Annotated in this window: 106 protein-coding genes and 1 pseudogene (2 of these 107 cut by a window edge); 57 read left to right on the forward strand and 50 right to left on the reverse strand. The window is 70.1% G+C overall.

Annotated elements, in window-relative coordinates; translation table 11 throughout:
- Window positions 1-457, forward strand: the 3' end of a protein-coding gene (locus ACQUQF_RS23350) for a lipid II:glycine glycyltransferase FemX (RefSeq protein WP_435181732.1). The gene continues 605 nt to the left of window position 1, outside the view; 457 of the gene's 1062 nt are visible here — the last part of the coding sequence; its start codon lies off the left edge, out of view; the stop codon is at window positions 455-457.
- Window positions 458-487: 30 nt separating this feature from the next.
- On the opposite strand, the gene ACQUQF_RS23355 is transcribed toward ACQUQF_RS23350, so the two are convergent.
- Window positions 488-1783, reverse strand: coding sequence for a hypothetical protein (locus ACQUQF_RS23355; protein WP_435181733.1), 1296 nt, complete (start codon window positions 1781-1783; stop codon window positions 488-490).
- 112 nt (window positions 1784-1895) lie between these two features.
- On the opposite strand from ACQUQF_RS23355, the gene ACQUQF_RS23360 reads away from it, so the two are divergent.
- Complete coding sequence (locus tag ACQUQF_RS23360; RefSeq protein WP_435181735.1) at window positions 1896-2285, forward strand: DUF4112 domain-containing protein; 390 nt, start codon at window positions 1896-1898, stop codon at window positions 2283-2285.
- A 21-nt stretch (window positions 2286-2306) separates the two neighbouring features.
- On the opposite strand, the gene ACQUQF_RS23365 is transcribed toward ACQUQF_RS23360, so the two are convergent.
- Window positions 2307-3377 (reverse strand): GNAT family N-acetyltransferase, encoded by a 1071-nt coding sequence (locus tag ACQUQF_RS23365; protein WP_435181736.1) that lies wholly within the window; start codon window positions 3375-3377, stop codon window positions 2307-2309.
- 147 nt (window positions 3378-3524) lie between these two features.
- Window positions 3525-4238: a class I SAM-dependent methyltransferase gene (locus ACQUQF_RS23370; protein WP_435181737.1), complete on the reverse strand. Its 714-nt coding sequence runs from the start codon at window positions 4236-4238 to the stop codon at window positions 3525-3527.
- Window positions 4239-4390: 152 nt separating this feature from the next.
- Between ACQUQF_RS23370 and ACQUQF_RS23375 the strand changes: the two genes are divergently transcribed.
- Window positions 4391-6022 carry an alkaline phosphatase family protein gene (locus tag ACQUQF_RS23375; protein ID WP_435181739.1) on the forward strand — a complete coding sequence of 544 codons (1632 nt, stop codon included), beginning with the start codon at window positions 4391-4393 and terminating at the stop codon, window positions 6020-6022.
- Between the two features lie 65 nt (window positions 6023-6087).
- Here the strand turns inward: ACQUQF_RS23375 and ACQUQF_RS23380 are convergent, their stop codons facing one another.
- Complete coding sequence (locus ACQUQF_RS23380; protein ID WP_435181740.1) at window positions 6088-7848, reverse strand: alpha-amylase family protein; 1761 nt, start codon at window positions 7846-7848, stop codon at window positions 6088-6090.
- Between the two features lie 304 nt (window positions 7849-8152).
- Here ACQUQF_RS23380 and ACQUQF_RS23385 point away from each other — a divergent pair, with 304 nt between their 5' ends.
- The 4 genes from ACQUQF_RS23385 to ACQUQF_RS23400 all read left to right on the forward strand — a co-directional run bounded on the left by ACQUQF_RS23385 (window position 8153) and on the right by ACQUQF_RS23400 (window position 11886).
- Window positions 8153-8491, forward strand: coding sequence for a HalOD1 output domain-containing protein (locus ACQUQF_RS23385; RefSeq protein WP_435181741.1), 339 nt, complete (start codon window positions 8153-8155; stop codon window positions 8489-8491).
- Between the two features lie 126 nt (window positions 8492-8617).
- Window positions 8618-9379, forward strand: coding sequence for an ABC transporter ATP-binding protein (locus ACQUQF_RS23390; protein WP_435181742.1), 762 nt, complete (start codon window positions 8618-8620; stop codon window positions 9377-9379).
- A gap of 60 nt (window positions 9380-9439) precedes the next feature.
- Window positions 9440-10678, forward strand: a complete 1239-nt coding sequence (locus ACQUQF_RS23395; protein WP_435181743.1) for an ABC transporter permease — start codon at window positions 9440-9442, stop codon at window positions 10676-10678.
- Window positions 10675-11886: an ABC transporter permease gene (locus tag ACQUQF_RS23400; protein ID WP_435181744.1), complete on the forward strand. Its 1212-nt coding sequence runs from the start codon at window positions 10675-10677 to the stop codon at window positions 11884-11886. Before ACQUQF_RS23395 ends, ACQUQF_RS23400 begins: the two co-directional genes overlap by 4 nt.
- 506 nt (window positions 11887-12392) lie before the next feature.
- On the opposite strand, the gene ACQUQF_RS23405 is transcribed toward ACQUQF_RS23400, so the two are convergent.
- A complete protein-coding gene (locus tag ACQUQF_RS23405) occupies window positions 12393-14696 on the reverse strand; it encodes a DUF7282 domain-containing protein (RefSeq protein ID WP_435181745.1) in 2304 nt (767 codons plus the stop codon).
- 101 nt (window positions 14697-14797) lie between these two features.
- The gene (locus tag ACQUQF_RS23410; RefSeq protein ID WP_435181747.1) at window positions 14798-15355 is read right to left on the reverse strand and encodes a zinc dependent phospholipase C family protein; all 558 of its coding nucleotides are present in this window, start codon (window positions 15353-15355) and stop codon (window positions 14798-14800) included.
- 174 nt (window positions 15356-15529) lie between these two features.
- Here ACQUQF_RS23410 and aglF point away from each other — a divergent pair, with 174 nt between their 5' ends.
- On the forward strand, window positions 15530-16288 hold the full coding sequence (gene aglF / locus ACQUQF_RS23415) for a UTP--glucose-1-phosphate uridylyltransferase AglF (RefSeq protein ID WP_435181748.1): 759 nt from the start codon (window positions 15530-15532) through the stop codon (window positions 16286-16288).
- 105 nt (window positions 16289-16393) lie between these two features.
- Complete coding sequence (locus ACQUQF_RS23420) at window positions 16394-17086, forward strand: hypothetical protein (RefSeq protein ID WP_435181749.1); 693 nt, start codon at window positions 16394-16396, stop codon at window positions 17084-17086.
- Between the two features lie 95 nt (window positions 17087-17181).
- Here the strand turns inward: ACQUQF_RS23420 and ACQUQF_RS23425 are convergent, their stop codons facing one another.
- The 11 genes from ACQUQF_RS23425 to ACQUQF_RS23475 all read right to left on the reverse strand — a co-directional run bounded on the left by ACQUQF_RS23425 (window position 17182) and on the right by ACQUQF_RS23475 (window position 28121).
- The gene (locus ACQUQF_RS23425) at window positions 17182-17715 is read right to left on the reverse strand and encodes a HalOD1 output domain-containing protein (protein WP_435181750.1); all 534 of its coding nucleotides are present in this window, start codon (window positions 17713-17715) and stop codon (window positions 17182-17184) included.
- Entirely contained in the window at window positions 17646-18185 is a 540-nt protein-coding gene (locus ACQUQF_RS23430; protein WP_435181751.1) for a DUF1684 domain-containing protein, read from the reverse strand. Before ACQUQF_RS23430 ends, ACQUQF_RS23425 begins: the two co-directional genes overlap by 70 nt.
- A 702-nt stretch (window positions 18186-18887) precedes the next feature.
- Complete coding sequence (locus ACQUQF_RS23435) at window positions 18888-19097, reverse strand: hypothetical protein (RefSeq protein ID WP_435182045.1); 210 nt, start codon at window positions 19095-19097, stop codon at window positions 18888-18890.
- A 55-nt stretch (window positions 19098-19152) separates the two neighbouring features.
- Entirely contained in the window at window positions 19153-20181 is a 1029-nt protein-coding gene (locus tag ACQUQF_RS23440; RefSeq protein ID WP_435181752.1) for an amidohydrolase family protein, read from the reverse strand.
- A gap of 84 nt (window positions 20182-20265) precedes the next feature.
- Entirely contained in the window at window positions 20266-21591 is a 1326-nt protein-coding gene (locus ACQUQF_RS23445) for a glycerate kinase type-2 family protein (RefSeq protein ID WP_435181753.1), read from the reverse strand.
- Window positions 21592-21695: 104 nt separating this feature from the next.
- Entirely contained in the window at window positions 21696-22565 is an 870-nt protein-coding gene (locus tag ACQUQF_RS23450; protein ID WP_435181754.1) for an ABC transporter permease, read from the reverse strand.
- 1 nt (window position 22566) lies between these two features.
- Window positions 22567-23415 carry an ABC transporter permease gene (locus tag ACQUQF_RS23455; RefSeq protein ID WP_435181755.1) on the reverse strand — a complete coding sequence of 283 codons (849 nt, stop codon included), beginning with the start codon at window positions 23413-23415 and terminating at the stop codon, window positions 22567-22569.
- A complete protein-coding gene (locus ACQUQF_RS23460) occupies window positions 23412-24248 on the reverse strand; it encodes an ABC transporter ATP-binding protein (RefSeq protein WP_435181756.1) in 837 nt (278 codons plus the stop codon). The genes ACQUQF_RS23455 and ACQUQF_RS23460 overlap by 4 nt, the downstream gene beginning before the upstream one ends.
- A gap of 181 nt (window positions 24249-24429) precedes the next feature.
- Window positions 24430-25701 (reverse strand): ABC transporter substrate-binding protein, encoded by a 1272-nt coding sequence (locus ACQUQF_RS23465; RefSeq protein ID WP_435181757.1) that lies wholly within the window; start codon window positions 25699-25701, stop codon window positions 24430-24432.
- Window positions 25702-25976: 275 nt separating this feature from the next.
- Window positions 25977-26744, reverse strand: coding sequence for an IclR family transcriptional regulator (locus ACQUQF_RS23470; RefSeq protein ID WP_435181758.1), 768 nt, complete (start codon window positions 26742-26744; stop codon window positions 25977-25979).
- 270 nt (window positions 26745-27014) lie between these two features.
- The gene (locus ACQUQF_RS23475) at window positions 27015-28121 is read right to left on the reverse strand and encodes a Gfo/Idh/MocA family protein (RefSeq protein ID WP_435181759.1); all 1107 of its coding nucleotides are present in this window, start codon (window positions 28119-28121) and stop codon (window positions 27015-27017) included.
- Between the two features lie 158 nt (window positions 28122-28279).
- Here ACQUQF_RS23475 and ACQUQF_RS23480 point away from each other — a divergent pair, with 158 nt between their 5' ends.
- Window positions 28280-29428: a Gfo/Idh/MocA family protein gene (locus tag ACQUQF_RS23480; RefSeq protein ID WP_435181761.1), complete on the forward strand. Its 1149-nt coding sequence runs from the start codon at window positions 28280-28282 to the stop codon at window positions 29426-29428.
- 71 nt (window positions 29429-29499) lie between these two features.
- Here the strand turns inward: ACQUQF_RS23480 and ACQUQF_RS23485 are convergent, their stop codons facing one another.
- Window positions 29500-30858: a DUF362 domain-containing protein gene (locus ACQUQF_RS23485; protein ID WP_435181763.1), complete on the reverse strand. Its 1359-nt coding sequence runs from the start codon at window positions 30856-30858 to the stop codon at window positions 29500-29502.
- Between the two features lie 148 nt (window positions 30859-31006).
- Here ACQUQF_RS23485 and ACQUQF_RS23490 point away from each other — a divergent pair, with 148 nt between their 5' ends.
- From ACQUQF_RS23490 to ACQUQF_RS23510, 5 genes are all read left to right on the forward strand, one after another.
- Window positions 31007-31849 (forward strand): fumarylacetoacetate hydrolase family protein, encoded by an 843-nt coding sequence (locus tag ACQUQF_RS23490; RefSeq protein WP_435181765.1) that lies wholly within the window; start codon window positions 31007-31009, stop codon window positions 31847-31849.
- 90 nt (window positions 31850-31939) lie between these two features.
- A complete protein-coding gene (locus ACQUQF_RS23495; protein ID WP_435181767.1) occupies window positions 31940-33385 on the forward strand; it encodes a hypothetical protein in 1446 nt (481 codons plus the stop codon).
- A 633-nt stretch (window positions 33386-34018) separates the two neighbouring features.
- Complete coding sequence (locus tag ACQUQF_RS23500) at window positions 34019-34189, forward strand: hypothetical protein (protein WP_435181768.1); 171 nt, start codon at window positions 34019-34021, stop codon at window positions 34187-34189.
- A gap of 208 nt (window positions 34190-34397) precedes the next feature.
- Entirely contained in the window at window positions 34398-35021 is a 624-nt protein-coding gene (locus tag ACQUQF_RS23505; protein WP_435181771.1) for a phosphoribosyltransferase, read from the forward strand.
- Window positions 35022-35370: 349 nt separating this feature from the next.
- Window positions 35371-36372, forward strand: coding sequence for a transcription initiation factor IIB (locus ACQUQF_RS23510; protein ID WP_435181774.1), 1002 nt, complete (start codon window positions 35371-35373; stop codon window positions 36370-36372).
- 52 nt (window positions 36373-36424) lie between these two features.
- Here ACQUQF_RS23510 and ACQUQF_RS23515 read toward each other — a convergent pair whose 3' ends face one another.
- Window positions 36425-37978, reverse strand: coding sequence for an ATP-binding protein (locus ACQUQF_RS23515; protein ID WP_435181776.1), 1554 nt, complete (start codon window positions 37976-37978; stop codon window positions 36425-36427).
- A gap of 167 nt (window positions 37979-38145) precedes the next feature.
- Here ACQUQF_RS23515 and ACQUQF_RS23520 point away from each other — a divergent pair, with 167 nt between their 5' ends.
- The 4 genes from ACQUQF_RS23520 to ACQUQF_RS23535 all read left to right on the forward strand — a co-directional run bounded on the left by ACQUQF_RS23520 (window position 38146) and on the right by ACQUQF_RS23535 (window position 40742).
- On the forward strand, window positions 38146-38748 hold the full coding sequence (locus ACQUQF_RS23520; protein WP_435181778.1) for a DJ-1/PfpI family protein: 603 nt from the start codon (window positions 38146-38148) through the stop codon (window positions 38746-38748).
- A 92-nt stretch (window positions 38749-38840) separates the two neighbouring features.
- A complete protein-coding gene (locus tag ACQUQF_RS23525; protein ID WP_435181780.1) occupies window positions 38841-39128 on the forward strand; it encodes a DUF211 domain-containing protein in 288 nt (95 codons plus the stop codon).
- Window position 39129: 1 nt separating this feature from the next.
- Window positions 39130-39708: a VIT1/CCC1 transporter family protein gene (locus tag ACQUQF_RS23530; RefSeq protein ID WP_435181781.1), complete on the forward strand. Its 579-nt coding sequence runs from the start codon at window positions 39130-39132 to the stop codon at window positions 39706-39708.
- A gap of 77 nt (window positions 39709-39785) precedes the next feature.
- On the forward strand, window positions 39786-40742 hold the full coding sequence (locus ACQUQF_RS23535; protein ID WP_435181783.1) for a Gfo/Idh/MocA family protein: 957 nt from the start codon (window positions 39786-39788) through the stop codon (window positions 40740-40742).
- 10 nt (window positions 40743-40752) lie between these two features.
- Here ACQUQF_RS23535 and ACQUQF_RS23540 read toward each other — a convergent pair whose 3' ends face one another.
- Entirely contained in the window at window positions 40753-41196 is a 444-nt protein-coding gene (locus ACQUQF_RS23540) for a universal stress protein (RefSeq protein WP_435181785.1), read from the reverse strand.
- A gap of 97 nt (window positions 41197-41293) precedes the next feature.
- On the opposite strand from ACQUQF_RS23540, the gene ACQUQF_RS23545 reads away from it, so the two are divergent.
- Window positions 41294-41689, forward strand: coding sequence for a DUF2267 domain-containing protein (locus ACQUQF_RS23545; protein ID WP_435181787.1), 396 nt, complete (start codon window positions 41294-41296; stop codon window positions 41687-41689).
- 28 nt (window positions 41690-41717) lie between these two features.
- Here the strand turns inward: ACQUQF_RS23545 and ACQUQF_RS23550 are convergent, their stop codons facing one another.
- The 4 genes from ACQUQF_RS23550 to ACQUQF_RS23565 form a co-directional block, all read right to left on the reverse strand.
- Window positions 41718-42371, reverse strand: a complete 654-nt coding sequence (locus ACQUQF_RS23550) for a helix-turn-helix domain-containing protein (RefSeq protein WP_435181790.1) — start codon at window positions 42369-42371, stop codon at window positions 41718-41720.
- A 49-nt stretch (window positions 42372-42420) separates the two neighbouring features.
- The gene (locus ACQUQF_RS23555) at window positions 42421-43479 is read right to left on the reverse strand and encodes an iron transporter (RefSeq protein ID WP_435181792.1); all 1059 of its coding nucleotides are present in this window, start codon (window positions 43477-43479) and stop codon (window positions 42421-42423) included.
- 115 nt (window positions 43480-43594) lie between these two features.
- Window positions 43595-43828: a DUF7542 family protein gene (locus ACQUQF_RS23560; protein ID WP_435181793.1), complete on the reverse strand. Its 234-nt coding sequence runs from the start codon at window positions 43826-43828 to the stop codon at window positions 43595-43597.
- Between the two features lie 92 nt (window positions 43829-43920).
- Complete coding sequence (locus tag ACQUQF_RS23565; protein WP_435181795.1) at window positions 43921-44652, reverse strand: fumarylacetoacetate hydrolase family protein; 732 nt, start codon at window positions 44650-44652, stop codon at window positions 43921-43923.
- Window positions 44653-44774: 122 nt separating this feature from the next.
- Here ACQUQF_RS23565 and ACQUQF_RS23570 point away from each other — a divergent pair, with 122 nt between their 5' ends.
- From ACQUQF_RS23570 to ACQUQF_RS23585, 4 genes are all read left to right on the forward strand, one after another.
- Window positions 44775-45809 carry a sodium:calcium antiporter gene (locus tag ACQUQF_RS23570; protein ID WP_435181797.1) on the forward strand — a complete coding sequence of 345 codons (1035 nt, stop codon included), beginning with the start codon at window positions 44775-44777 and terminating at the stop codon, window positions 45807-45809.
- A gap of 51 nt (window positions 45810-45860) precedes the next feature.
- Window positions 45861-46538: a bacterio-opsin activator domain-containing protein gene (locus tag ACQUQF_RS23575; RefSeq protein ID WP_435181799.1), complete on the forward strand. Its 678-nt coding sequence runs from the start codon at window positions 45861-45863 to the stop codon at window positions 46536-46538.
- A 110-nt stretch (window positions 46539-46648) separates the two neighbouring features.
- Complete coding sequence (locus tag ACQUQF_RS23580) at window positions 46649-47038, forward strand: DUF7344 domain-containing protein (protein ID WP_435181801.1); 390 nt, start codon at window positions 46649-46651, stop codon at window positions 47036-47038.
- Between the two features lie 100 nt (window positions 47039-47138).
- Window positions 47139-47312 carry a hypothetical protein gene (locus tag ACQUQF_RS23585; protein WP_435181803.1) on the forward strand — a complete coding sequence of 58 codons (174 nt, stop codon included), beginning with the start codon at window positions 47139-47141 and terminating at the stop codon, window positions 47310-47312.
- 10 nt (window positions 47313-47322) lie between these two features.
- Here ACQUQF_RS23585 and ACQUQF_RS23590 read toward each other — a convergent pair whose 3' ends face one another.
- Entirely contained in the window at window positions 47323-48705 is a 1383-nt protein-coding gene (locus tag ACQUQF_RS23590; protein ID WP_435181805.1) for a DUF7405 family protein, read from the reverse strand.
- A gap of 197 nt (window positions 48706-48902) precedes the next feature.
- Between ACQUQF_RS23590 and ACQUQF_RS23595 the strand changes: the two genes are divergently transcribed.
- Window positions 48903-49589, forward strand: a complete 687-nt coding sequence (locus ACQUQF_RS23595; RefSeq protein ID WP_435181806.1) for a potassium channel family protein — start codon at window positions 48903-48905, stop codon at window positions 49587-49589.
- A gap of 38 nt (window positions 49590-49627) precedes the next feature.
- Here the strand turns inward: ACQUQF_RS23595 and ACQUQF_RS23600 are convergent, their stop codons facing one another.
- Window positions 49628-50995: an APC family permease gene (locus tag ACQUQF_RS23600; RefSeq protein WP_435181808.1), complete on the reverse strand. Its 1368-nt coding sequence runs from the start codon at window positions 50993-50995 to the stop codon at window positions 49628-49630.
- Window positions 50996-51259: 264 nt separating this feature from the next.
- Here ACQUQF_RS23600 and ACQUQF_RS23605 point away from each other — a divergent pair, with 264 nt between their 5' ends.
- From ACQUQF_RS23605 to ACQUQF_RS23615, 3 genes are all read left to right on the forward strand, one after another.
- The gene (locus ACQUQF_RS23605) at window positions 51260-51715 is read left to right on the forward strand and encodes a universal stress protein (RefSeq protein ID WP_435181810.1); all 456 of its coding nucleotides are present in this window, start codon (window positions 51260-51262) and stop codon (window positions 51713-51715) included.
- Window positions 51716-53968, forward strand: a complete 2253-nt coding sequence (locus ACQUQF_RS23610) for an amino acid permease (protein ID WP_435181812.1) — start codon at window positions 51716-51718, stop codon at window positions 53966-53968.
- Between the two features lie 192 nt (window positions 53969-54160).
- The gene (locus ACQUQF_RS23615; protein ID WP_435181814.1) at window positions 54161-56560 is read left to right on the forward strand and encodes an amino acid permease; all 2400 of its coding nucleotides are present in this window, start codon (window positions 54161-54163) and stop codon (window positions 56558-56560) included.
- A 29-nt stretch (window positions 56561-56589) separates the two neighbouring features.
- Here ACQUQF_RS23615 and ACQUQF_RS23620 read toward each other — a convergent pair whose 3' ends face one another.
- The 4 genes from ACQUQF_RS23620 to ACQUQF_RS23635 all read right to left on the reverse strand — a co-directional run bounded on the left by ACQUQF_RS23620 (window position 56590) and on the right by ACQUQF_RS23635 (window position 60614).
- On the reverse strand, window positions 56590-58116 hold the full coding sequence (locus ACQUQF_RS23620; RefSeq protein WP_435181817.1) for a TrkH family potassium uptake protein: 1527 nt from the start codon (window positions 58114-58116) through the stop codon (window positions 56590-56592).
- Window positions 58117-58125: 9 nt separating this feature from the next.
- Window positions 58126-59469, reverse strand: a complete 1344-nt coding sequence (trkA, locus tag ACQUQF_RS23625; protein ID WP_435181818.1) for a Trk system potassium transporter TrkA — start codon at window positions 59467-59469, stop codon at window positions 58126-58128.
- A gap of 183 nt (window positions 59470-59652) precedes the next feature.
- Window positions 59653-60165 carry a winged helix-turn-helix transcriptional regulator gene (locus ACQUQF_RS23630; RefSeq protein WP_435181819.1) on the reverse strand — a complete coding sequence of 171 codons (513 nt, stop codon included), beginning with the start codon at window positions 60163-60165 and terminating at the stop codon, window positions 59653-59655.
- A complete protein-coding gene (locus ACQUQF_RS23635) occupies window positions 60162-60614 on the reverse strand; it encodes a DUF7471 family protein (protein WP_435181822.1) in 453 nt (150 codons plus the stop codon). Before ACQUQF_RS23635 ends, ACQUQF_RS23630 begins: the two co-directional genes overlap by 4 nt.
- A 1023-nt stretch (window positions 60615-61637) precedes the next feature.
- Between ACQUQF_RS23635 and ACQUQF_RS23640 the strand changes: the two genes are divergently transcribed.
- Together ACQUQF_RS23640 and ACQUQF_RS23645 are read left to right on the forward strand one after the other, a co-directional pair.
- A complete protein-coding gene (locus ACQUQF_RS23640; RefSeq protein WP_435181825.1) occupies window positions 61638-62699 on the forward strand; it encodes an mRNA cleavage and polyadenylation specificity factor-like protein in 1062 nt (353 codons plus the stop codon).
- A gap of 122 nt (window positions 62700-62821) precedes the next feature.
- Window positions 62822-63376: an FAD-dependent oxidoreductase gene (locus tag ACQUQF_RS23645; RefSeq protein ID WP_435181826.1), complete on the forward strand. Its 555-nt coding sequence runs from the start codon at window positions 62822-62824 to the stop codon at window positions 63374-63376.
- Between the two features lie 18 nt (window positions 63377-63394).
- Here ACQUQF_RS23645 and ACQUQF_RS23650 read toward each other — a convergent pair whose 3' ends face one another.
- Both ACQUQF_RS23650 and ACQUQF_RS23655 read right to left on the reverse strand, forming a co-directional pair.
- Window positions 63395-63799, reverse strand: a complete 405-nt coding sequence (locus tag ACQUQF_RS23650; RefSeq protein ID WP_435181829.1) for a hypothetical protein — start codon at window positions 63797-63799, stop codon at window positions 63395-63397.
- A 98-nt stretch (window positions 63800-63897) separates the two neighbouring features.
- Window positions 63898-65169: a hypothetical protein gene (locus ACQUQF_RS23655; protein WP_435181832.1), complete on the reverse strand. Its 1272-nt coding sequence runs from the start codon at window positions 65167-65169 to the stop codon at window positions 63898-63900.
- A gap of 326 nt (window positions 65170-65495) precedes the next feature.
- Between ACQUQF_RS23655 and ACQUQF_RS23660 the strand changes: the two genes are divergently transcribed.
- Entirely contained in the window at window positions 65496-65696 is a 201-nt protein-coding gene (locus ACQUQF_RS23660; protein WP_435181833.1) for a hypothetical protein, read from the forward strand.
- Window positions 65697-65794: 98 nt separating this feature from the next.
- Here the strand turns inward: ACQUQF_RS23660 and ACQUQF_RS23665 are convergent, their stop codons facing one another.
- The 4 genes from ACQUQF_RS23665 to ACQUQF_RS23680 all read right to left on the reverse strand — a co-directional run bounded on the left by ACQUQF_RS23665 (window position 65795) and on the right by ACQUQF_RS23680 (window position 70473).
- Complete coding sequence (locus tag ACQUQF_RS23665; RefSeq protein WP_435181835.1) at window positions 65795-66814, reverse strand: NAD(P)/FAD-dependent oxidoreductase; 1020 nt, start codon at window positions 66812-66814, stop codon at window positions 65795-65797.
- 2 nt (window positions 66815-66816) lie between these two features.
- Window positions 66817-68001, reverse strand: coding sequence for an ABC transporter substrate-binding protein (locus ACQUQF_RS23670; protein ID WP_435181836.1), 1185 nt, complete (start codon window positions 67999-68001; stop codon window positions 66817-66819).
- Window positions 68002-68068: 67 nt separating this feature from the next.
- Window positions 68069-69076 (reverse strand): HEAT repeat domain-containing protein, encoded by a 1008-nt coding sequence (locus ACQUQF_RS23675; RefSeq protein ID WP_435181838.1) that lies wholly within the window; start codon window positions 69074-69076, stop codon window positions 68069-68071.
- Window positions 69077-69195: 119 nt separating this feature from the next.
- Window positions 69196-70473 carry a tyrosine-type recombinase/integrase gene (locus ACQUQF_RS23680; protein WP_435181840.1) on the reverse strand — a complete coding sequence of 426 codons (1278 nt, stop codon included), beginning with the start codon at window positions 70471-70473 and terminating at the stop codon, window positions 69196-69198.
- 316 nt (window positions 70474-70789) lie between these two features.
- Between ACQUQF_RS23680 and ACQUQF_RS23685 the strand changes: the two are divergent.
- A pseudogene (locus ACQUQF_RS23685) lies at window positions 70790-72534 on the forward strand (cbb3-type cytochrome c oxidase subunit I).
- Between the two features lie 36 nt (window positions 72535-72570).
- On the opposite strand, the gene ACQUQF_RS23690 reads toward ACQUQF_RS23685, so the two are convergent.
- Window positions 72571-72726 carry a hypothetical protein gene (locus ACQUQF_RS23690; protein ID WP_435181841.1) on the reverse strand — a complete coding sequence of 52 codons (156 nt, stop codon included), beginning with the start codon at window positions 72724-72726 and terminating at the stop codon, window positions 72571-72573.
- Between the two features lie 97 nt (window positions 72727-72823).
- Complete coding sequence (locus ACQUQF_RS23695; RefSeq protein WP_435181842.1) at window positions 72824-73354, reverse strand: DUF6789 family protein; 531 nt, start codon at window positions 73352-73354, stop codon at window positions 72824-72826.
- Window positions 73355-73449: 95 nt separating this feature from the next.
- Between ACQUQF_RS23695 and coxB the strand changes: the two genes are divergently transcribed.
- The 4 genes from coxB (at window position 73450) to ACQUQF_RS23715 (ending at window position 78438) form a co-directional block, all read left to right on the forward strand.
- Window positions 73450-74259 (forward strand): cytochrome c oxidase subunit II, encoded by an 810-nt coding sequence (gene coxB / locus ACQUQF_RS23700; RefSeq protein ID WP_435181844.1) that lies wholly within the window; start codon window positions 73450-73452, stop codon window positions 74257-74259.
- On the forward strand, window positions 74256-76847 hold the full coding sequence (locus tag ACQUQF_RS23705; RefSeq protein WP_435181847.1) for a cbb3-type cytochrome c oxidase subunit I: 2592 nt from the start codon (window positions 74256-74258) through the stop codon (window positions 76845-76847). The genes coxB and ACQUQF_RS23705 overlap by 4 nt, the downstream gene beginning before the upstream one ends.
- Window positions 76848-76849: 2 nt before the next feature.
- Window positions 76850-77113 carry a cytochrome C oxidase subunit IV family protein gene (locus ACQUQF_RS23710; protein WP_435181849.1) on the forward strand — a complete coding sequence of 88 codons (264 nt, stop codon included), beginning with the start codon at window positions 76850-76852 and terminating at the stop codon, window positions 77111-77113.
- Between the two features lie 119 nt (window positions 77114-77232).
- The gene (locus tag ACQUQF_RS23715) at window positions 77233-78438 is read left to right on the forward strand and encodes a PQQ-binding-like beta-propeller repeat protein (protein WP_435181851.1); all 1206 of its coding nucleotides are present in this window, start codon (window positions 77233-77235) and stop codon (window positions 78436-78438) included.
- A 93-nt stretch (window positions 78439-78531) separates the two neighbouring features.
- Here ACQUQF_RS23715 and ACQUQF_RS23720 read toward each other — a convergent pair whose 3' ends face one another.
- Both ACQUQF_RS23720 and ACQUQF_RS23725 read right to left on the reverse strand, forming a co-directional pair.
- Window positions 78532-78819 (reverse strand): DUF7410 domain-containing protein, encoded by a 288-nt coding sequence (locus tag ACQUQF_RS23720; protein WP_435181853.1) that lies wholly within the window; start codon window positions 78817-78819, stop codon window positions 78532-78534.
- Between the two features lie 2 nt (window positions 78820-78821).
- The gene (locus tag ACQUQF_RS23725) at window positions 78822-79259 is read right to left on the reverse strand and encodes a hypothetical protein (protein WP_435181854.1); all 438 of its coding nucleotides are present in this window, start codon (window positions 79257-79259) and stop codon (window positions 78822-78824) included.
- Between the two features lie 792 nt (window positions 79260-80051).
- Here ACQUQF_RS23725 and ACQUQF_RS23730 point away from each other — a divergent pair.
- The 4 genes from ACQUQF_RS23730 to ACQUQF_RS23745 all read left to right on the forward strand — a co-directional run bounded on the left by ACQUQF_RS23730 (window position 80052) and on the right by ACQUQF_RS23745 (window position 82607).
- Window positions 80052-80357: a hypothetical protein gene (locus tag ACQUQF_RS23730; RefSeq protein WP_435181855.1), complete on the forward strand. Its 306-nt coding sequence runs from the start codon at window positions 80052-80054 to the stop codon at window positions 80355-80357.
- A 107-nt stretch (window positions 80358-80464) separates the two neighbouring features.
- A complete protein-coding gene (locus ACQUQF_RS23735; RefSeq protein WP_435181856.1) occupies window positions 80465-80782 on the forward strand; it encodes a hypothetical protein in 318 nt (105 codons plus the stop codon).
- Window positions 80783-80874: 92 nt separating this feature from the next.
- Window positions 80875-81141, forward strand: coding sequence for a hypothetical protein (locus tag ACQUQF_RS23740; protein ID WP_435181858.1), 267 nt, complete (start codon window positions 80875-80877; stop codon window positions 81139-81141).
- Between the two features lie 221 nt (window positions 81142-81362).
- Window positions 81363-82607, forward strand: coding sequence for a glycoside hydrolase (locus ACQUQF_RS23745; RefSeq protein WP_435181861.1), 1245 nt, complete (start codon window positions 81363-81365; stop codon window positions 82605-82607).
- 51 nt (window positions 82608-82658) lie between these two features.
- Here the strand turns inward: ACQUQF_RS23745 and ACQUQF_RS23750 are convergent, their stop codons facing one another.
- On the reverse strand, window positions 82659-82982 hold the full coding sequence (locus ACQUQF_RS23750) for a tRNA-binding protein (RefSeq protein ID WP_435181863.1): 324 nt from the start codon (window positions 82980-82982) through the stop codon (window positions 82659-82661).
- A 247-nt stretch (window positions 82983-83229) separates the two neighbouring features.
- Window positions 83230-85200 carry a DEAD/DEAH box helicase gene (locus tag ACQUQF_RS23755; RefSeq protein WP_435181865.1) on the reverse strand — a complete coding sequence of 657 codons (1971 nt, stop codon included), beginning with the start codon at window positions 85198-85200 and terminating at the stop codon, window positions 83230-83232.
- A 161-nt stretch (window positions 85201-85361) separates the two neighbouring features.
- Between ACQUQF_RS23755 and ACQUQF_RS23760 the strand changes: the two genes are divergently transcribed.
- The 9 genes from ACQUQF_RS23760 to ACQUQF_RS23800 all read left to right on the forward strand — a co-directional run bounded on the left by ACQUQF_RS23760 (window position 85362) and on the right by ACQUQF_RS23800 (window position 95595).
- Window positions 85362-85505 (forward strand): hypothetical protein, encoded by a 144-nt coding sequence (locus tag ACQUQF_RS23760; RefSeq protein ID WP_435181867.1) that lies wholly within the window; start codon window positions 85362-85364, stop codon window positions 85503-85505.
- Window positions 85506-85774: 269 nt separating this feature from the next.
- Window positions 85775-86347 (forward strand): NosD domain-containing protein, encoded by a 573-nt coding sequence (locus ACQUQF_RS23765; protein WP_435181868.1) that lies wholly within the window; start codon window positions 85775-85777, stop codon window positions 86345-86347.
- A 258-nt stretch (window positions 86348-86605) separates the two neighbouring features.
- Window positions 86606-90169 (forward strand): PKD domain-containing protein, encoded by a 3564-nt coding sequence (locus tag ACQUQF_RS23770; protein ID WP_435181869.1) that lies wholly within the window; start codon window positions 86606-86608, stop codon window positions 90167-90169.
- A gap of 63 nt (window positions 90170-90232) precedes the next feature.
- Entirely contained in the window at window positions 90233-91246 is a 1014-nt protein-coding gene (locus ACQUQF_RS23775; protein ID WP_435181871.1) for a hypothetical protein, read from the forward strand.
- A 174-nt stretch (window positions 91247-91420) separates the two neighbouring features.
- Window positions 91421-92701, forward strand: coding sequence for an ABC transporter substrate-binding protein (locus ACQUQF_RS23780; RefSeq protein ID WP_435181873.1), 1281 nt, complete (start codon window positions 91421-91423; stop codon window positions 92699-92701).
- Between the two features lie 9 nt (window positions 92702-92710).
- Window positions 92711-93619 carry a branched-chain amino acid ABC transporter permease gene (locus tag ACQUQF_RS23785; RefSeq protein WP_435181875.1) on the forward strand — a complete coding sequence of 303 codons (909 nt, stop codon included), beginning with the start codon at window positions 92711-92713 and terminating at the stop codon, window positions 93617-93619.
- A complete protein-coding gene (locus tag ACQUQF_RS23790; protein WP_435181877.1) occupies window positions 93619-94638 on the forward strand; it encodes a branched-chain amino acid ABC transporter permease in 1020 nt (339 codons plus the stop codon). Before ACQUQF_RS23785 ends, ACQUQF_RS23790 begins: the two co-directional genes overlap by 1 nt.
- A 56-nt stretch (window positions 94639-94694) precedes the next feature.
- Window positions 94695-95057 carry a DUF7522 family protein gene (locus tag ACQUQF_RS23795; protein WP_435181878.1) on the forward strand — a complete coding sequence of 121 codons (363 nt, stop codon included), beginning with the start codon at window positions 94695-94697 and terminating at the stop codon, window positions 95055-95057.
- A 109-nt stretch (window positions 95058-95166) separates the two neighbouring features.
- Window positions 95167-95595 carry a CopG family ribbon-helix-helix protein gene (locus ACQUQF_RS23800; RefSeq protein WP_435181880.1) on the forward strand — a complete coding sequence of 143 codons (429 nt, stop codon included), beginning with the start codon at window positions 95167-95169 and terminating at the stop codon, window positions 95593-95595.
- A gap of 39 nt (window positions 95596-95634) precedes the next feature.
- On the opposite strand, the gene ctaD is transcribed toward ACQUQF_RS23800, so the two are convergent.
- Complete coding sequence (ctaD, locus tag ACQUQF_RS23805; protein ID WP_435181882.1) at window positions 95635-97335, reverse strand: cytochrome c oxidase subunit I; 1701 nt, start codon at window positions 97333-97335, stop codon at window positions 95635-95637.
- Between the two features lie 215 nt (window positions 97336-97550).
- Between ctaD and ACQUQF_RS23810 the strand changes: the two genes are divergently transcribed.
- From ACQUQF_RS23810 to ACQUQF_RS23825, 4 genes are all read left to right on the forward strand, one after another.
- Complete coding sequence (locus tag ACQUQF_RS23810) at window positions 97551-98549, forward strand: glutathione S-transferase family protein (protein WP_435181884.1); 999 nt, start codon at window positions 97551-97553, stop codon at window positions 98547-98549.
- Window positions 98550-98666: 117 nt separating this feature from the next.
- Window positions 98667-98852 carry a hypothetical protein gene (locus tag ACQUQF_RS23815; RefSeq protein ID WP_435181885.1) on the forward strand — a complete coding sequence of 62 codons (186 nt, stop codon included), beginning with the start codon at window positions 98667-98669 and terminating at the stop codon, window positions 98850-98852.
- Window positions 98853-99044: 192 nt separating this feature from the next.
- Window positions 99045-99845 carry a mechanosensitive ion channel family protein gene (locus tag ACQUQF_RS23820; RefSeq protein WP_435181886.1) on the forward strand — a complete coding sequence of 267 codons (801 nt, stop codon included), beginning with the start codon at window positions 99045-99047 and terminating at the stop codon, window positions 99843-99845.
- Between the two features lie 64 nt (window positions 99846-99909).
- A complete protein-coding gene (locus ACQUQF_RS23825; protein WP_435181887.1) occupies window positions 99910-100470 on the forward strand; it encodes a thioredoxin family protein in 561 nt (186 codons plus the stop codon).
- Window positions 100471-100501: 31 nt separating this feature from the next.
- Here the strand turns inward: ACQUQF_RS23825 and ACQUQF_RS23830 are convergent, their stop codons facing one another.
- Both ACQUQF_RS23830 and ACQUQF_RS23835 read right to left on the reverse strand, forming a co-directional pair.
- Window positions 100502-101692, reverse strand: a complete 1191-nt coding sequence (locus ACQUQF_RS23830) for a cation:proton antiporter (protein ID WP_435181888.1) — start codon at window positions 101690-101692, stop codon at window positions 100502-100504.
- The gene (locus ACQUQF_RS23835) at window positions 101692-102171 is read right to left on the reverse strand and encodes a cation:proton antiporter regulatory subunit (RefSeq protein ID WP_435181889.1); all 480 of its coding nucleotides are present in this window, start codon (window positions 102169-102171) and stop codon (window positions 101692-101694) included. The genes ACQUQF_RS23830 and ACQUQF_RS23835 overlap by 1 nt, the downstream gene beginning before the upstream one ends.
- Before the next feature lie 172 nt (window positions 102172-102343).
- On the opposite strand from ACQUQF_RS23835, the gene ACQUQF_RS23840 reads away from it, so the two are divergent.
- Window positions 102344-103879 (forward strand): HTTM domain-containing protein, encoded by a 1536-nt coding sequence (locus ACQUQF_RS23840; RefSeq protein WP_435181891.1) that lies wholly within the window; start codon window positions 102344-102346, stop codon window positions 103877-103879.
- Window positions 103880-103953: 74 nt separating this feature from the next.
- Here the strand turns inward: ACQUQF_RS23840 and ACQUQF_RS23845 are convergent, their stop codons facing one another.
- Together ACQUQF_RS23845 and ACQUQF_RS23850 are read right to left on the reverse strand one after the other, a co-directional pair.
- Window positions 103954-104511, reverse strand: a complete 558-nt coding sequence (locus ACQUQF_RS23845) for a hypothetical protein (RefSeq protein WP_435181892.1) — start codon at window positions 104509-104511, stop codon at window positions 103954-103956.
- A gap of 365 nt (window positions 104512-104876) precedes the next feature.
- Window positions 104877-106367: an aldehyde dehydrogenase family protein gene (locus tag ACQUQF_RS23850; RefSeq protein ID WP_435181894.1), complete on the reverse strand. Its 1491-nt coding sequence runs from the start codon at window positions 106365-106367 to the stop codon at window positions 104877-104879.
- Between the two features lie 141 nt (window positions 106368-106508).
- Between ACQUQF_RS23850 and ACQUQF_RS23855 the strand changes: the two genes are divergently transcribed.
- From ACQUQF_RS23855 to ACQUQF_RS23865, 3 genes are all read left to right on the forward strand, one after another.
- Window positions 106509-107261: a pirin family protein gene (locus ACQUQF_RS23855; RefSeq protein WP_435181895.1), complete on the forward strand. Its 753-nt coding sequence runs from the start codon at window positions 106509-106511 to the stop codon at window positions 107259-107261.
- Between the two features lie 280 nt (window positions 107262-107541).
- Window positions 107542-108855 carry an NADH:flavin oxidoreductase gene (locus tag ACQUQF_RS23860; protein ID WP_435181896.1) on the forward strand — a complete coding sequence of 438 codons (1314 nt, stop codon included), beginning with the start codon at window positions 107542-107544 and terminating at the stop codon, window positions 108853-108855.
- 74 nt (window positions 108856-108929) lie between these two features.
- The gene (locus tag ACQUQF_RS23865; protein WP_435181897.1) at window positions 108930-109175 is read left to right on the forward strand and encodes a CDGSH iron-sulfur domain-containing protein; all 246 of its coding nucleotides are present in this window, start codon (window positions 108930-108932) and stop codon (window positions 109173-109175) included.
- A 45-nt stretch (window positions 109176-109220) separates the two neighbouring features.
- On the opposite strand, the gene ACQUQF_RS23870 is transcribed toward ACQUQF_RS23865, so the two are convergent.
- The 3 genes from ACQUQF_RS23870 to ACQUQF_RS23880 form a co-directional block, all read right to left on the reverse strand.
- On the reverse strand, window positions 109221-110516 hold the full coding sequence (locus tag ACQUQF_RS23870) for a threonine synthase (protein WP_435181898.1): 1296 nt from the start codon (window positions 110514-110516) through the stop codon (window positions 109221-109223).
- Complete coding sequence (locus ACQUQF_RS23875) at window positions 110513-111304, reverse strand: HpcH/HpaI aldolase family protein (RefSeq protein ID WP_435181900.1); 792 nt, start codon at window positions 111302-111304, stop codon at window positions 110513-110515. The genes ACQUQF_RS23870 and ACQUQF_RS23875 overlap by 4 nt, the downstream gene beginning before the upstream one ends.
- Window positions 111305-111403: 99 nt before the next feature.
- Window positions 111404-111458, reverse strand: the 3' portion of a protein-coding gene (locus ACQUQF_RS23880) for a DUF7521 family protein (RefSeq protein ID WP_435181901.1). It continues 224 nt past the right edge of the window; the window shows 55 of its 279 coding nt (coding positions 225-279); the start codon falls outside the window, past its right edge — the gene reads right to left on this strand; its stop codon occupies window positions 111404-111406.

The following is a 111458-nucleotide window of genomic DNA, read 5'->3' on the forward strand; positions in this document are numbered from 1 at the left end:
CCGGGTCGACGGCCGCAAGACCCCGCGGCGGTTCTGGCTCGAGCTCGCCGACTTCGACGACCGGCTGAAGCTGCTGACGCTCCGGGCCGACGGCGGCGACCGGGGCACGATACTCCTCACGCTCGACGACGAGCGGGAGACGATCCACTACGAGTCGTCCGCCATCACCGAGGAGCACTTCGAGTACAACCCGTCCGAGCTGCTCCACGAGCACGCCATCAAGTGGGGCCGGGAGCACGGCTACGACACGTACAACTTCGGCGGGACCGACCTCGACTTCCGGGACGGCGTGTTCCGGTTCAAGGAGCAGTTCGGCGCGCGCCCGATGCCGGCGTTGGCGTGGGAACGCGGCGTCTCGACGCTGAAGTGGCCCGCCTACCAACTGGGCCGGCGGCTCTCCGACGCCGAGCCGGTGCAGTCGCTCAAGTCGGAGCTGGCGACCGCGCTGAGCCTCTGAGGCGCCGGGGGAGCCGCCTCTGCCGTCGACCTACCAGATCACGTCCAGCACCTGCCGGCGGACCGAGTGGACCAGCGGCGAGGGCGGGAGCCGGCGGGTGAGCTCGTACGCCCGGAATCCGGAGGAGTTGGTCGGGTCCTCGAACCGGTCGACGTCGACCGCGGCCAGCCACTCGAAGAACGCGCGGGCCTCCGGGTAGTACGGGGCGTCCCGGTCGAGGCGGTCGTCGAGGTCGCGCCGGGCGTGGTCCTGGAGGTCGCGCCACATGACCGCCTTCGCCGGACCGAGCCGCCACTCGCCGCCGGCGAACCGGTCGCGGGCGTACTCGAAGCTCCCGCCGTCGACGTCGTAGCCGTGGCGGTTGGGGTCGAGGCCGGCCAGCACCAGCCCGAACGCGGTCCGCAGGCACTTCTCGCACTCGCTGCAGTTGCCCGCGCCGGACTTGAGACAGGTGTGGGGCGAGATGTCCTCGGTCTCGAGGAAGTCGGCCATCGCCTCGATCTTCTCCTGGCGGGTGAACTCGTACCCGTCGCTGCGCACCGCGGTCCCGCTCCACGCGATGTTGTCGACGACGCTCGGGTGGTTGCCGACCTTGATGTCGTACGTCTCGGAGGCGCCGTCCGCCATGTATATCGTGTCCAGGCCCTCGGCGTACGCCAGCGGCGCGCAGAGGCCGGTGATGCCCAGCCCCTGCTGGACGGCGTCGTACCAGTCGCTCTGGAGGTGTCGCCGGAAGTGGGCGTCGAGCATGAAGTCCTCCATGAACGACATCATGTTCGTCCGGACGGAGACCGATTCGAGCCCGCGTTTCCGGGCGAAGGCGTCGACCCGCTCCTTCTTGTCGCGCCACGCGTCCGGGTCGTCGAGGTCCACGTCGAAGCCGTGGATGCTGACGAGCGTCGGGTCCTCGTCGCGGTGGCGGCGGTACGTGTGGAGCGCGTCGACGCCGCCGCTGAAGAGGACGGCGGCGTTCCCGTCGCCGCGGTCCGCCTCGTTGTCGACCAGCTCCCGGCAGCGGACCTCGCTGCCCCGGATGACCCGGGGGTACAGCTCCCGGAGGCTGCGCCGGACGGCGGTCAGCGACTCGCCGTACCGCTCGTCGAGCCGCGGCAGTTCGACGTCGACCCCGGTCGCCCACGCGAGCGGGCTGACGTTCGCCAGCCACGGAACGACGAGGACGCTCTCGGGCACGTCCCCGACGTCGACGCCGTACTCTACCTCGAACGTCGTGTCGAGGAAGAAGCCGCTGAGCGCCGGCGGCGGATCGAACTCGTACCGGACCGACGACTCCGTCGGCTCCATGCGTGTCAGTGTGAGCGTGCTCATGTCCCCACCGTGTACGTGGAGTTGGCCGCCGCAGCGCCATGAGGATGACGGGCGGGTGTCGGCGGGCCGACGGGCCAGCAGAGCTTTCGGCCCGCGGCGACACCACTGTACCATGGACTCCGGCTCCGACGAACGCGGCCAGCCCATCGAAGTCTCGGTCGAGGACGAACCGCCCGCGATGGAGCGCGTCCGCACGGTCGCCCGGCTGCTCGACGAGGCCATCGAGCTCCCGGTGGTCAACTACAAGATCGGGCTCGATCCCATCCTGGGCATCCTGCCGGTCGGCGGCGACGCGGTGTCGGCGGCCATCTCGCTGTACATCGTCGCCGAGGGCGCCCAGATGGGGGCCTCGCGCGACACCCTGCTGAAGATGCTGTTCAACGTCGGCGTCGACGCGGTCATCGGCTCAGTGCCGGTGCTCGGGACCATCGTCGACGCGGTGTGGAAGGCCAACGAGCGCAACGTCGCGCTGCTCGAGGAGGAGTTCGGCGCCGGCGAGTGACGCGTCCCGAAGCCGACCGCCCTACTTCTTCCGCCCGTCTCGGTTTCGGAGCAGCCACCGGCCGGCCCGGTAGGCGTGCCACCGGACGGCCGAGCCGCCCCGCTCCCAGAGCAGGACGGGGCGTATCTCGGCGCCCAGCTCGTCCTTGTAGGTGAACGACCCGTCGGTGAAGTCCGGAGTCGTGCTGCCGAGGTCGTACTCGTCGTACTCCCGGTCGATGGCCCACTTCATCGCGGCCTCGCCCAGCAGCTCGGTCGGGTTGTGCTCGAAGTAGTCGGCGTCGATGGCCCGGAAGAACTCGCGGACGGTCGAGCGCTCGTCGTCGAGCAGGTAGAGCTGGGCGCCGGCGAACTCCCCGTCGAGCCGCGCGACGAACACCTCCACGCGGTCGGCCAGGTCGGTCGCGAGCGACTCGAAGAACCCGAAGGGGTAGGTCGTCCCGTCGACCCGGTCCATCGCCGCCCGGTAGGCGTCGTAGAACGACGACAGCACCGACTCGTCGAGCGGCGGGTTCTCGACGGTGAGGGGGCTGTCGCGGGCGCTGTCGAGGTTCGACCGCTTCGACCGCGCCATGCCCTCCTCGACCGCGTCCCACCCCTGCCGGAGGTCGATGACGAACCGGCAGCTCCGGACGGTCGGCCGGTAGCCCCGGTCGGCGAGGTAGGTGGTGTAGCGCGCGAAGTCCGCGCCGGAGGGCTTGAGCAGGTGGTGGACCGCGTCGGTCGCCGAGAGCAGCCTCTCGGCGTGCTCGAAGGCGACCTCGAAGTTCGACTCCTCGTCGCCCACGAACAGCGGGCCGCCGAACCCGGGGTCGGTGGAGGCGAGCCGCTTCAGCCCCAGGCCGTCGGACAACACGGGGACGACGTCGGGGACGCCGACGTCCACGAGGAAGTTCGGGAAGACGCTGATCGGGTTGCCGTCCTTCTCCACCACGAGGTGGCGCGCCGGCCGGCCGAGCCCCCGCTCGACCGCCCGGAGCCACCCGGTCCGGTGGAAGACGCTCCCCCGCTCGGACTGCTCGACCAGGGTGTTCCACTGGTTCTCGTTGACGTCGTCGATGCTTCGGTGAATCCGGACGGTTTTCTCACTCATGTGGAAGGTCCGATAGATTCCGTGTCATTCGGGCGGGCAACTGCCGCGAGCAGGTACGACGCACGGTCACATAAATTACCGGCATAATCACGTCTCGCGGGCCGAGACGGGGCCAAGACGGCGCGGACCGTCCCGGACGTCCACCCGTCACGAGCCGGTTCGCTCCGCGACGTAGTAGGGCCACGGGTCGAGCCAGGCCGAGGGCGCGCGCTCCTTGGCGACCACGTCGCGGACGCGGAACCCGCACCGCGAGAGCTGGCGGCGCTGGCCCCGGGGCGAGATGAAGTAGGTGTCGAGCGTCCTGTCGGAGAGCACGTCGGTCTTGTACGCCGCAGTCACCTTCCCGTCCCGGAGGTTCCGCGCCCAGAACCGCGCCACGAGGTAGTAGCCGTACGGGCTGGTCGGGTCGGCCGGCAGGACGTAGAACGGGTTGTGCGAGCTGAAGGCGAACGTCCCGCCGGGCCGCAGCACGCGGTGGACCTCGCGGAGCGCGACGTACCTGTCGCCCTCGGGGCGGACGTAGTCGAGCCCGTTGAACGAGAACAGGACGTAGTCGAAGCGCTCGTCGGCGAACGACAGGTCGACGGCGTCGCCGGTCCTGAAGTCGATGTCGGGGAACAGCGAGCGGGCGCGCCGGACCATCGGCTCGCTGACGTCGACGCCGACGACGTCGAACCCGAGCCGGTCGAGCGCGGCGGTGGTCCGGCCGGCGCCGCAGCCCAGGTCCAGGACCGCGGCGTCGCGGTCGGTGAAGTGGGCCTCGACCACCCGGCGTTCGACGTCGAACAGGCCGTCCGGTGCCGATTCGGCGGCGGACTCTACGACGCGGGACTGGGTGAACGGGGACGTGTTGCGTGACATGGTTCTCGATACAGGGAGACGCAGCGGAGTTCGGGCGGTCGCCCGAATCGAGTGACTCTGCGGCGGCGACGGTAATCACTCTTGTCGCCGGCGGGGCCGCGCGGCGGCGTCGGGGGAACCGAATATGTGGGTGGGCGGCGTGGACGGACGGTATGCGCACCCTCCTCATCGGACTCGACGGGGCGAGCTGGGACGTGCTCGACCGGCTGTTCGAGCGCGGGAGCGCGCCGACCGTCCGGTCGATCGCGACCGGCGGCGTCCGCGCGCCGCTGACCTCACAGGTCCCGCCGTGGACCCCGAGCGCGTGGCCGTCGCTGTACACCGGGACCAACCCCGGCAGGCACGGCGTGTTCGACTTCCTGCGCTACGACGGCTACGAGTGGGACCTCGCGAACGCGACCCACGTCCGGGAGCCGTCGCTGTGGGAGGTGCTCGACCGCCACGACCGGTCGAGCGTGGTGGTCAACGTGCCCGCCACACACCCGGCCCCGTCGTTCGACGGCGCGCTGGTGCCGGGCTACATGGCACCGGCCGAACCGGCGTGCCACCCCGAGGGCGTCCTCGATGAGATCCGCGACGAACTCGGCGGGTACGAGGTGTACCCCCAGGACGACGTCGCCGGGGCAGAGGACACCGCGCTGGAGCGGCGACTCGACGCGGTCCGGAGCCGGCGGGCCGCGTTCGACCTGCTGGCCGACCGGGTCGACCCGGCGTTCGGCTTCGTCGAGTTCCAGCAGACCGACTCCGTCATCCACGCCCGCCCGGGCGACTGGGAGGCCCTGGAGGCGGTCTACGGCTGCGTCGACGACCAGATCGACCGGCTGCTCGACCGGTGGGACCCCGAGAACGTCGTCCTGGTGAGCGACCACGGCACGGGGCCGTACGCCGGCTACGAGTTCCGGATCAACGAGTTCCTCCGCCGGGAGGGTTGGGTCGAGACCGCGACCGGCGGTCGCGGCCGGCCGCGCTGGAAGTCCACGCTCGGCGATTCGGAGGGGACTGCGGACGAGGCGTCGTCGTCCGGCGGGGCCGCGTCGGACGCGGTCGCGGCGCTGGCGACCCGCGCCGCCGCGGTGCTGGCCAGGTACGACGTGACGCCCCAGCGGGTGGTCCCCCTGCTGCAGAAGGTCGGGCTGAACCGCGCGCTCGGCCGCATCGTTCCCGCGGAGGCCGTCGCCACCGCCGAGGAGGCCGTCGACTTCCCGAACTCCGCGGCCTACGCCCGGACCCGCAGCGAGTGCGGCGTCCGGCTGAACGTCGCGGGCCGCGAGCCCGAGGGCGTCGTCCCCCGCGGTGAGTACGAGGCGGCCCGCGACGAGCTCGTGGCGCTGCTGTCGTCGGCGACCACCCCGGACGGCGACCCGGTGTTCGAGCGGGTCGCGCCCAGCGAGGAGTACTTCGACGGCCCCTACGCCGACCGCGGGCCGGACGTCGTCACGGTGCCGGCCGACTTCGACCACCTGGTCTCGGTGGCGGTCGGCGACGGGACGGTGTGGGACCGGCTCGACGGTCGGTGGAACCACAAGCGCGAGGGCGTCTTCGCGGCCCGCGGGGAGGCGATCGACCCCGACGCGGCGCTCGGCGACCCGCACCTCTTCGACGTCTGCCCCACGGTCCTGGCGACGTTCGGCGTCCCCCGGAGCGAGCGGATGGACGGGGAGGTCCTCGACGTCGTGGCCCCGGCCGGCGTCGAGTCCTACCCGTCGTACGAGCCCGGTCGCGAGGCGGCGACGACCGACGCGGGCGTGGAGCGCCGCCTGCAGGACATGGGGTATCTGGAGTAACCGCCGCGCGTTCGCAGCGTCGACCGTCGACGCCGGCCGACATCAGGAACCGAGGACCGGTCGGCTCAGACGTGCTGCTCGACCCGGACCCAGCAGAAGCCGTACCGGTCCAGTTCGAAGCGCCACGCGCCCGCGTCGGCGCCGGCGGCGCCACTCCCATCGGCGTCGCCGTTCCCGTCGGCGACCGCGGTCCCGCCGCTGTCGGGACGGACCTGCTCGAACGCGGCCTCGCCCAGCAGCCGGTCGGGTTCGGCCACCAGGTCGAGGGTCGCCTCGGTCGGGCGGTCGTCGAGGTTGTGGACCGCCACGACCCGGCCGTGGTCGCTGACCATCCGGTGGGCGAACACCGCGGGGTCGTCGACGTCGAGCACCTCGCAGTCGCCGGTGCCGATCTCGGGGCACTCGCCGCGCAGCCGGTTGAGCCGGGAGAACCACTGGAGCAGCGAGTCGGGGTCGCCCCGCTGGGCGGCGACGTTGACCGTCTCGTAGCCGTACTCGCCGCCCGAGACGACCGGCCGGACCAGCTCCCCGGAATCGGCGGTCGAGAAGCCGGCGTTGCGCTCGCCCGACCACTGCATCGGGGTCCGGACCGCGGTCCGGCCCGGCAGGTCGAGGTCGTCGCCCATCCCGATCTCGTCGCCGTACACCAGCAGCGGCGTTCCCGGTAGCGAGTACAGCAGGCTGTAGGCCAGCCGGATGCGGTCGGGGTCCCCGTCGAGCATCGGCGCGAGCCGCCGGCGGATGCCCCGACCGTAGATACGCATGTCCTCGTCGGGCGCGAACGCCTCGAACACCTTCTGTTGCCCGTCCTCCGGGAGCCGGCCCACGTTGAGTTCGTCGTAGTTCCGGAGGAAGTTGGCCCACTGACCGCCCTCGGGTCGCGGCGGCAGCAGGTCGAGCACGTCCCGGATTGGCCCGGCCTCGCGCTCGGCCAGCGCGAGCACGAGGTACGCGTCGAGCAGGAAGTTCAGCAGCACGTTCATCTCGTCGCCCTCGCCGAGCTCGGCCGCGGTCTCGGCGTTCGAGGGCTGGCGGCCGGTCGTGCTGCCGAAGTAGTCGCCGAGGTGTTCGGGCGCGTCGTCGGCCTCGGCGAACAGGATGGCGTCGTCGCCCCGGCGCTCGACGAAGTGGCGCATGTCCCGGAGCACGCCGTGGGGGTCGTCGAGCCGGGTGGACTCGAGGCCGCCCTTGTTGTCGATCATGAGCGTGGCGGCGTCGACCCGGAAGCCCGAGACGCCGAGCTCGAGCCAGAACCCCATGATCTTGCGGATCTCCTCGCGCACCTCCGGGTTGGCGATGTTGAGGTCGGGCTGGAAGTGGTAGAACCGGTGGTAGTAGAACGCCTCGGCCGCCTCGTCGTAGCTCCAGACGCTGTCCTCCTCGCCGGGGAACACCGGGCCCCGGACGGGGTCGGGGTCCTCGGGCAGGTCCTCGCGCCAGACGTAGTAGTCGCGGTACTCCGAGTCGGGGTCCTCGCGGGCCTTCCGGAACCACGGGTGCTGGTCCGACGTGTGGTTGACCACCAGGTCGACGATGACCCGGATGCCGCGGCGGTCGGCCTCGCGGGCGAACTCCACGAAGTCCCCGAGCGTCCCGTGGCGGTCGTCGACGCCGTAGTAGTCCATCACGTCGTAGCCGTTGTCCCGGTTGGGCGACGGGTAGAACGGCAGCAGCCAGACGCAGTCGATGCCGAGGCTCTCGAGGTAGTCGAGCCGGTCGGTCAGTCCCTCGAAGTCGCCCACGCCGTCGCCGTCGCCGTCGGCGAAGGCCTCCACGTCGATGGCGTAGAACGTCGCGTTCTCGTACCACCGGTCTTTGGTTCCCATTGAACGCACCCCTCCACGGTGGGAGACGGCTTCGAGCCGAAAAAGTGGTGCGGCGGTGTCGGGACGGCGCGGCCGACGCGGTCCGCCGGCGTCGGGGGCGTCACTCGCGTTCGTCGCCCGCATCGGGGGAGTCCCAAGCCGACGTTGAGAGCGTTATCGGCGCTCTAACGCCCGTCCGACGACCGAAACCGCCGATCCGGATCGGTCAACTCCGCCGTTACCGACCGCAATCCCGACGTACGGTTGCGGGAGTGTCGACACGGAGTGACCGCTTGAAGGCGGGCGAGGGCGTACCGCGGCCAGCATGGACGCCCACGACTCCGATCGGATACTCTCCGGCGACCCTGACGCCGGGACGTACCGCGTGACGTACGCCTACCCGTCGAACCCGCCGAGCATCGCCGTCCCCCTCGCCGTCGCCGAGGCCACCGGCCGTGGCGTGACCGACGTCCCGCCGATGTACGAGGCCGGCGGGGTCGACCCGGACTCGCTCGACGACCTGTTCCGACCGACCGCCGACGGCACCGCCCCGGAGTGCCGGGCCGTCTTCGACTACCACGGTTACGAGGTCACGGTCAAGAGCTACGGTCGCATCGTCCTGCGGTCGCGGGACCCGCTCGGGTCGCGGGACCGGAGGAACTGAGCCGACTCGGCCGCGGTCAATCGCGCCGTAACGCCGCCAATCGTTGATTTAACCCCGGTCGGGGGACGAACGGCCTGAAACGCTAAGTGCGTCGGGGCCCTCTACACTCCCATTCTGGTGGGGGAGATGGACGCGACCACACGAGCAGCGACGGAGGAATCGGACCGGAGAGAGGCGGTCGTGGAGTGCTCGAGGGTGACCCGGACGTACGAGCGCGGCGGCGACGGCGGGTGGTTCTCGGTCGGCGGTGACGACGACGCCGACGACAGGCCGACCGTGACCGCGCTCGACGACGTGTCGCTCACCATCGAGCGCGGCGAGTTCGTCGGCCTCTCGGGACCGAGCGGGAGCGGCAAGTCCACGCTCATCCACCTGCTGTCGGGGCTGGACGCGCCGACCGACGGCACGGTCACCCTCGCCGGCGAGGACGTCTCCGCCCTCTCACAGAAGGAGCTGACCCGCCTGCGGTTAGAGCAGGTCGGCATCGTCTTCCAGCGGTTCCACCTGCTGCCCTCGCTGTCGGCGCGGGCCAACGTCGCGCTCCCGCTGGTCGAGCGCGGCATGGGCAAGTCCGAGCGCCGCGAGGAGGCCGCCGAACTGCTCGACCGCGTGGGGCTGGGCGACCGCCAGGACCACCGGCCGGGCGAGCTCTCGGGCGGCGAGCAGCAGCGGGTCGCGGTGGCCCGCGCGCTCGCCGGCGACCCGCTGGTCGTGTTCGCCGACGAGCCGACCGGCGAGCTCGACACCGAGACCGGCGCGGTCATCCTCGACCTGCTGGCGGACCTTGCCGAGGACCGCGCGGTCGTGCTGGCGTCCCACGACGAGCAGGCGCTCGACCGGACCGACCGGGTCATCCGGCTGCTCGACGGGAAGGTGCAGGATGCCTGAACGGGTCGGTGCCCAACCCGGGAGCGAGCGAACGGTGACCCGGCGACGGGGGGTGTCGCGGTGTCGGCGGTGACCCGCTGGCTGGGGCTGGTCGGGGTGGCGCTCCGGCGGACCGCGACCAAGGCGACCAGCACCGCGCCGCGCCAGACCGCGGTCAGCGTGTTCGGCGTCGCCATCGCGGTGGCGCTGATGCTGGTCGTGACCGCGACCGGACTCGGCCTCGTCCAGGGGACGACCGTCCGGGGCGACTCCGTCGACTACTGGGTCGTCCCGGAGGGCGGCGGCGCCTCGACCATGGTGGTCTCGACCGAGTCGGTCCAGCTCGGCGGGGTCCACCAGAAGGCGGCCGAGCTCAACGACAACGAGCAGGTCGAGTACGCCTCGCCGGTCCAGATCTCGGTGTTGCAGGTCCAGGCCGGCGGCAAGAGCAAGTACGTGCTCGGCGTCGGCATCGTCCCGGACCCGAAGCTCGACAGGGTGGCCGGGCTGCCGACCGCCCCGCTGGCGCCGGGCGATCCCCACTACGCCAACGGGAGCTACAACGGGACCTGGACCGGCCAGGCCGTCCTCTCGCAGGGCGCGGCCGACTCGCTGGGCGTCAACCGGAGCGCCAACATCTCGGTCAGCGGCGCCATCTCGGGGTCGTCGAGCCGCGACCTCCGGGTCACCGCGGTCAGGAGCGCCGCGGTCTCCTCCGGGCTCTCGGGGATGCCCGTGATGCTGGTCCACCTGAGCGAGCTCCAGACCATCACCGGCGCGGCGTCGGGCGATCTCGCCGACCAGATCCTCGTCCAGTCCGACGCCGGCGGCCTGGCGTCGTCGCTCGAGGACCGGTTCCCGGGAGCCAACGCGGTCACGCGGTCCGGGTTCACCGCCCAGAAGTCGGTCTCGGCCGAGCTCCCGCTCGCGATGGGGGTGGCGGCGCTGCTCATCGCGGTCGTGGTCGGGACGCTGTTCGTCGCGACCACCCAGGGCCTCCAGGTCGAGGCCGACAGCGAGCAGCTGGCGACGCTCACCGCCATCGGGTTCTCGCGGCGAGCGCGGGCGACCGTGCTGGTGGTGCAGGCGCTCGCGCTCACCGTCGTCGGCGGGGCGCTCGGCGTCGTGCTGGCGTACCTCGCGACCGCGCTCACTAACTGGGCGGCGATGCAGGCCATCGCGCCGATCCCGATCGCGACGTTCCACCCGCTGCTGGTGGCGTACGGGCTGGGCGTCTCGGTGGTCATCGGGCTGCTGGTCGCGCCGTACCTGCTCGCGATGGAGGGCCGCACCCAGGGCGTCACGGAGGTGATCCGATGAGCAAGCTCCGGATGGCGGCGTCTGTCGCGGCCGCCCAGCTCCGCCACGACCGCGCCCGGACCGTCCTCGCGGTGGTCGGCATCGCGGTGGCGGTGCTCTCGACCACGCTGCTGGCCAGCCTGGGCTACGGCGTCATCGAGACCGGCCAGCAGAAGTTCGACGCCTCGGGCCGGGACCTCTGGGTGACCGGCGGCTCCATCTCGAAGGGGCCCAGCGGGTTCGGCACCTCCATCGTCGACGCCCACGAGATCGCCCGCCAAATCGACTCCCGGGAGCGGGTGTCGTCGGCGGTGCCGATGGCGTTCCGGGCGGTGTACGTCGGCAACGGCTCGGGCGAGTTCAAGACCCTCGTCGGGGTCGGCATCACCAACGGCGGCAGCGCCATCTCCTACCAGAAGGGCGAGCTCCCGCACGGGGACGTCCACTACGCCAACGGCACGTACAGCGGGGAGATGTACCACGAGATCGTGATCGACCCGCGGACCGCCGAGATGTTCGACGTGGGCGTCGGCGACACCATCTACGTCGGCGGGTCGGTCAAGACCGCGAAGGCGAACAAGTTCGAGGTGACCGGCATCTCCTCGACGTTCTCCAGCTTCCTGGGCGCGCCGACCGTGACCACCTACCTGAGCGAACTCCAGGAGGTGACCGGGACGACCGGCACGGACAAGGCGACGTTCATCACCATCGACGCGAAGGAGGGCGCCGACGTCGGCGCGATGGAGAAGCGCATCCAGCAGGCGTACCCCCAGCTCGAGGTCCGGACCAACCAGGAGCAGATGCGGTCGGTGCTCCGGCAGAACGCGGTCGTCATCGCGGTCGGCGGGGCGCTGGTCGTGCTCGCGGTGGTCGCCGGCTTCGCGCTGACGCTCAACGTGCTCTCGATCGTCGTCTTCCAGCAGAAGGAGGAGCTCACGGCGCTGACCGCGCTCGGGGTCTCCTCGCGGACGCTGGTAGCGATGGTCGCCGCCCAGGGCGTCCTGCTCGGCGCGGTCGGCGGGCTGATCGGCGTCGCGCTGACGCCGCCGTTCGCGGCCGCGCTGAACTTCGTGGCCGCCCAGATCGTCGGCTTCGAGGGGCTGGTGCAGGCGCCGGGGCGGGTCCTGCTCGTCGGCGCGGCCATCGCGCTGGTCATCGGGACGCTCGCGGCGGCGGCCGCCGGCTGGCGGACCGTGCGGACGGTCGGCATCGACCAGCTCGCGCGGTGAGGCGGCCGCGCCGCCTCCGACACCGTCCTCGGCGGCTTCTCCCTGCAGGTGCCACCATCTGCCGTGAATCGGTCGTAGGGAATCTCGGACTCGCTGTTCTCGCGAGTACTCGACGTGTTCTCGCGGGTACTCGACGCTCTCTGCCGGAACTCACCGTCGGCTGGTCCGACCTCACTGGGTCCGGTCGAGTTCGAGCTATCACCGGTCGGCCGGTCGGATTCGGACGCGTCCGGACCCCGGGCGGCGACGGCTGGCCACTGGTCGGCTGGCGGCCGAGAGCGCCGAGCTGTCGGCGGCCAGCAGCCCCCGACTGGTACATCGGTGTCTGGGCCGGTAGCCGCATGACGCGCCACAGGAGTCGAGCACGTCAGGTCGGGGCGCTCGGGCGAATCGACTCGGGACTCGGACCGACGTCACGAACCGGAGTCGCGAACGCCCAAAAGAATACCTCGAACGGATTTCTCGCTGTGCGATACCGCCGAACCGGGGTCAGGAGGCCCCGGTGTTCAGCCCTCGGCGGTCGTCGTCTCCTCGTCGGCCGCTTCGACGGTGACCGTTATCGACTCGCCGAAGTTCTCGGTCAGCACTTCGAGGAACGCCTCGCCGGGCTCGATGCCGAGCTCGTCCTTGTCGACCTCGAACTCCACGTCGACGGTCTCACCGGGGCCGACCTCGACCTCCTGGGTCGCGACGACGGTGCCGTTCACCCGGAGCTCGACGCGCTCGGTCGTGGCCTCGTCGCCGGGGTTGCTGACCTGGGCCGTCACGGTCAGCGTCTCGTTGTCCAGGACGATCGGCTCGGAGACGTCGAGTCCCGACACCCGGAGCAGCGGCTCCTGCCCGGCCTCGGTCGTGGTCTCCTCGGCCGCCTCGGTCGTCGTAGTCGTCTCCGCGGGCTCCTCGGTCGTCGTGGTTTCCTCGGGTGCCTCGGTGGTCGTCGTCTCCTCGACCTCCTCGGTCGTCGTAGTCGTCTCTTCAGTCGTCGTCGTGGTCTCTTCCTCGGTGGTCGTCTCCTCGGTCGTCGTGGTGGTCTCTTCCTCTTCGGTCGTGGTCTCCTGCTCCTCGGTTGTCGTCGTCTCTTCGGGTGCCTCGGTCGTCGTCTCCTCGGGCTGCTCGCCCTGGATCTGGATCGTGAGGAGGGCGACGCGGCCGTACTCGTCGGTCAGCACGCTGACGAACTTCTGGCCCGGCGTGACCTGGGTCTCGAACCGGACCTGCTCGGTTTCGCCGGGGCTGACGACGACCTGCTTGGTCTCCACGACGCTACCGTTGATCCGGAGCTCGACAGTCTCGGACACGATCTCGTCGCTGGGGTTCCGGACCTGCGCCGTCACGACCAGCTGGTCGTCCTCGAGCTCCACGACGACGTCGCCGGCCACGCTGAGGTCAGTGACGCGGAGGCCGGGCGCCTCGGCGGGCTCCTCGGTGGTAGTCTCCGCGGTGGTGGTCTCCGCGGGCGCTTCGGTCGTGGTCTCTTCGGGCGCAGCGGTGGTCGTCTCCTCGGGCTGCTGCGTCGTGGTCTCCTCGGGCTCCTCGGTCGTCGTTGTCTCTTCGACGGCCGTGGTCGTCTCCGCGGGCGCTTCAGTCGTCGTCTCCTCCGGCGTTTCGGTGGTCGTCTCCTCGGGCGCCTCGGTCGTCGTCTCTCCGGGCTGGGTCGTCACCGGCAGGTCGACCTGCTCGGCGATCTGCGGGATCACGCCCTCGGGCGCGGTCACCTCCAGCACGGAGCTCTCGACGGTCACGTTCCGGAAGACGACCCGGACCGTCTGGAGCTCGCCGTCGGTCGCGCCCTCGAGCATCAGCTGCGTGACGTCGAGTCTGACCGTCTCGTCGGACACCGTCACGTCCTCGACGACGACGGTCCGGTCGACCTCCCCCTCGCCCACGACGATCGCGAAGTTCGACACGTGGATGCTGTCGATGGGGAAGCGGAACGTGCGCTCCTCGACCTCCGCTTCCGCCCCGGTGGTCGTCGTCTCCTCGGCCGCCTCGGTCGTCGTAGTCGTCTCTTCGGGCTCCTCAGTCGTCGTGGTTTCCGTTTCCGTGGTCGTCGTAGTCTCCTCGGTCGTTGTCGTCGTTTCCGTTGTCGTGGTCTCTTCGGTCGTCGTAGTCGTCTCTTCAGTCGTCGTCGTGGTCTCTTCCTCGGTGGTCGTCGTCTCCTCGGTCGTCGTGGTGGTCTCCTCTTCGGTCGTGGTCTCGGTCGGCGTCACCGTCTCGGTCGTCGTTTCGACGGCCGTGGTCGTCGTCGGGACCTCGGTCTCCTCCGTGGTCGTGGTCTCCTCGGTCGTTGTCGGCTGGGCCTCCGCTTCGACCTCCACGAACGCGGCGTCGGCCACGATCTGGTTCTCGACCGTGTACGCGCCGTCGATCTGCCCCTGCGACGTGACGAAGTCGAACTCCTCGTTGGCGTTGGTGTCGCGGTAGGCCAGCGCGATCAGGCGCTGGGACTCGTTGATCGGCTGGTCGAGCCGCACCGTCACGTTCTCGTGGGTGCCGGCCTCGAGGTACTCCGAGCTCCCGACGACGCTCGCGAGCACCGACCCGTTCAGGAGGCTCTCGTTGTGGATCACCACGAAGCCCCCGTCGGGCAGCGTCACCTGCGAGATGGTGACGACGGTGCCGTTGCTCGTCTGGTTCTCGAACGTTACGGTGGTGTTCTGTGTCTGGTTCTGCGCTGCCAGTGTCACCCCGTTCGGCGCCGACTGTGTCCGGTCGGCGCCCGGGGCCGTGGCCGCGAGCGAGGACGCGACGCCCCCGGAAATCATCGCGGTCACGAGCATGATAGCCAAAGTTGCGTGCTTGCGACTCATCGAATTTCTCCCCCACCGGACAGTCTACGACGAGGGCCATAAATCCGCTGGCGACCGAATCGGGTGGTCTCGACCGGTCGGCCCGAGATAACTGTCCGGTATCAGACAGGGAGTTTCCGGCCGAGCCACCGGGGGAGAGCCGCGAGCACGGCGACGCCGGGAGCGCCGTCGGCGAGCCACACGACGAACACCAGCGCGCCGAGACCGGCCTCGAGCGTCAGGAGGGCGTCGAGCGACAGCTGGGCGAGGTGGGCGGCGAAGCTCTGCTCGGTCTCGTACTCGACCGGCGGCGCGACCGGCCACGCCAGGAAGGCCAGCCCCGAGAGGTCCCCCGTGACCAGGGGGTAGAGCGTGTCCCCGAACAGGTGCGAGAGGTACCCGACGGCGAACGCGGTCGCCACCCGTCCGTAGCCCCGCCGGCGCAGCAGCCACTCGACCGCCGCGACGACGAGGACCGCGGTGATCAGCGAGTGGGTCAGCGACCGCCCGTTGGGGATGACGCCGAACGTCCACGCCAGCGGCTTGTCGACCAGGTCCGGGAACTGCGTGCCGAACGCCAGCGCGACGGCCGAGACGCCGTCGGGCGCCCGGCGCTCCCGCAGGTGGACGAGGATGGTGTACGCCAGGTACCCGACCGCCAGATGACCCCAGGGCCACATGGGACCGGCTTCGGAGTCCGCCGGGAAAGCCCTTCGGGGTCGGCCCGGCGGGACGGCCGCCCCGGACGGCGTCACCGCCTCGCCGACGGCGTACTGGTACTCGGTCGCACGCTCCGCTGCGAGCGGGCACGGAATATTTATCCTCCGGGGTCGTCGTACCGGCAGAGAAGGGACATGAAGGCCGTCATCTTAGCCGCGGGGAGAGGGACCCGCCTACGACCGCTGACCGAGGACAAGCCCAAGGGGATGGTGGAGGTCGCCGGCAAGCCCATCCTGACCCACTGCTTCGAGCAACTCGCCGCGCTCGACGCCGACGAGTTCGTCGTGGTGGTCGGCTACCGCAAGCAGGACATCATCGAGCACTACGACGACGAGTTCCGCGACATCCCGATCACCTACGCCCATCAGCGCGAGCAGAAGGGGCTGGCCCACGCCCTGCTCACCGTCGAGGACCACATCGACGACGACTTCATGCTGATGCTTGGCGACAACATCTTCGACGCCAACCTGGGCGACGTGGTCAACCGCCAGCAGGAGGACCGCGCCGACGCCGCGTTCCTCACCGAGGAGGTGCCCTACGAGGAGGCCGACCGCTACGGCGTCTGTGACACCAACGACTACGGCGAGATCACCGACGTGGTCGAGAAGCCCGAGGACCCGCCGTCGAACCTGGTGATGACCGGCTTCTACACGTTCACTCCGGCTATCTTCCACGCCTGCCACCTGGTCCAGCCCTCGAACCGGGGCGAGTACGAGATCAGCGAGGCCATCGACCTGCTCATCCAGAGCGGCCGGACCATCGACGCCATCCGGATGGACGGCTGGCGGGTCGACGTCGGCTACCCCGAGGACCGCGACAGGGCCGAGCGACTGCTCGAGGGCGACGGGGAGCCGGACGCGGAGGGGTCCGAGGCGACTGCCGAGAGCGACTGACCGCCCGCGCCCGAACGCGACTCCGCATCGGAGACAGGTCCCGCAGCGGACCTGTCGGGACGCGGTTGCGCCGCATTTATGGACACCCCGCGGACCCACGTAGCCATGGGTCGCTGGGGCGAACTCGCGCGACGCCGCGACGCCGACGACGAGCGCCCGCCCTCGCTGGAGGCGTTCCTGGAGGCCAACCACCAGCTATTCACGGTCATCGGCATCTTCGGGGCGCTCTCGGTGTACCTGATGAAGTTCCAGCGGTCGGCGACCGCGAGCACCGGCGCGGTCGGCGCGGTGCTGGTGCTGTTCCTGCTCACGTCGGCCGTCGCGGTCAAGAACTCCTACTGGTGCTCCGAGCGGGCGCGCCGGCGCGGCGACTACCTGCTCGTGTTCGGCTACGCCGTCTTCATGTACGCGTTCGTCACGCTGGTGGTCTCGGTCGTGCTGGTCATCCTGACCCGGTACGCGGAGGGCGCCGAGAGCGTCCTCGGGTCGAGTTTCGTCTACGCGCTGGCGTTCCTCTACGTCCCGTTCGCGTTCCGGAGCGACGCCCTCCGGTCGTTCGAGGGTGCCACACCGCTGGCGGCCGGGGTCCGGCGCGCCCCGCACATCGCGGCGGTCGCGTTGGCCACCTGGCACGCGACCCGGTGGCACGGCTGGTCGCCGCCGACTCTGGGCTTCGACAGCGCGGCCTACTCCATCGGCATCGCGCTCGGCCTGGTGGGCAACCACCTCGTGATGACCGCGGTCGTGGCCGGCGCGGCGTGGGTCGTCGACCGCGGCCTGGCGGCGATTCTGGAGTGACGGTGCGGTCGGGGCGACAGTCGGTTCTCGTAGCGTGGGCCTCCTACCTCATATCGCGTGCGGACGCCGGCCCCGCCCAGGGACGACCGCCGGGTTCAGCCGTCGCGTTCCGACTCGCCGGCGAGTTTCCTGACCGAGGCGTTGCCGCCCTGGTCGAGTCTGATGCGGTAGCCGAAGTACGAGAACTCGAGTTCGACCTGCGCGTCGGGCGGCGGCGGGCTGGTGAAGAGCTGTTTGACCATGTGGTCGATCCGGTCGTAGAGCGGCGGCAGGTCGGTCACCTCGCAGTCCTCGAGGTTGGCGACGAGACGGAGCAGGCTCTGGTTGGCCTCCTCGACGTCCGGCCTGACCTTCCGGTAGTGTATCTCCCGCCGGCCCGCTCGTCGGCTGGCTCCGCGGTTTCGTTCCCCATCGACACGGCCGCAATGTAGCCCCGGAGCGTCGAAAGGTTCACCCCGATCTCCGCGAGCGAAGCTGTCGAAGGTATAGACTGACGGTCGATACTGATTCGACGGCGGTGCCACCCAGGCCGGACGCGTCCGGGCCCGCGGCGCCGACCTCACCGGTAGGTCTTCTCGCCGGCCTCGATGGGCACGCCGAGCCAGTTCTCCGTCGGCGGGAGAGGGCACTCGTACCGGTCGGCGTACGCGCAGGTGGGGTTGTACGCCTCGTTGAAGTTGACCACCCACTCGCCGCCGTCGGTCCGGTGGTCGTCGGGTTCGAGGTCGAGGTACCGGCCCGCGCCGTACGTCTCCTCGCCGCCGGTCGCGTCGCGGAACGGGACCCAGAGCCGGTCGTCGTCGCGGTCGGCCTTGTACGCCTGCAGCGCGACCGCCTCGCCGTCGACCTCGAACCGGAACTCGCCGATTCGGTGGTACTCCCGCTCGCCCTCGGTGCTCGTCCCCACGGTGACCTGCTCGACGTCGTCGTGCTCGTGGAGCGGGAGGACGAAGCGGTAGTCCTCGTCGATAGGGTAGTAGTTGAGACCCTCGAACGCCTCGCGCTCGTCGTCCGGGATGGGCGACCGCGGGTGCTCGCCGAAGTAGTCGTCCTTCTCGGCACGGCGTCGTCTGATTGTCTCTCGCCAGTCTGCGCTCATACCGCACGCTACGTCGGCGAGCGACTCGGGTCTTTGGGCGGGTCACGGAGGGCAGTACGCGGTGTTCGTGGAGGGCCGGCCGGACAGAGTATGTCGGAACACGACGCTGCAGTCGAGTTGGTGTGCTGACCCAGCACACATCCCCCTATCGAGAAATGACTGATTTAGAGCACTGTAGTTTCGACTGAGATGCAGATGGCGATCGACTACCCTATTTCCGTCATATCGGGCCGGGGACTCGTCGCAATCCCTCGAATTCCGCCAGTAGGGTTGGAGGGCCAATCGCACGTAGAGGGACAGCTGTTGACCGTTCGAAAACGCACAGTCCGAATATTAAGCTATCCCTAACCACAGCAACAGCGAGATCGCCCTCCGCCGGACGAGCCGGTCTCGTTGATCCGTAGGGGCAAATTATAAATGCTAATTCCGCAGCGAAAACTGCGGATTCGTATCAGTAACGTGGATGAAAGCGGGACCGGATACGTACGAACAAGTTCAGGAATCGAAACGAGACGACCGACTGATGAATCCGGCACACTGTCCGGCCTTCTGGATCTCCTTGCGAGCGGTTGTCATTGGCGGAAATCTCCGTGGTGGCCGCTGTCGGCTGTGTCGATCAGTCGGTCGACCGGGACGATGCAGACCAGAGCACCGTCGTTCGATGCACCGCGTCGTCAACCACCGCTCGGAGATCCGAAGTCGTCACCCCATCTGAATCCGGTAGTAGTCGGTGAACTTCACGTACAGTTCGTCGGCGTTGTCGCCCGACGATACCGGGGCCTCGTCGTACGGTGCGCGCTCGACCAGCGACGGCAGACAGTGCCGGACGTCGTCGTCCAGTTCGTCGTAGTGGCGCACGACGGCGTCCTCGGGAATTGTACCGCTCTCTTCGATACGGGTCACTCGTCCCATGCTCACAGTTCTACGTTATTCGTTACCGAGGTAAAAGGTTACGACTGACAGAGAGTCAGGTCTCGCGAGCCTCCGACAGGTCGAACAGCTCCGCCGCGGTCGAGTGCATGAGCCGCTCCCGGTCGGCCTCCGACTCGACGACCGCCTCGACGTCGGTGACGATGGTCCGGGTGTCCTCCTCGTCGAACGGGAAGTCCGTGCCGAACACGAATTGGTCGACGCCGACGGTGTCGACGGCGGCCGCGAGCGCGGGCCGGTGGAACGAGATGCAGTCGTAGTAGAACTCCGCGAGGTACTCGCGGACCGGCCTGTCGGGCCGGGCGGCGGGGTCGTCGATCTCGTCGCGGCCGCGTTCGAGCCGGCCCGCCAGCTGGAGGAGCGCCCCGCCCATGTGCGAGAGGACGACGTCGAAGTCGTGGTCGTCGAAGAAGCCGTCGTAGATGAGTCGAGCGATCTGGAACGTCGTCTCGGTGGGGAAGACGACCAGCGGATTGAGGAACGACTCGTCCGCGCCGAGTTCGTCGCTGAGGGCGTTGCCGTGGGGGTGGACGAAGGCCGTCAGCCCGAGGTCGTCCACCCGGTCGAAGACCGGTCGCAGCTCGGGCGCGGACAGCTTGCGCCCGTTGACCGACGTCGGCAGCGCGATACCGCAGAGGTCCAGGTCCCCCGCGATGCGGTCGACCTCGGCGACCGCCTCGTCCGGCTCGCGGAGCGGGAGCATGCCGAGGCCCGCGATCCGGTCGGGGTGGGCCGACTGGAGGTCGGCGAAGCCGTCGTTGATGGCCCGGATAAGGTCCGTCGACTGCTCGGGCGTGAAGGCGTCGTGGAGCGGGTTCGGCGTGGACACGGACACGAGCGTCCGGGCGACGTCGTGGTCGTCCATCCACTCGAACCGGGCCTCGACGTCGGTGAACCCCTCGTTCACGGGGATCCGGTTGCCGGCGGCGACGCTGGCGGTCCCCGAGCGCTCGTGGACCATGTACAACTGCCCGCCCTCGGCGTCCAGCCCGACGGGCGTGTCGAGTTCCAGGAGGCGGTCGACGTACGGCTCCGGCAGCAGGTGACTGTGGACGTCTATCCGCATGAGAACAGTACCTCCCGCGCCGACGATAAAGGTATCGCGGGCCCGCTTTTCGGTATCGGTCCCCGGCAGTCCGCCGGTCGGCGCTCACCGCTCGGGCACCACGAACACCCGGAGGTCGTTGACGTTCGTCCCGGTGGGTCCGGTGACGATCAGCCCGTCACGGCGCTCCAGGAAGCTCCCGGCGTCGTTGTTCGCCAGGGCCGCCCGGGCCTCGTCGACGGGGTCGGCCGTTCCACGAGTGGCGATACCGCCGGCGGCGTCGGAGTTCCCGTCGATGCCGTCGGTGTCGGCGCTCGCCGCGACCACGTCCGGATCGGCGAGCTCGACGGCGGCGCTCAGCGCGAACTCCTGGTTGGGTCCGCCCACGCCGTCGCCCCGGATGGTCACGGTCGTCTCGCCGCCCGACAGCAGGACCGCCGGGGGCTCGACCGGCGTCCCGGTGGCGGCGCACTCCTCGGCGACGCCCGCCAGGACCTTGGCGGCCTCCCGGGCCTCGCCGCGAATGCGGGAACTCAGCACGAGCGGCTCGTAACCGGCCTCGCGCGCCGCTTCGGCGGCCCCCTCGAGCGCAGTGGTTCCGTCGGCGAGCACGTGCTGGGAGACGGCCGCGACGGCCTCGTCGTCCGGACCGGGGGTCTCGGGGTACTCGCCCTCGTCGCCCCGACGGAGCCGCGTCTCGACCGCCTCGGGGACGTCGACGTCGTAGCGGTCGAGGACGTCCAGCGCGTCGGCGTAGGTCGACTCGTCGGGCGTCAGCGGGCCGCTTGCGACGACGTCGAGTCGGTTGCCCACGACGTCGCTGAACACCAGCCCGACCACCGTCGCCGGCGAGGCCGCCCCGGCGAGCTGGCCGCCCTTGAGGTCCGAGCAGTGCTTGCGGACCGCGTTGATCTCCCCGATGGTCGCGCCGCTCGCCAGCAGGCCCTCGGTCGTCGCCTGGAGGGCCGCCAGGTCGATGCCCTCGGCCGGGGCCGGCATGAGCGCGCTCCCGCCGCCGGTGATGATCCCGATGACGAGGTCGTCGGGGCCGGCCGACTCCGCGATGTCGAGTAGCTTCCGCGTGCTCCGGACGCCGCGCTCGCTCGGGACGGGGTGGTCGCCGGGCAGGACCTCGACGCGGTCGGTCTCGACCGGGTTGTCGGTGACCACCGCGCCGCGGTCGAGCCGGTCGCCGAGAACGCCTTCGAGCGCGCTCGCAGCGGTGGCGGCCGCGTTACCGCCCCCAACGACGATCACCTCGTCGTAGTCGTCGAGGTCGTACCGCTCGCCGCCGACGACGAGGGCCGTTCCGTCGAGCGACACCCGCTCGGCGACGACGGTCGCCGGCTCGGCGGCCTCGATGCCGGCGAGCACGCACTCGAGGGCGAGTCGCCGGGCGGGGTCGTCGACCGCGTCGACGTCTGGTATCATGTGTGCGTCATAGTCGCACTCCTACATAGTTGTCCGGGTGCCCGCTCGCATCGTCACGGCGGAGCCGGTCGTGGCGGTTCGAGGAACGGGTCGGAGCGAGCACCTCAGACCGAGCCCGGCGGCGTCACGGTCTTCAGTGCCCACACGACCGTCTGGTAGAAGACGTAGGAACCCAGCATGATGACCAGGACCACGCCGAACATGTAGCCGAGGTCGGCGTTCTTCCAGGCCAGCACGATCTGGTAGCCGATGCCCTGCGAGGAGGCGATGAACTCCGCGACGATGACGCCGACGATGGAGAGCTGGACGGTCGACTTCATGCTGCTGGCGATGTTGGGCAGCGCCCGCCAGAACCGGAAGTACTTGACCATCTGCCACCGGGTCGCCCCGAGCACGGTGCCGAGGTGCTCGAACCGCTCCTCGAGCTCGTTCATCCCGGTGATGGTGTTGATGAACACCGGGAAGAACCCGACCCAGGCGCCGAACGTCGTGACGCCGTTGATCGCCACGACCTGCTGGGCCTGCTCGGCGGTGACCGAGCCGAACAGGTACGCCGACGGGCCGGTGAACGTGAACAGGACGATGTCGCTGCCGACGAGGAACCAGATGACGAACATCGGCGCCAGCACCGGATGGGGCACCGCGTAGGCGAAGATGATGAGCGGCATCGACATCTGGCGGATCGTGAACACCTCGGCGATCACGACGCCCAGCAGGACGCCCGCGATGGCCGCGAGCACGAAGGCGACGACGACCGACGTGAACGTCTCGGTGATCTTGACGGTGACGGTGTCGAGTTCGGCCAGCAGCTGCTGCTGCGTGTACGAGATGCTGGCGAAGATGCGGTTGTTGTCGATGACGCGTGCGATGCCCTCCCACAGGAGCAGCATCGCGACGCCCGCGGCGACGGTCGGGAGCCGGCGCTCGATCCACCGCCGGACCTGCCAGAGCCGCCGGTTGGACTTCGTCGACATCTCAGCCGTCCCCCATTATCGAGGACTCGCGCCAGAAGATGAGTCTGCTCTCGACGAGGTACACCGCGAACACCACGCCGGTGCTGATGAACCCCAGCACGAGGACGATGGCGAACGCCCGCGAGATACTGGTCCGGCCGATCGCCGAGGCGGCCATCGACCCGATGCCGGGCGTGCCGCTGACGAACTCGCCGACGACCGCCCCGATCATCGCCAGGATGAACCCGATCTTCATCCCGTCGAAGATGAACGGCAGCCCCTTCCGGAGCCGGACGTACTTGAACTCCTGCCACGTCGTTGCGCCGTATATCTCGAGCATGTTCTCGGTGGACTCGTCGACGTTGCTGAACCCGTCGATGGCCGCGATCAGCATGGGGAAGAACGCGACCCACACGGCCATCACGTAGTTCGCCAGCGCCAGCCCCGAGACCGTGACGAAGCTCACCCAGTAGATGACCAGCGGGGTCAGCGCGACCCGCGGGACGGTGTTGATGCCGACGATGAACGGCATGAGCGCGTTGAGCAGCCGCTCGTTCGCGACCAGCGGTATCGCGACGAGGATCGACAGCGCCAGCGCGACGACGTACCCGGTGAACGCCGCCGAGAGCGTGTTGGGCAGCACGAACGCGATCGCCGACCAGATGCGGGCCAGCTCGTTGACGACGTCGACCGGTCCGGGGAAGTACTTCGGGTTGAGCGCCAGCAGCGTCGTCGCGCCCTCCCAGAACGTGATGGTGAGCACGACACCGAGCGCGGACAGGCCCCAGCGGGTGGCCCGGGTGTTGTCGATCGAGTACCACGCCCCGTCCGAGACGTCCGATCCCAGTTTCCGTGCGACTCTGGCTATCATTTCAGGCTCTTGAAGTGCTGGTGGAGCTGCGTGGACAGTTCGACGAAGCGCTCTGTCCCCCTGGTCTCCTCGTTGCGCGGTCGGTCGAGGTCGATCTCGATGTCGTCGACGACCCGGCCTGGACGCGGCGAGAGGACGACGACGCGGTCCGAGAGGAACACCGCCTCGTCGAGGTCGTGGGTGATGAACAGGATGGTCTTCTCGGTCTCTCGCCAGATCCGGAGCAGTTCGAGGTTGAGCTCGTCCTTCGTCATCGCGTCGAGCGACCCGAAGGGCTCGTCCATCAGGAGGACCGAGGGGTTGTAGATGAGCGCCTGGCTAATGGTCACGCGCTGCTGCATCCCGCCGGACAGCTCGTTCGGGTACGCGTCGCCGAACCCGTCGAGTCCCACGAGGGAGATGAGTTCGTCGGCGCGCTCGCGGTACTCGTCCATGTCGCCGTCGATCGCCCCGTTCTCCTTCAGGATCTGTACGGGGAGCAGGATGTTCTTCCGGACCGTCCGCCACTCGAGCGCGACGGGTTGCTGGAACACCAGCCCGACCTCCTTGCGCTCGTGGTCGGCGCTCTGGACGCTCGCGCCGTTGATCTCGACCGAGCCGTTCGTGGGCTCCAGGATGCCGGCGGCGAGGTGGAGCAGCGTCGACTTCCCGCAGCCCGAGGGGCCGACGACGGAGACGAACTCCCCCCGCTCGATGTCGAGGTCGATGCCCTCGAGCGCCGTCACCGACTCCTCGCTCGGGTCGGTCCCGTACACCTTGTCGACGCCGTCGTACGTTATCATCGAGGAGGCGGTCCCGGCGTCCCGGGGCGTTTCCGCGATCTCGTTACTCATTGTCTACCAATGCCGTCGGATTCCGGATTATTAAACGTAACTGTTGTGGCGGTTCCGGTGACATATCTTGTCGGGAGTCGTCAGCTACTGCTGTCCGCTGTCATTTGGTTGTGAATGCCTCGCAATCGTCCGGGGAGGGAACGGGCCTCGTCGGCGAACGCGGTGCGAGGCCTGGAATCGCTCAGTTGCCGGACTCGGCTTCCTCGAAGATACCCCAGATCTCGCCCGCGTTCTGGGACAGCCGGTTCCACTCCGAGTCGGAGAACGTCACCTTCTCGGACTGCTCGAAGGCGCGGGTGTCGACGAGTTCGCTCGCGCTCGGCAGCGCGTCGGGGTTGTCGACCAGCGCCGACGCGGCGTTGTCGAGCACGAACGAGAGCCCGTCCTGGGTGAAGTAGCCCAGTCCGTTGTCCTTCATGTCGAGGGTGACAGCCTGGGCGCAGTTGACCGAGTGCTGGCCCACCAGCTCCTCCTGGGTCCAGGTCCGGAGGTTGGGGTTGACCTCCGACTTGAGGTAGTCGAGGTACTCCGACTGGTTCAGCAGTCCCCACTTCAGGGCCTTGAAGTAGCCGGTCAGCACGTGGGACATGAACTCGACGTTGTTCTCCTTGTTCTCGAACCAGCTGTTGTTGACCCAGATGGGGTAGCCAGGGAACGCGCCGAACGCCGTCAACGGGGTGACGCCGAGCTCGGCGTCGACCTGCTCCTGGTAAGTGGGGTAGAGGTCGATCGACCCCCAGATGGCCTGCACCTCGTTGTTCGCGAGCTTGGGCGCCGCGACCTCCTCGGTCCCCTCCTGGATGTCCACCTCGCTCGGGTCGACGCCGACGAGGTTCGGATACACCTCGGCGGTCGCCGCCGCGAAACCAGACGCCGCGAGGATAGACTTCCCGGCGATGTCGGTCCGGTCCTTCATCTGGTCCTTCCGCCAGATGAGCGACAGCAGCGGGCGGCCCCGGGCCAGGCCCATCATGGTCATGTTCAGCGCCTCGGTGTTCTGGGTCTCGGGGTAGACGCTCAGCGCGGTGGTCAGCGAACTGATGCCCATCGGCTTGTTCCCGACGCCGATGTTCTGGGCCTCCGTGTCGGAACCGTTCCCCCGGGTCGCGTTGATGTTCGGCACCCCGGCGTCCTTCCAGTACCCCCGGCCCTCGGCGACGTGGGCGTGGCCCCACGAGGGCTCCTTCTTCCAGGGCGTCGTGAAGACCGCCTTCGTGTTATCCGTGAACGCCTCCTCGCCGGCAGTGGTGGTGTCGCCGCCTGCCGTCGTCGCCTGGTCGCTCGTGGTGGTGTCCCGGCCGCCCCCGCCGCCCGTACAGCCGGCCAGCATCATCGCACCCAGCGAGCCGAGCGACCCGTGCAGGAACTTCCGGCGGTCGATCTCCCCCGGGAGGACGTTGTCCAGTTCGTCGACTATCTGCTCCTCCGCCGCACTCCGGTCTCGGTCGGACATACAACCCCGGTATTCATTCTCATTGTATAAAAATGGTTGTGTATACTTCCCTACATTACTCCATCGTGGTTATCCGCTGCGACAGCGCTGTTGCCGGCCTCGATTCGAGGGCCGACGGAGACCCCGTAAATAGTTCGACACCGTCGAACGGACGCTCGCGGTGAGTCCGCTTGGCACGTGAATACGACACAATACATAACAGGCCTAATTCTGTTATAGCAACCGGATATCACATAAAGTTCGGATTTCTCGAACGTCTGAGTGAGACCGACAGTCTACGCGAGTGCCAGTTCGAGTTCGAACTCGTTGACGATCTCCTTGACCGCGTCCGCGAGTTGGCTCTCCCGCCCGACGTCGGTGATGGAGTGCTCGGGGCCGGTGACGCTGAACCCTCCGATGACGTCGCCGGACGGTCTGGTCGCAGCGACGCCGATGGCATGGAGCTCCCTGAAGTTCTCCGCGTTGTTGACCGCGTACCCCTGGTCGCGTATCTCGTCGAGTTCCGCGAACAGCGCCTCCCGGTCGGTGATCGTGTTCGCCGTCTCCTCGGGCAGCCCCCACTCGTCGAGGATCTGGTCGACCCGCGGCGCCGGCAGTTCGGCGAGTATCGCCTTGCCGACCGCGGTGTTGTGGAGGTAGAGCCGGTTGCCCAGCCGCTCGTGGGTCCACCCCATCTTGTTCCCCGACGCGGTGTGGACGAACACCGCCTTCCCGCCCATCTCCACCGCGAAGATGGACCGGAGGCCGACCTCCTCGAACAGGCGCTCGGTGAACTCGCGCGCGAGCACGAAGCCGTCCTCCCGCGTCCGAACGTGGTTCCCGAGCCGGAGGAGTTCGGGACCCAGCGCGTAGAAGTCGCCCTGCTTGACCACGAACTCCTTCTCCCTGAGGGTCGCGAGGTGACCGTGTATGGTGCTCTTCGGCCGGTCCATCCGCTCGGCGATCTCGGACACCCGGGCCCCGTTGAACTCCTCCAGGAGTTCGAGTATCTCTATCGAGGTCGCGGTCGTCTGGAGCGTCCTCGACTCGTCTGTCCCTGTCATATGTCGTAGGCACGCGCCAATCACATATAAAGTTCAGGAGAGTCAAACGAACCGCGGGTGACCGACCCGTCGAGCCCGATGATCGACCCGTCGAGCCCGAGCGCTCAGGACGCGAGCGACGGACAGGTCGGCCGATCGAGCAGCAGAACGACAGGCGACGGGAAGTACGACGCAATCGAGAGCAACGAACGGAACCTCGGCGCCAGGTCGCGGAGCGACCCTCGGCGGCGGGTCGCAGTGAGAACAGGGGTGATCGCGAACGGACGGCCGTCAGTCGGCGACGTCGACCCAGCCGCCGGTGTCGCCCGACTCGTACGCCGCGTCGAGGACCCGGAGCAGCTGGAGGGCGTCGTCGACGGTCGCGGGGACGTCGCCCGTCTCGTACCCCTCGAAGTACGCCTCGAAGTAGTCCTGGACGAAGTCGCCCCAGGCCGGGAACCGGTCGTAGGCGAACTCGAACTCGGTGGTGCGGGTCGGGGCGGCCGTCCAGTCGGGGTCCTCCGAGGTGATCTCCAGCGGCACCGTCGGTTCGTGCTGGAGCGCGTCGTGGTGCAGCGGCGTGAGCGCCTGGGCGTCCTTCCCGTAGACGCCGAGGTGGGTGTCCTTGCCCCGGTCGCTCAGGTAGTAGCCGGTGTGGTAGGTGCCCAGCGTCCCGCCGCGGGTCTCGAACTGGAGCACCGCCCCGGCCTCGACGTCGGCCTCCGCGGCCTCGTGGAACTCGGCGTTCACCCGGGCGATGGGGTCGTCGAGGATCCACGGCATGATGTCGACCCAGTGGGGCCCGACCCACTGGAGGGCGCCGCCGCGGCTGGTCGCCGCGTCGTAGATGTAATGGTCGGTGTTGCGGTAGGAGAGCTGGCTGGCGTTGAACCGGCCCTCGACCGTCCAGACGTCGCCGAAGAACCCGTCCCGCACGCGGTCGCGCAGTTCCATCGCGACCGGGTTCTTCCGGTAGTACATCGTCGGCGAGACGGTGACGCCCGCGTCGTTCGCCTTGCGAGCGACGGCCTCGAGGTCGGCGGCCGTCCGGGCGTTGGGCTTCTCGCTGATGACGTGGACGCCGTTCTCGACGGCGCTCTCGATGATGGCCGGCGTCTCGTCGCTCCGGTACGTGATCCAGACGACGTCGACGCCGGGGTCGGCCACGAGTTCGTGGGGATCCTCGTACACCGCCGCGCCGGCGACGAGATCGCCGACGTCCTGTCCCTCGGTGGTGACCTCGTCGGGCCGCTCGTCCATCGCGGCGATGTTCGAGACGTCCACCCGCCGGCCGGGCTCGCAGACCGCGGTGACCCTGGCGTCGAGTTCGCTCGCGACGGCGAAGTACGGGTCGCGGTGGTGGTGGTCGATACCGACGTAACCGATGTTCACGCCCATACGTCCGTGTCAAGCGACATACTATAAGAAACTATTGTTATAGGTAACGTCGGTGATGCTTTCTCGACGCTCGGGAGGGCACCCCCCAGAATAGTCTCCCAGTTAACCAAAACGCTCTTATAGTTTCAAATGGGACTTTCCGACGACGTACTAGCCCCATGCAAGAGATTGGCATCATCATGAACGGCGTGACCGGCCGAATGGGCACTAACCAGCACCTCATCCGCTCAATCCTGGCGATCCGCGAGGACGGCGGGGTCGAGCTCCCGAGCGGGGAACCGGTGGTGCCGGACCCGATCCTGGTCGGTCGGAACGAGCGCAAACTCCGCAGGCTGAGCGAGGAACACGGCGTCGAGCGCTGGACCGCAGACCCCGACCTCGAGACCTGTCTCGACGGCGACGACGAGATCTACTTCGACTCCCAGGTCACGCCGCGCCGGCCCGACGCCCTCCTGAAGGCCATCGAGGCCGGCAAGGACGTCTACTGCGAGAAACCGCTGGCCGGCGACCTCGACACCGCGCTCGAAGTGGCCCGGACGGCGGAGCGAAGCGACGTCAAGCACGGCATCGTCCAGGACAAACTCTGGCTCCCCGGGCTGCTGAAGCTCCAGCGGCTCATCGACCAGGAGTTCTTCGGCGACATCCTCTCGGTCCGGGTCGAGTTCGGCTACTGGGTGTTCACCGGCCACGTCCAGCCCGCCCAGCGCCCCTCGTGGAACTACCGCGCCGAGGATGGCGGCGGCATCATCGACGACATGTTCTCTCACTGGAGCTACGTCCTCGAGAACCTGTTCGGCCGCGTGGAGACGGTCCAGTGCCTCGAGAAGACCCACATCCCGGAGCGCGTCGACGAGGACGGCGAGCCATACGATGCGACCGCCGACGACGCGGCCTACGCTATCATGGAACTCGAGGACGACGTCGTCGCGCAGCTCAACTCCTCGTGGACGGTCCGGGTCAACCGCGACGACCTGCTCGAGATCCAGGTCGACGGGACCGAGGGCAGCGCCGTCGCCGGCCTGCGCGACTGCAAGACCCAGCACCGCTCGAACACCCCCAAGCCGGAGTGGAACCCCGACACGCCGAAGGAGCACGACTTCTACGAGGACTGGGAGCGCGTGCCCAACAACCGGGAGTTCGAGAACGCGTTCAAGCACCAGTGGAAGCAGTTCATCCGCCACGTCGTCGCCGACGAGCCGTTCCCCTGGGACTTCGCCGCCGGCGCCCGGGGCGTCCAACTCACGGAGGCGAGCTACCGGTCCGCCGACGAGGGGCGTCGCGTCGCCATCGACCCGCTCGAGATCTGACGAGGTGTCACGCAGGAGAGCACGAATAGAAGCGGAATCGAGCCTTCAGTGGCTCCGGTCGGGCACTTTTCCTACCCGTCAGCGTCGTTCGTCGCGTGCGGCGACGGGGCGGCGAAGTCGCCCGCTTCGAACTCGATGGGCGAGGGCTCGGCGACCACGCGGAGGTCGTCGCGCTCGCGGGCCTCCTCGACGAGCGCCGTCGAGGCGTAGAGGCGCTGGAGGTGCATCGTGTCGGCCGCCCGGAGGACCCGGACCGCCTCCGGGTCCACGATGCCGATGGTCGACAGGGCCGCGACCAGCCCGGCGCGGTCGGTCTCGACCGCGGGTGGGAGCCGGACGCCCCTGGTGGTGCTCGCGGTCAGCGCGTTGATGAGCGTGGTCGGCATGTCGATCTCCGCGAGCAGGTCGGCGTGGACGAAGTCCGCCGAGCCCATGCCCATCGCGTTGCCGTGGGTCGTCTCGGTGAGCGACCGGGTGTAGATGCGCTTGATGTCCGGCAGCTCCGGCTCGGGCTCCTGGATCGCGAAGGGCCGGCGACCGATGACGTTGGTGTCCATCCCCTGGCCGCTGATGTCCTTGCCCTGCTGGTCGAGGACCAGCACGTCGACGTCGTCGAACGGGAGCGTCGGCATGATATCGTAGGCGCGTTCGAGGAGCTCCGCCTCCCGGTCGAGGAAGCCCTCGGGCGGGACCCCCTCCAGGAGCGCGGTGTCGTCGCGCTGATCTTCGAGGATGGCGACCCCGCCGACGACCGGGAGCTCGTCGAGCAACTGCTCGGTGATCTCCGGGATCATGTTCCGGAGCGACCAGTCGACCGCCCAGTCGTGGGCGATCTTGGCGCCGCGCTGCTTGCCCATCCCGATGACGAGCATCTTCGAGAGGCCGCTCTCGACGGTGCCGTCGAAGTCGGTGTGGGGCTTGATCCGATTTATGGGTGCGATGGCGTCGGCCTCGACGGCGTTGGCGTCGGCGACGACCGGCACGTCGCGGTCGTCGGTTCGACCGACCTCGACGACGTCCATGCTCGACCGGATCTCGCAGCCGACGGTCGACTCGTCGACGCCGAGGTCGGCGAGCATCTCGCGCTGGCCCTCGGCGGTGGCGCCGCCGTGGCTGCCCATCGCCGGGAACACGAACGGCTCGTACCCGCGGTCCTGGGCCTCGGCGACGACGCCCGCGACGATGGTCCCGAGGTTCGCGATGCCGCGGCTTCCGACGCCGAGCGCGATCTCGCCGCCCTCCGGGACGGCTTCGAGCGGGAGCGACCCGAAGGCCTCCCCGGCCCGGTCGGCGATCTCGTCCTCGGGGATCGGGTCGGTCTCCCAGACCTGCTCGACCAGCCCGAGTTCGGGCAACGGGGTCTCGCCGCACGCCTCGCGGATCGACTCCTCCGGAACTGCGAGTGAACTCCTCGACGGGTTCGCGTCCATACCACTACGCTGGGCGGGTTCCGTGATAAATATGACCCCGACCGTGGAGACGGGCGTCGTCGGACGTTCTACCGGTCGCTTCCGCCCGGGTGAGAGACGGTACCGACTATCTCAACATTTATGGTGCAGGCGACGCCTCTTTTGGTCGATGCAGTTCGTTCGATACAACGGCGGTGGCGGCCCAGCGTGGGGCGTCAGAACCGACCAGGAGATCCACGCGCTCGCCGACTTCCCGGCGGGCGAACCGTCCTACCAGGACCTCACGAACCCCCGCTACCTCGACCGGGTGGAGCAGGCAGCCGGAAACGGGACGCTCACGACACTCGACGCCAACGAGGTGAGCCTGCTGGCGCCGGTGCCCCGGCCCCCGAAGATCGTCTGCGCCGGCCTCAACTACCGCGACCACGCCGAGGAGCAGGACGAGGAGATCCCGGACGTCCCGCTCCTGTTCGCGAAGGCCCCGACCACCGTCACGAACCCCGGCAGTCCCATCGTCCACCCCGAGGGCGAGCAGGTCGACTACGAGGTCGAGCTCGCGGTCGTGATCGGTCGACGGGCAAAGGACCTCGACGAGGACGAGGTCCGGGACTACGTCGCGGGCTACACGGTGCTCAACGACGTGAGCGGCCGCGACGCCCAGTTCTCGGACGGCCAGTTCTTCCGCGGCAAGAGCTACGACACGTTCTCGCCGATGGGGCCGGCGCTGGTGGCCGACGACGACTTCGATCCCAACGCGGTCGACGTCGCGCTGCGGGTCGACGGGGAGACCAAGCAGTCCTCGAACACCGAGCAGTTCATCTTCGACGTCGACGAGCTGGTGTCGTACATCAGCGCGAACATGACCCTCGAACCCGGCGACGTCGTCTCGACCGGCACCCCCGGCGGCGTCGGCATCTTCCGCGACCCGGTCGACCTGCTCGAACCCGGCCAGACGTGCGAGGCCGAGATCGAGGGCATCGGGACCCTCACGAATCCGGTCGTCGAGGAGTGAGCGATCGGTGGTCCCGCATGCTTGCCACGGCGGCAGTGGCGGCGTCACCCGCGGGAAAGTCATTTCAGCGCGGCCCGCGTCCGAGGCGCCATGACGGTCGCAGTCTCGCGGACCGCGCTCCACGTCGTCGACCTGGAGACCCGACTGCCGTTCCACTTCGGGAACGTCGAGGTCACCGAAATCCCGAAGGTGTTCCTCCGGGTCGAGGCCGACGTCGACGGGACGTCCCAGGTCGGGGTCGGGATGGCCGGGCTGATCCCCGGCTGGTTCTACAAGGACCCCGAGATGAAGCTCGAAGCGGGCTATCGGAACATGGTCGAGGCGTTCCGCGCGGCCGCCGACATCGCGACCGACCTCGACCCGGCGCCGACGCCGTTCGCCTTCTGGCGGACGCTCTCCGAGCGCCAGCGCGAGTGGGCCGAACCGGCGGGTCATCCGCCGCTGCTGTGGTCGTACGGTGTCAGCCTCGTCGAGCAGGCATTGCTCGACGCCGTCTGTCGCGCGAAGGACGTCTCGTTTCCGACCGCGGTCCGCGAGAACCTGCTCGGAATCGACCTGGGGTCGGTGTACGACGAACTGACCCCGTACGACCCCGCGGACCTGTTGCCTGCCGAGCCCGGACGCGAGACCGCGGTCAGACACACCGTCGGTCTCGACGACCCGCTCACCGACGCCGACGTGGGAGAGGAACGGCCGGACGACGGTCTGCCGCTGACTCTCGCCGACTACGTCCGCGCCGACGGGGTCGATCACTTCAAGATCAAACTCGCCGCGGACCCCGAGACGGACGCGACGCGCCTCGGCCGGATCGCCGACCTGCTCGCCGACCTGGGCGTCGAGGAGTACCGCTGTACGGTCGACGCGAACGAGGGCTACGACAGCGCGGCGGAGTTCAGGCGCCAGTGGGAGGCACTGGGGGCGGACCCCGACTGCGCCGCCCTGTTCGAAAACTTGGCCTACGTCGAACAACCTCTCCCCCGCGACGAGGCGTTCACCCCGGAGACCGGGGAGGTGCTTGCGGCGTGGGACGACGCGCCGCCGATCATCATCGACGAATCCGACGGGCGCATCGACAGCGCGGGCACCGCCCTGACGCACGGCTACGCCGGAACCAGTCACAAGAACTGCAAGGGCGCGTTCAAGGGGGTCGTCAACGCCTGCCTCGTCGCCCACCGCAACCGGGTCGACGACGACTGCGAGTACGTCATCAGCGCCGAGGACCTGACCACGGTCGGTCCCGTCGAACTGCTCCAGGACCTCGCGGTCGCGGCGACCATCGGCGCCGACCACGTCGAGCGCAACGGCCACCACTACTTCCGGGGACTGAGCGGGTTCCCCGAGGAGGTCCAGGGGACGGTCCTGTCGGCGCACGACGACCTCTATCGGCGCCACGGGGACGGCTTCGCCGCACTCCGCGTCGAAGACGGGACGCTCGACCTCGGCACGGTCGCCGACGCCCCGTTCGGCGTCGGGCCCCTCGTCGATACTCGGCAGTTCAGGCCCTTGGAAGCGTGGGAACGTGAGCATATAGACTGATGTGATCCACGAAAACGTGGAAAACCTCGGCGCTCTATATTCCGGGCACACCGAACGTCGATGTAAATCAAATTGGAGGATTTTGTTGTGAACATATAAAAACATTGAATCTTGATTTACGTGTCTTTTGGGCCGATAATCTATCTATAGACCACATATTTTCCCGAACTGCGAAATTTTCGGCACTAATTGTGAGATTTGATACCCAATTACTAAATTCTCTTTCTCCGATTTTTCTGGATGATTGTAGCTATAAATACCCAAGTAGCAGTTCAACTACCGTTTCTCTAATTGAGGATCCAGTTCCGTTAACTCTGCCGAATCTCGATCCTTAGTCAGTCCTCCACAGAAAGAGCCCAGGAACCATAATTCAGACCCTCAACTGTTAGAATGTATCGGGAGGAAAACAGCGGACGCCATCAAGTGCTGAGGAGGTAATTACTTATCAATCTCAGAGGTACAATTGGGAAGTTACTATTCGACCCAAGTCCGTCGCTCGAACCATATCAACCATCTCACCACATGTCAGACGATGATCCGGTCCACCGACACGGAGAGGGGGAGTCCGGCCAGCGGAGTGGCCGGACGTTCCGCCGACAGTCATTTGGCGGTCGGCGTTGGGAGTACCGACGGATGTTCAAGGCCCAGATATCGGACGGCGAGCAGATCGAGTGCGAGGACTACGAGGTCGGCGACAGCGGCGTGGAGCTCTTCGACGAGAGCGGCGAGTTCATCGCGTTCGTGCCGTTCGCCCACCTGCTCTACATCGGGAACACCGAGGACGACGGCCAGATGGTCTGGTAGCCGACGTCGTCCGGCGGTCGCGGTCGAGGGACCGGAACTCGAGTGCGGTCGACCGCCGGAACACCGCGGCTCCTGACCTCCGGTGCGGCACCATCGACCGCTGCGAGCCGGCCGTCCGCTTCTCTCGGTGTCGTCGGGGAGACGGCGAACGGCTGGCGGCTCGCGGGTAGGTTTAAGCACGACGGCGCCGCGTCTCCGTTGGGGGACGATGTTCCAGGACAGAACCGACGCCGGACGACAGCTCGCCGACCTGCTCGACGACCGCGACGTGGAGGCCGACGTGGTGCTGGGGATACCCCGGGGCGGCTTGCCGGTCGCGCGGGCGGTCGCCGACGCGCTCGGCGCGCCGCTCGACGTGGTCGTCGCCTCGAAGATCGGAGCGCCGGACAACCCGGAGCTGGCCATCGGTGCGGTCGCCAGCGACGGGTCGGTGTGGCGCAACGAGGACCTCATCGACCGCCTGGGCGTCGACGAGGCCTACGTGGAGCGCGAACGCGACGCCGAGGCCGAGGCCGCCCGGCAGAAGCTCCAACGCTACCGGGGGACGGCCGACCTGCCGGACCTCGCGGACAAGCGCGTGCTCGTCGTGGACGACGGCCTCGCCACGGGCGCGACGACCACCGCGGCGCTCCGGCAGGTCCGGGCGGCGGGGGCCGACAGCGTCGTCCTCGCCGTGCCGGTCGGCTCTCCCGACTCCGTCGAGCGGCTCCGCGCCGAGGCCGACGACGTCGTGGCCGTCGAGACGCCGCCCCACTTCAGCGCCGTCGGCCAGTTCTACCGGTCGTTCGACCAGGTCTCCGACGAGGAGGCGATGTCGTACCTCGACCGCTGACCGGTCGGCGTCCGATTTTGGCGACGCCGGACCGACACGACACCTCACGTCTCGCCACCGGGGACGCCGACGATTGACGAAATAGATGTGAGCGTCGAGTACAATACACCCCAGAATTTCCGGCGCTCGGCAATCGGGAGCGTACAGGGATTTAAGCGGCGATAATGGACGTTTCAGCGGGCAGTAATCTGGGCGCGTTCGCGGCCGAAACTGCCGCCTCTGCGTGCACACGACACGCACGCCTCCGAAACATTTAAGTACTTGTCGGCCTTACTGTTGGTTAGGAAGCGAGGCACGGAGGTTATTTAGGTTTTCTCCCCTCTCCGGGCCTCAACAGACCCATCCAACCATGACGAGTACACGCATCCAGAGCTACGACGAACAGACCGACGTGACAGAGCGAGAGCGAACGGACGACGACGAGCGGACGACCGACGAGCGCGAGGACGAGCAGGTCTGCCCCGAGTGCGGCGGCCGCGTCACCGCCGACGACGAGCACGGCGAGACCGTCTGTGCGGAATGCGGCCTCGTCATCGACGAGGACAACGTCGACCGCGGGCCGGAGTGGCGCGCGTTCGACGCGAGCGAGAAGGACCAGAAGAGCCGGGTCGGCGCCCCGACCACCAAGATGATGCACGACAAGGGGCTGTCGACCAACATCGGCTGGCAGGACAAGGACGCCTACGGCAAGTCGCTCGGCAGCCGGCAGCGCCAGAAGATGCAGCGGCTGCGCAAGTGGAACGAGCGGTTCCGCACCCGCGACTCCAAGGAGCGCAACCTCAAGCAGGCCCTCGGCGAGATCGACCGCATGGCCTCCGCGCTCGGCCTCCCCGAGGACGTGCGCGAGACCGCCAGCGTGATCTACCGGCGGGCGCTCGACGAGGACCTCCTGCCGGGCCGCTCCATCGAGGGCGTCGCCACCGCGGCGCTGTACGCGGCCGCCCGCCAGACCGGGACGCCCCGGTCCATCGACGAGGTCGCCAACGTCAGCCGGATCGACGAGATGGAGTTCAAGCGGACGTACCGCTACATCGTCCGCGAGCTCAACCTCCAGATCCAGCCCGCCGACCCCGAGCAGTACGTCGCGCGCTTCGCCAGCGAGCTCGGCATCTCCGACGAGTCCGAGCGCCGGGCCCGCGAGCTGCTCCGGAACGCCAAGCGGCAGGGCCTCCACAGCGGCAAGTCGCCGGTCGGCCTCGCGGCCGCCGCCGTCTACGCCGGCCCGCTGCTGACCAACGAGAAGGTCACACAGGCCGAGGTCAGCGACGTCGCGCAGGTCAGCGAGGTGACCATCCGGAACCGCTACCACGAGCTGCTCGAGGCCTCCGAGAGCGGCGCGGTGCCGGCCTAACCGCTGTCCGTGCGTCCGAAGTGCGCCTCGAAGAGGTGACGGAGGAATCGCATCACGCGAACTCGACGTTTTCGAACGCGAACCGAGCGCCACCGTCGGTACCTTCCTCGACCGTGACGCGCCAGCCGTGGGCCTCGGCTATTTCGGCGACGATCGCCAGCCCGAATCCAGTCCCGTCGTCGGTCATCGAGAAGCCGGGCTCGAATACCCGCTCACGCTCGGTGACCGGTATCCCCGGGCCATCGTCCTCCACGTAGAAGCCCCGCCCGTCGAGGCCACCCACTCTGACGGTGACGCGGCTGTCGCCCGATTCCTCCGAGTCGTCAGTCGTCGGCGACGCGTCGGCGGACGCCCTCTCCCCCGTCGAGCCGTGTTCGACGGAATTCCGGAACAGGTTCTCGAACACGTGTCGGAGCCTGTCGGGGTCCGCCCGGACCCGAACCGCGTCTCCGACCTCGAGGTCTGGGCCGGGACCGTCGGTCGCGACCATCTCCCAGCATTCCGTCGCCAGCTCCGGAATCGAGACCGGTTCCCTGTCGGTGACGGTCCGCCCCTTTCGGGCCAGCGTCAGCGTGTCCTCCACGATGCCTTCGATGCGAGCCAGCGCGTCCTCGACGTCGTCGAGGTCGTCGCTCTCCCCGGTTTCGCGGGCCAGCGAGAGGCGTCCCTGGGCGACGTTGAGGGGGTTCCGGAGGTCGTGGGAGATGATGCGGGCGAACCCGTCGAGGCGGTCGCGCTGGCGGGAGAGCTCCCGCTCGCGCCGTTCCCGTTCGCGCTCGTAGCTGATCCAGTCGCCCATGAGCTCGACGAGCGTGACTTCCCAGTCCGAGAACGGCTCCCGTCTGGGCTCCTGGTCGTAGAAGCAGAACGTCCCGCGGACCTCGTCGTCGACCACCACCGGCGTCCCGACGTAACACTCGATCCCGAGCTCCGCGTACCCCGCCCGGCCCGTGAGCCCCGGCGCGTCCGAGGCTATGTCGGCGGCCACCAGTGTCTCCTCGGTGACGATGGCCCGCTCGCAGTTCGTCTCGCCCAGCGGTATCTCGTCGCCGGGCCGGGTCTCGCCGGTGGGGTCGTGGACGAGCTCGAACACGTACCGGTCGTCGTCAAGCCGGGAGAGAGCCCCGTAGTCGGTGTCGAGCGCGTCCCGGCCGATATCCAGCAGCGCGTCGACCTTCTCGTCAAAGGACGCCGTCTTGTCCGCAATGACCCGGTACACGTGCCGGAACACCTCGTCGCGGCTCCGAAGGTCCGCCTCCAGGCGCTTGCGTTCCGTGATGTCGCGGAAGTACACCGAGAGTCCGGTCTCGGAGGGGTAGGCGTGGACGTCGAACCACGAGTCGAGCGGCGCGTACTTCGCCTCGAAGGAGACCGGGGTTTGGTTCGCCATCGCCTCGTGGTACTTCTCGTAGAACTGCGTGCCGATGGCCTCCGGGACGGCGTCCCATATGCACTCGCCCAGGAGGTCGCCGCTCGCGGCCTCGTCGGACGATGCCTGCCGAAGAACGCCGCTGGCACGGTCGTTGATGTACGTAAACTGCCAGTCCTCGTCGAGTGCAAAGAAGGCGTCGGTCATCCGATCGAGAATCTCTTCCTGGCTCTTCATACTGGGAACTGCTCTTAGCCCTCACCATATACCTCCTTTGGAACACATACCTGACGCATCACGTCCACCGTCCGTTATCCATGCGTCACCCCCGTCAGGTCCGGCCGTTCGACGGACCGGCAGTAGCTATATTCTCTCTCGCGCGGTACCTCCTTCCGGAGAGACCCATGTCCGGCAAGCAACTCCTGATGATCGTCGGCGACTTCGGCGAGGACTACGAGATAATGGTACCGTTCCAGGCGCTCCGGGCCGTGGGCCACGAGGTCGACGCAGTGTGCCCCGGCAAGGAGGCGGGCCACACCGTCAAGACCGCGGTCCACGACTTCCGGGGCGATCAGACGTACGTGGAGTCGCGGGGCCACAACTTCCAGCTCACGGCGTCGATGGACGAGGTCGACCCCGCCGACTACGACGGGCTCGTGCTGCCCGGCGGGCGCGCGCCGGAGTACCTCCGGACCCACGAGGAGGTGCTCGACGCGGTCCGGCACTTCTTCGAGGCCGACGAGCCGGTCGCGGCCATCTGTCACGCCGCCCAGATTCTCGCCGCGGCCGACGTCATCGAGGGACGGACCTGCTCGGCGTACAGCGCGCTCGAGGCCGACGTCGAGCGCGCCGGCGGCGAGTACTACGACGGCGTGACCACGGACGGGAACCTCGTGACGGGTCGGGACTGGAGCGACCACGTCGAGTGGCTCTCCCAGTTCCTCGACCTGCTCGGGACCGAAATCGAACACGGGGACCCGGCCGCCGCGGAACCCGCCGAGGAGTGAGCCGCCGGCGGGTCAGGCCGGCTGACGGCCTCCCGCGGTGGACCCCCGGGCGTGCGCCAGACCTTTGCGAGTCGCGACCGTGGGTCCCGAGGATGCCACCGATCCGTCGAATCGTCGCCGACGTCCTGAAGCCCCACGAACCCTCGCTGGCGGCGTTCGCCCGGCAGCTAGCCGACGTCGAGGGGATCGCGGGCGCGAGCGTCTCGCTCATCGAGCTCGACAAGGAGGTACAGAACGTCAAGCTCACCGTCGAGGGCGAGGACGTCTCGACCGACCGCCTCGAGGACGCCATCGAGGACCTCGGCGCGAGCCTCCACTCGATCGACGAGGCGGCGGCCGGCGAGTACGTCGTCGAGGAGCGGTCGACGCCACAGGACTAGCGTGGTCTCGCTCCGCCGCTTCCTCGACCTGCTGGGCCGGGAGGACGTCCGCGCCATCTCCCGGCGGTACTTCGTCTCGAACGGGTTCGACGGGACCCTGACCAGCATCGGCGTCGTGATCGGCGCGGTGCTCTCGGGCGTCCCGGACGGGCTCGCGGTCGTCAAGATCGGCGTCGGGGCGGCCGTCGGCCTCGGCACCTCGGGCGTCTGGAGCGTCTGGGAGATCGAGCGCGCCGAGACGCGGGCCGAGATCCGGCGGACCGAGCGCGCGATGCTGACCGACCTCGACGACACCCAGTTCGAGCGCCGCCAGCAGGGCGCCCGGACGGTCCACGCCGTCGCCAGCGGGCTCGGCCCCCTCATCGGAATTCTGATCCCGCTGATCCCGTTCGCCTTGGAGGGCGCGCTGTTCACGCTGTCGCAGGCCGCGGCGGTCTCGGTCGGGCTCGGGGTCGGTGTGCTGGCGTCGTTCGGCGCCTACATGGGCTCGATCTCGGGCCAGCGGTGGTACGTCGCGGCGTTCCGGATGGGGCTGGCGGGGCTGGTCGTGGCCGCCATCAACGTCTTCCTGCCGGGGTAGCGCCACCGCCGCCGACGCGCCCGCTCGCTCCGGGAGGTCGCCACCACGCTGAACCGCGCGGACGCCCGAACACCGTTATGACCGTCGAAGTCGCGGTAATCGGTGCGGGGGGCATGGCCGCGGACCACCTCGCGAACCTCTCGGAGAACCCGGACGCAGAGACGGTCGGCGTCTGCGCGACGAGCGAAGCGAGCGCCCGCAGCACGGCAGACGAGTTCGAAGCCAACGGCCAGATCGGCGCCTACGCCGACCCCGCGACCTGCTACGACGCCGAGGAACCCGACGCCGCAATCGTCGCCGTACCACCGTACGCGCACCCCGGCCCCGAACTCGCGGCGGCCGAGCGCGGCATCGACCTGCTGGTCGAGAAACCGCTGGCGCTCGCTCGCGACGACGCCCGCCGGGTCCGGGACGTGGTGGCGGAGGCGGACCTCGTCACGCAGGTCGGCCACATGTACCGCTACGCCGACATCGTCGAGCGAGCGGTCGACCTCCTCGGCGACCGGCAGGTCGCGCTCGTCGAGGGCCGGTGGATCGACGGGGTCGCGCCGCTCGACTGGTGGCCGGAGAGGGCCGAGTCCGGCGGGCAGGTGGTCGAGCAGGCGGTCCACGTCTACGACCTCGTGCGGTACCTCGCGGGCGGCGTTGACTCGGTCGAGGCCCACGGCGGCGAGGAGGTCGTGACCGACGCAATCGACTTCCCCGACACCTCCTCGGCCACGATGCGCCACGAGTCGGGCGCGGTGAGCCACGTCGCCGCGAGCTCGGCGTCGCCGACCCGCGACGTCGGACTCGAACTCGTCGCCGAGAACTGCCGGCTCGAACTCGACTTCGACGCGCATCGCCTCGCGGGCGTCGCGGACGGCGAGGAGGTCCGGGAGGAGGGGAGCGGGGCGATGTACGCCGCGGAACTCGACGCCTTCGTCGCCGCGGTCGAGGCGGGCGAGCCCGGCGCTACCCGGTCGCCGTACGCCGACGCGCTCCGGAGCTTCGAGCTCACGATGGACGTGACCGAGCGGATAGAAGCGGGGTAGGCGAGCGGCCTCAGTCCTCGCCGTCCTCGGCCGGACTGCGGACCGTCAGCACCGGGACGTCGGACTTCCGGACCACCCGCTCGGTGACGCTGCCCAGCAGGTACCGGTCGAGCCCGGTCCGGCCGTGGGTGCCCATCACGATGAGGTCGACGTCGTTGTCGTCGGCGTACTCGAGGATGGTCGAGTACGGGATGCCCTCGCGGACCAGCGTCTCGACGGTGTCGACCCCGGCCTCCCGGGCGCGGTCGCGCAGTCGGTGGACGATCCCGCGCCCGGCCTCTTCGAGCCTGTCGACCACCGCCATGCCGTCGAACTCGCCGGTCAGCGCCGACACGTCCACCACGTTGAGGAGGTGGAGTTCGGCGTCGTAGGTCAGCGCGAGGTCCAGGGCCCGCTCGAACGCGCGCTCGGACTGGTCGCTGCCGTCGGTCGGGACGAGGATCCGGTCGTACATGCGTTACCGTTCGACGCAGGTTGACAAGAGCCCACCGGTGGGTCCGGACGCCGGACCCGCCGTTACGTATTTTCGCGCGACCGTGGTAGCCCGGAGCATGAAGTACGACGACTTCATGGGGGAAGTCCAGCACCGACTCGAACTACCGGACACCGGCCGGGCCGTCCGCGCGACCCGGGCGGTGCTCCAGTCGCTCGGCGAGCGGCTGCAGGCCGGCGAGGCCGAGGACCTCGCGGCGTCGCTGCCGATGGAGGTCGACTACTACCTCGAGTCGGCCGACTCCGGCCAGCGGTTCGACTACGACGAGTTCGTCGGGAAGGTCGCCGACCGCGCGAACGTCGACCGGTCGGACGCGGCCTACTACGCGAAGGCCGTGTTCGGCCTCGTCAGCGAACTCGTCTCGGCGGGCGAGATCGAGCAGGTCCGCGCGCAGCTCCCCGACGACTACGAGGACCTGTTCGCCCTCATCGACGCCGAGGAGGTCGAGGAGTAAGGACGTCGCCGGCGCCTCGCGACGGAGCTCAGAGCACCAGCCGCTTCAGCACCGCCGACTCGGCCTTCCGGAGGTGCTCGCCGACCGTCCCCGACGAGAGGCCGACCGCCTCGGCGACGTCCTCGTGGGTCGCCTCGCGGGGGTTCTCGTAGTAGCCTAGCCGGACCGCGGCGCGGAGCACCTCCTGCTGGCGGGCGGTCAGCCGGGCGAACAGGTCCTCTGCCTTCGGGTGGTAGTCGCCGGTCGACTCGATCTCGATCTCGACGCCGTCGGGCCGGTCGGCCATCGCGCGCCGGAACGCCTCGTCGCGGCCGACGTAGGTCGCGCGCATCGCGCCGTCGTCGGTGTACTCGACCGGCATCCGGACGACCAGCTCCCGCTCGCGCCGCCGGAGCAGCAGGTCCCGGAGGGTGTCGTTGGGGTCGTAGTGGCTGTAGGAGTAGACGCGGCCCTCGTCGTCGGCGGTGACCGTGAACTCCAGGACGTGGTCGCTGTCGGCCAGGATCTCGCGGAGCCGGTCGGCGTCGCCCGTCGCCTCCGCGAACATCACGATGGTGTCGTCGTCCAGCAGCTCCGCGCGGTGGATGGCCTCGCGCCGGATCGCCGGTTCGTCCCGGAGCGCGCGGTCGAGCGGGTGGAGCGCCCCGTCGGTCGGCCGCGCGACCACGGTGACGTAGCGCATGGCCGCCGATTCGGCCCGGAGCGCATAAAACCTCAGCAGGTCCGCGCCGTCAGAGCGTCATCTGCATCTCCGGCATGTTCATGAACGCGGTCTCGTACCCCTCGTGGCGGGCGACCCCCGGCGGCGCGTCCACCGAGACCGTCAGCGAGTCGCCCGACTGCACGCCGTCGACCGCGGCGCCGTAGTGGTAGCCGAGGTCGGGGTCGAGCGCCGGCCGGAGGATGTCGTCGTAGACGGTCGAGCCGCCGCGCTTCAGCGTCGCCGACAGCGACATGAAGGGTAGCGGGTAGCGGTTGTACGGCGTGCGGGGCGACACCGCGAGGTACCGCTTGCCGTCCGTCACGAAGTGGGGGTTCTCGTCGGGCGCGAACGCGACGAAGTCGGCGTCGCCGCTGACGCCGGTCGCGAGCACGTTCGGCAGGTCGCCGCGCTTCGGCACCCGCGAGATGGGCATCTTCATGTCCATCGGCTCGATGGCGCCCGCCTTCCCCTTCTTCTCGGGCAGCGGCTTGTACGAGACGTCCCCGAGCTTCGACCGGCTGTGCTCGAACTCCACCGCGAGGTCGGTCTGCTCGCCGAACGCGCCCCGCAGGGCGCCCATCGCGCGGGCCTGCATCGCCCCGACGGAGAGCTCTGCGGTGTAGGTCCCGTCGCCCGAGAGCTCCACGTTGTCGCCGAAGTGGTAGCCCATGTTCTGGGAGAGCATCGGCCAGAGCGACCGCGAGTCGACCTCCTCGCCGTCCTTCAGTATGGTCGCCGAGACGTTGGCGGTCGGGAGCACGGTGCGGGTCCGCTCGTCCCAGAGGGTGGCCATCAGGTGGGCGGTCACGTCCTCGCCGACCCGCACGAGGCTCTTCTCGCTGCCGGTGACGTTCCAGAACGCGTGGGGCGTGCTGTACATCAGTCCGACCTTGTACCGCCCCTTGTCGCCCATGCCGAGCATCGCCATCCCGTCGACGTGGGTGGGGTAGTAGACCTGCTCCTTGCGGTTGGCCACCGTCGTGAACTGGCTCGAACTGGCCGACTGGGTCTCGAGCAGTCCCGTGCAGCCGGCGAGCCCGGCCAGGCCGAGCGGCGCCCCCGCCCGGAGGAAGTCGCGTCGTCTCATTGGGTGGCTCTAGCCGCGTCGGACGAATACCGATTCTGGTTCGTGCGTCGAAAAGGGGCGGCGGGGCCGGCGCGGGCGTCGGCGACGAGCGGTCGGTGGTCGGACCGACTCCGCTCTACTCGTCGCGGTACAGCGGCGACTTCGCGTTCGTGCACTCCGGCCGGCCGCAGACGCCGGCGTCCGCGCCGGCGCGTTCGACGCCCGAATCGAGCCGGTGGAGCTCCCACTCGGCCTCGTGGCCGGCCTCGGTCCGGTGGGTCTCGATGCGGGCCCGCGCGGCGCCGAGCCGGTCGAACGTCTCGTCGAGGTCGCAGTCGGGACAGGTCACCGTCGCGCGCTCGTCGGTCATCGTCCGACAGAACGCGCCCGGTCGGGAAAACACCCTCGTTCGGGGTCGATCCGGTGGCTCTCGGCCGACCCCGTCGACCGGTGCCGCCCGGTTCAGGGCTCGCGCACGCCGTGGCGGAGGACGCCGACGCCCTCCACCTCGACCTCGACCTCGTCGCCGTCTTCGAGGGGCGCCACCCCCGCGGGCGTCCCGGTCGAGACGACGTCGCCGGGTTCGAGGGTCATGTAGGTCGTGATCTCCTCGATGAGCTCGGGCACCGACCAGATGAATTCCTCGCGCGAGGACGACTGGCGGGTCTCGCCGTTCACCCGGAGCTCGACCGCGGCGTCGTCGGGCACCTCGTCGGGCGTCGCCAGCACCGGCCCGAGCGGGGCGGAGTTGTCGAACGCCTTGCCGCGGACCCAGTTCTGCTCGCGGTCCTGGTCGTCGCGGTTCGACACGTCGTTCATGCAGGTGAACCCGGCGACGTAATCCATCGCCTCGTCGGCGGCGACGTCGCGGGCCTGCTCGCCCATCACGACCGCGAGCTCGGCCTCGTGGTCGACCCGCTCCTTGCCGGCCGGGAGGGGCACGGTGTCGCCGTGGGCCGACAGGCTGTTCGGCGGCTTGAGGAACAGCAGCGGGCGGTCGGGGATCTCGCTGTCGCGCTCGTCGGCGTGGTCCCGGTAGTTCCGCCCGACGCAGACGATCTTCGTCGGTTCGGCCGGCGGGAGCAGCTCGACGTCGGCCGGGTCGTAGGTCTGGCCGGCCGCCTCGACGGTCGCGTCGGTCCACTCGCCGACTCTGGTGCTGCCCGCGGGGTCGCGGAATCTGACTCTGCGCATGCCGGCACGTGGGAAGTCGGCCCACAAAGAGGTTCGCGGTGCGGCGATATCTTCGCGTTCTCCCGGCGCGATTCCAGTCAATTACCGAACTTATTTAGCCTCCGGATCAGTCGGTCCGGACGATGGTACTCGGTGGACTCCTCCCCGGTTCGCCCGTCGTCTACGCGGCCGTGATCCTGGCGGCCACGGGCCTCATCTGGTTCGGTAGCGGCTGGCTGGAGAGCGCCGCGGAGCGGCTCGCAGCCCACTACGGCCTGCCGGCGGTCGTGCAGGGCTCGATCATCGTCGCGGTCGGGTCGAGCTTCCCGGAGCTCGCCAGCGTCGTCTTCACGGCCCTCGGCGGGTCGTTCGACATGGGCGTCGGCGCCATCGTCGGGTCGGCGATCTTCAACATCCTGGTCATCCCGGGGCTGTCGGGGGTCGCGACCGACGACGACGTCGAGTCGAGCCGCACGATCGTCTACAAGGAGGCGCAGTTCTACATGATCGCCGTCTCCGTGCTGCTGGTCACGTTCGCGCTCGCGGTCATCTACAACCCGTCCGACGGCGCGGCGCTCGGCGGGACCCTGACCCGACCGCTGGCGGTCATCCCCGTCCTGCTGTACGGGCTCTACCTCTTCATCCAGTGGCAGGACGTCCGCGACCACGAGGCCGAGGAGGCGGCCGGCGACGTCGCGGTGCTCCGGCAGTGGGGCAAGCTGGCGGTCGGGCTCGTCGTGATCCTGGTCGCGGTCGAGCAGCTGGTCGGCGCGGTCGAGGGGCTGAACCACGCGTTCGGCATCCCGCAGTTCCTCGCCGGCGTCACCATCCTCGCCGCCGCGACAAGCCTCCCGGACACGCTGGTGAGCGTCCGCTCGGCCAAGTCGGGCAGCGGCGCGACCAGCCTCGGGAACGTGCTGGGGTCGAACACGTTCGACCTGCTGGTCGCGATCCCGATCGGCGTGCTCATCGTGGGCGCCGCCCCGGTCAACTTCGCCGTCGCCGTCCCGATGATGGGCGTGCTGACGCTGGCGACGATCCTGCTGTTCGTCGTCCTCCGGACCGACCTCTCGCTGACCGGCGCCGAGTCGTACGCGCTGCTGCTGTCGTACCTCCTGTTCGTCGCGTGGGTCGTCGCCGAGACCGCCGGCGTCACGGACCTGATCCGCGGCGCGTAGTCGGCCGCGGCCGCGCCGGGCATTTATCCCGCCGCGCGGTGTTGGGCCGGTATGAGCGTGATCGCGGAGTTCACGGTCCCGGCCGATGCGCTCGCGCTCTCGGAGACGCTGGCCGAGACGCCGGAGATGATCGTCGAGATCGAACGCGTCGTCGCTCACGACGACGACGTCGTGATGCCGTACTTCTGGGTCCGCGGCGGCGACCGGGCCGCGTTCGAGGAGGCCGTGAACGCCGACCCGACGACGCGGAACGTGACCAAGCTCGACGAGTACGAGGACGCGACGCTCTACAGGGCCGAGTGGACACAGAACATCGAGAGCATCGTCTACGCCTACCTCGAGGCCGGGGCCACCATCGTGGAGGCGACCGGCCGCGCCGACGACTGGGAGCTCCGGATGCGGTTCGACGACGACCGGTCGGTCACCGACTTCCGGGACCACTGCCGGCGCCACGGGGTGGCCTTCGAGCTGAACCGGCTCTACCACCCGTCGGAGCCGAAGGGCGGCGGGCAGTACGGGCTGTCGCCGAAGCAGCGGAACGCGCTCGTCGCGGCGCTGGAGCGGGGGTACTTCGACGTCCCCCGGACGGTGTCGATGGGCGACCTGGCAACCGAGCTCGGCATCTCCCAGCAGTCGCTCTCGAAGCTGCTCCGCCGGGCGCACCGGAACCTCGTCGCGAACGCGCTGACGGTGAGCCATCCGGACGACGAGAACACGACCCCGGAGTAGGTCGCTCCCCGGCGGTCCGACGCGGAGCGCCGCACCGCTTCCGGCCCGGAGTTAACGGGTGCGTATTTACGCACCGCACGCCCTTGCTGCCGAGCGGCGTTCCTCCCGGTATGTTCGAGGAGTCAGCGCAGTCGGAGGATGAGCCGACAGGGGACGGCGACTCCCGGGCGGGGCGATCGTCCGACGGAGTCCGGGACGTCCCGTCGCGGGACGCCCGGACCGGCGTCCTCGCGGACCGACGACGACGGTACGTCCTCTCCCGTCTGGAGGCGTCGGGGGCGCCGATGGCCGTGGCCGACCTGGCGGACGACGTCGTCCGCCGGGAGACCGACCGCTCGCCGACGGCGATGCAGGACGAGCGCGAGCGGATCTACGTCTCGCTCTACCACAACCACCTGCCGAAGCTGGCGGCGGCGGAGCTCGTCCGGTTCGACGCCGACCGGAAGCTCGTCGAGCTGGCCGCGGACGTCGGGGAGCTACCGCTCGACGTCCCGAAGTGAACCCGACCCCGCGCGGGCTAGCCGTGCAGACTCGATTCGGAGGACGGCAACCGGGTAAGGAACGAGATCCATGGCCAGCAAACGACACGGAGTCCGGTGCGTGGAGTGCGGACAGGTGTACGCGGCGCGGCTCTCGGCGGGGAGGGTCATCCTCCCCACGGACGACGGGACGTGTCGCTGCGGCGCGACCTGGTTCGTGAACCTGACCGCGGGCGAGACGGCCCGGACCCCGTCGGCGAGCGGGGACGGCGACGACCGCGACGAACGGGGGTGAGCGTCGCGGACTACGCCGGGTTCGGCGTCGGGAGCGCGCGGTGCTCCCGGGGCGGCAGCAGGAAGTTCCCGCGCCGGAGCACCTCCATGTACTGGAGGATGCCGTTGTTGTTCTTCTGGCCGACCGCCGACCGCTCGGCCAGGTCCTCGCCGTTCATCGCCTCCCGGGTGTCGACGAAGTCCGAGACGGCCCGCTGGAGCGAGACGAAGTGGAGGCCGGCCCGGCCGCCGTCGGTCGAGTTGAAGTCCCGGCGGATCATCAGCGGCGAGCCGTCGTCGTCGCGGGCCCGGGCGGACTTCTGGGAGTGACCGACCACGCCCTTCTGGCGGGCGTGCTCGTCGGCGTGGGCGGGACAGCCCGTCTCCTCCATCTTCGCGGAGGTGCCGAGGTTGTCGCCCGCGCCCTCGACCATGTCCTCCTCGGCGTGGACCGGGCAGAACATCTTGCTCACGCGCTGGGACCGGCTGTCCTGCTGGTACCACTGCTCGAGGTTGAGCTCGATCTCCGAGAGCTGGTGGGTGGTCCCGCCGGCGAACGGACCCTCTCGGATCGTCACGCGGTCCTCGGTCGCCTGGTTCTTCTTGAATCCCGACTTGAACCCCATGTAGAGCGGCGCGTCCTCGGAGACGACGTCGGAGTCGGGCAGGCCGTCGACGTCCTGGTGGTCGGCGGGCAGGCCGTCGCCGACGAACCCGGTCCGGCGGTCGGCCGTCTCGAACACCCCCGCGAGGTCGGCCGACACCTCGACGCCGTTGAGCGTCGACTTCTCGCCCAGCAGGGCCTGCTCGGCCGCCAGCGCGACCGAGGCGTGGTTGCTCGCGAGGTGGACCACCGCGTCCTGGCGGTCGAGTTCCGGGTCCTCGAACGGCGCGAGCGCCCGGGGCTGCTGGAGGTCCACCGAGTCGGGGAGGCTCGCGTCGAACCGCTCGAAGTACGACGGCGAGTAACCGACGGTGAACAGCAGGCCGTCGCCGCCCCGGGCGTAGGCGCGTTCGAGGCTCCGGAACGCCGACTCGGCGGTCCGGCGGTCGGCGTCGGTCGGCGGCCCGTCGCCGGCGTAGTCCAGCAGGAGCAGGATGCGGTGGCGGGGCGCGACGACGTTGCCGTGGTCGTCGGTCGGGAGGAACTCGTTCCACGCGTGCTGGCGCGACGGGAGCGTCGAGAGGTCCTCGGGCCCGGTGGCCACGTCCGGCTCGCCGTTCCGGCCCAGGCACGCCGACAGCGCCGAGGCGCCGCCGATCGCCACCGCCGCCTTGGCGAACTCCCGCCGGGAGATGCCCCGGTCCCGCCGGCCCGGCCGGGCGTCCCCCGCGCCGTCGGCCGGGTCCTCGCGCGACGGGGCGTCGCGGTCGCCCGCTGCTCGTCCGTGCTCGCTCGGTCCGGTGTCGTCCATCGCCCCACGCTAGGAACGGGACCCGAAAGGGGGTTCTGGTTCGGGCGTCGAAAACGGCGGTCGTCTGGCCCGGCCCGGCTTCGAGCGGGCCGGGGCCGCGGCCCCGGCGGTGGGCGACCGCGAACGTGTCGGCAATCGACTCGGATTACGGTTCCACGAACGCTACTTTTAAGCCATTTCACGAACCCCGGCAGAACATGTACATCATCATCGTCGGTGCGGGGGACATCGGGGCCCAGCTGCTCGACCTGGTCACCCGAGAGCCGAACGACGTCGTGGTGGTCGAGAGCGACGAGGCGACGGCGAACGAGGTCGCCCAGCGCCACGACTGCCTCGTGCTCAACGCCGACGCCACGTCGATGGAGACCCTCGAGGAGGCCGGCGCCGACCGGGCCGACGCCATCGTGAGCACGACCGACGACGACGCCACCAACGTCATGGTGATGCTGCTCGCCCGGGAGTTCGGCGTCCCCTCGCAGGTGTCGGTCGTCCAGAACCCCGAGCACATGCGGCTGTTCCGCGAGCTCGAGGTCACCGTCCTGGAGAACCCCGAGCACCTCATCGCGGAGTACCTCTTCCGGGCTGTCCAGCGCCCGTCGGTCGAGGACTTCATGCACCTGGCCGGCGGCGCCGAGGTCTTCGAGATCACCGTCGGCGGGGACGGTCCCATCGCGGGCCGGACGCTCCGGGACGCCGACGAGGCGGACGTCCTGCCCGACGACGTCCGGGTCGTCGCCATCGAGCGCGACGAGTCGGCGCTGCTCCCGCGGGGCGACACCGAGGTCCGCGAGGGCGACCTGGTCACCGTCTTCTCGAAGCGCGGGTTCGCGCCGGAGATCCTCGGGGCGTTCACCGGCGCGAACCGGGAAGCGACGCGGGCGTGACGGAGAAGCAGAGCGGGCCCCGCCGCGACAGCCCGGGTTCAGTCGCTGCTGCTCGTCGCCTCCTCCGAGGAGTAGCCGAACAAGTCGGTCTCGAAGTACGCGAGTTCGACGACCACCGCGACGGCGGCGATGGCGGCGACCGTGTAGAACACGCCGCGCTGGGAGGCCCACAGGTGCCAGACCATCATCGGGAGGAAGAGGACGGTCCCGATCAGTCCGACCGCGGGCGGGACCGCCGAGACGTCCTCGTGGTCGCGCTGGGTCAGCGCGAGGTAGCTCATCCCGCCGAACACCACGATGAACGTCAGCGACGCGAACGAGGTGATGCCCTCCAGGCTGCCGACCACGGTGAACGCCGCGGTCAGCACGCCGAGCAGGAGGATGATGCGCTTGGGGAGGTCCTCGCCCTCCTTGAACTCGTCGGGCGAGCTGGCGTCGAGCCGGTCGGGCAGCAGCTCGTTCTCGATAAGCCGGTCCGAGAACTGGGCGCTGGTGAACAGCGTCGCGTTGATGGCGCTGGCGGTCGAGAACAGCGCCGACAGCGCGATGATGAAGTGGCCCCATGACCCGCCGAACTGCGAGGCGGCCGTCGCCAGCGCGACCTCCGGGTGCCGGGAGACCAGCGAGACCCCGACGATGCTGGTCGTGACGACCGCGACCCCGATGTAGATGGCGACCGCGCTCGGGATCGAGATGTAGATGGCGGTCGGGTTGGTGTCGCTGTGGTCCTCGATGGTGCCCTGGGAGTACATCAGCAGCTGCCAGCCCTGGAACGCGACGAACGACATCGCGGCCGCCATGATGGGCGCGAACCCGATGGAGCCGAGCCCGAGCTGAAGTGCCCCTCCGGTCGCGGTCCCGGCGCCGCTGGTGAAGGCGTACCAGAGCCCGAACACCACGAATCCGACGAGCACCGCGATCTTGACCACGACCAGCACCACCTCGACCCAGCCCGACTCCTCGACGCCGACCAGGTTCAGCCCGACGAACACCCCGACGATGCCCAGCGAGAGCAGCGCCCGGAGCGGGAGCCCGAACACCTGCTCGACGTGGAGCATGTCCACGGCGTAGCTCCCGAACGCGTAGGCGTACATCGCCATCGACCCGACGTACCCGAACAGCAGGGTCCAGCCGGCCATCCCCGCGAGCGTCGAGCTGTCGGCGAACCACTCGAGGTAGGTCGGCGACGCGCCCTCGGGGTTGCTCAGCTGGTTCAGCTTGATGTACGAGTAGCCGGCGCACAGCGCGACGATTCCCGCGAGAACGAAGGAGAGCCACGCCAGCGCCCCCGTGACCTTCACCACCACGCCGAGGACCGCGTAGATACCGCCGCCGATCATACCTCCCAGTGCCATCGAGACCGCCCCGGTGAGTCCGAGGTCCCCGCCTTCCGGGTCGCCCGACATTGGCGTTCAGTAACAGAGTGAGCCCTTTCAGTCTTTTAGCCGGCCGCCGGAGGGCGCCGCAGTCGGCTCGCGAGCACAGACGGGCGGAGTTCGGGAGCCCCGCTCCGACGTGGTTTCGGACCCGCCGTCGTCCGCGTCTCCGAATGAACTAAGGTGGCTCGTTCGGTCTTCTCGACCAATGAAGTCTCTCGTCAGGAACACCCGAGAGCGCACGGTAACCGGAGCGACGGGACGCCCGCTGCCGGAACCCGGCTGGGCCGACTCATGAGCGGACCCACGTTCGACGCGATTCTCGTCCCGGTCGCGAGCGAGGACGACGCCAGGAGGACCGCCCGCGCGCTCCGCGAGCACTTCGACCTCGGGGAGACGGCCGCGACCTTCGCCTACGTCGTCGAGAAGGCCGGCGGCGCGCCAGACAAGGCCGGCGTCGAGCAGCGCGAGGCGGTCGCCGAGCGCGCCTTCGCGGCCGCCAGCGCCGAACTCGACGCCGGGGCGGAGACGCGGATCGTCTACGACACCGACGTCGCCGAGGGAATCCGGCGTGCCGCCGCGGAGGTCGGCGCCGACGCTATCGTGTTCGTCCCCCGCACGGGAGGCGGCCGACTCGCCCGGCTGCTCACGGGCGACGTGGCGCTGTCGCTGGTCACCGAAACCGACCGGCCGGTGGTCGCGCTGCCGAACGCGGAAGTCGTCGACGACACCGACGGGGAGGAAGAGTAGATGGGCGACGAGGAACTCGCCAAGGACCTCGGCCCGCTGGCGGCGCTGACCATCGGCGTCGGCACGATGATCGGCGCGGGCATCTTCGTGCTGCCGGGCGAGGCGGCCGCGGCCGCGGGACCGGCTGTCGCGCTCTCGTTCGTCGTCGGCGGGGTCATCGCGATGTTCACCGCGATGTCGGCCAGCGAGCTCGGCACCGCGATGCCCAAGGCCGGCGGGAGTTACTACTACGTCAACCACGCGCTGGGTCCGCTGTTCGGCTCGATCGCCGGCTGGGGCAACTGGATGGGGCTGGCGTTCGCCTCGGCGTTCTACACCCTCGGGTTCGGCGAGTACCTCGCCACGTTCCTGCCGATGCCCGCGGTCCCGCTGGGCCCGCTCGTGCTCTCGCCCAACCAGGTCGGCGCGCTGGCCGCGGGCGTCTTCTTCGTGACCGTCAACTACGTCGGCGCGAAGGAGACCGGTCGCCTCCAGAACGTCATCGTGGTCACGCTCGTGGCAATCCTGACGGTGTTCAGCGTCCTCGGGATGTTGCAGGGCGACTTCTCGACGCTCCGGCCGTTCTTCCCGGAGGAGACCGGCGGCGCGGCCGCGGTCCTGCCCGCCACCGCGCTCGTGTTCGTCTCGTTCCTCGGGTTCGCCAAGATCACGACCGTCGCCGAGGAGATCAAGAACCCCGGGCGGAACCTCCCGCTGGCGGTCATCGGCAGCGTCGCCATCGTGACGCTGATGTACGCGGTCATCATGGTCGTGCTGATGGGCGTCATCAACTGGGACGCGCTCGGCGCGAGCGCGACGCCGGTGCTCGACGTGGCCCGGATCGCGTTCGGGCGAGTCGGCCTCGCGGCCGCCGGCGTGGGGCTGCTGACGTTCGCGGGGCTGCTCGCGACCGCCTCCTCGGCGAACGCCTCGATCCTGGCGTCGTCGCGCATCAACTTCGCGATGGGACGGGACAGGCTCGTGAGCCCGTGGCTCAACCAGATCCACGAGCGGTTCACCACGCCGTACCGCTCGATCGCCATCACGGGCGCGATAATCGTCGCGTTCATCCTCGTCGGCGACGTGAAGACGCTGGCGAAGGCCGGCAGCGTCCTCCACCTCATCGTCTACGGCCTGCTCAACCTCGCGCTCGTCGTGATGCGCGAGTCCGACGCGCCGGAGTACGACCCCGACTTCCGGGTCCCGCTGTACCCCGTCGTCCCGGTCCTCGGCGCGGCGAGCTCGTTCGGCCTCATCGCGTTCATGAAGCCCATCGAAATCACGCTCGCGCTGCTGTTCGTGGCCGGCGGCGTCGTCTGGTACTTCGTCTACGCGCGCCGGCGGGCCGACAAGCAGGGCGTGCTGAGCCAGTACGTCCTCCACCGCGCCGACGAGATGCCCGACGGGGCGGTGTCGGCCGCCCGGACGGTCTCGCCCGACGGCGGGTCGTTCCGGGTCCTCGTCCCGCTGGCCAACCCCGAGCACGAGAAGGACCTCATCACGCTCGCGAGCGCCCTCGCCAGGCAGCGCGGCGGCCGGGTCGACGCGGTCCACGTCGTCTCGGTGCCCGACCAGACCTCCCTGGAGTACGGCGCCGAGCACGTCGACGAGATCGACCGGGAGTCCGCGGAGCTGCTGGAGCAGGCCCGGCGCGACGCCGAGACGTTCGGCGTGCCGGTCGAGACCCACACCGTCCTCTCCCACGAGAGCTTCGAGGAGATCTTCGACGTGGCGCGGGACCACGGGGCCGACCTCACGGTCATGGGCTGGGGCCCGGACTCCCACGGCGCGCCCGGTCGCGTCGAGGGGACGTTCGACGAGCTCACCGCCGACCTCCCCTGCGACTTCCTCGTGCTGAAGGACCGCGGGTTCGACCCCGAGCGCATCCTGGTGCCGACCGCCGGCGGGCCGGACTCGGACCTCAGCGCGAGCGTGGCGACCGACCTCCGCGCCGAGTACGGCTCGGCGGTGACGCTGCTCCACGTGGCGGACGGCGACGAGGAGTCGGCCCGGGCGTTCCTCGAATCGTGGGCCGCCGACCGCGGCCTCGCCGACGCCGACCTCCGCGTCGAGACCGGCGACGTGGAGGCGGCCATCGAGCGCGCGGCCCGCGACCACACGCTGGTCGTGCTCGGCGCGACCGAGCGGGGGATGCTCTCGCGGCTGCTCGGGGGATCGCCGGCGCTCGACGTCGTCGACCACCTCGACTGCTCGGTGCTGCTGGCCGAGCAGCGCCGGCGGCGGTCGCTGACCGAGCGGCTGTTCGGTCGGTAGCCGACGCCGACTGTCGGCCCGGTCCGTACCCGCCGGCGACGCGTCGGACGGCCGCCGGCCGCTTCCGGGCGTTTCGAACACTCCGTTTCGACCGGCCGCTGTTTCGGAAACGACAACCGGACCGGGGCTCGGATTCCCGTGGCCGTCACTTTCGTTACCGCGCGCAGGGTATCGTCCTGGAAGGAGCGACGCATGGCAGAGCACACTCGTACTCTGGGGTTCAGGGTCGCGTTCGCGCTGGGGCTGGGGACGATGATCGCCGCGGGCATCTTCTCGCTGTCGGGCACCGCGGTGGCGGCGGTCGGCAGCAGCGCGGTCGTCTCGTTCGTCATCGCGGCGGTCATCGCGGGAATCACGGCGGCTTCCTACTCGGAGTTCGCCTCCATCTACTCGGAGAACGGCGGCGGCTACCTCTTCTCCTCGCGCACCTTCGAGGACGACCGACTGCTGTTCGCGGTCGGCGCGTCGCTGTTCATGGGCTACTGCGCGACGACCGCGTTCTACCTCGCCACGATGGGCGAGTGGTTCCACCAGTTCCTCATCCCGCACGGGATACCGATCCCTCACGGGACGGTCGCCGTCGCAACCGCGATACTGCTGGGCTACCTCAACGCCCAGGGGACCGAGGAGAGCGGGACGTTCCAGGTGCTGGTGACCGCCGCGAAGGTGGCGGTGCTGCTGGTGTTCATCGCGGGCGCGTTCGTCTACGAGGGGCCGGCCCAGGCGGTCGGCACGTTCGCCGGGGAGTTCCAGGCCGACGCCGGGGGCATCGTCTCCATCGCCGCGGTCGCGTTCATCACCTTCTTCGGGTTCTCGGCCATCGCGGCCAGCGCGGGCGAGATCATCGAGCCCCGCCGGGTCGTCCCGCGGGCCATCGGCGCGAGCATCCTCACCGTCACCGTCCTCTACATCTTCGTCATCGTCGCCATGGTCAACTCGCCGATCCCGCCGGAGGTCGTCGCCCGCCAGGGCGAGACCGCGATGGGGAAGGTCGCGGCCGCGTTCCTGGGCAGCTTCGGCAAGTGGCTCATCGTGGCCGGGGCCATCTTCAGCATGGTGTCGGCGTCGAACGCCTCCATCCTGGCGGCCTCGGGCATCGGGTCGCTGATGGGCCGGCAGGGCCAGGCGCCCCGGCGGTTCAGCCGCATCCACCCCGAGTACGGCACCCCGTTCTGGAGCGTCACCGCGGTGACCGCCACCATCTCGCTGCTCGTCCTGGTGTTCATGTCGCTGTTCCCCGCGGAGGGCGGCCTCGGCGTGCTCCACCTCGGGCTCGACGCGCTGACCGGCTTCGCCAACCTCAACCTGCTCGGCCCGCTCGCGGTGGTCAACGTCGCGCTCATCGTCTCCCGGCGGCGGTTCCCCGACATGGACCGGCCGCTGGAGGTGCCGTTCACGCCGTGGGTGCCGATCCTGGGCATCATCGCCAACCTCGCGCTCATCACCAACCTGCCGCCGACGGGCATCGCCATCGGGGTCGCTGTCGAACTCGTGCTCGTCGGCGCGTACCTGGCGTGGGGCGGTGCACCCGACGTCGAGGAGCTCACCAGAGAGGCCGTGGGCCGGCGCCAGCCGCTCGGCACGACAAACGGCGGCGACGTCGTGGAGGCGGCCAGAGCCAGGGTGTCCGACCGGACCGCCGCGGCGTCCGGGGACGCGGACCTCGCGGCGGCCGCCGAGGAGATCGCCAGCGCGGAGGAAGCGGCCGCGGCCGAATCCGAGGACCGGTTCCGGGTGCTGGTCCCGGTCGCGCGGATCGACCGCGCGCCGAGCCACGTCAGGCTGGCCGCGGCGCTGGCGAACGTCCGGGCGGACGACCCGATTCTCCAGGTCGTCAACGTCACTCACATTCCCGAGCAGACGCCGTACGAGACCGTCGAGGACGACGCCCAGAAGCGGGCGGACCGGCTCGTCGAGCGACTCGGCGAGGCGGACGTGGACGCCGAGTACACCGTCGAGGGTCACATCTCCCGGGACATCGGCTTCGACATCAACAAGACCGCCCGCGACGACGGGGCCGACCTCATCCTTATGGGATACCCCCAGGAACACTACGAAGTGACCGAGAAGGTCGAGTACGACGCGCCCTGCGACGTCGTGTTCGCGCAGGGCTTCGACGCCGAGGACACCGACCGCATCGACACCGTCAACGTGGGCGCGGGCGGCGGTCCCCACCACGACGCGATGCTACCGCTCGTCGGCGCGCTCGGCGAGGCGGGTGCGGCAGTCAACGTCGTCAACGTGCGGCCCGGCGGGCGGGGCGAGGGAGCCGGGACGCCGGAGGTGATACGGGAGACGCTCGACGCGCTCCCTGCGGGCATCTCGGTCGAGAGCCACCAGATCGAGGCCGACACCGTGGCCGACGGGCTCGTCGACGCGGCCGCCGACCTGGGCGGTCCGCTGCTCATCGGCGCGTCGCGGACCCGACAGTTCAAGCGATGGGTGCTGGGTTCGACGCCCGATCAGGTCATCCGGCGGGCCGACGACCTCGGCGTGCCGGTGCTCGTCTACGCCCGGCCGACCGGCGTGGCGGGTCGGCTCAGGGAGGCGATAACGCCGTTCGGTCGGTACGTCCGTCGGATCTTCGGATGAGAACGGGACGCTGACGGTGGGACCGACCGCTACGTCTGCCAGTAGGCCGGCGTCAGCAGCACCAGCACCGGCAGGATCTCCAGCCGGCCGATCCACATCAGGAACACCATGAACAGCTTCGTGCTGGGCGGGAACGGCAGGTAGCTCTCCATCGGCCCGACGATGCCGAACCCCGGCCCGACGTTGCCGAGGGTCGCGGCGACCGCGCTCATCGCGTCGAGCGCGACGAGGTCCGCCGCGGGGACCCCGATGACGTACACGACCATGGTGCCGAAGAAGAAGATGACCAGGTAGAGCAGGGTGAACGCGTAGATGCCCCGGATCGCGCGCTCGTCGAGCGCCCGGCCGCCGAGCCTGACCGGCCGGACCGCCTCGGGGTGGACCGTGGTGAACAGCTCGCGCCGGAGCGACTTGAGGATGACCAGCCACCGCACGATCTTGACCGCGCCGCCGGTCGACCCCGCCGAGCCGCCGACGAACAGCGCCACGAACAGCACGTACTGGGCGGGCCGGCCCCACTGCGCGAAGTCCATGCTGGCGTACCCGGTCGTCGTCACGAGCGAGACGACCTGGAAGACCGCGTGGCGGACCGACAGCTCCACGTTCCCGGAGAGGGGGCCGACGCGGGTCGGCTGGAGGGTATCGCCGGTGAACAGCAGCACCGCGACCAGCCCGGTGAACACCGCCAGCACGCCGACGTAGAACCGGAACTCGGTGTCCTCGCCGAACACCTCGGGTTCGCCGTTGAGGGCGTGCCAGAACAGCGCGAAGTTGGTGCCGGCCGCCACCATGAACGGGACGATGAGCCACTGGACCGCCGCCGAGAAGTACTCGATGCTCCGGGCCGCGGGCGAGAACCCGCCGGTCGCCATCGTGGTGAAGCCGTGGGCGACCGCCTGGTAGAGGGTCATGTTGGGCGCGAGCCCGACGATATGCAGCCCGTAGAGCAGCACCATCTCCAGCGCGGTGATGCCGAGGTACGCCGTCCAGAGCGCGCGGGCGGTCTCGGCGATCCGCGGCGTGAGCTTCTGGATGCCCGGGCCGGGCGCCTCGGCGTCCATCAGCTGGGCGCCGCCGACCGACAGCTCCGGGAGGATAGCGACCGCCAGCACCACGATGCCCATCCCGCCGAGCCACTGGGTCTGCTGGCGCCACATCATCAGCGCCCGCGAGTGGGTGTCGAAGCCGATGTCGCCCATCACGGTGGCCCCCGTGGTCGTGAACCCGCTCATCGACTCGAACAGGGCGTTCACCGGGTGGGCGACCGTCCCCTGGCCGGCGATGACGTAGGGGAGCGCGCCGACCACCGAGACCGCGAGCCACGTCAGCCCGACCATCAGGAACCCCTCGCGGGCTCCCAGGTCGGGGTCGTCGTCGAGCCGTTCGAGGCTCCAGCCCGCCGCGACCGCGACGGCCATCGACGCCAGGAAGGTGACCAGCCCCTCGCCGTAGAACGCCGCCAGCGCGAGCGGGAACACCATCGCGACCGCCAGCCACTTCACCACCGTGCCGACCAGCGCCACGCTGGCCCGCCAGTCGACCCTGAGATTCACCATCGTGTACTCCTACAGTCGGTCGCTGACGGCGGCCAGCGCGTCGCGCTCCGCGAACGCGACGACGTGGTCGCCCGGCTCGATCACGGTGTCGCCGCGGGGGACGATGAACCGGCCCTCGCGGGTGATGGCGCCGATGACGAACCCCTTCGGCAGGTCCGCGACCGCCTCCCGGATGGGCCGGTCGATGAGGACGCTCTCGTCGTCGACCTCGATCTCGAGCACCTCGGCCTTGTCGGCCTCGATGAGCGCGACCTTCTCGGTGTGGAGCTCGCGGGTGAACCGGGTGATCTCCTCGGCGGTGACCTCGCGGGGGTTGACCGCCACGTCGACCCCGACGGTCTCGAACAGGTCGACGTACTCGGTGGTCTCGACGACGGCCACGGTCCGGTCGGCGCCGAGCCGCTTGGCGAGCACCGACACCAGCAGGTTCTTCTCGTCGCTCTCGAGGGCCGCGACCACGGCGTCGGCCTCGTCGACGTGCTCGCGCGCGAGGAACTCGGCGTCGGTCGCGTCGCTCTCCATCACCACGGTGTCGGGCAGCTTCTCGGCCAGCTCCCGGGCGCGGTCGGGGTCGCGCTCGATGAGTCGGGGGTGGAGCCCCCGCTCCTCGAGCTCCCGGGCGGTGTGGTAGCCGATGTCGCTGCCGCCGATGATGACGAGGTCCTCGTTGCTCGACGGCGTCTCCGCCGGGGCGACCTCGCGGGCGAACGCCTGGACGCTCTCGGGGCTGCCGATGACGACCACCTTGTCGCCCGGCCGGATGCGCGACTCCCCGCGGGCGATCTCGACGTCGCCGTTCCGGAGCAGCGCCGCGAACGTCAGCGAGTCGAACCGGTCGGCCTCCCGGACGGTCTGGTCGGCGACCGGGCTGTCGTCGCTGACCTCGAACTCGGCCATCTGGACCGCCCCGCCGGCGAAGGGGTCGACGTCGCGGGCCGCCGGGAGGCCGACGACCCGCACGATGTCCTCGGCGGTGAGCAGGTTGGTGCAGACCATGAAGTCGACGCCGAACGCCTGCCTGTCCGCGGCGTGCTGCCACGTCTCGAGGTAGTCGACGTTCTTCACCCGGGCGATGGTGAACGGGTCGTCGATGGTCTTGGCGGTGCCGCAGGTCACCAGGTTGGTCTCGTCGTCGTCCGTGCTGGCGATGATCATGTCCGCCTCGTCGATGCCCGCCTCCCGGAGCGTCGACAGCGACGTGCCGTCGCCCTCGATGGCGAGCACGTCGAGCGAGTAGGTCAGCGTGTCCACTCGCTCCGGGTCGGTGTCCACCACGACCACCTCGTGCGTGTCCGCGAGGCTGGCAGCGATGGACGACCCGACCTCACCCGCCCCGACGATGATGACGCGCATCGGTACCCTCCTTGCTCATCCTTGGAGGCCTTTACAAGTCCCACCGTATGACGATTTCCTTTCCGAACGAGCCGGCCGGGGGACCGACGACCGCGCCGAGCGCCCCGAGCGTCGACGCGAACCGGCTCGCGGCGGTTCTCCGACTGCGAATCGCTCCTGTAACCGACCGCGGGGCACGCGGACTCACCCCTCCTCGACCAGCCCGTCGACCAGGTTCGCGAACCGGTCGACCATGCGCTCGGGCAGCGACGGCGTGATCTCGCCGAGCAGGTCGGCGGTGGCCGCCGGCCGTGCTGGTTCGAGGAAGACCCGGTTGCCCTCCCGGCGCTTCTCGACCAGGTCGTAGTCGGTCAGGTTGTCGAGGTGCCACTCGACGGTGCTGCGCGCCAGCCCGAGGTCGTCGGCGAGCGCGGCGGGCGTCGTCTCGCCGGCGTCGAGCAGGTGGGCCAGCACGTCGCGGGCGGTCTCGCGCCGGAACATCGCGAGCGCCGACCGCTCCCAGTCGTCGTACGCCGGCGGGTAGAGGTGGGTCCGGCCCTGGACCTCGTCGGCCACGACCTCGCCCTCCTCGCGGAGTCGCCGGAGGTGGTACTGGACCTGACCGGGGGCGACGTCGAGCCCCCGGACCACCCCGTTGAAGTGGACGCCCGGGTTCGCCCGGACGTGGTCGGCGATGGCGCGGCGGGTCGCGTTCATCGCCGGCCCTCCCGGTCGCCGTCTCGGCGGGAAGTCGATTCCTCCGCGCCCGCGCCGCCACTGTACCCGGCGCGCCCGCCGTCGCTTCGCACGCGCGGCTCTGACCCCTCGGCGGCGGCCTTCCGGGCAGAGCGGGCGTCGTACACCGCCGCGACGACCAGGGCCGCCATCGCGGCGTCGAGGCCGTGTTCGAGCAGGTGGTGGGACCCCGCGTCGACCGACCCGGTGAGCGACAGCGCCGCGACGCCGGTCCGGGCCAGCAGGGTCGCCAGCGCCAGCGTCACCAGGAGGTACGACCGCGAGCGCCGCCGGACCAGCGCGGCCAGCGCGAGGCCGAGCACCACCGCCGAGCCCAGCCCCGCCAGCGCGAGCAGCGCCACGAAGGCCGGGTCGGGGCTCGCGACCGGGCCGGCGTGGAGGACGACCGGCCGCGACAGCGTCGGTTGCATACGTGCCGGTAGTCGCTCCGACGGTTTACCGATTCGGATTCGGCGACCCCCGGGACGGACGGAACGGCCCGACCAACGAGCGCGTTCCCGGCGGAAATCCGCGATTACGCGGGTGGAAACCGTTCGAGGGCGGGAACGATGCCCGTCGTTTATCCGGCGGCGCTCGTCCGGTATCGGAGACGTCCCGCACCGAAGCGACGCCGCTCTGACGTGGGGTCGCGTCTCCAGACGGCGCCAAGACAGCGGAAACGCCGGTGTGGCCCGCGGCGGTCGAAGCAGCGGAAACGGCGGTGTCCGCACGGCGGCGAGACCGGCCGAGGCCCGTCTGAGGGACGGTAGGGCAGCGGAAACAGCGGTGTGGAGCGACGGACCGCAGACAGCGGAACCGACGGGGTCGACGCTGGTCGACCATCAGGAGTCGGTCTCGGTCGACCCGGGTTGTCGAGCACGGTGCCAAATCGGCCCGGATCGACCGGAGACCGACCATCGGTCGACGCCGGAACGGGGGGCGTACCCGGCGCTCAGTTGAGGCGCGGGTCGGGGGCCTCGACCTCGCGGCCGCAGCGCGGGCACCGGTAGCGCGCGCCGTCCGCGGCGACGAACTTCCGGGTCGGTCCGATATACCAGCAATCGGGGCACCGCCGGATCGGGAGTCGTATCACGCCCGGAGAGACGCGCCGGACGACCAAAAGGCGGTCGCCGCCGGCCGTCCGCGACGGTCGGCCCTCCCCACCGCGCCCCATCGCGTCCGGCGGAAAACAGCGGAAACTGCGGTGTGACGGTGGGCGACGCCGCCGGAGGAGAACCGCAAACCGCGACGTCCCGCCGACCGCGGACGGCGACCGACCGCGACGCCCGGCAGACAGCGGAAACGACGGGGTTGCCGGAAAGTGGCGCGGAGGTCGATCGGGGGTGCGGTAGCTGCGAAGCGACTGGTGGCCGGTGACGGACTCGGACGGTGGGAACGACGAGACCGGGACATCGAGCGCGGAACTAATGGCGCTGCGGCCCCCAGGTCCGACGATGGCAGTTCGACGGCGAGACGGCATCCACATCGAGGTCCCCGCGGGCGGCGGGGACGGCGCGGACGGCGGAGGTGCGGACGGACCCGGCGGCGCCGGGCGGACCTTCGTCGCCGACGCGTCGAGCGCGGTCGGCGACGTGAACGTCGTGAGCCACGCCCACGCCGACCACACCTTCAGCCGGACGCCGGAGACGGTGGTCTGCTCGGCCGCCACGGCGGCGCTGGTGGAGGCCCGGACGGGCAAGTCGGTTCCCGCGTACCGGGAGGGGACCGACGAGGTGACGCTGTACCCCTCCGGCCACGTCGTCGGGTCGCGGGCGGCGCTGGTCGAGGTCGACGGGCGCGACCGGGCCGACGGGGCCGACAGGCGCTACCTCTACACCGGCGACTTCTCGGTCCGGGACCGGCTCTACCTCGAGGGGTTCGACCCGGTCAACGCCGACGTGCTGGTGATGGAGACCACCTACGGCGAGCCGGACTACCGCTTCCCGGCCGAGGACGAGCTACAGGCCGCGATCCGGGACTGGCTGGCCGACGCGCCCGACCGGCCCCTCTTCCTGTTCGGCTACTCGCTGGGCCGGGCCCAGAAGCTCCAGCGGCTCGCCTCGCAGGCCACGAACCGCCGGCTGGTGGTCCACGACGCGGTCCGGACCGTCAACGACGCCGTCGAGTCGGCGACCGACCTCTCGTTCCCGGCCGAGACGCTGGCCGCCGACGGCGGCGACCCGCTGGCGGGCGACGAGGTGGTGGTCTTGCCGACCCACCTCTCGCGGACCGACTGGGTGACGGACCTCGTCGAGCGCCACGACGGCCTGAAGGCCGGCTTCTCCGGGTGGGCGGTCGACGAGTCGTTCCGGTACCGGGGCGGCTACGACGTCACCTTCCCGCTGACCGACCACTGCGACTTCGACGAACTGGTCGCGACCGTCCGGGCGGTCGACCCGGAGGTCGTCTACACCCACCACGGCTTCGACGAGGCGTTCGCCGACCACCTCGCGACCCGGTACGGGTACGACGCCCGCCCGCTGCTCGGCGACCAGACCAGGCTCGACGACTTCTGAGCGACGTACCCGATACCGAAGACCGGCCGTAACCGATTTCCGCGGCGAATTCGGCGGTTCCGGAGGCGGCAGAACAGGTTGGGGCCTCAACGTTTACGTCACTCAGCGCCGTTCGGTAAAATATGCCGGACGTAGCAATCGTCGGCGGCGGCCCCGCCGGCCTCAGCGCCGGGCTGTTCACCGCGAAGAACGACCTCGACACCGTGGTGTTCGACACCGACGAGACGTGGATGCACAAGGCCCACGTGTACAACTACCTCGGCATCGACGAGATCCTGGGCAGCGAGTTCATGGAGCGGGCCCGCGAGCAGGTCGAGAGCTTCGACGCCGACCTCCGCGTGGGCGAGGCGGTCACCGACGTCGAGGAGGACGGCGACGGGTTCACCGTGACGACCGAGGACGGCGAGTACGACGCCGCGTACGTCGTGTTCGCCACGGGGACCGACACCGAGCTCCCCGAGCAGCTGGGCTGCGAGACGACCGACGACGGCCTGGTCGACGTCGACCTCAACATGCGGACCAGCGTCGAGAACGCCTTCGCCGTCGGGTCGATGATCCGCGACCAGAAGTGGGAGGCGGTCATCTCGGCCGGCGACGGCGGCGCGGCCGCCCTCCAGATCATGAGCGAGGAGGCGGGCGAACCCGTCCACGACTTCGACGTGCCCGACGAGGAGTAGCCGACGGGGGACCGCCGTTCACACGTCCTGGCCGTACAGCGGCGGCCCGCTGGCGGTGTCGACGACCACCAGCGGTTCGGCGCCGTCGGCCAGCATCTCGCCGACGGCGTCGGCCTCGTCGCGCCGCTCGGCCGACTCGGTCATCCTGCGGCGGTGGACCTCGCGCGCCGCGTCGGTCAGGTCCTCGTCCAGCGAGAGCTCGTCGGCGAGCGTCCGCCAGATGCCGTCGCCGTAGAGGTAGTAGGCGTCGTCGTCGCGCCAGCCGAAGTTGTGCCGTGAGGAGTACTCGTACTCGCCCTCGCCCCTCGCGATCGCCGACTGGACGCTCGCGAGCGCGTCGTCGAGGTCGCCCTCGCCGACGCCGCGCTCGTCGGCGACGGCGGCGATCCGGTCCCGGGAGAACGGGTGCTCGGTGTCGGTCATCGTCGGCACCGAACTACGAGCAGGAGACATAGAGGTGTAACGGCGGTCGGGTCGGCGGCGGGGAGAAGCGGGACGGAAGTCGGGCAACCGGTGGGCGATCAGTCCGACCGGCGCTCGTCGGTCGCGAGTCGCTCGGCCAGCGACCGCGAGACGCCGGCGAGGTACGCCCCGCCCCAGACCGCGACCACCGCCGCGCCCGCGCAGTCGAACACCAGGTCGGTCATGGTGTTGGCCAGCCCGTGCTGGGCGAGCACGCTGGTCGTGCCGGTCCAGGACGCCAGGCCGTCGAGGCCGAACTCCAGCAGCTCCCAGAGCACGCCGAACGCCATCGTGAAGATCAGGATGAACGCCGCGACGAACTTCCGGGGGAAGAACACGGCCGGGTCGTGGACGTCGAACGCCCGGACCGTGGCGTACCCCGCGGCCGCGACCAGCGACGACGACAGCGCGTGGGTGAGGTTGTCCCAGAGCGCGATGGCGCCGTACAGCCCGAACGAGCCGAGCGCGTGGAGGAACACCGGGACGACGATCCAGAGCGTGAGCCGGAGGTCGATTGGGAGCCCCAGGTCGCGCTCGAGCAGCCCCGGCAGTTCCATCACCGCGAGCGCGATCGAGGCGTTGACCACGGTCGCGACGCTGCGCTCGTAGAGGCCCGCCAGCAGGACCGCGACCAGCGCGACCTGGAACGCGCGGACGACCTGGCGCTGGCGGGGGTGGGCCGACGCCGCCGACTCGGCCCGGGCGCGCTCGCGGATCGGGTCGTCGGACGAGCGCTCGCCGGCTCGGGCGGTCGAGAAGGCGAGGCGCTCGCGGTCGACCCGCCGGAAGTACGCGGCGAAGGCGACCCCGGCGAGGACGCCGACCCCGGTCGCGGCGGTCAGCGACCACATCACGTGGTAGAGCCCCCGGAGCGCGCTCGTACCGAGCGTCACGTCCGCGACCCACTGGACGACCGCCCACGCGCCCGCGGCCGCCATCGTCGCGGTGACCACGAACGCGACCGCGAAGGCGGGCGACATCTCCACCCGGGTGAACGCGTCGAACTCGACCGCGACCGCCAGCGCGAGCGCCGGCACCACCAGGAACGTCGCGACCGACCGCGGCAGGACCGGGTCGACCGCCTGGAGGGTATAGGGAACCGCGACGAACACCGACACCTCCCACGGGAGCGTCGCGGTCCAGCGCCGGTAGGCGACCGCCGGGACCAGCGTCACCGCGACGGCCGCGACCCCCAGGCCGGCCCAGAGGGGGTCGCCGTCGCTCGCGCTGGCCGCCGCGGCGACCGCGACGCACGCGACCAGCGCCCACGTCAACACCGCGTTCCGTCGCCGCGCGACGATCCCGTCGGCGACGTCTGTCCTCCCTGACACCGGCGACCGTACGGGCGGCGTGCGTAAAAGCGTGGAGTTCCCGCCGTCCGACGACAGGTCGCGGCGCCGGGTCGCGGCGTCGCTTGCCGGTTACGGGGCGCCCGCCCCGGGATTAGCAGAGCGTTACTATGCAAGGTCGGGTCCGCGCGACGGTTCCGGAACGGTGAAACGTTTGAACGGCGCGTGAACTGTCCGCCGAACCGAGAGCTACCGTTGCAAACCCCGGCTTGTCCCGACACGGAACCGTTCGAACGCGCGAAACGCGGTTCAACCGAGTTACCACTTCATGGGCCAGTAGCGCGAGGAGTCGAACGGGGGAACACCAAATGACCACACCAAGTTCGGCGTTCTCGGAGACCGTGGAGACCTGCGAAGCGTGCGGCGAGGCGACGCCCCACGACGTCACCATCGAGATACAGACCGAGAGCAAGAAGTCCGAGAACACCGAGTTCTCGCGCGAACCGTACCGGGTCGCGGAGTGCCTGGAGTGCGGGGAGACGACGAGCAAGCGGATGAACAACGCGTAGACGATACGAGCCACCGCATCGCGCGTGCGACGGTACAGACGTATCGGCGGCTTTTTCTCGCGACCCGCCTCCGACAGAGTCCCGACGAGTCCGTCTGATCAGTCGCGGGTCTCCGGTGCCTCGTCCGCGGCCTCGATCTCGCGCGCGGCCTCGAGGATGTACTCGTCGTCGACGTGGTCGAGCAGGCGCCGCTGACCGCGAGCGACCCGGCGCTCGATCTCGTCGTCACCGAGGTACGTGTCGAACCGCCGGTCGATCTCGCGCTCGCGGAGGTCGGCGAGGCGGTCCTCGGGGACGTCGGCGTCCGCGGGGGTCCGGTCGGCGAACCACTCGCGCCACCGCTCGCGGTCGCTCCACTCGCCGTCGAGTTCGGCCTCCCTGCGCAGCCAGTCGTAGTGGTCGGCGAATGCGTCGGGGTAGCCCCGGCCGCGCCGGACGTCGGCGAGGACCGTCAGCGCCACCCGCGCGCCCCGGCCCGCGGCCACGACCGCCTGGCGGTCGGCCTCCGCGGAGGGCGAGGCGACGTAGAGGCCCTCGACCGGCGTCCGGCCGTCGCGGTCGGCGTACTCCCGGTCGAAGCGCTCGTGGGCCTCGCCGCCGCGGGAGTGGGTCTCGAACATGGCGCCCTCGTCGTCGAGGCCGCGGAGGTACTCGCCGCCGTACCGCGTGGCGGCGACGACCCGCCGAGCCGTGACGCGCCGGCCCTCCTGGGTCTCGACGACGAAGCCCTCGCCGTCGGCGCGGGAGACCGACTCGACCATGTCGGACACGAGATCACAGCCGGCCTCCTCGACGTGGTCGTGCAGCAAATCGTAGAACGTCTCGATGCCGACGCCGCCGGGGAAGCCGGGGTAGTTCTCGAGGACCGCACACTGCTGGATCGAGGAGCGGCCCCGGTCGAAGACGACCGCGTCGAGGCCGTATCGGGCGGCGAACACGCCGGCCGAGCAGCCCGCGGGCCCGCCGCCGACGACGGCGACGTCCCGGTCGCAGTCGTGGGCCCGGTCCCGGTCGTGCTGGCGGTCGGCGCCACCCCCGTCGGTCGTCGTTCGGGAGTCGGCACCCGCGTCGGTTCCACCCTGCGTCTCGGGGTCGGTGGGGGAGTCGCCGCCGGCCATCGTCAGACGTCCCCCGTCACGATGTCGGCCACCCGCTGGCGGTCGAACAGCTGCTCGCCGCCGAACTCGTCGGGGTAGAGCCCCCGGGCCGCGCGTTCGAGCTGGAAGAGGTGGACGATCGGCCCCTGGTACGTCAGCCCGCCGTAGACGACCCGGTCGTTCCGCACCGCGGTGAGCTCGCCGGCGATAGGGTGGTCCTCCAGGTGGGAGTCGATCTCGCGCTCGAAGTACCCCTGGGTAACCTCGCCCTGGAGCCGGACGGCGAGCGCGTCGGGGTCGATCTCCAGCAGGGTCTCGAAGTCGACGGTGCCGCCGCCGGCCTGGGCGTCGGTGACGCCGTGCTTCGCCAGCGCGTCGCCGACCCGGAGGTCGTTCCAGTGCTTCGACTGGGTGCCGCCCCCGATCAGGTACGGGTAGAAGGCCTCCGGGGGCACGTCGGCGGGGTACAGGACGGCCACGTCGGGCGTCTCGTCGGGGAGGCGCGACCTGACGTCCGCCAGCACCTCGTCGTGATACTGCTTGAACGCCTCGTAGCGCGCCCGCCGCTGGAAGACCTCGGCCAGCTTCTCGAAGGCCTCGTACATCGAGTAGTAGGGGTAGTCGTGCCACTCGTACGCCCGCGTGAAGACGGTGTTGCCGAGGAACGGCGCGACGTTCTCCCGGATCTCGTCGACGTCGGCCCGCTTCCACTGCAGCCGGTTGCGCATGAAGTTGGGGTCGATGACGTGGAGGTCGGCGTCGAGCTCGTAGAAGACCTCCTTGTCGGTTCCCTCCTGCCAGAGCTGGGTGAGAGCGCCCTTGTCGACGGAGACGCCGGGGAGCTGCTCGTAGAGGTGGGAACCGAACCGCGCCTTGACGCCGATGGCCGACAGGCCGTCGGCCCGCCCGAGCGCGACGCCCATGTCGGCGTAGTCGGCCGTGTACGGGAACCACGTCTCGGGCGGTTCGTCGAACTCGACGGCGCCGACCGGCTCCATCCGCACCGAGTACGAGCCCGACGATTCGGTCGTGGCGTCGTTCCCGCCGGTCGACGCTTCCGTGGTCGTCGCCGCGTCGGTAGTCGATCCGGTCGACGAGCCCGTCTCGCTCCGCCCAGCACAGCCCGCGAGCAGACCGCCGAGGCCCACGGCCGCGCCCGTTCTCAGCAGTCGACGCCTGGTCGAGTCGCACCGCGAATCTCGCGCCATGAGGTTTAGGTTCGCCTAAACCGATAAAGAGATTTCGTCTTTTCGGCGCGCCTAAACCCGGCCGGAGTCACCGCGGCGCGCCGCACCGCGGACACAGCGGCGGCCCCGCCTCGGGGAGTTCGAGCCCGCAACCGGGACACGCGTCGCCGTCGGGCGACGCCACGTCGTCGGCGACGTCGGCGGTCGTCTCCCGGATCGCCGCCACGGAGCCGACGTCGTCCGGGGCTCCGTCCGGGCGCGGCTCGTCGTCCGTCGCGCCGACGGCGTACCGGGCGCGCTCGGCGACGAACGTCTCGTCGTCGGTCAGTTCCGCGAGGTCCGAGCGCGGGACGGTGAGGTCGCCCTCCGGCGCCCGCCCGAGCAGTCCGAGCGCCTCGGCGGCCCGGCCCCGGACGTAGGGGTTCTCGTCGGCCAGTCGCGCGCAGAGGGCGTCGCGGGCGTCGGCGAGCGCCGCGGGGTGCTCGCACCCGACGACCGCGAGCGCGGTACACAGGTGATAGCGCACGAGGTCGGTCCCGTCGTCGAGGTGCTCGGCCAGGTCCGCCGCCCGGTGGCGGAGCCGGTCGGGGTCGCCGAGCGCGACGTGTTCGAGCGCCTTCGCGAGCTTCTCGCGGACCTCGGGCTCGTCCAGCGACAGGCCGACCCGGAGGTCGGCCAGCGTCTCCGGAGAGGCGACGTCGTCGGGGCGCTCCAGCGCGACGTACCCCAGCGCCTCGGCCGCTCGCGCCCGGACGAAGTAGAACTCGCCGTCGTCGGCGAGGCGGTCGGCGAGCGGCGGGACGACCGGGGCGGCCGCCTCCGGCGCCGCCTCCGCGACCGCGACGAGCGCTTTCGCGGCCGAGAGCCGCACCGACCGGTCCGGGTCCTCGAGAAACGCCGCCAGAGCGGTGCGCACGGGGGCCGGGGCGCGGGCGAGGTCGCCGGCGCTCGACCGGAGCGACTGCATCGCCTCCTTGCGCTCCGCGACCGACGCCGACCGCAACCGATCGAGCGCCGCGACGGCCTCGTCGGTCGCGCCCTGCTCGACGAGCCTCCGCACGCGCTCGGCCGAGGGCGGTGAGGTGGAGTCGTCCATGAATCCGTTCGTCCGAACGAGGTCCGCGGAGCAACGTCAATATTTCCAGTCCAGGTGAAGCGTGTACGGACCCGAAGCGTGACTCGGCACCCGCTCAGTTCCGTATAGCAGTTAATGATTTACCCCTCGAACGCCGCCGCCAGTTCCCGGCGCATGAACTCCCGGCGGACCTTCCGGGAGCGCTCCTCCGAGAGGTAGTTCGAGAGGACCACCCGCGGGTCGTCGCTGCCCTGCTCGGCAGCGATGTCCTCGAGCCCCTCGAGGACCGCCTCCAGCGCCGACGTGTACGTGTCGTACCAGTACCGCCGGCAGAGCTGCGGACTCGGGCGCTCGCCGTCGATCTCCTCGGGCAGGCCGGCCCGCTCGGCCAGCCCGCGGAACCGCGACCAGATGGTCTCGCGGGTCGCGTGGGGGTCGGCGCCCTGCTCCGAGGGAAACAGGTAGCCCGACCAGCCCTCGCGGGCGGCCAGCTCGTCGAGGCGGTCGTCGAGCGCGTCGAGCCCGTAGACCAGATTCACCTCGCCCGGCCCGTTCTTCCGCTCGGCGAAGGTGACGTACGGCACTTCCCCGTCGTCGACGTCCCGGACGAACTGCGACACGTGGAGGGCGGCCACCTCGTTGGCCCGGAGTCCCCACGCCGCGAGCGCGACGACCAGCAGGCGCTCGTGGGGCGAGTCGGCGGCCCGGACGAGCGCGCGCACGTGCGAGGTGGAGAGCCGTGCGGGGTCGGACTCCGCGACCTGCCACTTGAACTCGTCGTAGAGCCCCGTTGCGGGGTTGACCGCCGCGAGGCGCCGGCCCACCAGGTGCTGGTACCAGTCGTCGACCACGCTCCGGACCCGGGTCTTCGTCCGGGCGCCGTACTCCCGGTCGTTGAGCCAGTCGAACGCGGCGTAGCAGGCGTGGACCGCCTCGTGGGTGGGGACGCCCGAATCGGTCGCCACCGGCGAGAGCAGGTCGTCGTCGCCGTTGGCCTCGCGGTAGGCCCTGACGTAGAGGTTGAGCCGGCCGCGCTTGGCGGCGATCGACGACTCCCGGAGCGAGTGGCGCGACCGCCGGCTGTCGAGGAACCCGCGGAGCGCCTCCAGGGTCGGGTCGTGGTCGGTCGCCCAGTCGTAGCCGGTGTCGTCGCCCAGCCCCAGGTCCTCGCGCCAGAACTCGCCGAACGACCGGTCGTGGTGGCGCCGGAGCGCCGCGAGGAACGCCCGGAGCCCCTCCTCGCGGAACCACTGGTGGGTGGGGCGGTGGGCCTCGGGGTCGCGCCCCGCGGCATCGAGTCGGGGTGCGACGACGTCCCAGTAGAGCTCGCGGAAGTCGTCGAGCGAGCAGGTCGGCCAGCGCACGTCCGCGAAGGGGTCGCTTGATTCCTTGGCCGTCGATTCGGCGGTCCCGCTCACGGGCAGTCCCCCCTGCTGGAGTCGTTCGGTCGGGGAAGGCCGCAAACTCCGGCAGTCGTGGATTCTAAGCGCGGCATTCTCGGGTGGTTCGCCGCTTCTCACGCTTCGCTTATAATTCTGTGGGAATAACCGACTGGTGGAGTCCGTTAGACCCACGGAATATTCGGCCGCGTCGCCGCCCGCACTGATAAACCGTATTTCGATATACTGAATCCGCAGCGGCGGTGCGCCGGGAGTCCCCGCGCAGAACGGTACGTGACCCGACCGAACATGTGCCGGACAAGTTCCACGGCGGTACCCCCGGAAGGAGGTCCACATGGTAGCGATTCGACCGATCCTCGCCGTGGCGACGGGCCTCCTGCTGGTCGGGGTGGGCTGGTGGGTCGCGAGACTGGAGGACTGGCACTCCTACGCGCCCGCCGGCGGCCGGACCGACGCGGAGGCGACCGAGACCGGGACGGAGAAACCCTCGGGGCTGCTCCGCTGGCTGACGACCGTCGACCACAGGGACATCGGACTGCTCTACGGCGTCTTCGCGCTCGTCTCGTTCGCCTGGGGCGGGGTCGCGGTCCTGCTGATGCGGACCGAGCTCGTGACCCCGCCGGTGGACCTGCTGGGGGCGAACTTCTACAACGCGCTGCTGACCACTCACGGCATCACGATGCTGTTCCTGTTCGGGACGCCGGTCCTGGCGGCGATCTCGAACTACTTCGTCCCGCTGTTGATCGGGGCCGACGACATGGCGTTTCCCCGGATCAACGCCATCGCCTTCTGGCTCCTCCCGCCCGCGGCCCTGCTCATCTGGGGCGGCGTCCTCTTGGAGCCGTTTCTCGGTGACATCTCGGGCGCCCAGACGGCGTGGACGATGTACCCGCCGCTGTCGGTCGAACAGGCCAATCCCGGCGTCGACCTCATGCTGCTGGGGCTGCACCTCTCGGGCGTCTCGGCGACGATGGGGGCGATCAACTTCATCGCGACCATCTTCGCCGAGCGCGGCGAGGAGGTGACCTGGGCGAGCCTCGACCTGTTCTCGTGGACCGTGCTGGTCCAGTCCGGCCAGATCCTGTTCTCGTTCCCGTTGCTCGGCAGCGCGCTCGTCATGCTGCTGCTCGACCGCAACTTCGGGACCGCCTTCTTCGCGGCGGAGGGCGGCGGGCCCATCCTGTGGCAGCACCTCTTCTGGTTCTTCGGCCACCCGGAGGTCTATATTCTCGTTCTCCCCCGATGGGCCTGGTGAGCCTCATCCTGCCGCGGTTCGCGGGCCGGAAGCTGTTCGGGTTCAAGTTCGTGGTGTACTCGACACTCGCGCTCGGCGTGCTGTCGTTCGGCGTCTGGGCCCACCACATGTTCGCGACCGGCATCGACCCGCGCATCCGGGCGTCGTTCATGGCGGTCTCCATCGCCATCGCGGTGCCGAGCGCGGTCAAGACGTTCAACTGGATCACGACGATGTGGAACGGGCGGGTGCGGCTCGCGGCACCGATGCTGTTCTGCGTCGGCTTCGTGGCGAACTTCATCGTGGGCGGCGTGACGGGCGTGTTCGAGGCGGCGATCCCGGTCGACCTGGTGCTGCACGACACCTACCACGTGGTCGCGCACTTCCACTATGTCATCATGGGCGGCATCGCGTTCGCGGTGTTCGCGGCCGTCTACTACTGGTTCCCGCTGTTCACCGGCCGGATGTACCAGCGCACCCTCGCGAGGTGGCACTTCTGGCTGTCGATGGTCGGCACCAACGTCACCTTCTTCCCGATGATCCTGCTGGGCTACGGCGGGATGCCCCGCCGGTACGCGGGCTACGACCTGACGGTCGGCCCCGCGGCCTACTTCGCGGACCTCCACCAGGTCGCGACGGTCGGGGTGTACCTGCTCGCGCTCGGCCAGCTCGTCTTCGTCTGGAACGTCGTCACCTCGTGGCTGGAGGCGCCTCGGGTCGAGGACCCCGACCCGTGGAATCTGGCGGACGACGGCCTCCGGACGCCCGAGTGGGCGTGGTTCGAGCGGAAGGTCGAGACCGCGCTCGCGGACGGCGGCGGCGGCGAGTCGGACGAGGGGGAGTAGTCGATACGTCTCCAGCGAGCGACTCGGGAGGCGCGCTCACTCGGCCGCGACCGTTCTCGTCAAGCTGTCGGCGACCTTGCCGCCGAAGAATCCGAAAATTCCGGCGAGCGTCGCGGTCGCCACGCCGCCGAGGGCGAATCCGACCGCGAAGCCGAGGATGCCGAAGACGAGTCCGAGCGCCTGGGTGTTCATACCGGAGCAAAGAGCAGGGCCGCCAGGTGCGTTGCGCCGAACGTCTTCGGGGCGGTCCAGTTGTGCGGGGCGGCCCCAGTCGTGCGGCGCGACCCCGCTACACGAGCGTCTCGGGCCTGTCGCCGAGGTAGTCGAACACCGCCCCGAGCGTGAACCCGTACGAGAAGTGCGCGCCGAGCGTCAGCACCAGGTACAGCGCCAGCGTCAGCCCCGTGTAGTCGACGTAGAACGCGGGCGCGAACCCGGTCCAGAGCACGAACCCGAACGGGATGCCCTTGACGGCGTACTTCTCGCCGGGCAGGTACGACCCGATCGACGCGAACAGCAGCGGCCACATCACCATCCCGGTCAGCAGGAACAGCACGTAGCCGACCGCGGGCGGGTTCGCCGCGAACAGCGCGTCGAGACCGGTGAGCTCGGCCAGCGTGGCGAACTCGTTGATGTCGAACGCGCCGACCGACGCCGCGATGAGCAACCCGACCGTCAGCGAACCGGTCCCGACCAGGCCGCCGACCGCGCCGATCAGTCCGTCGACGACGATGCCCCAGAGGTGGTCGAAGTCCGGTTCGGCCGCCTCCGTGGCCTCGCCGGGCAGTTCGGTCGAGAACTCTGACTCCTCCCCATCCATGTCGGTAGTTACCACATGACAGTGGATAAGCGTTGCTCTATGTAACATATAATTGTGGGGAACCAATAAGTATATGAAGCGTGTTATCACCACCCATGGTTCAGTTGGCCGGAGCGTTACTCGTCGCCGTTCACGAGGTCATCCCGGCCCAGTCCGGGATCATCCCGAAGGGGACGAGAGTGGAGGTGTTCCAACGAATATTCACGGTGTTCCTCGCGCTGGGGACGCTGGTGGGCGTCGTCGTCATCGGCTACATGGTGTACAACGCCTACAAGTACCGCGACCGCGACGGTCGGGCGGCCGACGACAGCGTCCCGAGCCTGGGCGAGTTGCCGTCCGGCGGCGGCGGCGGACGGAAGCTGTTCGTCTCGTTCGGCCTCAGCACGGTGATCGTGGTCTCGCTCATCGCGTGGACCTACGGCACCCTGCTGTACGTGGAGGCCGACTCGCCCGCCGAGGGCGAGCAGGGGCTCGAAGTGGACGTTGTCGGCTTCCGGTTCGGCTGGGAGTTCGTCTACCCCAACGGCCACACCGCCAGCACGCTGCGCGTGCCAGCGGGCGAGACGGTCCAGCTCACCGTCACCTCGGACGACGTGTTCCACACGTTCGGAGTACCGGGGTTGCGGGTGAAGACCGACGCGATACCCGGACAGACCACCGACACCTGGTTCCAGGCGAACGAGACGGGGACCTACCAGGCCCGGTGCTTCGAGCTCTGCGGCCGGGGCCACTCGTACATGACCGCCGACGTCGTGGTGATGGAGCCCGACGCGTTCGAGGCGTGGTACGCCAACACGTCGAGCCCGAACGGGTCGGCGTCGAACAGCTCCGCGCTCGGCGCGCCGGCGGGGCAGGGTAGCGCGCTGACCGCTGCGCCGGCGCCCGCACAGGGGGTGGTCGGATGACCGACGACGAGGTACCCGACGCCGGGACCGCAGCCGACGGCGGCGCGGCGTCCGACGGCGGCTACGCCGACGCGACCCACGGCGCCGACCACCACCACGACCTGCCCGAGCCCGGGAGCATCAAGCGGTGGCTGGTCACGACCAACCACAAGGACGTCGGCGTGCTCTACACCGTCACCGCGCTGTTCTTCCTGGTGTTCGGCGGCGTGCTCGCGCTGCTGATGCGGCTCCAGCTCTGGACGCCCGGCGCGAGCCTGCTCGGACCGTTCCAGTACAACCAGGCGGTGTCGGCCCACGGGCTCATCATGATCTTCTGGTTCCTCTCGCCGTTCGCGTTCGGGTTCGCCAACTACGTGGTGCCGCTCCAGATCGGCGCGAAGGACCTCGCCTTCCCGCGGCTGAACGCGCTGTCGTACTGGCTCTACCTGTTCTCGGGGATCCTGCTTGGCGTGTCGTTCTTCCAGGGCAGCACGTTCGCGGGCGGCTGGACGATGTACGCGCCGCTGAACCTCCCGGTGTACACCCCGAACATCGGGGCGAGCACCGCGGTGCTGGCGCTGACGATGTTCACCGCCTCGGTCACCATCGGCTCGGTGAACTTCCTGACGACGATGCACCGGATGCGCGCCGAGGGGCTGACCCTCCGGCGGATGCCGCTGTTCACGTGGACCATCCTGCTGACGACGTGGATGATGCTGTTCGCGTTCGCGGCGCTGCTGGCGGCGCTGATGATCCTCTCGTCGGACCGCCTGCTGGGCACCCAGTACTTCGCGGCCACGGGGCACGCCGGGTCGCTGCTGTGGGCCCACCTGTTCTGGTTCTTCGGCCACCCCGAGGTGTACATCGTCTTCTTCCCGGCGCTGGGCGTGATGGCCGAGTGCTTCCAGACGTTCACCGGGCGGCGGCTCGTGGGGCGCAAGTGGTTCATCGCGGCGATGGTGCTGGTCGCGCTCCAGAGCTTCTTCGTCTGGATGCACCACATGTTCCTGACGTCGATCAACCTCCAGATCAAGACGCTGTTCATGGCGACCACCATCGGCATCTCGCTGCCGTTCGACCTGATGGTGTTCGCGCTCATCTACACCACCGTCAAGGGCCGGGTCCGGTTCACCACGCCGTTCCTGTTCTCGTTCGGCGCGCTGATCCTGTTCATCCTCGGGGGCATCACGGGCGTGTTCCTCGGGGCGGTCGTGCTCGACTACGAGTTCCGGGGCACCTACTGGGTGGTCGCGCACTTCCACTACGTGATGGTCGGCGGCGTGACCGCGCTGGTCGGGGGCCTCTACTACTGGTACCCGAAGATGACGGGCAAGATGTACGACGAGTTCCTCGGGAAGGTCCACTTCGCGCTGTACTTCGTCGGGTTCAACCTGCTGTACTTCCCGATGTTCGTCGCCTGGGAGACGCCCCGGCGCGACTTCGTCTACCCCGAGGCGTTCGTGACCTGGCACCAGATCGCGACCGTCGGCGGGTTCATCCTCGGGGCGTCGTTCCTCGTGATGTTCTACAACCTCGCGGTCAGCCTGTGGGCGGGCGAGGAGGCCGGCGACAACCCCTGGCAGTACTCGACGACGACCGAGTGGGCCGTCCCCTCGCCGCCGCCCCTGGAGAACTTCCCCGGCCGGCCGTCGTTCTCGGGCGGGTCGCTGGAGTTCCGGCCGGGTGCGGGGCTCGCCAACGGCGGGGAGCGCGACCCCGGCGACCCCGACCCGCGGACCGCCTCCGACGGCGGCGCGATCGGGGCCGACGTCGAGGTCGACGCGCTCGCGGGCGAGGAGTCCGAGCCCGAGAGCCACGCCAGCGTCTGGCCGTTCGCCATCGGGGTCTCGTCGTTCGTGCTGCTGCTCGGCATGTCGGGCATGCAGGGCGCGAGCTACCCGTCGGGGCTGGCGGGCGCGGGCTACGTCGCGCTGACGGTCGGCGGTCTGCTGGCGCTGCTGTGGACGCTGGTCCGGATGGCCGGCGAGCGGTTCCACGGGCCGACCGGCCCGTTCGGCGAGAGCTGGCCGTTCGAGGCCGTCGAGAACACCAAGCTCGGCGTGTGGATCTTCCTGGCCAGCGACGTGGTGCTGTTCGGGGCGTTCATCGGCTCGTACGCCTTCATCCGGGTGGCCGAGGGGTGGACCGACTGGCACCACCTGATACCGGCCGCCCACGTCCCGCTGCCGGGGCTCGTCAACACCTACATCCTGCTGACCAGCAGCTTCACCGTCGTGCTCGCGCTCGTCGCGGCCGAGAGGGGGAGCCGACTCGGCCTGGTGGCGTCGCTGGCGACGACGTTCGTGCTCGGGGTCGCGTTCCTCATCAACAAGGCGCTGGAGTGGCTCCACCTGTTCCACGTCCACACCGAGGCGTTCCCCCACGGCTGGGACATCGGGACGAACGTCGCCTCCTCGACGTTCTACCTGACCACCGGACTCCACGGCCTGCACGTCATCGCGGGACTCGTCGTCACGCTCTACCTCATCAGGCGGGCGTGGAACGGCGCGTACCTCGACGACGACCGGCCGGTCGAGTACTTCGGGCTGTACTGGCACTTCGTGGACATCGTGTGGCTGTTCCTGTTCCCGCTGTTCTACATCCTGTGACCATGACCAGGCTCAAACTCTACACCGCGATTTACGTCGTCCTGTTCGCCTTCGCGACCGCGCAGGTGCTCGTCGAGCAGTCGGGCGGGCTACCCTACTGGACCGCGTTCTGGGTCATCATCGCGCTGTCGTTCGTGAAGGTGCTCATGGTCGCGTGGTACTACCAGCACCTCAAGTGGGAGCCCCGGTCGATCGCCTTCACGATGTTCGTGGGCCTGCTCGCGGCGCTGGCGCTGACGACCGCGGCCGCCTACTCGATCCTCTGAGAGCGGCCCAGCGGCCCCGCGGCCCCGCGCCGCACGGTCCGGGTCGAATCCGGGGCGACGGGATTCGACCACCCGGCGTGTCACAAGGATTTTGCTTCTGCGGGGGAATCGTCCGGTCGATGCCCTCCACACGCCGACAGTTCCTCGCCGCCACCGCCGGTCTCGGCGCCGCGACCCTCGCGGGCTGTACGGGTCAGAGCGACACCGACGCGTCGTTCTCGCCCGGCACCGACGACGCCACCGAGTGGCGGTTCCCTGACGCCGACCGGTGGTCGACCGCGTACGTTCGCGACGCCGCCGCGCCGCGGACCGGCGTCTCCGAGCGCTGGACCGTGGAGATCCCGGGCGCGAACGACCGGCCGGTCGTCGCCGACGGCACCGCCTTCGTCCCCGCGGTCGACGGCCTCGTCGCGCTCGACCTCGCGTCCGGCGACGAGCGCTGGTCGTTCGCGCCCTCCGGCCAGCCGTGGGCGCGTTCGCCGACGGTGGTCGACGGCACCGTCTACGCCGGGTTCGCCGACGACCGCGGGCTCCGGGCGCTCGACGCCGCGACCGGCGACGTCCGGTGGGCGGTCGAGACCCGCGGGTCGGTCCGGGCCGGCGTCGTCCCGAACCGGAACGGCGAGCGGGTCTACGCCGGCGACGACACCGGGCGCGTGTACGTCCTCGACGCCGCCGACGGTACGGTGGAGCACACCTACGACGTAGTCGGCGAGGTCACCGCGCTCGCGATGGGCCGGATAACCGCGGTCGTCGGGACGAACGGCGGCGAGGTGTACGAGCTGTACGACGACGGCGAGGCGTTCTACCCGCTCTGGCGGCGCCGGGTCGCCGGCGGCGTCCGGGACCTCGCCGTCGAGGACGGCGGGTCGGTGCTCGTCTCGGTGTTCGGCGACTACGTCTACCGACTCCGGAACGGCGCCCACGCCGGGACGAGCGCGTGGCGCGCCGAGTTCACGGCCAACGACTTCGCGGCCGCGGGCTCCCGCCTCGTCGGGGCGAACCTGTCGTCGACGGCGAGTATCGGACTCAGGGACGGCGAGAAGCGGTGGTCCCGGTCCGGCGGCGGCTCCTGTGCGCCCGCCGCGGCGGGCGACACGTTCTACGTCGGCGGCGAGTACGGGGACGACGCGAAGGGCGGCTACCTGGCCGCCTACCCCCTCGGCGGCAGCGACGGTCTCCTCAGCGACGGGCCGAAGCCCCGGTGGAAGCGCGACCTCCCCGGCAAGCCGACGGGGGGACTGACGGTCGCGGACGGGGCGCTGCTGGCCGTGACGAGAGGCGGCGACGCTCCCGACCGCGCGCACGCGTACGACCCCGCCTGACGCCACGCAATCCAGTCTGACGCCACGGCGCTCCGCCTGACGCCACGGTGTTCCAGACGAGACGAGTCGCCGCCCGGAGTCGACCCCCGGTGTTCACCCCGGCGCCTGCATCGCCGACACCGCCATGTACGTCAGCAGGAGGACGGCGTACACCGCGACCAGCGCCGCGACGACCTTGAGGTGGTAGACGAACAGCTCCTCGCGCTCGGTCTCCAGCGCGTCCTCGTAGGCCCGGCGCTGGTCGGCCGAGCAGGCGTCGGCGTGGAAGTCCCCGACGTGGAGCGCGCACAGTCGCTCGGTCCGGAACGGCCGGCTGCAGTGGGGGCACCGGCTCGGCGCCTCGCCGTCGGGCACCCGCACGTCCGAGTCGGCGACCGACACGGTCACCCTCCGAGGACGAGCTTGACCGCGACGCCGGCCACGAACAGCGAGCCGAACACCCACAGGCTCAGCAGCGCCGCCTGGGCGCTCGCCAGCCCGCGGAACCGCGCGGAGCTGTAGGTGCCCCAGAGCAGGAACCCGACGAGCAGGCCGCCGAACACCAGCGCCACCGCGGTCCAGCCGCCCACCGCGGCCGCGAACGCCGCGTCGCTCACGAGCAGCACCGCGCCGCCGCCGGCGACCAGGATCATCGCGAGGAACCCGGCGATCCAGGCCCCCATAGACCCCGAGTCGCCGGCCGACCGCGGCAGGTCGCGCACCGTCCCGCCGTCCGCCGGATCGTAGCGCCGCCAGTTCTCCATCCGGACGACGAACGCCCAGACCGCGAGCAGCACCGCGCCGGTCGCGAGGGCGCTCGCCAGGTAGGCTGTCTCGGCCATGAGAGTCGCTCCTGATAGATTGTTAGATAGTAACAAGCATAAAGGTTGACCCGGCGAGGACGACCACCGACGGCGAGGCCGGGCCCGCGATCCCGCCACACATTGTCTACCGGTAACACAGCTCAGTCAGTTTTAATAGACAACCGGTTGAAGAACTGAACACTTCAGCCGCCCGGACCGACCGGGCGCGCGAGGTGATACACCCATGAACTGTCCCCCACTCCGTGCCCGCACCCACGGTAGCTCCGCCGGGAGCGCCGCGTCCGGAGTGAAGGGGTTCGGCAATGCCGCCGGGAGTATTCCGGTGGCCGATGCCGAGCCGGGGACCCACATGGGCGATAGTCCGTATCGCCTCGAACGGACCACCCCGACCGCGTAGGGCGTTCGCGGCCGCCGACGGACCCGCTCCGTCGGCAACGCGACGCCGGGTCGGCTCGCTTCCTCCCGAACCCACGACCCGGAAGCGAGCCGCGTGCGTCGGGCGCGTGGTCCGTTCGGCCACGTCCTTCTCCGGCGCACCGACCCGGTAGCCGCGACGCGCCGTCGCGCGTCGGTCACCCGCCGACCAGACCCATCTGTGCTCCCGACAGCGCCGCCGCCGGCGGTCGCGGGCGAGAGCCCGCCGGGAGCCACCGACCGCGACCGCATCGACGCGGTTCCGACCGCGATCGAACGACGACCGACACACCGCGACCCACGCACCCGAAATCCGTGACCGTCCGAGCACGCACCCACAGACGCTGATCGCACCGACCCACCGATCGCCAACCGACCACACCACCGACACGACCCATGTCCGCACCTACGATAGACGCGACCGCAGACCTCGAAGTACACGTTCCCCGCGGCGACGACGGCACCCTGCGGGACGGCGTCGCCGCCGTCCTGGGCCGGAGCGCCGCGGTCGACCGCACGGAGGTCGTCGACATCTCGGGGGTGACCCCGACGCTCAACGACCTCCGGGTCGCCGCCTCGGTCCGGCTCCACGTCCGGGTCGACGACTCGGTCGAGGACGAGCGGGCGGCGGTCCGCGAGACCGTCGCCGACCAGTTCGGCGTCCGGGCCGTCACCGCCGTCGAGACCGACCGCTCGGCCTGACCGACCGCCCGGGCTGACCGACCGCCGGAGGCGACGCCGACGCCGGACGCCGACGACGCGGAACCCGGCGCACCGCCCGACGACCGACACCGACCCGACCCAGACCGATGCGACACACGCTACCCACGACCGAACTGCCCACGAGAACGACGCTGCGGACCGCCGCCGCCCGGGCGCTCGCCGCGACCGGCCGGTCCGCCCGGCGCGGGGCCGTCCTCGTTGCCGCGGCCGCGACCGTCGCGACCGCCACCGCGGCCCTCGCGGTCGCGCTCGGTGCGGGCGTGACGGGCCTGCCCGCGCACCTGCCGGGCCCGCTCGTCGCGCCCGCCCTGCTCGGCGCCGTCGCGGCGGCGGTCGCCGCGCTGCCCCTGCTGGCGCTGGCCGCGGCCCGGGTCGCGCTCCGCCGCCTCGACCGCCGCGCGTGAGGCGGTCCCCGGACGCGACCCCCGATAGGCCCCGCTTACGGCCGGGAAGGCCCGGCATAACAATGGAAACGGAGCACCGAGGACTCGGTGACATGGACCTGAAAGACATCACGCGCGGACTGCGAGGGGACGACGAGGACGCGCCGGCGGACGACGAGACGGGGGAGGCGACCGGCTCACGGTCGCCGCCCAGCGCCGTCGCCTCGGACCGCCACGAACCGTCCGGCGACGACACCTCGTCGGCCGGCGCCGACCGCGAGGACGCCCACGTCTGCCCGTTCTGCGAGACCGAGTTCGACCCCGACCGCGGCGCCTGCCCCGAGTGCGACGCCGAGATCGTCCTCCGGGGGACGCGGTAACCCGCCTCCCGCGAGGCCGAACCGACCGGAGACGCACCGGATCGGCTCGACTTCCGGCCGGGCCGGCGGCGCCCTCGAATCGGACGCCCCGGCGCGACCGGTTTCGACGCCCGGAGTCCGACCCTGACGCGTCGGCAACCGCCGCTTGTGGGGCGCGTAACCGGGGCCTGCCGCGCAACGTACGGACACTTTTACACCGCGGGACCCCGTGGCGAGTTCCAATGACCCGTCGGCAGACTCGTCGGCAGTTCCTCGGAGCCACCGCGTCGGTCGGCCTCGTCGGAGCAGCAGGCTGCGCCGCCCCGTTCAAGAGTCGGCGGCGCCGCGACAACGGGAGCGGTGGCGGCGCCGGGACGCCGGCGTCCGCGACCCCCGACCCGACGACCGAGGAGACGACGACCGAGCGGCTGGCACAGGTCGACGCCGAACCGGTCGACGTCCGCGGCGCGCTCTACGTGCCCGCGCGCGCGTGGAACACGTTCCAGATGTGGCACGACTACGACGAGTCGGTCATCGAGCGCGACCTGGGGTACGCCCAGCGGGTCAACATCAACGCCATCCGGACGTGGATCAGCTACGAGCAGTGGCGCGAGGACCCGGAGGCGCTCGAGCGGTCCGTCGAGCACTTCCTCACCGCGGCCGACGACCGGGGGATGGAGGTGCTGTTCGGGCTGTTCGAGAGCGTGGGCAAGGAGCCCACCGAGGAGAACCTCCACGCCACCGACCCGCTGACCGCGCCGCCGGTCCAGTCGCCGTCGAGCGAGGTCATCCAGAACCCCGACGAGTGGGACCGGCCCCGAGAGTACGTCCGGTGGTTCATGGACCGCTGGAAGGACGACGACCGGCTGCTCGCCATCGAGGCGATGAACGAGCCCGGCTGGCTCCCCAACATGAAGCGGTTCGCGGCCGGCATGTTCGGGACGATGGCCGAGAACCGCGGGTCGGTCCCGCTCACAGTCGGGTCGACCAGCCTCGCCAACAACGCCGACTACGTCGATTGGGGCGCCGACGTGCTCCAGTTCCACTACAACTTCCCGAACAACCGCGACGTCTACCGCGACCTGCTCCCGAACGCGGTGAGGCTCGGGGAGGACCTCGACATGCCGGTGTACCTGACCGAGTGGCAGAAGGTCGCCAACTTCGGCTGGGGCGAGACCGGCGTCGTCGACAACTGGCAGCCCGACTACGACTCGCTCGCGCCGGTCATCCACCGCCACGGCGTGGGCAACTTCTTCTGGTCGCTGATGGTCAAACCGGCCTACGTCCGGTACATGCGCAAGCGCGGCATCATCAACGGGCTGTTCCACGAGGACGGCGCGGTCTGGCACAGGAGCGACGCGCGGGCCATCAAGGCGATGTCGGGCGAGACCGACGTCTCGGAGCTCGAACAGCGCCGGGAGTGGCCCCAGTGGGCGATGGAGATCAAGCGCCACGCCTTCGGGAGCAGTCAGGAGACCGGAGAGTAGCCCGGCCCGACGCGGTGTCGCGGAGTGGAGGAGTAGACGCCGCCCGGCGCGTCAGTACAGCTCGCCGCCGAGCGGGACGTCCTCGTCGGGGCCGACCAGGACCGGGTGGCCGTCCTCGTCCGGGACGCCGACCGTCAGCACCTCGCTCTTCTCGCCCGCGATGCGGACCGACCCGAGGGTCGTCGCGCAGAGCACCTGTCGACCCACCAGCTCGCCGGGGTCGTAGTTGTACCCGGTCTGGGCCACCGACTGGACCTCCTCGTCGCCCAGGTCGATCCGGAGGATCGCCATCTCGGGCTTGTTCGTCTCGGGGAACGACTCGGCGTCGACCACCTCGCCGACGCGGAAGGTGGTGTCGAACGGGCTCTCGGTCATGCGAGTCGGAGTTGTACGGCGGTCGACTTAAACGTCGGACGTGGGTGAGGTGGATGCCCGGAAGGCGATGCGGGTGGTGACTGGCCGGGTGATGGTGGAAGCTATCACTGGAGGACGACAGGGGGAGCGAGCTACTGCCGTCACTCGTGGCCCGCGCCAGCACGCGCCGGACATCGAAGACAGTCGAGCGAACGCCGGTGGAGTGGGAGAACGGAGTTATCCCCGGCGTTCGCGTGCGTAATTCCGATTACGGCCGGCGGTCCTCCACGGCCTCCGCGCTCCGCTCGGTGACCCGCACGCCCTTCGCCGAGAGGTGCTGCATCCGGCGGCGGGCGAAGTCCTCCTCGGTCGTTCCGCGGGTCGCCAGCACGTACATCCGGGCGTTGCCGGTCGGGCGCATCGTCCGGCCGGCGCGCTGGGCGCCCTGCCGGCGCGAGCCCCCGAGCCCCGACGCCACGATCGCGAGTTCGGCGTCCGGCAGGTCGATGCCCTCGTCGCCGACCCGCGAGACCACGAGGGTGTCCCGGTCGCCCGACTTGAACTCCTGGAGCAGGTGCTGGCGCCGGGCGTGGCGCATCTCGCCCGAGATGAACGGGACGTCGAGCGCCTCGGCCAGCTGCTCGCCCTGGTCGAGGTACTCCACGAAGATGAGAGCCTTCGCGTGGGGGTGTTCGGCCCGGAGGTGGCGGATCTCGTCGAGCTTCGCGGGGTTGCTCGCGGCGATCTGGCGTTTCTCGTGACCCTCGGCGCTGCCGTACTCGTGGCGGTAGGTCTCGTCGTCCCACGGCACGTACCGGATCTGGACCTCCGGCTCCTGGACGTAGCCCGCCTCGAACAGCGCGTCCCAGTCGGTGCCGATGGGCGGGCCGATGAGGGTGAAGATCTCCTCCTCCTTCTCGTCCTCGCGGACCGGCGTGGCCGACAGCCCGAGCCGGTGCTTGCTCTGGAGGTCCGCGGAGCGCCGGAACACCTTCGAGGGCACGTGGTGGACCTCGTCGTAGACGATGAGCCCCCACTCGCGGCTGTCGAACAGCTGGCGGTGGCGGTCCATCCCGGCGGTCTGGTAGGTCGCGATCGTCACCGGCCGGACGTCCTTCGTCCCGCCGTGGTACTCGCCGATCTGGTCGGGCGTCAGGGTGGTGTGGGCCAGCAGTTCGTCGTGCCACTGGCTGGCGAGCTCCCGGCCCGGCACCAGGATGAGGGTCTCGCCGCCGACGGCCTCGATCGCGCCCATGCCCGCCACCGTCTTCCCGCTGCCCGGCGGGCCGACCAGGACGCCCGACTTCGACCGGACGAACTCGTTCACCCACTCCCGCTGGTAGTCCCGGAGGTCGAGGCGGAGCTCGACGTCGAGCTCCTCGCCGGTCTCCAGGTCGCGCTCGTCGCGGACCGGGTAGCCGGCCTCGTAGAGGACGCGCTTGACCGCGGCGACCGACTCCTCGGCGACCCAGCTCTCGGTGTCGGAGATGGGCGCCCGGAGGTGGCTCTCGTCGAGCTTCTGGCGCGCGACGTTGCCCATCAGGTCCTCGCTGGCGGCCTCCAGCACGACGTAGCCGTCCTCGTGGGTCCGGAGGACGAACTGCCGGGCGCGCTTCCACTGGCTCTCGATCCACTCCTCGAGGTGGGGCGACCGGTCGGGCAGCACGTCCCGGACGGTGCCCAGCAGCCCCTCGAAGTCGTCGAACGGCGCGGCCCAGACGTCCTCCTGGCGGATCTCGTACATGTACCCGCCGTCGCGGGTGGTGTCGACCAAGTGGGCGAACTGCGAGAGCTGCGCCCGGGTGAACTGGGTCGGCTGGTCGACCACCAGCTCGCGGCGCTTCGGGAACACCACCACGCGCTCGCGGTCGGCCAGCTTCCCCCAGTCGGTCGGGTACCAGACCACGGGGTCGTTCGAGACGTCGAGCCGCTCGACGCCCCGGCCCTCCGAGAGACCGGCCAGCGCGTCGTCGGTCTCGGCCTGTGAGCGGTCGAGCGCCCGGGCCACCTCCTCGGCGGTGACGACCGGCCGGCCGTACTGCTCGACTGCGTCGTGGAAGTCCTCGACGTCGACGGCGTCGGCGTCTCCGCCTGCCGAGTCGACGTCTCCCGGCTCCCGGTCCGGCGAGTCGACGTCGTCCTCGGCCGACAGCTCGGCGTCCGCGATGGCTGCGTCCACCGCGTCGGCGGGGTCCTCGTCCGGCGGGTCGGCGTCCACGGCGTCCTGCGAGTCAGTCATCGGACGCCCGTAGGGACACGGCGAATAAACGAGTTGTGCTATAAAACATAGGAATTATACATTGAAATCCACGTTGATTTTCCGACAACTGGCCACAAGATTTACATCTATCGGCTGACAGTCGGAGTAAAATTTGAGTAGTGGGGGTATGAGAGGGAGGTATGGACACGGGAATCGCGGCCATCGAACGCTGTGCGTACTGCCGGGAGTACGTTCCGATCACGGTCCTGCCGGTGGGTCACGGAGACGGAGAGATTTCGGCCGAGGTGGCCGTCTGCGAGGACTGCCGGACCGGCGGCATCTGAGACCCGCGGCGCTGACCGCCGGCCGCCGGGGTGCGGACGCCGGCCGCCACTGCGATGCGGCCGAGACGGCGAGCCCGTCGTCACGGCGATGCGGCGTGATGTCGACGTAGTGGTTACGCCACGGAAGCAGTCGCGACGAAGCGGACGCGGCGGGTGACCGGCAGACGACCGCACAGCGCCGGGTTAGCTCCCGCTTACCGTTTCGTTCGCCACCGTTCGCGCGTGAACCGGCAAGAGGCTATAACTACCCGACGGTCGTGGCCGCAACCGTGACTCTCCGAGACCTCCGGACGCTGGGCGTTCTCGCCGCGGCGTTGCTCGCGGTTTGCGGCGGCGCGGTACTGACGGCCGCGACCCTCCCCGGCGCGGCGGCGACCGACGCGACCCAGACCAGGATCGACTCCTGCACGACGATCGACCGGCCCGGCGAGTACGTCCTGACGGCCGACATCGAGAACGGCGGCAAGACGCCCATCTCGAAGGCGTGCATCAGGATCACCGCCGACGGCGTGACGCTCGACGGCGGCGGCCACCTCGTCGACGGGCGCGGCGTGAGCCACACCAAGGGCGTCGCGGTCGTCGGCGCCAGGAACGTGGTGGTGCGGAACGTCGAACTCGACGACTGGCACGCCGGCGTGCTCGTCGAGAGCGGGTCGGCGACGGTCCGGAACGTCAGGACCTACTCGAACGCCTACGGGGTCCGACTGGAGAACGCCACCGACGTCGCGGTCGAGAACAGCACCGTCGAGCAGAACCTCGTCGGGGTCTCCGCGATAAACCAGAGCGTGACCCTCACGAACAACGAGTTCTCCGGCAACGAGATCGAGGTCCAGCGCGAGTGAGTCGGGGCAGCGACGCGACTCTTCCCTTTCTCTCACTGCTGCCCGTTCCGTCGGCAGTCCCGCGGGTGAAGCCGCTGCCGGGTGAGCGGTCGGCGTCAGGAGTCGGTCGACGCGCGCCGCGCAGGCGACACCTGTCACTGTACGGCGATATCGTGTTCTGAGCGTACGCGACGGCTACGCGTCCGTAGCCCCGGCCAACGTTCGGCGCAGAGAGGCCATAACAAAGGGAAATACCGGGATACGGTCGGTAAGCGCGAGATGACCCTCGATAGAACCGCGATTCTGAGCCTCACGCTGACGATGCTGCTGGTCGCGTCGGCGCTGCCCGCCGACGTCGCCGGACCGGTCGGGACGGCGAGCGCCGACCACGACGACGGGCCGGTGTACACGGTCCGGCAGCCCGGCACGGACGTCTGCTACGAGATCAGGCCGTACAGCCACGACCACCCGAAGATGGTCCCGGAGGTAGTCAAGCGGGGGACGAACACGATCGGCGACGTGACGGGGCCGTACCGCGACCCCGACTGGGACGGGTTCGAGACCATCGAGTCCATCATGGACTACCGGTACCAGGACGACGGACGCGGACAGACCGAGTACTACGCGCCCTATCTCAACACCCAGTACATGTACGAGATCTGGAACTACGGCACCTACGGACTCTACAACTGGTCCGACAACGGCGAGAGCCACATGTTCTTCTACGAGAACGCCAACGGCGAGGTCAGCCTCGTCGTCAGACACGACCGGTTGAACAGCGAGGCGTATCCGACAGCCTCCCACCGGAAGTACAACGGAATATACGGCAACGTCTCCGGCGACGGGTTCCACGTGGACTCGCCCGGGGGCGGCCAGGCGACGTGGCAGTTCCGGAACCTCCCCGAGGGCGAGTGGGCCTACATCGACGACATGTACCCCCGGCAGAACATGGACGACGTGTACACCGACGCCGACGGGACCCGCTACGGCCATCGCGAGGCCGAGTACGAGTCGCGGCCGCTCCGCGAGTTCTCGGGCGGGGAGTTCAACGTCAACTGGTACTGGGGACCGGGCGGCAACGACGGCGGCGCGTACCGCGGGTTCCAGAACCTCTCGGAGGGCGAGAGCGTCACCATCGAACCCGAGTCGTTCCGGAACGTCGACGCGTGGGAGGTCCGGAACAACACCGGGCACGGCGACTCAGACGGTACCGTGGAACGGCTCCGGATGGACCGGTCGGTCGTCATCGAGCGGGGCGCGAACTGCATCGACGGGGCGAGCCTGGAGTCCAGCACCAACACCACCGAGGTCGGCCTGAACGTCACCTTCACCGCCGAGAGCGGTGCCGACCGGTATCAGTGGGACTTCGACGGCGACGGCCGGGTCGACCGGAACACCACCGACGCGACGACCTCTCACGCCTACGAGACCGATGGGAACATGGAAGTGACCGTGACGCTGGTCGCCGGCGGCCATACTCGACAGGCGTCCACGACGGTCGAGGTTCTGACCGGGGAGCCGCCGACCGCCGACTTCTCGGTGGACGACGACGCGGGCGACGCCGACCACGTCGTCGCCGGCGAGACGATCACCCTGAACGGCTCGGCCAGCTCCGACAACTCGGGCGCGATCGGCGGCTACGAGTGGACCGTCGACGGGACGGCGAGGACCGGCGAACGGGTCCGGTACGCGTTCGACGCGCCGGGCACCTACGACGTCACGCTCCGAGCGACTGACGGGACCGGTCGGACCGACACCGTCAACCGGACGGTCACCGTGGTCGCGCAGGACGACCCGAACGCCGCGGCGGCGGCATCCCCGACCGAGGTCGAGGCGGGCGCGCCGATACCCCTGGACGGGAGCGGGAGCGGCGACGGGAACGGAAGCGTCGAGACCTACGAGTGGAGCACGCCCTCGGGGGCCGGCACCGTGACCGAGGACGACGGCGGGACGGCCACCCCCGGCGCCAACGTCACCTTCGAGTCGCCGGGCGAGTACCGGGTCAACCTGACCGTCACCGACAACAACGGCAACACCGCCACCGACAGCGTGGCGGTCAACGTCACGGCCGGCAGCGACCCGACCATCGACGGCGTGACCGTCCCGTCCGAGGTGTCGGTCAGCGGGAGCCTCGAGGTGTCGGCGACCGCGAGCGACAGCAGCAGGCCGCTGGACTACGTCTGGCGGTTCCGGCAGGGCGGGAACACGGAGACCCGGTCCGGGCGAACGGCGAGCTACTCGTTCGACGGGGTCGGCAACGCCTCGGTCAAACTCACTGTCCGGGACGCGGCCGGCCGGACGAACGAGACCGCCTGGCGAGGCGTCACGGTGACCGCGAGACCCGACGCGGCGCTCTCGGCGCCCGGCGAGGCCACCGCCGGCGAGTCGGTGACCCTCGACGCGAGCGAGTCGAGCGACGAGGGCGGCGAGATAGCCGAGTACCGCTGGGACTTCGACGGCGACGGCCGGGTCGACCGGAACGGCTCCGACCCGACGGTCTCGCACACCTACGAGAGCTCCGGCACCTACGAGCCGACCGTGACGGCGGTCGACGACGACGGTCAGACCGCGAGCGCGTCCGCGAGCATCGCGGTCGGCGAGCGGGACACGCCGCAGTCCGGCGACGGTGACTCGTCCGGGAACCGGAAAGCGCTGAGCGACTCCGGCGGTGGCGGGGGAGCGAGCCTCGGTCCGCCGCCGGTCGTCACCGAGACCGAGGCGACCGGGCCGAACAGCGCGCTCGTCGACGTGCGCAACGCCCGGGGCGACGAGACCGTCGAGGCCGACCTGCCCGAGAGCGACGCGGCCGACCGGACCGGCGTCGGCTTCGAGCGCCTGGCGGTCGACCTCCGGGGCGACGACACCCACGTCGCCTTCGAGACCGCGGCCAGCGCGAGGCCGCCCGACGGCGTCGCCCGACTCGACGCGCCCGACGAGACGCTGGCCTACCTCGACCTCGGCGCGCGGTACCGCGACGCCGCGGTGGCGAACGCCACGGTCGAGTTCGCGGTGAACCGGTCCGCGCTCGGCGCGCTGTCGTCGGGCGACGACGTCGCGGTCTACCGGTACGACGACGGGTGGCGGCGCGTGAACGCGACGGTCGTGGCGGCGACCGACGAGAGCTACCGCATCGAGGCGACGGCGCACGGGCTCGGGACCCTCGCGGTCGGCGCGAACCGACCCCTCGCGGTGGCCGACGCGGCGCTCGCCGGGCGGACGGTGGCGACCGGCGACCCGGTCGAGGTGACCGCGACCGTCGAGAACCGGGGCACCGCGGCCCGGAGCGCGACGCTGAACCTCACGCTCGACGGGACCGCGGTCGCCTCCGAGACGGTCGAGGTGCCCGCGGGCGAGTCGACCGAGGTGACCCTGTCCGGGCCGGCGCCGGCCGCCGGGACCTACCGGGTCGCGGTCGGCGGGACCGCGGTCGGGAACCTCACCGTCAGGGAGACGATCCCGGCCGATACGTCGGTGACCGACGTGTCGCTGAACCGGTCGACCATCGAGGCGGGCCAGCGCGTGGAGATCACCGCCACGGTCGAGAACACCGGCGGCGAGCCCGGCGAGCGCGCGGTGACGCTCCGGCTGTTCGGCGACGCGGTGGCGACGAAGAACGTGACGGTGCCCGCCGGCGGGACCGCGGAGGTCACCTTCGTCCGGGAGGTCAACGCGGCCGGGAACTACACCGTCGAGGTCGGCGGGCGGACCGCCTCGCTCGGCGTGACGAGCGCCGACGGCGACGACGGCCTCGGCCCGCGCGCGCCGGACGTCCCCGGATTCGGGGTCGGCGCGGCGCTCGTCGCGCTGGTGGCCGCGACGCTACTCGCGCGGGTCCGGGGCTGAGCCGGTCGTCGGTCGAGGAGCGCCCGACGGCGTTTTCCGTCTCTCGGCCGTACCGAATCCCGGATGGACGAGGCCGGAGAGACCGAATCGTTCGGCGCGGAGCGGCTGTCGGACGCCGCCGGGCCGACCGCGAAGAAGGACCGCCTCCGGGAGTGGATACTGCTCGACGGGAACCGGCTGGTGGTGGCGGGCGGCGTCCTCGGCCTGGTGCTGGTCGTGGTGGTCGCGGTCGAGCGGCTCGGCTGGGTGCCGCTGCAGCGCGACCAGCCGACGTTCTACATGTTCAGCGCGCTCATCAGCGGGAACCTCACGCTCGTCACGGTCGTGGTGTCCATCAATCAACTGCTGCTCGGCCGCGAGCTCGAGACGCCCGGGTCGCTGGAGTCCGAGATCCAGAACGTCATCGAGTACCGGGAGGAGGTCGAGGACCACGCCGGCGAGATCGCGCCGGTCAAGCCGCTTGGCTTCCTCGAGCTCCTGTTCGAGAACACCCGCAAGGAGGCCCAGCGCATCGGCGGGATGACGTTCGGCGCGGTCGGCCGGGAGACCCGCTCGGAGGTCGACGAGGTGGTGGAGGCGCTGACCGACCACGCCGACAACGTGCTCCACGTCCTCGACGCATCGGGGTCGAACACGTTCGACGTGCTGTCGGTGACGCTGACGACCAACTACGCCCAGGAGATAAACCGCATCCGGCGGATCCGCGCGCGGCACGGCGACGACCTGCCCGAGTCGGTGATGGAGGCGCTGGACAACCTGATCGAGCACCTCCAGAAGGTCGACGTGGCCCGCCAGTACTTCAAGTCGCTGTACCTCCAGGAGGAGCTGTCGTCGCTGTCGCGGGTCCTGCTGTACGCCGGCATCCCCGCCGAACTGGTCTCGGTGCTCGCGCTGCTCGCGTTCACCGCCCAGAAGGGGACGCCGGTGCTGCAGTACGCCCACGTGCTGCTGCCGGTCACCGTGACCGTCGGGTTCCTGCCGCTGGCGCTGCTGCTGTCGTTCATCGTCCGGACCGCGACCGTGACCGAACGGACCGCGGCGACCATCCCGTTCACGACGCCCAGCCAGGAGCAGTGAGCGGGGAGAACGCGATTTTTCGTCTCGGATATCAACCTCGAACTGGACCACGACGCCCGGTTCGGCCGCGCGTGACACGCGAGCCGGAACCTATCCGCCGGTCCGGGCCCCGGACCTGTCGCAGCACCGAAGGGTATTAGGCGGAGAGGGTTGACCAAGCCGTTGGTGGGGGAAATGCAAACACATACCACACGACGGTCGGTGCTGGCGGCGCTCGGCGCTGGGGGCGTCGCGGCGACCGCGACCGGCCTCCTGCAGCAGGGCCAGACGTACCGAATCGGATCCGCGGTGTCGAGTTCCGGCGACCTCGCGGTGTACGGCCAGCGCCACCGGCGCGGGATGAACCTCGCGCTGGACCGGATAAACCGGGTCGGCATCGGCGACGGCGGGACGCTGAAGGTGTCGGTCGAGGACACGGCGAGTTCGCCCCAGACGGGGGTCAGCGCGGCCCAGAAGCTCGTCAACCAGGAGGGCGTCCCGCTCCTCATCGCGGCGGTCTCCAGCGGGGTGACGATGGCCATCGCCCGGTCGGTGACGATTCCGAACCAGGTGGTGCAGGTGAGCCCGCACAGCACCAGCCCCAAGATAACGAACCTCGAAGACGACGGCTACGTCCTGCGGACAGCGCCCTCGGACGCGTTCCAGGGGGCCGCGATGGCCCAGCTGGCGCTTGACCGGGACATCCGGCGGGCGTCGATAATCATGGTCAACAACGACTACGGCCGGGGGTTCGCCGACGTGCTCCAGACGACGTTCGAGTCCCGGGGCGGCACCGTCACCAACAAGGTGCCGTACAACTCCGGGAAGTCGTCGTACCGGCCGCAGCTCAACCAGGCGATGCGGGGCGACCCCGAGGCCATCATGTTCGTCGCCTACCCCGAGTCGTTCACCACGATGGCCAAGCAGGCGTTCGAGATGGGCATCAAGGACCGGGTGCAGTACGTCGGCGCCGAGAGCACGCTCGCCGATCCCATCAAGAACAACGTCCCGGCCCGGGCGCTGAACGGGATGATCGGGACCACCCCGAGCGCGCCGACCGAGAGCGAGGGCTGGCAGTCGTTCGTCTCGGCGTTCCGGCAGCGGTACGACCAGAAGCCGACGGTCTGGGCGGCCTACTCCTACGACGCCACGATGCTGTCGGCGATGGCCGTCCAGCGGGCCAAGGAGTTCACCGGGTCGGCGCTCCGGGAGGCCATCTACCCGGTCTCGAAGCCCGAGGGGACGACCGTCTCGTCGTTCGAGGCCGCCAAGTCCGAACTCGAGGCCGGTAACGACATCGACTACGCGGGCGTCTCGGGCTCCATCGACCTCAACGAGGCCGGCGACGTGCCCGGCACCTACCGGTGGTGGCGGTTCGCGAACGGCGACTACCGGATGCAGGGGTTCCTCGACGTCCAGCGCGACGCGGGCGGCGGAACCACGACGGCCGGCGGCGCGACCGCGACGCAGGGGTAGGCGCCAGCGATGGCTACCCTCCTCCAGCTGTTCGCCAACGGGGTCGTCTTCGGGAGCATCGTCCTGCTGGCGTCGGTCGGGCTGTCGCTGCTGTACGGCATCGGCAACTTCGCCAACTTCGCCCACGGCGAGCTGCTGACCATCGGCGCGTACGTCGCCTTCGTCGCCAAGGTCACGCTCGGACTCCCGTTCGCGGCGGCGGTGGGGGTGAGCGTCGTCGCCACCGCGCTGGTGGGAGTCGCGTTAGACCGGGTGCTGTTCGTGCGCCACCGCGACTCCTCGCCCATCGTGCTGCTGGTCGTCACCATCGGAGTGGCGCTCGTGCTCCGGAGCCTGATCCGCATCGTCTGGACCAACCGGCTCCGGTCGTACGGGCTGCCGCTCCGGCGGGGCATCCAGTTCGTCGACGCCACGGTCCCGGTCGGCGGGTACGACCTCGTGCTGCGGCTGCGGCTCACCCGGGACGGCCTGAACATCGTCGCGGTGGCGGCGCTGTTCGCGCTGGCGACCCACCTGTTCCTGACCCGGACGAAGATGGGCGTGGCGATGCGGGCGACCGCGGACAACCGGTCGCTGGCGAAGGTCACCGGCATCGACACCGACAGGGTGCTCCGGGCGACCTGGGGGCTGTCGGGGGCGCTGGCGGCGGTCGGCGGCGCGTTCCTCGGGGTCCAGACCGGCGTCATCCAGCCCCGGATGGGGTTCAACGTGCTGCTGGTGGCGTTCGCCGCGGTCATCCTCGGGGGCATCGGCAGCCCCTACGGCGCGATGGTCGGCGCCTACGTCATCGGCATCGCCCAGGAGATGTCCATCGCGATTCCGGGCGTGAGCGCGAGCTACCGGGCGGCGGTCTCGTTCCTCATCCTGGTCGGCGTGCTGCTGGTCAAGCCCGACGGCATCGCGGGAGGGCAGTGGTGATGGCAGGGCCGGCCGTCGCCGGTCCCGCCGCCGACCTCGCCGGGGGTCTCGCCCCGCTGGCCGGCCTGACCGGCCTGCCGGCGTTCCTGGTCAACGTCGCGACGTTCGCGGTCGTCTACATGATACTGGCGCTCGGGCTCAACCTCCAGTGGGGGTACACCGGGCTGTTCAACATCAGCGTGGCCGCGTTCTGGGGCATCGGGGCGTACACCGCGGCGGTGGTCACCAAGCCGCCGAGCGCGCCGACCGCGCTGGGGCTGAACCTGCCGTACCTCTGGGTCGACGTCGGCGGGATTCCGCTCCCGCTCGCGCCCGCCGTGATCGCCGGCTCGCTCGCCGCCGGGGCGGTGGGGCTGCTCATCGCGCTGCCGACGCTCCGGCTCCGGGACGACTACCTCGCCATCGCCACGCTCGGGCTCGCGGAGGTCATCCGGCTGGTGCTGACCAACGAGGAGTGGCTGACCCAGGGCGCCCGGGGGCTCTCGGTGTCGAACCCCATCCTGGGGATGGACTACGCGAACGTCGTCCTGCTGGGGGTCGCGCTCGCCCTGCTCGGAGTTACCTACTGGCTGCTGGAGACCGGCGTCGACAGCCCGTGGGGCCGGGTGCTGAAGGCGGTCCGGGAGGACGAGCGGGTCGCCGAGAGCGTCGGCAAGGACACCTTCGCGTTCAAGACCCAGAGCTTCGTGCTCGGGAGCATGGTGATGGGCGCCGCCGGCACGATCACCGCGCTCCAGCTCAACTTCCTGGTCCCCGGCCAGTTCTCGCCCCGGTGGGCGTTCTACGTCTACATCGCGGTCATCGTCGGCGGTAGCGGGACCAACCGCGGGGCGGTGCTCGGGGGGCTCCTGCTGGCGGTGCTGCTGGAGCTGCCCCGGTTCCTCAGGGACTACGTCCCGTTCGAGAGCGTCGTGACCAACCTCCGGCTGCTGGTCATCGGCCTGCTGGTCATCCTGGTGATGACCTACCGGCCGTGGGGCGTCCTCGGCGACCCGGAGGCGATGCGCCGGGAGGGGTGAGGCGGACCCCGGATCCGCCACTAAATTTATAACTCCCCAGTAGTGATTTTATCATCATGCCGCGCGCGGGCGTCGACGAACTGACGGCGTTCGTCCGGGACTCGACCGGGGCGTCGCTCCGGGGCGTCTACCGCTACCACGCCGAGGGGTACGAGGTCCAGTACGTCAGACCCGACCTCCGACGGGAGGGAGTCGACGCCGAGATCGCCCGGGCGATCGACCACCTCCGGAACGAGTCGCGGGCCCGCGAGCAGCGGGCGTTCCCCTACGACGGGTTCAACGGGACCGTCCGGTCGTTCGAGGAGGCGGTCGTGCTGCACTTCCCGCTGCGCCAGGAGCGGGGCGTCGTCGTGGCGCTCGACACCGACGTGGCCCGCCAGCTCGACGGGTTCATGCGCGAGTGCGTCGAGCGGCTGTGAGACGGGCCGGCGGTCGGGCCGACGCAGGCCCCCGAGATTAGCAACTCGACCCCCGTGAGGCGGCGGTCGATAACAAGAGCTATCATTTTCGCGCCGCTCGGTTAACAACATGACCGTCGTCAGCATCTCGATGCCCGACGAACTGCTCGACCGCGTCGACGAGTTCGCCGACGAGCACGGCTACACCGGACGGAGCGAGGTGTTCCGCGAGGCCGCCCGCAACCTCCTGGGGGAGTTCGAGGACAAGAAGCTCGAGGACCGCGAACTGATGGGCGTGGTCACGGTGCTGTTCAGCTACGAGAACTCCGTGGTCGAGGAACGGATGATCCACCTCCGCCACGAGTACGAGGGGCTGGTCACCTCGAACGTCCACAGCCACGTCGGCGACCACTACTGCATGGAGCTGTTCATCCTCGAGGGGAGCCTCGAGGACATCTCGACGTTCGTCGGCAAGATCCGGGCGACCCAGGACACCCTCACGGTCGACTACTCGGTGATCCCGGTCGACGAGGTCGGCCCGTTCGCAACCGGCGAGTAGCCGTCGGTCGCGACCTCCGCCCCTACCGACCGACTCGCGCTACTCGTCGGTCGACTCACCGCCGTCGGTGATGGCGGTCTCGCGCTTGCGCTCGAACCACGCCCAGTCCTTGGTCTTGAGCCCGTCGTCCTCGAGGTTCCACGGGTCGCCCGACTCGACCCGCCGGCCCTCCAGCCACGAGGTGACGATGTTCCAGACGAAGACCAGCTGGCCGAAGCCCATGATGAACGCCCCGACCGTCGCGATGACGTGGAGGTCAGTGAACTGCGGCAGGTAGGTGGCGTACCGGCGCGGCATGCCGCCGTAGCCCAGGACGAGCAGCGCGAAGAACGTCACGTTGCTCCCGATCATGGTGGTCCAGAAGTGCCACTTCGCGAGGGTGCGCTGGTACATCCGGCCCGTGACCATCGGGAACCAGTAGTAGATGCCCGCGAAGCCGGCGACCGCGATGGCGCCCATCACGATGAAGTGGAAGTGTCCGACCACGTAGTAGGTGTCGTGCAGCACCAGGTCGACCGGGACCGACGCGAGGAAGACGCCCGTCACGCCGCCGATGATGAAGTTCTGGACGAACCCGATGCTGAACAGCATCGGCGCGGTCATGCGAAGCCGGCCGTTCCACATGGTGGTGATCCAGTTGAACACCTTCACTGCGCTCGGGATAGCGATGGCCAGCGACACCGCCATGAAGCTCCCGCGGATCCGCGGGTCCATCCCAACCGCGAACATGTGGTGGGCCCAGACGCCGAAGCTCAGCACGCCGATGGCCAGTGTCGAGTACACTACGAACTTGAACCCGAACAGCTTCCGGCCCGCGAACCGCGGCAGGATGAGGCTGACGAGTCCCATCGGCGGCAACACCAGGATGTACACCTCGGGGTGGCCGAAGAACCAGAAGAGGTGCTGCCACAGGATGGGCCCGCCGCCTTCGGTCGAGAAGAACGTCGTCCCGAAGTTACGGTCGAGTAGCAGCATGACGAGCGCACTGCCCAGCAGCGGGAACGAGAAGAGAATGAGCCCCGACTGGGTGATCATGGTCCAGGAGAAGATGTCGAGGTTCTCCCAGCCGACGTCGTCGCCGCGCTCGGTGAAGACGGTCGCGATGAAGTTGATCGCCCCCATCGTCGCCGACACGCCCGTCAGGTGGAGCCCCAGCAGCATGAGGTCGACGCCGGGATTGGTCTGCTCGACCGACAGCGGCGTGTACATCGTCCAGGCCGTCTGGGCGGGTTCGATGGCGATGCTGGCGATGGGCGCGAAGAAGAACCCGGCCCAGATGAGCAGCGCGCCCGGCGGGAGGAGCCAGAAGGCGATGGCGTTGATCCGGGGGAACGCCATGTCGTCGGCCCCGATCAACAGCGGGACGAAGTAGTTGCCGAACGCCGCGATGATCGGCGTTCCGAACAGGAACAGCATCGTGATGCCGTGGGAGGTCAGCAGCGAGTTGTAGAAGTTCGCCCCGATGAACCCGGCCTCGGGCGTCAGGAGTTCGGTCCGCATCAGCAGGACGGCGATCCCGCCCCACGCGAACGCGGTCAGGCCGAAGATGCCGTAGAGGATGCCGATGTCCTTGTGGTCGACCGTCGTGAGCCATCGGGCCAGTCCGCCGGGCTTCTCCTCGTGGCCCGTCTCGGTGCCCTCGCCGTAGCCGCCCCCGCCCCCGCCGGAGAGCGGCGTGTACGACCGCCAGTCCTCGACGTTCAGGATGTAGGCCGCGACCGCGGCCAGAAGTACCCCCATTACAGCCGTCAGTACGAGCTCCCCAGCTGCTACCATACGCTATCCTGAGGACTACACGATTAAGAAAGGTTGGGCCATAGCTTTGAAACTCCTCGACGCAGCCGCGGCGCCCGGCCCGCGATCCCTCTGCCGGGTGACCGGTCGGACCGGCGAGGGTCTCGGTCGGGCCTGCCGCGGGCAGTGGTCCTTTAGGCGCTCGCGGCCTATTTCCGCCTATGAACATGCTCGTGGACGGCGAGTGGCGCGTGGACGCCTACGAGTCCACCGACGAGGAGGGCAACTTCGACCGGCAGGAGACGTCGTTCCGGGAGCGGGTCGAAGCCGACCCCGACGCCGCGTTCCCGGCCGAGGCGGGCCGGTACCACCTCTACGTCTCGTACGCCTGCCCGTGGGCCCACCGGACGCTGATCACGCGCAGCCTCAAGGGGCTGGAGGACGCGATCTCGGTCTCGGTCGTCGACCCCTACCGGGAGGACGACGGCTGGGAGTTCACCCCGGAGAAGGAGGGCTGCACCGAGGACAGGGTCAACGGCTTCGACTACCTCCGGGAGACCTACGTCGCGGCCGACCCCGAGTTCACCGGCCGGGTGACGGTGCCGGTGCTCTGGGACACCGAGCGCGAGACCATCGTGAACAACGAGTCCGCCGAGATCATGCGGATGCTGGACACGGCGTTCGACGACGTCGCGGAGCGCGACGTCACCCTCTACCCCGAGGGCTACCGCGACGAGGTCGACCAGACCATCGAGGACATCTACGAGCCCATCAACAACGGCGTCTACCGCGCCGGGTTCGCGGGGAACCAGGAGGCGTACGACGAGGCGGTGACCGACCTGTTCGACGCGCTCGACCGGTACGACGACCTGCTGTCCGACCGGCGGTACCTCTGCGGCGACCGGCTGACCGAGGCCGACGTCGCGATGTTCACCACCCTGGTCCGGTTCGACGCGGTGTACCACACCCACTTCAAGTGCAACGTCCGCCAGATCTCGGACTACGACAACCTCTGGCCGTACCTCCGGGACCTCTACCAGACGCCCGGCGTGGCCGAGACGGTCCGCATGGACCACATCAAGGAGCACTACTACCGGAGCCACGCCGACCTCAACCCCAAGCGCATCGTGCCGAAGGGGCCCGACCTCGACTTCGAGGCGCCCCACGACCGCGACGAGCTCCCCGGCGGCCCGCCGGAAGCGGTCGAGGCGCTCGCCTGAGGGCGGTCGGCGGTCTCCGTTCTCTGGCCGGCCGGCGAATCGCAGGCTGAGTTCTGCTCCCCGCGCTCGTCGACGGCCACCAGTTTTTCGGACGCGCGGGAGAGCAGTCCAGGTACAATGGGCGTGATGGACAAGCTCCGGCGGTTGCTCGGACTCGTCGAGGGACACGAGGACAAGGTGGCCGAGCAGGTCGGCAAGCGAACCAGCGTGAGCGAGGAGAAGGCCAGGGAGGGCATCGAGAGGGTCCAGGAGGCGGTCGGCGACGACTCGAACGGCGACGGCGCCGACCGGAGTCGCAGGTGACGACGGCCCGACCGAGCGCGACGGACAGTCCGCGGGAGCAAACGCGGCACCGGACAGCTCGTGAACTCCACGTCGGGCGCCTCCCGAGACGGCCGGCCGTAATTCGATTCCGGGTGCGCCGACGGTCGACCCCGGGCCGCCCTGCCAGTAGCTTAACACGGCCAGCCGTCCAAATCGGGGCCTGGCGAAGCCGTGTTCGCGCTGCAACTCGTCCCCGACCTGACGTCGCTCGCGGTCGCGCTCGCGCTCCGGGTCGCGTTCTTCGCTGCGGCGTTCACCGTCGTCACGGCCGTCGGTCGGTTCGCGGTCCGACCGATCGTCGCGCGACTGCTCGCGGCCCGCGGCGTCGGCCCCACCGTCGAGCGTCCGGTCCAGCGGCTCGTCCGGGTGCTGGTCTGGTTCGTGGGGCTCACGGTGGCGTTCAGCGCCGCCGGACTCGGCAACCTGCTGAGCGCCTCGGCGACCATCGCCGCCGCGTTCACGCTGGCGGTGGGCCTCGCCTCCCAGAGCCTCATGTCGAACGTGGTGAGCGGCGCGTTCATCATCGCCGACGAGCGGTTCAACATCGGCGACTGGATACGGTGGGGCGACAAGGAGGGCGTCGTCGAGGACATCAGCTTCCGGGTCACGCGGGTCCGGACGTTCGACAACGAACTGGTGACGGTACCGAACTCGACGCTGACCGACGGGGAGGTCACCAACCCCGTGGCGGGCGACCGACTCAGAGTCACCCACGAGTTCCGCGTCAGCAGGGACCACGACGTCGACGACGTCGCCGCGCTCCTGCTGGCCGAGGCCGCGGGCCACCCCGCCATCCTGGCCGACCCGGAGCCGACGGTCCGGGCGACCGACCTCGGCGCCGACGCCGTCACGCTGGCGGTCCGGTTCTGGATCGGGGACCCCGGGCGCGACGACTTCGTGGCGGTGCGCTCGGAGTACATCCAGCGGGTCGACGAGCGGCTCGCGGCCGAGGAGATAGAACTGGCGGCGTGACCGGGCTCCCCGGCACCGACCGCGATGACCAAGCTATTTCTCGCTCGCCCACCAATCGCCGGGTATGGTGCTGCGAGAGTCCGAGGAGGAACTGGAGCGCGGCGAACCGGTCCCGGACTTCGAGCTGCGGGACACCGACGGCGAGCCCCGCTCGCTGTCGGACTTCGCCGACTACGACGCCGTGCTGCTGGTGTTCACCTGCAACCACTGCCCGTACGCGCGGGCCAAGTTCGACCTGCTGAACGACCTGGCCGAGACGTACGACGACGCCGCGGTCGTCGGCGTCAACCCCAACGACGAGGTGGAGTACCCCGACGACTCCTACGAGAACATGGTCGAGCTGGTCGAGGACGGGACGATCCGCTACGACGCCTACCTCCGGGACGACACCCAGGCGGTCGCCGAGGCCTACGGCGCGGCCTGCACGCCCGACCCGTTCCTGCTGAGAAACGAGGGTGACGGCAGGTTCACCCTCGCGTACCACGGCCGGCTCGACGACGCGCTCAGTCCCGACGACGAGGCGACCGAGGTGTACGTCGACGACGCCATCGACGCGGTGCTGGCCGGCGAGGACGTCGGCCTGGAGTTCATGCCCTCGCGGGGCTGCTCCATCAAGTGGAAGTAGAGCCCCCGCGGCCGGGCGGGGCCGACCGCGTTCAGTCCGTTTCTCCCCGGAACGCGGTCAGGACGTCGACGTACTGCATCGCCACCGTCCCGAGGACGCTCATCGCGAGCACGTAGCCGACGGTGAAGGAGGTCAGCTCGTCGGTCCGGGGGATCCGGGCGGCGGCGCCGGCCGCCAGCGAGGCGATGACCAGCGAGAACTCCCCGCGGGGGACCAGCCCCACGCCGACCCGGAGCGAGCGCCGCCGGTTGAGGCCGTAGAACCGGCCGCCGAGCACGCCGCTGGCCAGCTTCGAGAGCGACGTCGCGACCACCGCGACCGCCAGGAGGACGCCGACGTCGAGGAATGCGGTCACGTCGGTTCCGAGCCCGATGGAGAAGAAGAACACCGCGGCGAACAGGTCCCGGGTCGGTCCGACGACGTCCTCGAGTCGGTGGACGTGCTCGGTCCGGCCGAACGCGACGCCCACGAAGAACGCGGCGACCGCCTCGCTGACGCCGAGCGCGAGCGCCTCGCCCGCGACCAGCGTGGTGAGCCCGACCGCGAACAGCAGGAACAGCTCGTCGGCCTCGACCGAGAGCAGCCGCTCGACGTACGGGGTGCCGTAGGCCGCGACCGCCGCCAGCGCGAGCAGGAACGCCGCGGCCGTGCCGACCGACGCCGCCACCGACGCGATTCCGCCCCCGCCCAGCGCCACCGCGGTCAGCACCGCGAGCACGACCGCGATGAGCAGGTCCTCGAACACGAGCGTCCCGAGGATGACGTCGCTCTCGGGGTCGGCGATCCAGCCGCGCTCGACCAGCGCCTTCGTGACCACCGCGCTCGAGGAGATGTAGACGATGCTGGCGAGGAACAGCCCGGTGAGCCACGGGAAGCCGAACGCCGCGGCCAGCCCCAGCCCGACGCCGAAGTTGACGAGGAAGTCGGTCGCGCCCACGCCGAGCAGCCGAGTCGGGCGGGCCAGCAGCCGGTCCGGGCTGAACTCCAGCCCGAGGAAGAACAGCAGGAAGATGACGCCGAGTTCGGCGCCCACGTCGATGACCTCCAGGTGCGAGACCAGCGTCAGGTCCAGCGGCCCCAGCGACCGGGGCGGGTTGGGCCCGACCACGACGCCCGCCAGGATGTACGCCGGGATGACCGACTGGTCGGCCCGCGCCGCGAGCGCGCCGGCGACGGCGAGGGCGGTGAAGGCGATACCCAGTTCGACCAGCACCTCGGCCATCAGTCGGCCACGAGGTCGGCCAGCGTCTCCTGCTCGGCCCGGGTCCCGAGCGCGACGATGACGTCGCCGGCGGCGAGCTCGAAGTCGGCCGACGGGTTGGCCACCGTCTCCTCGCCGCGTTGGACCGCGATGACCGACGCGCCGGTGCGCTGGCGGATGCCGCAGTCGCTCAGCGACCGGCCGACCACCGGCGAGTCGGTCCCCACGTCGTGCCACCGGATGATCCCGTCGCCGAGCGGCACCTGGACCGTGTCGTGCTCGACCGGCTGGAAGTACGCCCCCTCCAGCAGGGTGCCGAACTCCCGGGCCTGGCGGTCGTCGAGCTCGAACAGCTTCTCGCTGTCGGCCTCGGCCGACCGCCGGCGGAACACCTCGCGCCGGCCGTCGTGGTGGATGAGGACCACGAGACGGTCGTCGCCGTCGACCTCGTACTCGAACTTCCGACCCACGCCGGGCACGTCCGTCTCGTAGACGGTCATGCCGTCCAGTACGACGATACGCGACTTAAGCCCCGCCGCCGAATCGACTCCCGGTGGCCGTACTTCTCCCCCGACCATCGCCGGACCGACTGCCGTCGACCCCCGCCGACTCCACCGCCGGCGGCCGGCGCTCCGCTACGTTTACAAGACGCACCTGACAACCCCGCGTATCATGGACTCCTCCGCCCTCCGCGCGACCCTCCGGCGCGGCCGGACCGGGCTGGCCCGCCGGTTCGGCGTCGACGCCCGGGCGCTGGCCGCGCTCCGGGTCGCGCTCGGCCTGCTGCTGCTCGTCGACCTCGCGCTCCGGTCGCGGGACCTCGTCGCCTTCTACACCGACGCCGGGGTGCTCCCGCGGGCGGTGCTCCGCGAGCAGTTCGGCGCCATCGCCTCGCTGTCGATACACGCCCTCTCCGGGTCGGCGTGGTTCCAGGCCGGGCTGTTCCTGCTCGCCGGCGCGGCGGCCGCGGCGCTCGCGGCCGGCTACCGGACGAGGCTCGCGACCGCGGTGTCGTTCGTCCTGCTGGTGTCGCTGCACGCCCGGAACCCGGTGCTGCTCAACGGCGGCGACTCGCTGCTCCGCCGCCTGCTGTTCTGGGGGCTGTTCCTGCCGCTCGGCCGGCGGTGGTCGGTCGACGCGCTCCGGGCCGGCCGAGAGCCAAGCGCCGGAGGCGACGGTGCGCGCCCCGACCGCGTCGCCGGAATCGCGTCGGCCGCCCTGCTGCTCCAGGTCGTCATCGTCTACACCGCGAACGCGCTGTTCAAGCTCCGGGGCGACCTCTGGGTCGAGGGCGAGGCCATCCTGTACGTGTTCGGCCTCGACCAGTTGACAACCGGCCTCGGCGATCTGCTGGCCACCTACCCGACCGCGCTCCGGGCGTTCGACAGGCTCTGGCTGGGCCTCCTGATAACCTCGGTCGGGCTGGTCCTGCTGACCGGGTGGGCCCGGGCCGCGTTCGCCGGGCTGTTCGCCGGGATGCACCTCGGGATGGCGCTGACCATGCAGATCACCGTCTTCCCGCTCATCTCCATCGCGGCCCTGCTCGCGTTCCTGCCCCCGGTCCTCTGGGACGCCGCCGCGGCCCGGGTCCGCGAGTCCGGCGTCGGCCGGCGGGTAATCGCCGCCGACGTGCCGGCCGGGATCGACCGCCTCCTGCCGGAACGGCGGATCGGCGCCCCACCGGCCGCGATCGCGCGGTGGGCCCGCCGCGCCCGACCGCCGGTGGTCGCCGGCCTGCTCGCGCTCGTCCTCCTCTGGAACGCGGCCACGCTGGGCTACGTCGCGATGCCCGACGCGGTCAGCGAGTCGGTCGATCCGGAGGAGTACCGCTGGGACATGTTCGCGCCCGAGCCCCGGACCACCGACGGCTGGTACGTGGTCCCGGGCGAACTGGCGTCGGGCGAGCGCGTCGACGTGTTCCACCGCCGGCCGGTCCGGTGGAGCGAGCCGCCGGACGTCGCGGGGAGCTACCGCAACGTCAGGTGGTTCAAGTACATGATGGACCTCCGGGCGAGTGCGGGCGCACCAATCAGACCGGCGTTCGCCGACTACCTCTGCCGGCAGTGGAACGCGACCCACACGGTCGGCGTGGAGCGGCTCGGCCTCTACTACGTCGAGCAGCCGGTCCGGCTGGAGGGCCCGGAGCCGACGAACCGGGTCGAGCTCCTCCGGTACTCGTGCGCGAGGAACGCGACGGTGTCGGGCTGAAATCGAGTGTTTCCGCAAACGTTTGCGTCTTCGTAAACGGAAACGGGAGGACGGTCGGGGGTCGTGCGCCGGGTTCAGTCCACGAACAACCGAACGTCGTCCGCCACCCGGCCTCCGTCGTCCGGGAGCAGGTCGTCCGGAACTGAATCGAACCAGTCGGCGTTCCAGTGGTCGTTCTCGTCGAGGCTCGGGTCCGTCGCGCGTGCCGCCTCGTCGGCCAGCGACGCCCGGAAGACGACGTTGTAGGTGCTCGCGTGAGGTTCGTCCTCGTCCTCGGCGACGTGGTCGAGACCACGCACGACTTCGACACCGTCGAGTTCGAAGGGGACACCGGTGACCAGTTCGACGGTGTCGCGGGCCACTTCGGCCCAGTCCTCGCCGGGGTCGACCGGGCCGTGGGGCAGCATTCCGACCGCGTCGGTCTCGTGGATCGCCAGCAGGACCGCCCCCGCGCCGTCGGTGAGGCCGACGACGGCCCTGCCGGCGACGTCGGTCGCGCAGTGGTCGCGGTCCTCGCGGACGACCGTCTCCTCGGTGAAGCGAACGCCCTCGCGGTCGCGCAGCCTCTCGGGGTCGGTGAGCGAGTCGGTCGGCGGTACGTCGGCGGCGGCTTCCGTAGATGTCTCTGGCATGGGTGTGCTGTCGGCTGTCGGGGTGCTCGACGGCCCGGCGGACGGTCCGTCGGGCGTCACTAGTGGCGGCCTTCGCGCACTTCGTCCGTCTGAACGTCCGAGTCCGGCACGTCCGAACGCCGGAGCAGTAGCTATGCGGAATTGATAGAAAAAAGCGTCGATTTCATTACGGCGTTTTCTTCTATGTAATAATTCGGTGCACGGGGAGTTAAGCCTTTCGGTGGTGATACAATCTATCGCTTGAGCACCGCGTCAGCCGAGGGAAGATAACCTGAATGGCGATTCTAGAGCAGTATCGGAACAGGCGAGCGCCGGCCGACGCAGTTCACCGCCCGGGAGCCACCGAAAAAACGGGGCCGGCCGCGTCAGAAGGGGTAGTCGCGCGGCTCGCGCTGGAGCGAGATCCACTTCGTCTCGGTGATCTCGTGGAGGAACGCGTCGCTGTTGTAGGTGCCCACGCCTGAGGCCTTCGTGCCGCTGAACGGGACGTGGGCCTCGTCGTTGATCGGCTGGTCGTTGACGTGGACGTTGCCGGTCTCCATGCGCTCGGCGATGCGCTTGCCGGTCTCGAGGTCGCCGGCGTGGACTGCGCCCGAGAGGCCGTACTCGGTGGCGTTGGCGATCTCGACGGCCTCGTCGACGTCCGAGAACGGGATGACCGGCGCGATGGGGCCGAAGTGCTCGTTGCACGCCGCCGCCATGTCGTTGGTCACGTCCGAGAGCACCGTGGGCGCGACGACAAGCGAGTCGTCGGTCTCCTCGACGCTGACGGTCTCGCCGCCGGTTTCGAGGGTGGCGCCCGCCTCGACCGTGCGCCCGACGTAGTCGAGCATCTCGTCGCGCTGGGACTCGTCGATGATCGGCCCGACGACGGTGTCCTCGTCGTGGGCGCTCCCGGTCGGCAGGCTCTCGGCGCGCTCGGTCAGCTTCTCGACGTACTCGTCGTAGACGTCCTCGTGGACGATGTGGCGGTTGATGGAGATGCAGACCTGGCCCTGGTGGACGAACGAGCCGAAGGTCGCGCCGTCGATGGCCCGGTCGATGTCGGCGTCGTCGGTGACGACGAACGCGTTGTTGCCCCCGAGCTCCATCGCGGGCACCGCGAGGTTCTGGCCCGCGAGCCCGGCGACGTGCTGGCCGACCTCGGTCGAGCCGGTGAACGAGACGACGTCGCTCTCGGGGTGGCTGGCGACCCGATCGCCGATCTCCGAGCCCTTGCCCGTGACAACGTTGAGCACGCCCGGGGGCAGGTCTGTCTCCTCGAGCAGCTTGGCGAACAGCAGCCCGCCCGTGATGGGCGAGTTCGTCGAGGGCTTGAGCACGACGCTGTTGCCGGCCGCGATGGCGGGCGCGACCGCACGCATCGAGAGGTTCAGCGGGAAGTTCCACGGCGAGATGACCGTCACGACGCCCTTCGGTCGGACCTGGACGATGTTCTCCTTGCCGGGGATGTTCGAGTCGGCGTGCTCGCCCTTCATCCGCCGGGGCAGCGTCGCCGCCTCCGCGGCGTGATCCGAGGCGATCTGGACGGAGGTCTCGCCCATGATGGCCGACCCGCCGACCTCGTACTCCAGCAGCTCGGCGATCTCGTCGCCGTACCCCTGGAGGGCCTGGAGGAACTCCTGGACGACCGCCTCCCGCTGGGCGGGCGGTCGCTCGGCCCACTCCTCCTGGGCAGCCGCGGCGGCCTCGTACGCGGCGTCGACGTCGCCCTCGGTCGCCGCGGGGACCTCCGCGACGACCTCGCGGGTCGAGGGGTCCTCGACCGCCAGGGTCTCGCCGCTCTCGCTCGGGGTCCACTCGCCGTCGACGTAGAGCGCGCTCCAGTCGGCGTCGATCGAGATGTCGTTCTCCATGTACGGTTTACCGTTCGGTAGAACGACGTAAAAGGGGAGCGACCGCGGAGAGGGCCACCGGTTCACGGACGGCCGGTCACCGGACTCGGGGAATCCGACCGCCTCCGACAGCCTTTACCGGACGGTAAACGAAGCGCGGGTATGAGCCAGTCCGATCGGACGGGCGAGCGCCCCGGCGGTCCGGTGGCCGGCGAGACGGTCCGGCACGGGACCGGCGTGAACTCGAACCGCGCGTTCCCGACGAGCAACTACCCCCACAACCTCGACCCGTTCGTCCTCTTCGAGCGCTTCTACATCGAGCCCGACACGGGGTTCCCGACCCACCCCCACCGCGGCTTCGAGATCGTGTCGTACATGCTCGACGGGGCGATGGCCCACGAGGACTCGCTGGGCGTCGCCCACACCGCGAGGGAGGGCGCGGCCATGCGCATCACCACCGGACGGGGCATCGAGCACTCCGAGCTGCCGGCCGACGGGGCGGCCTGCAACGGGCTCCAGCTCTGGGTGAACCTCCCGCGCGCGGAGAAGGACGCCGAGCCCGACTACGAGGACGCCGAGCCCGCGGAGCTGCCCACCGAGGAGCGCGACGGCGCCAGCGTGACCACGGTCGTCGGCGAGGGGTCGCCGCTCTCGCTCCGGACGCCGACGGAGTACCTCGACGTCGCCGTGACCGACGCGTGGTCCTGGTCGATGCCCGACGACTGGGCGGGCTTCTGCTACGGCGTCGCGGGGGAGGGGACGGTCGACGGGCGCGATTTCGGCGAGGGCGACGTCCTCCCGGTCACCGACGGTCGAGACGTGGAACTCGCTACCGACGAGGGGTTCCGCGTCGTCGCGGTCTCCGGCCGTCCCCACGGCGAGCCCATCCGCCAGCGCGGGCCGTTCGTGCTGTAGCGACGTTCCGAGTTCTGCGGCGGCTCCGTTCGACGTCTGCGGGACCGCACAATCGGACGACGAGTACTCTTAGCGAAAACGTCCCTCGGGAGGGGCCGACGCGGCAGCCGTAGAACACCTCAACTGTGAACCACCGGCGGCGAGCCGCGTCTGCCCTCCGGGGCATCCCTGCGATGCCGGTCGGCTGTACGGCCTCCGCCGATAAAGTTTTACCGACTGGTAAACACGCGCCGCGGCGGCCCAACGCTTTAGCTCGAACGCGTCGAACGACCGACACAGCGTGCCCGAACTCGAATCTCCCCTCGAAATCGGCGGCGTCGAGCTCCCGAACCGGCTCTACCGCGCACCGCTGCTCGAGTGCGCCGGCGAGGGACCGGACGCCGCCGAGACGCTCGCGGCCGAACTCGAACCCGCCGCGGCCGCGGGGGCCGGCCTCGTCTTCCAGGGCGCGTCGCCGGTCCGCGAGACCGGGGGCCGGGTCGCGCCGTCGATGACGAGCCTCGCAGACCCCGAGTTCGCCGAGAGCCTGTCGGCGTTCACCGACGCCGTCCACGACCACGGCGGGCGAGTCTTCGTCCAGCTCGACCACGGCGGGCTGCGGAGCCTGGAGACCTGGCACCGGGGCTACCGTCGGGCCAACCCCGACCTGACCCAGCTCGCGGTGTCCGAGCCGCCCCGGCCACTGCGGCTCGCCGACCGGCTCGGGTTCCTCGACCTCGACGCCCGCGTGCTCTCGACCGACGAGGTGTACGAGCTCGCGGCCGACTTCGGGCGGTGCGCCGCCAACGCCGCCGCCGCGGGCTACGACGGCATCCACCTCGGCGGCGCGAACATGGGCATCCTCCAGCAGTTCCTCTCGCCGTTCTACAACCGCCGGCGCGACGAGTTCGCCGACGGCGTCCGGTTCTTCGAAGTCGTCCACGACGAGATCCGGTCGCGGGCCGGCGACCTCCCGGTGGTCACCAAGGTGCCCGCCGAGACCGAGGCGCCGCCGTTCGTCCGCCGGCGGCTCACCGCCGACGACGCGGTCGACCTCTGCGCCCGGCTCGACCGCATCGGCTACGACGCGGTCGTCCCGGTCCGGGTCTCGACGTTCTGGGACATGAGCATCGTCCGGGGCCGGTTCCCCGAGCGGGCGTGGCGCGACGAGCGGTTCCGCGAGGGGTACGTCGCGGCGTTCGGGAGCCGGTGGAGGGCCGCGCTGGTCGCGGCCGCCAACCGGATCGAGGGGGTCGCCTACGGCTTCGAGCCGGCGTGGAACGCCGACCTGGCGCGGCGGGCCCGCGAGGCGGTGTCGGTGCCGGTCCTGCTGGAGGGCGGCGTCCGGACCCGCGAGCAGATCGACGACCTGCTGGGCGCCGACGGCGCCGAATCGGGGCCCGTCTGCGACGCGGTCGGGATGGCCCGCCCGTTCTACGCCGAACCCCGGCTCCCCGCCCGGCTGCTCGACGCCGACGAGGCCGAAGCCGTCTGCGAGAACTGCAACAACTGCACCGTCCCGCAGGTCGCCGGCGCGCCCGGCGTGTGCCGGACCCCGGAGGTGCTGGCCGAGCGCGGGGAACTGGAGCGACGGGGCGCCTACGAGCGGGAGTGAGGGGTCGCGGCGCGGCCCGACCGGCCCAGCACCACCGGAGCAAGGGTTACGACGCTCCGGTGCCAACCGGGGGCATGACCCGCGAAGTCACGCACGAGGCGACCGGCCCGCTCAGGATCGACGAGAGCGACATCGACGACGAGAAGGGCGACGTCGCGGTCTGCCTCTGCGGGCTCTCGGAGGACTACCCCTTCTGCGACGGCTCGCACCGCGTCACCGAGGACGAGGCCGACGGCGTCCGCTACAAGTACGAGAGCGACGACCCCGAGGGCGACCGCCGCGAGATCGTGGAGGTGATCTACGCCGACGAGAGCGGGTAGGCGGCGGTCGCACCGCCGGCTTCGCCTCCGCCGTCCCGTCACGTGCTACCCGGTGAGCGACCGGAGCCGCTCGGGCAGGTCGTCGAGCCCGATCGCCTCGGGGGGCTCGCCGCCGGCGCTGAGTTCCCGGAATCCGGTCCCGGTCAGCACCGCGACCACCTCGTCGTCGGCCGCGAGGTCGCCGCGGTCCGAGAGCCGCCGGACGCCCGCCAGCGCGGTCGCCGACGCGGGTTCGACGCAGAAGCCCGCCTCGGCCGCGAGGGACGCCTTCGCGTCTCGGATCTCGTCGTCCGGGACCGAGAGGACGGCGCCGCCGGTCTCCCGGGCCGCCGCGAGCGCCCTGGTCTCGCTCGGCGGGTCCGGGTTGGCGATGGAGTAGGCGACCGTCTCGGCAGTCTCGTCAGCGGCGGTCACATCGTCGGCGCCCTCCCGGTACGCCGCCGCGATGGGGGCGCAGGCCGCGGCCTGCACGAGGTAGAGCCGCGGGAGGTCGGCCTCGCCGAGCAGGCCCGCGGCCCGGAGTTCCCGGAGGGCCTTCCAGACCGCGCTCGCGTGGCCGCCGCTGCTGACCGGCAGGACGATCGCGTCCGGCGCGGACGCCGCGCCGTCGCGCTCGAACGCCTCGCAGATCTCCAGCGCCGTCGTCTTCTGGCCGGCCACCCGGAGCGGCGTGTCGGAGTTGACGAACGCGACCGGCGCGTCGGCGGCCAGCGTCTCGTAGTAGAGCCGGCCGTAGTCGCCGGCGACACGGAGGACCGCGGGGTCGTACTGGTCGATGGCCGCGAGGCGCTCGGCCGAGATGTCGTCGGGCACCAGCACGAGCGCGTTCGGGCCGTCCCCGCCGAGGCCGGCGGCGTTGGCCGCCACGCTGACGGCCATGTTGCCGTGCGAGACCGTGCCGAGCCACTCGCGGCCCGCCGCCGCGGCCCACGCCGCGCCGACCGCGCTCCCGCGGTCCTTGAAGCTCCCCGTGAGGTTCGCGGTCTCGTCCTTCAGCCAGAGGCGGCACCCGGCGTCGGCGTCGAGGCCGGCCGCCCGGACGAGCGGCGTGTCGCCCGCGGCCGCGGCGACTCCCGCGGGCTCTGGTTCCCGTGTGCCCTCGGCGGTATCGCCGGGCGGACCGACCGGCAGGAGGTCGGCGTAGCGCCAGACGCCGCGCCCCGCGTCGGACCGGGGACCGGCGCGCTGTTCCGGCCACGAGAAGTCGGCCGCCGCGTCGTCCGTGTCGAACCAGAGCGGTTCGCCGCACTCGCAGCGCTTGCGGTCGGGGAACGCGGCCGTCGCGCCGCACCGGTAGCAGGTCAGGTCCGGCGTCGCGACGGCGGAAGGGGTCGCGGTCATCGCATCGAGTCTTCGAAGGTACTCCTGGCCCTCGCTGCGCCCTCTGCGAGGTAGCCGGCGTCGACGCCGACGATCTGGTAGTCGTAGCCGTAGTCGGCCCAGCGCCGGATGTCCTCGTCGCTCGTCGCCAGCGTCCCGACCGGGACGTCCTCGGCGTGTGCCGCGTCGAGCACCGCCTCGACCGCTCCGCGGAACGCCTCGGAATCGTACTCGCCGAAGACGTCCATCGACCCCGAGAGGTCGGCCGGCCCGACGAGCAGCGCGTCGACGCCCTCGACCCCGGCGATGTCGCCGGCGTTCTCGACCGCGCGGTCGGACTCGATCTGGACGACGGTGGCGACGTGGTCGCCGCCGCGCGCGACCTGTTCGGCGAGGTCCTCGCCGTAGTCGTTGCCCCGCGACGCCGCGATGCCCCGGACGCCCTCGGGCGGATAGCGGGTCGCCTCGACCGCCTCGCGGGCCTCGGCCCCGGTCTCGACCATCGGGACGAGGACACCGGAAACGCCGGTGTCCAGCACCCGCTTGATCCGGACGGGGTCGTTCCACGCGACCCGCGCGACCAGGGCGGGGCCGTCGGCCTCCGGACGGTCGCCGCCGGCGGCCTCGACCGCCCGAGCCACGTTGGCCACGGACTCGAGGTCGGTCGGTGCGTGCTCGGTGTCGACCACCGCGAAGTCGGCCTCGCGGGCGCAGACCTCGGCGACCGCGGGGTGGCCGATCGAGAGCCAGTGGCCGACCACGGGGTCGCGGTCGGCGAGCCGTCGCTTGAACTCGGCAGCGTCGGTCATGGCCGGACCCAGGACGCCCCGCGGCAAGTAGGTTTCCGAGGCGGCAGGGCGGCCGACCGAGAAAGAGGGGGAAGCGGACGGTTCGGGTTCGAGAGCGCGCTACTGCGCCCGGACGCTCGACACGATGAAGACGTAGCCGATGGTCGTGACCGCG

Origin of the sequence: Halorussus sp. AFM4, assembly GCF_051194995.1 — an archaeon.
GTDB lineage: Archaea > Halobacteriota > Halobacteria > Halobacteriales > Haladaptataceae > Halorussus.

What these genes read in the sequence shown, in the direction of transcription:
- ACQUQF_RS23355 (WP_435181733.1), bottom strand. Translation starts at nt 1,783, where the DNA reads ATGAGCACGCTCACACTGACACGCATGGAGCCGACGGAGTCGTCGGTC.
- ACQUQF_RS23360 (WP_435181735.1), top strand. Translation starts at nt 1,896, where the DNA reads ATGGACTCCGGCTCCGACGAACGCGGCCAGCCCATCGAAGTCTCGGTC.
- ACQUQF_RS23365 (WP_435181736.1), bottom strand. Translation starts at nt 3,377, where the DNA reads ATGAGTGAGAAAACCGTCCGGATTCACCGAAGCATCGACGACGTCAAC.
- ACQUQF_RS23370 (WP_435181737.1), bottom strand. Translation starts at nt 4,238, where the DNA reads ATGTCACGCAACACGTCCCCGTTCACCCAGTCCCGCGTCGTAGAGTCC.
- ACQUQF_RS23375 (WP_435181739.1), top strand. Translation starts at nt 4,391, where the DNA reads ATGCGCACCCTCCTCATCGGACTCGACGGGGCGAGCTGGGACGTGCTC.
- ACQUQF_RS23380 (WP_435181740.1), bottom strand. Translation starts at nt 7,848, where the DNA reads ATGGGAACCAAAGACCGGTGGTACGAGAACGCGACGTTCTACGCCATC.
- ACQUQF_RS23385 (WP_435181741.1), top strand. Translation starts at nt 8,153, where the DNA reads ATGGACGCCCACGACTCCGATCGGATACTCTCCGGCGACCCTGACGCC.
- ACQUQF_RS23390 (WP_435181742.1), top strand. Translation starts at nt 8,618, where the DNA reads ATGGACGCGACCACACGAGCAGCGACGGAGGAATCGGACCGGAGAGAG.
- ACQUQF_RS23400 (WP_435181744.1), top strand. Translation starts at nt 10,675, where the DNA reads ATGAGCAAGCTCCGGATGGCGGCGTCTGTCGCGGCCGCCCAGCTCCGC.
- ACQUQF_RS23405 (WP_435181745.1), bottom strand. Translation starts at nt 14,696, where the DNA reads ATGAGTCGCAAGCACGCAACTTTGGCTATCATGCTCGTGACCGCGATG.
- ACQUQF_RS23410 (WP_435181747.1), bottom strand. Translation starts at nt 15,355, where the DNA reads ATGTGGCCCTGGGGTCATCTGGCGGTCGGGTACCTGGCGTACACCATC.
- aglF (WP_435181748.1), top strand. Translation starts at nt 15,530, where the DNA reads ATGAAGGCCGTCATCTTAGCCGCGGGGAGAGGGACCCGCCTACGACCG.
- ACQUQF_RS23420 (WP_435181749.1), top strand. Translation starts at nt 16,394, where the DNA reads ATGGGTCGCTGGGGCGAACTCGCGCGACGCCGCGACGCCGACGACGAG.
- ACQUQF_RS23430 (WP_435181751.1), bottom strand. Translation starts at nt 18,185, where the DNA reads ATGAGCGCAGACTGGCGAGAGACAATCAGACGACGCCGTGCCGAGAAG.
- ACQUQF_RS23435 (WP_435182045.1), bottom strand. Translation starts at nt 19,097, where the DNA reads ATGGGACGAGTGACCCGTATCGAAGAGAGCGGTACAATTCCCGAGGAC.
- ACQUQF_RS23440 (WP_435181752.1), bottom strand. Translation starts at nt 20,181, where the DNA reads ATGCGGATAGACGTCCACAGTCACCTGCTGCCGGAGCCGTACGTCGAC.
- ACQUQF_RS23445 (WP_435181753.1), bottom strand. Translation starts at nt 21,591, where the DNA reads ATGATACCAGACGTCGACGCGGTCGACGACCCCGCCCGGCGACTCGCC.
- ACQUQF_RS23450 (WP_435181754.1), bottom strand. Translation starts at nt 22,565, where the DNA reads ATGTCGACGAAGTCCAACCGGCGGCTCTGGCAGGTCCGGCGGTGGATC.
- ACQUQF_RS23455 (WP_435181755.1), bottom strand. Translation starts at nt 23,415, where the DNA reads ATGATAGCCAGAGTCGCACGGAAACTGGGATCGGACGTCTCGGACGGG.
- ACQUQF_RS23460 (WP_435181756.1), bottom strand. Translation starts at nt 24,248, where the DNA reads ATGAGTAACGAGATCGCGGAAACGCCCCGGGACGCCGGGACCGCCTCC.
- ACQUQF_RS23465 (WP_435181757.1), bottom strand. Translation starts at nt 25,701, where the DNA reads ATGTCCGACCGAGACCGGAGTGCGGCGGAGGAGCAGATAGTCGACGAA.
- ACQUQF_RS23470 (WP_435181758.1), bottom strand. Translation starts at nt 26,744, where the DNA reads ATGACAGGGACAGACGAGTCGAGGACGCTCCAGACGACCGCGACCTCG.
- ACQUQF_RS23475 (WP_435181759.1), bottom strand. Translation starts at nt 28,121, where the DNA reads ATGGGCGTGAACATCGGTTACGTCGGTATCGACCACCACCACCGCGAC.
- ACQUQF_RS23480 (WP_435181761.1), top strand. Translation starts at nt 28,280, where the DNA reads ATGCAAGAGATTGGCATCATCATGAACGGCGTGACCGGCCGAATGGGC.
- ACQUQF_RS23485 (WP_435181763.1), bottom strand. Translation starts at nt 30,858, where the DNA reads ATGGACGCGAACCCGTCGAGGAGTTCACTCGCAGTTCCGGAGGAGTCG.
- ACQUQF_RS23490 (WP_435181765.1), top strand. Translation starts at nt 31,007, where the DNA reads ATGCAGTTCGTTCGATACAACGGCGGTGGCGGCCCAGCGTGGGGCGTC.
- ACQUQF_RS23495 (WP_435181767.1), top strand. Translation starts at nt 31,940, where the DNA reads ATGACGGTCGCAGTCTCGCGGACCGCGCTCCACGTCGTCGACCTGGAG.
- ACQUQF_RS23500 (WP_435181768.1), top strand. Translation starts at nt 34,019, where the DNA reads ATGTTCAAGGCCCAGATATCGGACGGCGAGCAGATCGAGTGCGAGGAC.
- ACQUQF_RS23505 (WP_435181771.1), top strand. Translation starts at nt 34,398, where the DNA reads ATGTTCCAGGACAGAACCGACGCCGGACGACAGCTCGCCGACCTGCTC.
- ACQUQF_RS23510 (WP_435181774.1), top strand. Translation starts at nt 35,371, where the DNA reads ATGACGAGTACACGCATCCAGAGCTACGACGAACAGACCGACGTGACA.
- ACQUQF_RS23515 (WP_435181776.1), bottom strand. Translation starts at nt 37,978, where the DNA reads ATGAAGAGCCAGGAAGAGATTCTCGATCGGATGACCGACGCCTTCTTT.
- ACQUQF_RS23520 (WP_435181778.1), top strand. Translation starts at nt 38,146, where the DNA reads ATGTCCGGCAAGCAACTCCTGATGATCGTCGGCGACTTCGGCGAGGAC.
- ACQUQF_RS23525 (WP_435181780.1), top strand. Translation starts at nt 38,841, where the DNA reads ATGCCACCGATCCGTCGAATCGTCGCCGACGTCCTGAAGCCCCACGAA.
- ACQUQF_RS23535 (WP_435181783.1), top strand. Translation starts at nt 39,786, where the DNA reads ATGACCGTCGAAGTCGCGGTAATCGGTGCGGGGGGCATGGCCGCGGAC.
- ACQUQF_RS23540 (WP_435181785.1), bottom strand. Translation starts at nt 41,196, where the DNA reads ATGTACGACCGGATCCTCGTCCCGACCGACGGCAGCGACCAGTCCGAG.
- ACQUQF_RS23545 (WP_435181787.1), top strand. Translation starts at nt 41,294, where the DNA reads ATGAAGTACGACGACTTCATGGGGGAAGTCCAGCACCGACTCGAACTA.
- ACQUQF_RS23550 (WP_435181790.1), bottom strand. Translation starts at nt 42,371, where the DNA reads ATGCGCTACGTCACCGTGGTCGCGCGGCCGACCGACGGGGCGCTCCAC.
- ACQUQF_RS23555 (WP_435181792.1), bottom strand. Translation starts at nt 43,479, where the DNA reads ATGAGACGACGCGACTTCCTCCGGGCGGGGGCGCCGCTCGGCCTGGCC.
- ACQUQF_RS23560 (WP_435181793.1), bottom strand. Translation starts at nt 43,828, where the DNA reads ATGACCGACGAGCGCGCGACGGTGACCTGTCCCGACTGCGACCTCGAC.
- ACQUQF_RS23565 (WP_435181795.1), bottom strand. Translation starts at nt 44,652, where the DNA reads ATGCGCAGAGTCAGATTCCGCGACCCCGCGGGCAGCACCAGAGTCGGC.
- ACQUQF_RS23570 (WP_435181797.1), top strand. Translation starts at nt 44,775, where the DNA reads ATGGTACTCGGTGGACTCCTCCCCGGTTCGCCCGTCGTCTACGCGGCC.
- ACQUQF_RS23575 (WP_435181799.1), top strand. Translation starts at nt 45,861, where the DNA reads ATGAGCGTGATCGCGGAGTTCACGGTCCCGGCCGATGCGCTCGCGCTC.
- ACQUQF_RS23580 (WP_435181801.1), top strand. Translation starts at nt 46,649, where the DNA reads ATGTTCGAGGAGTCAGCGCAGTCGGAGGATGAGCCGACAGGGGACGGC.
- ACQUQF_RS23590 (WP_435181805.1), bottom strand. Translation starts at nt 48,705, where the DNA reads ATGGACGACACCGGACCGAGCGAGCACGGACGAGCAGCGGGCGACCGC.
- ACQUQF_RS23595 (WP_435181806.1), top strand. Translation starts at nt 48,903, where the DNA reads ATGTACATCATCATCGTCGGTGCGGGGGACATCGGGGCCCAGCTGCTC.
- ACQUQF_RS23600 (WP_435181808.1), bottom strand. Translation starts at nt 50,995, where the DNA reads ATGTCGGGCGACCCGGAAGGCGGGGACCTCGGACTCACCGGGGCGGTC.
- ACQUQF_RS23605 (WP_435181810.1), top strand. Translation starts at nt 51,260, where the DNA reads ATGAGCGGACCCACGTTCGACGCGATTCTCGTCCCGGTCGCGAGCGAG.
- ACQUQF_RS23610 (WP_435181812.1), top strand. Translation starts at nt 51,716, where the DNA reads ATGGGCGACGAGGAACTCGCCAAGGACCTCGGCCCGCTGGCGGCGCTG.
- ACQUQF_RS23615 (WP_435181814.1), top strand. Translation starts at nt 54,161, where the DNA reads ATGGCAGAGCACACTCGTACTCTGGGGTTCAGGGTCGCGTTCGCGCTG.
- ACQUQF_RS23620 (WP_435181817.1), bottom strand. Translation starts at nt 58,116, where the DNA reads ATGGTGAATCTCAGGGTCGACTGGCGGGCCAGCGTGGCGCTGGTCGGC.
- trkA (WP_435181818.1), bottom strand. Translation starts at nt 59,469, where the DNA reads ATGCGCGTCATCATCGTCGGGGCGGGTGAGGTCGGGTCGTCCATCGCT.
- ACQUQF_RS23630 (WP_435181819.1), bottom strand. Translation starts at nt 60,165, where the DNA reads ATGAACGCGACCCGCCGCGCCATCGCCGACCACGTCCGGGCGAACCCG.
- ACQUQF_RS23635 (WP_435181822.1), bottom strand. Translation starts at nt 60,614, where the DNA reads ATGCAACCGACGCTGTCGCGGCCGGTCGTCCTCCACGCCGGCCCGGTC.
- ACQUQF_RS23640 (WP_435181825.1), top strand. Translation starts at nt 61,638, where the DNA reads ATGGCAGTTCGACGGCGAGACGGCATCCACATCGAGGTCCCCGCGGGC.
- ACQUQF_RS23645 (WP_435181826.1), top strand. Translation starts at nt 62,822, where the DNA reads ATGCCGGACGTAGCAATCGTCGGCGGCGGCCCCGCCGGCCTCAGCGCC.
- ACQUQF_RS23650 (WP_435181829.1), bottom strand. Translation starts at nt 63,799, where the DNA reads ATGACCGACACCGAGCACCCGTTCTCCCGGGACCGGATCGCCGCCGTC.
- ACQUQF_RS23660 (WP_435181833.1), top strand. Translation starts at nt 65,496, where the DNA reads ATGACCACACCAAGTTCGGCGTTCTCGGAGACCGTGGAGACCTGCGAA.
- ACQUQF_RS23665 (WP_435181835.1), bottom strand. Translation starts at nt 66,814, where the DNA reads ATGGCCGGCGGCGACTCCCCCACCGACCCCGAGACGCAGGGTGGAACC.
- ACQUQF_RS23670 (WP_435181836.1), bottom strand. Translation starts at nt 68,001, where the DNA reads ATGGCGCGAGATTCGCGGTGCGACTCGACCAGGCGTCGACTGCTGAGA.
- ACQUQF_RS23675 (WP_435181838.1), bottom strand. Translation starts at nt 69,076, where the DNA reads ATGGACGACTCCACCTCACCGCCCTCGGCCGAGCGCGTGCGGAGGCTC.
- ACQUQF_RS23690 (WP_435181841.1), bottom strand. Translation starts at nt 72,726, where the DNA reads ATGAACACCCAGGCGCTCGGACTCGTCTTCGGCATCCTCGGCTTCGCG.
- ACQUQF_RS23695 (WP_435181842.1), bottom strand. Translation starts at nt 73,354, where the DNA reads ATGGATGGGGAGGAGTCAGAGTTCTCGACCGAACTGCCCGGCGAGGCC.
- coxB (WP_435181844.1), top strand. Translation starts at nt 73,450, where the DNA reads ATGGTTCAGTTGGCCGGAGCGTTACTCGTCGCCGTTCACGAGGTCATC.
- ACQUQF_RS23705 (WP_435181847.1), top strand. Translation starts at nt 74,256, where the DNA reads ATGACCGACGACGAGGTACCCGACGCCGGGACCGCAGCCGACGGCGGC.
- ACQUQF_RS23710 (WP_435181849.1), top strand. Translation starts at nt 76,850, where the DNA reads ATGACCAGGCTCAAACTCTACACCGCGATTTACGTCGTCCTGTTCGCC.
- ACQUQF_RS23715 (WP_435181851.1), top strand. Translation starts at nt 77,233, where the DNA reads ATGCCCTCCACACGCCGACAGTTCCTCGCCGCCACCGCCGGTCTCGGC.
- ACQUQF_RS23725 (WP_435181854.1), bottom strand. Translation starts at nt 79,259, where the DNA reads ATGGCCGAGACAGCCTACCTGGCGAGCGCCCTCGCGACCGGCGCGGTG.
- ACQUQF_RS23730 (WP_435181855.1), top strand. Translation starts at nt 80,052, where the DNA reads ATGTCCGCACCTACGATAGACGCGACCGCAGACCTCGAAGTACACGTT.
- ACQUQF_RS23735 (WP_435181856.1), top strand. Translation starts at nt 80,465, where the DNA reads ATGCGACACACGCTACCCACGACCGAACTGCCCACGAGAACGACGCTG.
- ACQUQF_RS23740 (WP_435181858.1), top strand. Translation starts at nt 80,875, where the DNA reads ATGGACCTGAAAGACATCACGCGCGGACTGCGAGGGGACGACGAGGAC.
- ACQUQF_RS23745 (WP_435181861.1), top strand. Translation starts at nt 81,363, where the DNA reads ATGACCCGTCGGCAGACTCGTCGGCAGTTCCTCGGAGCCACCGCGTCG.
- ACQUQF_RS23750 (WP_435181863.1), bottom strand. Translation starts at nt 82,982, where the DNA reads ATGACCGAGAGCCCGTTCGACACCACCTTCCGCGTCGGCGAGGTGGTC.
- ACQUQF_RS23755 (WP_435181865.1), bottom strand. Translation starts at nt 85,200, where the DNA reads ATGACTGACTCGCAGGACGCCGTGGACGCCGACCCGCCGGACGAGGAC.
- ACQUQF_RS23760 (WP_435181867.1), top strand. Translation starts at nt 85,362, where the DNA reads ATGGACACGGGAATCGCGGCCATCGAACGCTGTGCGTACTGCCGGGAG.
- ACQUQF_RS23770 (WP_435181869.1), top strand. Translation starts at nt 86,606, where the DNA reads ATGACCCTCGATAGAACCGCGATTCTGAGCCTCACGCTGACGATGCTG.
- ACQUQF_RS23775 (WP_435181871.1), top strand. Translation starts at nt 90,233, where the DNA reads ATGGACGAGGCCGGAGAGACCGAATCGTTCGGCGCGGAGCGGCTGTCG.
- ACQUQF_RS23780 (WP_435181873.1), top strand. Translation starts at nt 91,421, where the DNA reads ATGCAAACACATACCACACGACGGTCGGTGCTGGCGGCGCTCGGCGCT.
- ACQUQF_RS23785 (WP_435181875.1), top strand. Translation starts at nt 92,711, where the DNA reads ATGGCTACCCTCCTCCAGCTGTTCGCCAACGGGGTCGTCTTCGGGAGC.
- ACQUQF_RS23790 (WP_435181877.1), top strand. Translation starts at nt 93,619, where the DNA reads ATGGCAGGGCCGGCCGTCGCCGGTCCCGCCGCCGACCTCGCCGGGGGT.
- ACQUQF_RS23795 (WP_435181878.1), top strand. Translation starts at nt 94,695, where the DNA reads ATGCCGCGCGCGGGCGTCGACGAACTGACGGCGTTCGTCCGGGACTCG.
- ACQUQF_RS23800 (WP_435181880.1), top strand. Translation starts at nt 95,167, where the DNA reads ATGACCGTCGTCAGCATCTCGATGCCCGACGAACTGCTCGACCGCGTC.
- ctaD (WP_435181882.1), bottom strand. Translation starts at nt 97,335, where the DNA reads ATGGGGGTACTTCTGGCCGCGGTCGCGGCCTACATCCTGAACGTCGAG.
- ACQUQF_RS23810 (WP_435181884.1), top strand. Translation starts at nt 97,551, where the DNA reads ATGAACATGCTCGTGGACGGCGAGTGGCGCGTGGACGCCTACGAGTCC.
- ACQUQF_RS23815 (WP_435181885.1), top strand. Translation starts at nt 98,667, where the DNA reads ATGGGCGTGATGGACAAGCTCCGGCGGTTGCTCGGACTCGTCGAGGGA.
- ACQUQF_RS23825 (WP_435181887.1), top strand. Translation starts at nt 99,910, where the DNA reads ATGGTGCTGCGAGAGTCCGAGGAGGAACTGGAGCGCGGCGAACCGGTC.
- ACQUQF_RS23830 (WP_435181888.1), bottom strand. Translation starts at nt 101,692, where the DNA reads ATGGCCGAGGTGCTGGTCGAACTGGGTATCGCCTTCACCGCCCTCGCC.
- ACQUQF_RS23835 (WP_435181889.1), bottom strand. Translation starts at nt 102,171, where the DNA reads ATGACCGTCTACGAGACGGACGTGCCCGGCGTGGGTCGGAAGTTCGAG.
- ACQUQF_RS23840 (WP_435181891.1), top strand. Translation starts at nt 102,344, where the DNA reads ATGGACTCCTCCGCCCTCCGCGCGACCCTCCGGCGCGGCCGGACCGGG.
- ACQUQF_RS23845 (WP_435181892.1), bottom strand. Translation starts at nt 104,511, where the DNA reads ATGCCAGAGACATCTACGGAAGCCGCCGCCGACGTACCGCCGACCGAC.
- ACQUQF_RS23850 (WP_435181894.1), bottom strand. Translation starts at nt 106,367, where the DNA reads ATGGAGAACGACATCTCGATCGACGCCGACTGGAGCGCGCTCTACGTC.
- ACQUQF_RS23855 (WP_435181895.1), top strand. Translation starts at nt 106,509, where the DNA reads ATGAGCCAGTCCGATCGGACGGGCGAGCGCCCCGGCGGTCCGGTGGCC.
- ACQUQF_RS23865 (WP_435181897.1), top strand. Translation starts at nt 108,930, where the DNA reads ATGACCCGCGAAGTCACGCACGAGGCGACCGGCCCGCTCAGGATCGAC.
- ACQUQF_RS23870 (WP_435181898.1), bottom strand. Translation starts at nt 110,516, where the DNA reads ATGACCGCGACCCCTTCCGCCGTCGCGACGCCGGACCTGACCTGCTAC.
- ACQUQF_RS23875 (WP_435181900.1), bottom strand. Translation starts at nt 111,304, where the DNA reads ATGACCGACGCTGCCGAGTTCAAGCGACGGCTCGCCGACCGCGACCCC.